Source organism: Campylobacter sp. US50a, assembly GCF_004379015.1.
GTDB lineage: Bacteria > Campylobacterota > Campylobacteria > Campylobacterales > Campylobacteraceae > Campylobacter_D > Campylobacter_D jejuni.
On sequence record NZ_RYYJ01000002.1, the window covers coordinates 1 to 115343 of the forward strand.

Here is a 115343-nt window from a genome sequence, read left to right on the forward strand (position 1 = left end):
TTAAAAGAATCTGCTAAACTTACAAATGTGTATTTTTTAGGTAGGCTTGGCGATTATAAATATTATGATATGGATAAAACCGTGGAGAGAGTGTTGAAAGTTGAGTTAGAGAATTGTTAAATAGCTTTAGAAAGGTTTTATTTAATGAAAAATGTAGATTTTAATGAAAAAAGTATTCATATATTTTTTACCATAAATGATGCTTATAGTGGATATTTAGCTACTTGTATAGTATCGATTTTAGACAATTTAAATAAAGAGTATATTCCGTATTTTTATGTAATAGATGGTGGAGTTAGTGATGATAATAAAAATAAAATTGATACTTTAAAAAATATTAAATATTTTAATATAGAATATATTAGAATAGATGCTAAATTATTTTCAAAGGTTCCAAGCAGTTCTCAATTGCATGTTTCGAATGAAACAAATTATCGTTTTTTAGCTTCAACATTAAAACCAACATTAGATAAATGCGTATTTTTAGATGTTGATTTAGTGGTTATAGGTGATATCTCTAAACTTTGGGAAATTGATATTAATGATTATTATATGGCAGCAGTTAGTGATCAGGAGCCTTTAAATCAAAATTCTTGGACTTTGAAATTGCCATTACCATGCGACTATTTATATGTAAATACTGGAGTTACACTCTTTAATTTAAAGAAATGGAGAGATGACAATATTCAAGAATTGTTATTTCAGAATTTGTTTAAGTATTCTGCTTTTCTACAATTTCCAGACCAAGATACTCTTAATATAACTTTACATAGAAAAATAAAATATCTTTCTCATATTTATAATGCTATGCCAGTTCAGACTTATTATAATAATGAGCAAAAACAGGAAGCTTTTTCTAATCCACAAGTGATTCATTGGCAGGATCTCGAAAACCTTGGAAATATCCAGATGTTCCTTATGCTGAAATATTTTGGCATTATGCTAGACTAACACCTTTTTATAAAGAGATATTATTGAGGCAAATCGAAGATAATTACTTGTCTAAAATAAGAAATAAAATGGAAAAATATAAAAATAATAGGTTTTTTATATTTTTTGTAAATATACGTATTTATATGCAATATAAATTTATAAGAATTATTATCTGTAGATTAAAATTATTTTTAAAAAAAATATTAAAATTTTTATTAAGAAGGCGGTATATATGATTAATAAAAACACTCCTTTAGTATCAGTTATAATACCAATTTATAATGTAGAAAAGTATCTTAGAGAATGCCTTGATAGCGTTGTAAATCAAACATTAAGAGAAATAGAAATTATATTAATTAATGATGGATCTACTGATAATTGTGGAAAAATATGCGATGAATATGCAACTAAGGATAAAAGAATTATAGTTATTCATAAAGAGAATGCAGGCTTAGGTGCAGCTTTTAATAGCGGGTTAGATATAGCCAAAGGAGAATATTGTACAATAGTTGAAAGTGATGATTATGTAAAATTGGATATGTGTGAAAAACTTTATAGATTAGCCCGCAATCAAGATTACCAAGTAGTTAAATCTGATTTTATTGGTTTTGAAGATAAGGAGAAAGAAAGAATTTTTAAAAATCTCCCTATATGTTATGATCAAGCTTTGTATAATAAAAAAACTAATTCGTATTTAAATCCAAGTATTATTATAAATTCTTGGAATATGAATCAATCTAGTCTTTATAAAATGGATTTTATTAAAAAATACAATATAAGAGCAAATGAAACACAAGGAGCTTCCTATCAAGATATAGGATTATGGTTTCAAATTTTAAGTTTGGCTTCAAGTATTTATTTTTGTCAAGAGGGGTTTTATTTTTATAGACAAGATAATGAAAATGCTTCGGTTAAGAGTAAAGATAAAATATATTGCGTCTGCGATGAGTTTGAGTTTTTAGATAAGTTTCTTGATAAAAATTTAGAGCTTAAAAGTAGATTGCAAGATGTTTTTTATTGTTTTAAATTTAAAATATATTCATGGAATTTAAAGCGTATTGATGATAAATATAAATTAGATTTTTTGTATAGATTTTCACAAGAATTTTTACCGATTTATGATAAAATAAATAAGAAATATTTTACTTATAATGAATTATCAGATCTTTGGTCTATTATTCAAGATCCAAAAAAAGCTTATAGTAACAATTTTTTTCACAGAATTAGAAAAGGGATTATCAAAATTAAGTATAAACTTTATAAAAAAGTTGATAATTTAATTTGAATTATTAATTTTTTTATTGTTTGATTTTTTAAAATGTTATTAAGATTTATGATTAAATTTTTTATTATTTTTTAAGAGGAAAGATATTCTATGGATTAATAAATATTGCAATTCTGATTTACAATATAAAGGTGTTTATCAAAAAGTAAAATAAGTCAAATTTGTAAAAAATAGACAATAGGATAAAAATGGTTTTTTATAATATATTTGTATTAAATATTTTTATTTAAATAAGGTATTTTATTTTTTTACTTCTTATGTTAAAATTTTTCAGAGTTGAACTAATATTAAGAGTTTGTTTTTACTATTTTTAAAAAAAATTTTTAGGAAAGATAATGTCTAAAATCTCAATAATTATGCCAACTTATAATGTGGAACAATATATAGCAAGAGCAATAGAAAGTTGTATCAATCAGACTTTTAAAGATATAGAAATAATTATAGTTGATGATTGTGGAAGTGATAAAAGTATAGATATAGCTAAAGAATACGCCAAAAAAGATAAAAGGATAAAAATAGTTCACAATGAAAAAAACTTAGGTCTTTTAAGAGCTAGATATGAAGGAGTTAAGGCAACTAATTCTTTATATATCATGTTTTTAGACTCTGATGACTTTTTAGAGCTTGAAGCTTGCGAGGAAGTATCTAAGTATTTGGATGAAAATAATGATTTGATATGTTTTAATTATAATGCTTTAAATACAACTTTGAAGAAAAATATTTTTTTTGTTAATAATAATTATAGTCTTGAAGAATATTTAATTTTCTTAGCAGAACAAATTGTAAATTTTAAAATAAAGCAATGGTATATATGGGGTAAGGTTTTTTTAAGACAAAAATATTTAAAAACATTTGAAAAAATCAATGAAAATCCAAAACTTACTATGGCAGAAGATGCATTGTTCCTTACTTTGTATTATCTTGAATGCAAGCGTATTGTGACTTTAGAGCAATGTCTGATTAATTACAATATGCAAAATATTAGCTCATCAACTAAAGAAGTAAAAAATTTTGATAAGATGCAATTTTTTATAGAAAATTTAAATTTTGTTATTCATAAGCTTAATTTATATTCTAATGCTTTAAATCCTATATATTTTTTATTGTGCCAATATTTTACTAACGAGCTTCTTATACATAAGTTACAACTGGAATATTGTTGTACTCCTTATAGTTGCTTTTTTAAAAAAATATTTATAAAATTAAAAAGAAAGAGAATAAAATTTAAGAGAAAAAAATATATAAAACAATTAGCAATGGAATTAAAATGAAATTTCTTATCATCAATCTTAAAAAAGCAAAGCAAAGAAAAGAATACATTAGTAAATTGTGTCAAAAATATCAACTTGATTATGAAATCATCCAGGCGGTAGAAGGAAAAGCTGTAGGCAAACAAGAGTATTTAAATATAGTTGATTATGACAAAATGCTAAATTTTCATAAAAGAGAATTAGGGCTTGGAGAGCTTGGTTGTTCTTTATCTCATAAAAAATGTTATGAAAAAATATTGCAAGAAAATTTAAAATACGCTGTGATTTTAGAAGATGATGCGTATTTTGATGAAAACTTACTTGAATTTTTACAACACCTTAATGAATTTCCTAACGACTTGGAGCTTTTGTTATTAGGGCATCAAAGACAGGTTTATAATGATGATGGTTTTAGGATAGAAAGTCCTTACTCAAGAAGATTTGCAAAAAAAATCTTAAATTATAAAATTCGTCGTTTGATCGCTAGAGGCAACGGTACTTATGGTTATTTTATAACCAAAAATGGAGCTTTAAAACTGCTTTCTCATTTAGAAAAAATTTATTTGCCTATAGATGCTCTTACTTGTAATGAAAAAGTTTTAAACACTTACGCTTTATTTCCTGTACTTGTTTATACACATGAAAATTTTATGTTTGAAAGTTCTACTCAAGATGATAAAAAATTTCTTAAAAAGAAAAATAAAATAAGTAAGTATATTAAAAAAATTCACATTTTTATAAAATATTTTTTACTTAGTTTAAAAAAGGTTAGACCTTATGAAAATATTGATTGTTAGTGACTATTTTAACAAAGGTGGGGTAAGTTATGTTATTTAATCAACTTGTTAAAGAATGGAATAAAAACCACGAGCTTTCTTTGTTATTTTTTGAAAAGACATCTCTAGCTTATGAGATGATATTTGTAGCGATGTTTATGTTAAATTTATCAACACTAAAGCTTTAACTCCTATCCGTTTTTTAAATAAACTTATTAATAAAATCATATATAAATGTGCAATTAAAAAAAATTAAAACACTATAAACTTGATATTATAATTTCTTTTAAAACCAAGCCTAATTTATTTACTCTACTTGCAAATAAAAATATAGGTATCAAGCATATTATTTGCGAGCATGGTTTTCATCTTGGAGAAAAGTCTAAAAAAACCAATCGTTTAAGAAGAAAACTGTATCCTTTGGCTACCTAATTTAAGTGTTTTAACTAGGGAAGATTTTAAATATTATTCTTTTGTAAAAAACAAAATCATCATGCCTAATCCCTTGGGTGTAAAAAAACAAATTCATACAAATGATAAAGAAAACATTATTTATATGCAGGAAGATTAGAAGAAGAAAAGGCTGTGGATGTTTTTATTAAAGCTTTATTTTGTATTCAAAAAGATGTTTTAAATAAATGGAAGATTATCATAGCAGGAGAGGGTTCTTTAAAAAAGAATTTGATGGAGCTTGCTAAAAATTTAAATTTGCACATCGATTTTGTAGGTTATATAGAAGACTTAAGTTTTTACTATGAAAAAGCTAAAATTTTATGCTTATGTTCCAAATAAGAAGGTTTGCCCATAGTTTTAATCGAAGCTGCTTTTTATGAATGCGCTAGAATTAGTAGTGATTATATGGGTGTAAGCGAGTTAATCGATGATAAAAATAATGGACTTTTATTTAAGATGGGTGATTTTAATGATATGGCTTTAAAAATATCGCTTTTAATGCAAGATGAAAACTTAAGACAAGAAATTGTTAAAAATGCCAAAGAAAAAGTTGAATCTTATAAAGTAGAAAGCGTGATGAAAAAATGGGATGAATTGTTTGATATGATTAAAACTACTTAATATATTTCCAAAAAGTATATTGGGCATAAAGCTTTGCTATGATAAAACCTCTTTTGCCTTCTAAAAAACCTAATTTTACAAAATAAAGTTTAAAAAAAGTCCAATAAGGATTTATTAAAGCTTTAAGAAGGTTATTTTTTTTAGGATTTAGACTTGAGTATTTGTTTTGCTTATTTATAAATTGCTCGATATTTTCATAAGCATAATGTAAAAAATGATGTTTTAATTTCCCTATTTTTTCTTGACAGATTATGCTTTCGTGAACTTCTCTTTCATCAAATTTGGCATATTTTTTATGAAATAGTCTTATGTTATAATCAGGATATAGCCCCATTTTTGTTATTGCTTCTCCAAAGAAAAAATTTAATCTTGCTACTTTGTATGCTTTAAATGATGGATTTTTAATTATTTGCAATACTTCCTCTTTTAATTCTTCAGTAAAAACTTCATCACTATCTAAAACAAATATCCAATCATTATTTGCTTTTTCAACTCCAAATTGTTTTTGCTTTCCAAAACCAAGCCAATCTTGATGAAAAATTTTCACGTTTTTAAAAGCTTTTGCTATTATTAAACTATCATCTGTGCTTCCGCTATCTATTAAAATAATTTCATTGGCAAAATTAACACTTTGTAATACTTCTTGAAGATATTTTTGACTATTAAAAGTTAGTATTACGATCGAAATATTCATGGGTATATTCCTTGATTATAACTTGCAAAGCGTCTATGAAAAAAAAAGTATTCCCAAGGTCTTTTTTTAATCATTTCTTCGCAACTTTGTGCTTGATAAAGTGTCAGTTCTTCTAAGCTTGCATTTTGAGAATCTTTTGCTTTAAAAAACTCTATGCAAAATTTACCATCTTCTTTATAGGCATAAACAGGAATGATCAAAGCATTACTTCTTTGTGCGATAAGGCTTGCTCCCATTTGATAATTCACTTCTTTGTTAAAAAATTTTAATCTTATGCTTTCGTTTTCTACGCAGTCTTGATCAGTTAAAATTCCCAAAGCTCGCTCCTTTTTTAAAGCACTTAGCATTTGTCTTATACCGCCTTTTTTGTCGATAAGTTCTATGTCAAATTGGGTACGGCTTTGGCTTAAAATTTCATACATAGTTTCACTTTTTAACTTTTTTCCCACTATGGAAATCGCACCATATTTAGCTGCATAAGCAAGGCTTAAAATTTCCCAGTTTCCATAGTGTGCAGTTGTGAAGATAATAGGACGCTTTAAAGCTAGAGCGTCTATAAGAAAATTTTCATTGATAAAATTTACTTTATTGAGAATTTTTTCTTTGGTGGTGTTTTGATTTTGCAAACAATCAATCCCAAATTGAGCAAAATTTTCATAAATTTTTAAAGACAATTCATCGCGTTCTTTTTGAGTGTATTGAGGAAAACAGATTTGCAAATTTGTATCGATGATTTTGCGGTGTTTTTTGTTAAGATGAAAAGTGATTCTTACCGCAATCAAAGTTAAAAAATGCAAGATGCAATCAGGTATAAAAGTAACAAAAAATTTCAAAATATAATAAAGACTAAGATATATTCTATCGCTATTTTTCATTAAGTAAGCCTTTGGCAAGTTTGAAGATATCTTCTTCTTCTATACGCGTGATGCAAAAATCACTTTTATCGATATGTTTGGCATTTTGGATTTTTTTACCTGCATCAATGATTTTATTGATATGAGTTTGAAAAGCATTGCGGTAGCTTGGTGTTGCACCAAAAATCGTAATAGATGCTTTGTTTAAAGCAAAGGCTAAATGTGTTGGACCGCTATCATTTCCTATGATTAAATTCATCATTTTTGTAAAAGCCATTAGTTCTTCAAGGCTAAATTTTGGTGCTAATTCTATATGTGTTTCATCAATACCGCTAAGATTTAAAACTTCTTTGGCAAATTCGTATTCTTTTACATTTCCCCAAGCGAGCCAAATTTTTGCTTGTTGAAATTCATTGATTAAAAGCTTACAAAGTATAGCAAGTTTGGTTTTAGGATAGATTTTATTTTCTACACTTGAACCCACGTGTATGAGTATGTTTTTTTCGTTTTTATTGAGCTTGAGTTTATTGTTTAAGAGTTGTTTTAAATTTTCATCTACACTAAAAATATCTTGTTTAAAGACTAAATTTTTGACATTAAAATCAGTATTTAACATAAAGGAGGTAAGACTTAAGTATCTTACAAATACATTTTCATTGTAATCTAACTCAAGTTTTTGGTTATAGAAATTATGAGCAAAACTTTCTTTAAGGCTATTTTTATCAAAACCAAAATTATTTCTACTTAAAATTCGACTTACAATAGCAGATTTTATAAGCCCCTGTAGATCTATTACTGCATTATAGTTGTTTTTTCTTGCTTTAAGAAGAATTTTTAGGCTTTTTAAAATTTTTTTGTCTTTTAAGGGCAGGGCATAGAGTTTGTCTATTAAAGGATGATTTTTGAGTATGCCTTCAAATTTTTCATCTACAAACCAATGAATTTTTATATCTTTTTTAAAATTTTTGATAAATTGCAAAACCACGGCACTTTGGATAATATCACCAAGTGCTGATAAACGAACAATTGCTATTTTCATTAAAAGCCTAATATTTTAAAATTTTTGCTATGATTTTAGCGAAATTATTTAAAAAAAGGTTAAAAATGGCAAAAAATGAAGGTTATATTTGTGTTTTTGATTGTGAGAGTGTGCCAGATGTTGAGCTTATCCGTAAAACTTTAGGTTTTGAAGGAAGTGATTTAGAAGTAAGTTTGAAAGCACTTCAGTGGCAAAAAGAACAAAGTGGGAGTGAGTTTTTGCCTTTGCCTTATCATAAAATCATCAGTATTTGTGCGGTTTTAAGCGATAATTTTGGAAAATTTATCAAAGTAAATAAAATTGATGGGCAAAATGAAAAAGAAATGATTGCTAATTTTTTCAATTTTATAGAAAATTATGAGCCAAAATTAGTCAGTTTTAATGGTAAAAATTTTGATATGCCTGTTCTTGTTTTAAGAGCTTTAAAATACAATTTAAAAGCAGCAACTTATTTGGATACTCAAAGTGATAAATGGAATAATTATAAAACAAGATTTTCAGAATTAAAACATTGTGATTTATTAGAATCCTTAGGATCTAATGGGCGTGGAATAAAGCTTGATACACTTTGCTCTATGGTGGGTTTGCCAGGAAAATATGATGTGCATGGCGATGAGGTGATGAAACTTTTTTATGAAAATGAAATTGAAAAAATTCACGAATATTGTGAAAGTGATGTTCTAAATACTTATATGCTTTTTTTAAAATATGAACTTATTAAAGCTAATGTTAGTGAAGAAGATTATGTTGATTTTCTTTTTTATATGAGGGATTTTTTGCGTGAAAAAAAATCAGATCGTTCTTATACAGAAGTTTTTGCAAAAGCTTGTGAAAGTGAAATTTCAAAAGTTCAATCTTAAGTATTTAAGAAAATATATTAAAATTTATTTTTGATATTTTTAAAAAAAGGAATGATGATGAAAATTCTTATTAGCGGTGGCGCAGGTTATATAGGTTCTCATACTTTAAGGCAATTTTTAAAAACAGATCATGAAATTTGTGTTTTAGATAATCTTTCTAAGGGTTCTAAAATTGCAATAGAAGATTTGCAAAAAATAAGAGCTTTTCAATTTTTCGAACAAGATTTAAGTGATTTTCAAGGCGTAAAAGCATTGTTTGAGAGAGAAAAATTTGACGCTATTGTGCATTTTGCAGCAAGCATTGAAGTTTTTGAAAGTATGCAAAACCCTTTAAAATATTATATGAACAACACTGTTAATACGACAAATCTCATCGAAACTTGTTTGCAAACTGGAGTGAATAAATTTATATTTTCTTCAACGGCAGCCACTTATGGCGAACCACAAACTCCTGTTGTGAGCGAAACAAGCCCTTTAGCGCCTATTAATCCTTATGGTCGTAGTAAGCTTATGAGCGAAGAAGTTTTGCGTGATGCAAGTATGGCAAATCCTGAATTTAAGCATTGTATTTTAAGATATTTTAATGTTGCAGGTGCTTGCATGGATTATACTTTAGGACAACGCTATCCAAAAGCGACTTTGCTTATAAAAGTTGCAGCTGAATGTGCCGCAGGAAAACGTGATAAACTTTTCATATTTGGCGATGATTATGATACAAAAGATGGTACTTGCATAAGAGATTTTATCCATGTAGATGATATTTCAAGCGCGCATTTAGCGGCTTTGGATTATTTACAAGAGAATGAAAGCAATGTTTTTAATGTAGGTTATGGACATGGTTTTAGTGTAAAAGAAGTGATTGAAGCGATGAAAAAAGTTAGCGGAGTGGATTTTAAAGTAGAACTTGCCCCACGCCGTGCGGGCGATCCTAGTGTGTTGATTTCTGATGCAAGTAAAATCAGAAATCTTACTTCTTGGCAGCCTAAATATGATGATTTAGAGCTTATTTGTAAATCTGCTTTTGATTGGGAAAAACAGTGTTAAAAAAACTTTTTTTTATTTTAAGCAAGGAAGATAAAAATTTTTTATTTTTCTTGCTTGTTTTTTCAGTATTTGTTTCTTTTATAGAAACTTTTGCAATTTCTTTGGTAATGCCTTTTATCACTTTGGCTAGTGATTTTTCTTATTTTGATCGCAATAAATATTTAATCAGCCTAAAAGAATATCTTAATATCCCTGTTTTTGAAATCATTGTTTATTTTGGAGTGGGGCTTATTGTTTTTTATGTGTTTAGAGCTTTCTTAAATGCGTATTATTTTCATCTTTTGGCAAGATTTTCTAAAGGGCGTTATCACGCGATTGCTTATAAGGTTTTTTCTAAATTTTTAAATATTAATTATGAAAAATTTACTCAAAAAAATCAATCTGAAATTTTAAAGTCCATTACAGGAGAAGTTTATAATCTAAGCACTATGATTTCATCATTTTTACTTTTGATGAGTGAAATTTTTGTAGTGCTTTTGCTTTATGCTTTAATGCTTTTGATTAATTATAAAATCACTTTATTTTTAAGTATTTTTATGGTATTAAATGCCTTTATTTTAGTGAAAATTTTAAGTCCTATCATTAAAAAAGCAGGACTAAAACGTGAAGAAGCGATGAAAAATTTCTTCGAAATTTTAAATACAAATTTAAATAATTTCAAATTTATCAAGCTTAAAACCAAAGAAGATGGAGTATTAAGCCTTTTTAAAGCACAAAGTGAAGCTTTTTCTAAAGCAAATATTACCAATGAAAGCGTAGCTGCGGTGCCTAGAATTTATCTTGAAGGAATAGGTTTTTGCGTACTTGTTTTTATCGTGGTATTTTTGGTTTTGAAAAATGAAAGTGATATTTCAGGTATTTTATCCACGATTTCTATTTTTGTTTTAGCGCTTTATCGCTTAATGCCAAGCGCAAATCGTATTATCACAAGTTATCATGATTTGCTTTATTATCATTCTTCTTTGGATATTATTTATCAAAATTTAAGACAAGAAGAAGAAAATTTGGGCGAGGAAAAATTAAGCTTTAATCAAGAGCTTAAAATTTGCAATCTTAGTTTTGGTTATGAGGGAAAAAAACATTTATTTAAAAATCTTAATTTAAACATTAAAAAAGGCGAAAAAATCGCTTTTATAGGGGAGAGTGGTTGCGGAAAAAGTACCTTAGTAGATCTTATCATAGGACTTTTAAAACCAAAAGAAGGGCAAATTTTAATTGATAAGCAAGAGTTAAATGCAAGTAATGCAAAAAATTATCGCCAAAAAATAGGCTATATCCCACAAAATATCTATCTTTTTAATGACAGCATAGCTAAAAATATCACTTTTGGAGATGCGGTTGATGAAGAAAAACTTAACAGAGTTATCAAACAAGCAAATTTAGAGCATTTTATAAAAAATTTATCTCAGGGAGTGCAAACAAAAGTGGGCGATGGAGGGAGTAATTTAAGCGGGGGACAAAAACAACGCATAGCTATAGCAAGAGCTTTATATCTAGAGCCTGAAATTTTAGTGCTCGATGAAGCAACTTCTGCGCTTGATACTCAAAGTGAAGCAAAAATCATGGATGAAATTTATAAAATTTCTAAAGATAAAACCATGATTATTATCGCACATCGCCTTTCTACGATAACGCAATGTGATAAGGTTTATCGTTTAGAACACGGTAAGCTTAAAGAGGAGAAATGATGAAAATAAGCTTTATTATCGCAACTTTAAATTCAGGAGGCGCTGAGCGTGTTTTGGTAACCTTGGCTAATGCACTTTGTAAAGAGCATGAAGTAAGTATTATTAAATTTCATGCAGGAGAATCTTTTTATAAGCTTGAAAATGAAGTTAAAGTTACAAGTTTAGAACAATTTAGATTTGACACACTTTATCATAAAATCGCAAGTCGTTTTAAGAAATTTTTTGCTTTAAAAAAGGCTTTGAAAGAAAGCAAAGCTGATGTTTTTATTTCTTTTTTGGATACAACTAATATTGCTTGTATTATTGCGAAAATAGGGCTTAAAACTCCACTCATTATAAGTGAGCATAGTAATGAAGCGTATTTAAAACCTAAAACTTGGCGTTTTTTAAGAAGGGTAAGCTATCCTTTTTGTGATGCTTTAAGTGTGCTTGGAAGCAGTGATAAGGTGTATTATGAAAGATTTGTAAAAAGGGTTAAGCTTTTATTAAACCCTTGTCATTTTAGCGATGAAATTCCTTTTGATTCTAGTTTTGAAAAAGAAAATTTGGTTCTTTTTATAGGGCGTTTAGATCACAACAAAAACCCTGCAATGTTTTTAAAAGCTATAGCGCATTTGGATAAAAATTTGCAAGAAAATTATAAATTTATTATAGCAGGAGATGGAGAGTTAAGGCAAGAACTTGAATACAAGGTAAAATCTTTAGGAATAAAAGTTGATTTTTTAGGACGCGTTGAAAATGTCAAGGCTCTTTATGAAAAAGCAAAAGTGCTTTGCCTTTGTTCTTTTGTAGAGGGTTTGCCAACGGTTTTAATTGAAAGTTTGTATTTTGAGGTTTGTAGAATTTCAAGTTCTTATTATAATGGTGCTAAGGATTTAATCAAAGATAATCATGATGGGCTTTTGGTAGGTTGTGATGATGAAATAGCACTTGCTAAAAAACTTGAACTTGTTTTAAATGATGAAAATTTTAGAAAAGAACTTGTAAATAGTGCCAAACAAAGGTGTAAAGACTTTGAAATTTCTCATATCAAAGAAGAATGGCTTAAGCTTATAGCCGAGGTTAAAAATGCCTAAACTTTCTGTTATAGTACCAACTTTTAATCGTCAAGCTTTGTTGGAAAAGGCTATTAAAAGCATACAAAATCAAGATTTTAAAGATTTAGAAATTATTATAAGTGATGATAATTCTAGTGATGATACTAAAAGTGTGGTGCAAAATTTACAAAAAGATGATGATCGCATTAAGTATTTTTTAAATCAAAATTACAAACAAGGTCCAAATGGCAATAAAAACAATGGCTTAGATCAAGCAAGTGGCGAGTTTGTAACTTTTTTAGATGATGATGATGAGCTTTTATCTGGGGCTTTAAGTACCTTGATGCAAAAAGCAAATGAGGGTTATGCTCATGTTTTTGGAAATTGTTTGATAGAAAAAGAAGGAAATTTAAGCAAGGAATTTAGCGGCAAGGGCTTGGAAAAAGATAGTGAAATTTCTAAAAAAGATTTTTTAATGGCTAAATTTAGCGGAGAGTTTTTTTCTGTTTTTAAAAAATCTCTACTTGAAAACAAGCGTTTTAATGAAGAATTTTATGGCAATGAAGCCACCCTTTGGGTAAATTTATACAAGGAAAAAAGTTTTTATATCCATAAAGCTTTTAGGATTTATAGGATTTATAGGCAAGATAGCGTGACTTTAGGGGCGAGTAAAAATGCTTATAGGGTGTATTTGGGATATTTAGAGCTTGCTAAAATTTTAGAAAATGAACTTAGAATGAGTAAGGATGAAGATTATAAAAAAACTTGTGCGAGTTATTATAAAATGGCAGCTTATTATGCAAAACTTGCAAAAAATTATAAAGCTCTTTATAAATGTTTGTTTAAAAGCCTGAGTATAAAAATCAACGCTCCTGCTTTGATATTACTTATTTTAAGTATAATTCCAAATAATATGATTGAAAAATTATCAAAAATTCGGGTGGCTTTATGCAAAAATTAGGCATTTTTATTTATTCTTTAGGAAGTGGTGGTGCTGAAAGAGTTGTGGCGACTTTATTGCCTATTTTAAGTTTGAAATTTGAAGTGCATTTGATCTTGATGAATGATAAAATTTCTTATGAAATTCCAGAGTGTCAAATTCATTTTTTAGAATGTTCAAAACCTAGTGAAAATCCTATTTTGAAATTTTTAAAACTACCTTTTTTGGCTTTAAAATACAAAAAACTTTGCAGAAATTTAGGCATTGATACAGAATTTGTTTTTTTAAATCGACCTAATTATATAGCTTTAATGGCAAGAATGTTTGGAAACAAAACTCGCCTTGTGATCAATGAATGCACTACGCCAAGTGTGATGTATATGAAAAATAATTTTAATTCTTTGGCAAATAAATTTTTAATTTCTTTACTTTATCCAAGGGCTGATTTAATCTTGCCTAATTCTAAAGGAAATTTAGAAGATTTAGTGCAAAATTTTAGTATAAATCCAAAAAAATGTGAAATTTTATACAATGCCATCGATTTAGAAAACATAGAGCAAAAAGCTCTTGAAGATATAGCTTTAAAAGATAAATTTATTTTAAGTGTAGGCAGGCTTGATAAAGGTAAAAATCATGCTTTATTAATTCGTGCTTATGCGAGATTGAAAACAGATTTAAAGCTTGTGATTTTAGGTGAAGGTGTGCTTAAAGATGAGCTTTTGGCTTTGATTAAAGAGTTAAATTTAGAAGAAAAGGTTTTGCTTTTAGGATTTGATAATAATCCTTATAAATACATGGCTAAATGTGAATTTTTTGCTTTTGCTTCTGTGTTTGAAGGTTTTTCAAATGTTTTAATTGAAAGCTTAGCTTGTTCTTGTGCGGTAGTTTGCACTGATCATAAAAGTGGTGCAAGAGAGCTTTTTGGAGATGATGAATTTGGACTTTTAGTAGAAGTAGATAATGAAAACTCTATGTTTCAGGGTTTAAAGACTATGCTTGAAGATGATAAATTAAGAAAAGCGTATAAAAATAAGGCTAAAACTAGGGCTAAGGCTTTTGATAAAGTAAAAATTGCACGTGATGCTTTGAAATATTTATTAGGATAAAAGATGTTGAAAAAAGAGTATTTAAAAAACCCTTATTTAGTTTTGTTTGCGATGATTATATTAGCTTATGTTTTTAGTGTATTTTGCAGGTTTTATTGGGTTTGGTGGGCAAGTGAGTTTAATGAGTATTTTTTCAATAATCAATTAATGATCATTTCAAACGATGGCTATGCCTTTGCTGAGGGCGCAAGAGATATGATAGCAGGTTTTCATCAGCCTAATGATTTGAGTTATTATGGATCTTCTTTATCCGCGCTTACTTATTGGCTTTATAAAGTCACACCTTTTTCTTTTGAAAGTATCATTTTATATATGAGTACTTTTTTATCTTCTTTGGTGGTGATTCCTATTATTTTGCTAGCTAATGAATACAAACGTCCTTTAATGGGCTTTGTAGCTGCTCTTTTAGCAAGCATAGCAAACAGTTATTATAATCGCACTATGAGTGGGTATTATGATACGGATATGCTGGTAATTGTTTTACCTATGTTTATTTTATTTTTTATGGTAAGAATGATTTTAAAAAAAGACTTTTTTTCATTGATTGCCTTGCCGTTATTTATAGGAATTTATCTTTGGTGGTATCCTTCAAGTTATACTTTAAATGTAGCTTTAATTGGACTTTTTTTAATTTATACACTTATTTTTCATAGAAAAGAAAAGATTTTTTATATAGCTGTGATTTTGTCTTCTCTTACTCTTTCAAATATAGCATGGTTTTATCAAAGTGCCATTATAGTAATACTTTTTGCTTTATTCGCCTTAGAGCAAAAACGCTTAAATTTTATGATTATAGGAATTTTAGGTAGTGCAACTTTGATATTTTTGATTTTAAGCGGTGGGGTTGATCCCATACTTTATCAGCTTAAATTTTATATTTTTAGAAGTGATGAAAGTGCGAATTTAACACAGGGCTTTATGTATTTTAATGTCAATCAAACCATACAAGAAGTTGAAAATGTAGATCTTAGCGAATTTATGCGAAGAATTAGTGGTAGTGAAATTGTTTTCTTGTTTTCTTTGTTTGGTTTTGTATGGCTTTTGAGAAAACATAAAAGTATGATTATGGCTTTACCTATATTGGTGCTTGGGTTTTTAGCCTTAAAAGGGGGGCTTAGATTTACCATTTATTCTGTACCTGTAATGGCCTTAGGATTTGGTTTTTTATTGAGCGAGTTTAAGGCTATATTGGTTAAAAAATATAGCCAATTAACTTCAAATGTTTGTATTGTTTTTGCAACTATTTTGACTTTAGCTCCAGTATTTATCCATATTTACAACTATAAAGCACCAACAGTTTTTTCTCAAAATGAAGCATCATTATTAAATCAATTAAAGAATATAGCCAATAGAGAAGATTATGTGGTAACTTGGTGGGATTATGGTTATCCTGTGCGTTATTATAGCGATGTGAAAACTTTAGTAGATGGTGGAAAGCATTTAGGTAAGGATAATTTTTTCCCTTCTTTTGCTTTAAGCAAAGATGAACAAGCTGCAGCTAATATGGCAAGACTTAGTGTAGAATATACAGAAAAAAGCTTTTATGCTCCGCAAAATGATATTTTAAAAACAGACATTTTACAAGCCATGATGAAAGATTATAATCAAAGCAATGTGGATTTGTTTCTAGCTTCATTATCAAAACCTGATTTTAAAATCGATACGCCAAAAACTCGTGATATTTATCTTTATATGCCTGCTAGAATGTCTTTGATTTTTTCTACGGTGGCTAGTTTTTCTTTTATTAATTTAGATACAGGGGTTTTGGATAAACCTTTTACCTTTAGCACAGCTTATCCACTTGATGTTAAAAATGGAGAAATTTATCTTAGCAACGGAGTGGTTTTAAGCGATGATTTTAGAAGTTTTAAAATAGGTGATAATGTGGTTTCTGTAAATAGTATCGTAGAGATTAATTCTATTAAACAAGGTGAATACAAAATCACTCCAATTGATGATAAGGCTCAGTTTTATATTTTTTATTTAAAGGATAGTGCTATTCCTTATGCACAATTTATTTTAATGGATAAAACCATGTTTAATAGTGCTTATGTGCAAATGTTTTTTTTAGGAAATTATGATAAGAATTTATTTGACTTGGTGATTAATTCTAGAGATGCTAAGGTTTTTAAACTTAAAATTTAAGGGTTGAAAATGAGAATAGGATTTTTATCACATGCAGGAGCAAGTATTTATCATTTTAGAATGCCTATTATAAAAGCATTAAAAGATAGAAAAGATGAAGTTTTTGTTATAGTGCCACAAGATGAATACACGCAAAAACTTAGAGATCTTGGCTTAAAAGTAATTGTTTATGAGCTTTCAAGAGCTAGCTTAAATCTTTTTGTGGTTTTAAAGAATTTTTTTTATCTTACTAAGGTTTTAAAAAATTTAAATCTTGATCTTATTCAAAGTGCGGCACATAAAAGCAATACCTTTGGAATTTTAGCAGCAAAATGGGCAAAAATTCCTTATCGTTTTGCCTTAGTAGAAGGCTTGGGTTCTTTTTATATAGATCAAGGTTTTAAGGCAAATTTAGTGCGTTTTGTTATTAATAATCTTTATAAATTAAGTTTTAAATTTGCACACCAATTTATTTTTGTCAATGAAAGTAATGCTGAGTTTATGCGGAATTTAGGACTTAAAGAAAATAAAATTTGCGTGATAAAATCTGTAGGGATCAATTTAAAAAAATTTTTTCCTATTTATGTAGAATCGGAAAAAAAAGAGCTTTTTTGGAAAAATTTAAACATAGATAAAAAACCAATTGTGCTTATGATAGCAAGAGCTTTATGGCATAAGGGTATAAAAGAATTTTATGAAAGCGCTACTATACTACAAGACAAAGCAAATTTTGTTTTAGTTGGTGGAAGAGATGAAAATCCTTCTTGTGCGAGTTTGGAGTTTTTAAACTCTGGCGTGGTGCATTATTTGGGTGCTAGAAGTGATATAGTCGAGCTTTTGCAAAATTGTGATATTTTTGTTTTGCCAAGCTATAAAGAAGGCTTTCCTGTAAGTGTTTTGGAGGCAAAAGCTTGTGGTAAGGCTATAGTGGTGAGTGACTGCGAAGGTTGTGTAGAGGCTATTTATAATGCTTATGATGGACTTTGGGCAAAAACAAAAAATACTAAGGATTTAAGCGAAAAAATTTCACTTTTATTAGAAGATGAAAAATTAAGATTAAATTTAGCTAAAAATGCCGCCCAAGATGCTTTACAATACGATGAAAATATTATCGCACAGCGTTATTTAAAACTTTATGATAGGGTAATTAAGAATGTATGAAAAAGTTTTTAAAAGAATTTTTGATTTTATTTTAGCTTTAGTGCTTTTAGTGCTTTTTTCTCCGGTGATTTTAATCACTGCTTTGCTTTTAAAAATCACTCAAGGAAGTGTAATTTTTACCCAAAATCGTCCTGGGCTAGATGAAAAAATTTTTAAAATTTATAAATTTAAAACCATGAGCGATGAAAGAGATGAAAAGGGTGAGCTATTAAGCGATGAATTGCGTTTGAAAGCTTTTGGAAAAATTGTTAGAAGCTTAAGTTTGGATGAGCTTTTGCAACTTTTTAATGTTTTAAAAGGGGATATGAGTTTTGTGGGGCCTAGACCTCTTTTGGTTGAGTATTTATCCCTTTATAATGAAGAGCAAAAATTACGTCATAAAGTGCGTCCAGGTATAACAGGGTGGGCGCAGGTAAATGGTAGAAATGCTATTTCTTGGCAGAAAAAATTCGAACTTGATGTGTATTATGTGAAAAATATTTCTTTTTTGCTTGATTTAAAAATCATATTTTTAACAGCCTTAAAGGTTTTAAAACGAAGCGGGGTAAGCAAAGAAGGCCATGTTACAACAGAGAAATTTAATGGCAAGAACTGAAAAAATTTATATTTATGGTGCTAGTGGTCATGGGCTTGTTTGTGAAGATGTGGCTAAAAATATGGGTTATAAAGAATGTATTTTTTTAGATGATTTTAAAGGAATGAAATTTGAAAGCACCTTACCTAAATATGATTTTTTTATAGCCATAGGAAACAATGAAATTCGAAAAAAGATTTATCAAAAAATTTTAGAAAATGGCTTTAAAATCGTTAATCTTATTCATAAAAGCGCGCTTATAAGTTCTAGTGCAAGTGTGGAAGAAAATGCAGGAATTTTAATCATGCCTTATGTAGTAGTTAATGCTAAAGCCAAAATAGAAAAAGGCGTGATTTTAAATACTTCAAGCGTGATTGAACATGAATGCGTGATAGGGGAATTTTCTCATGTGAGTGTGGGGGCTAAATGTGCGGGCAATGTAAAAATCGGTAAAAATTGTTTTTTAGGGATTAATTCTTGTGTTTTGCCTAATTTAAGCTTAGCAGATGGTAGTATTTTAGGTGGTGGAGCAACTTTGGTTAAAAGTCAAGATGAAAAAGGTGTTTTTATAGGAATACCTGCAAAAAGGATGTAAATTGCATTTTAATAACAATCTTGTTGTTCACTATATAGTAAATCCTTCGCCTTTGGGGTGGATTGTCATTAATTTACTAACCATATGTCTAATATGCTACATATTTCCTTTGAAAAATTCTTTAAAACACAAAAAACTTTTTAGTCTTAAAGCAAATGTAAATTCTAAAAATAGTAGGATTGTAAAATATACAGGTATTGCTGCTTTTTTGGGTGGATTAATAGGAATTTGGTATAATTTTGAAGGTTTTTATCAACTTCTTTTTTTCTTTGAATTAGAAAATGAAAATTTAAAAACACTTTGGAGTTTGCAAGTATCAGTTTCTTCTGTGATAACAGGTATGTTATTATTGTTGATGTACGTTATAAATTTAGCAATAGTTTGTGAAAATGGAATTTATATAGTTAGTAAATTTAATCTTTTTTATATGTATTTTATAAAACGAGAAGATTTGGAAATTGTTAAAATAGAAAAAATGAAATTTTTAAATCAAGTTGAAGTTTGTTTTGTTATCAAAACAAAAAATAAAATACTCCTTAAATGCTTTGAAAGTATTTATAAAAAAGAAGACTTAGAAAAGCTTAAAAATTGGTATGAAAACAAGCTTTGACTATAAAAAGAATTTAAATATTTGAATCTTGGTAATTTTTTTTAGATAAAATATATAAGGATAAAAAATTCTGCTTTATATAAAGGATAAAAAATGAGATTTTTTCTTTCTCCTCCGCATATGGGCGGTAATGAATTAAAATACATAGAAGAAGTTTTCAAAAGCAATTATATAGCACCTTTGGGTGAATTTGTAAATCGCTTTGAACAAAGTGTAAAAGATTATAGTAAAAGCGAAAATGCCTTAGCTTTAAATTCAGCCACAGCGGCTTTGCATTTAGCTTTAAGGGTGGCAGGGGTAAAACAAGATGATATTGTTTTGGCTTCTTCTTTTACTTTTATCGCTTCAGTAGCACCTATTTGTTATCTTAAAGCAAAGCCTGTATTTATAGATTGTGATGAAACTTATAATATTGATGTAGATTTGTTAAAACTCGCCATTAAAGAATGTGAAAAAAAACCAAAAGCATTGATTTTAACTCATCTTTATGGCAATGCTGCAAAAATGGATGAGATTGTTAAAATTTGCAAAGAAAATGACATTGTTTTAATCGAAGATGCTGCCGAAGCTTTAGGAAGTTTTTATAAGAATAAAGCTTTAGGAACTTTTGGAGAATTTGGAGCTTATTCTTATAACGGTAATAAAATCATCACCACTTCAGGTGGAGGTATGCTTATAGGAAAAAATAAAGAAAAGATTGAAAAGGCAAGATTTTACAGCACTCAAGCAAGGGAAAATTGTTTGCATTATGAACATTTAGATTATGGTTATAATTACCGTTTAAGCAATGTTTTAGGAGCTATTGGTGTAGCACAAATGGAGGTTTTAGAACAAAGAGTGCTTAAAAAAAGAGAAATTTATGAGTGGTATAAAGAATTTTTAGAAGAGCATTTTAGCTTTTTAGATGAATTAGAAAATTCAAGAAGCAATCGCTGGTTAAGTACAGCTTTGATTGATTTTGATAAAAATGAACTTAATGCTTGTCAAAAAGATATAAATATCAGTCAAAAAAATATCGCTTTGCATCCAAAAATTTCAAAACTCATAGAAGATTTGAAAAATGAACAAATAGAAACAAGACCATTATGGAAAGCTATGCACACTCAAGAAGTATTTAAAGGAGCTAAGGCTTATCTTAATGGCAATAGTGAGTTATTTTTCCAAAAAGGAATTTGTTTGCCAAGTGGCACGGCGATGAGTAAAGATGATGTTTATGAAATTTCAAAACTGATCTTAAAGAGCATAAAGGCTTAAAATGATTTTTTATAAAAGCAAAAGATTAGCATTTTTTTTAACTTCAGATATTGTTTTAATTTTACTTAGCGTTTATCTGGCTTTTTCTTTGAGATTTAGTGGAGATATTCCGAGTATTTTTTATCATGGTATGATGATTTCTGCTATTATTTTGCTTGTTTTAAAACTTTCATTTTTGTTTGTTTTTAGAATTTATAAAGTAGCTTGGAGATTTTTTTCTCTCAATGAAGCAAGAAAAATTTTTATTGCTTTGCTTTTAGCTGAGTTTTGTTTTTTTCTTATTTTTTATTTTTTTAGTGATTTTTTTAATCCTTTTCCAAGAAGTGCTATTGTGATAGATTTTGTTCTTTCTTATATGTTTATAGGTACTTTAAGAATTAGCAAAAGAATGCTTGTGGATTTTAAACCTTCTAAAATGAAAGAAGAAGAAACTCCTTGTGTTGTAGTAGGGGCAACTTCTAAGGCTTTGCATTTGTTAAAAGGCGCAAAAGAAGGTTCTTTAGGACTTTTTCCTGTGGGTGTAGTTGATGCGAGGAAAGAGCTTATAGGGACTTATTGTGATAAATTTATTGTAGAAGAAAAAGAAAAAATAAAATCTTATGTAGAACAAGGGGTAAAAACTGCCATTATTGCTTTAAGACTTGAACAAGAAGAGCTTAAAAAACTTTTTGAAGAACTTGTAGCTTATGGTATTTGCGATGTAAAAATATTTTCTTTTACAAGAAATGAAGCAAGAGATATCAGTATAGAAGACTTGCTTGCTAGAAAACCAAAAGATTTAGACGATAGTGCTGTGGCGACTTTTTTAAAAGACAAGGTAGTTTTGGTAAGTGGAGCAGGTGGAACTATAGGCAGTGAACTTTGTAAGCAATGTATTAAATTTGGCGCTAAGCATCTTATCATGGTTGATCATAGTGAGTATAATCTTTATAAAATCAATGATGATTTAAATTTATATAAAGAAAAAATTACTCCTATTTTGTTAAGTATTTTAGATAAGCAAAGTTTAGATGAGGTATTAAAAACTTATAAACCTGAGCTTATTTTACATGCAGCCGCTTATAAACATGTGCCTCTTTGCGAACAAAATCCACATTCAGCAGTAATTAATAATATTTTAGGAACTAAAATTTTATGCGATAGTGCTAAAGAAAATAAAGTAGCTAAATTTGTGATGATAAGTACAGATAAAGCAGTGCGACCAACAAATATTATGGGTTGCACTAAGAGAGTTTGCGAGCTTTATACTTTAAGTATGAGTGATGAAAATTTTGAAGTTGCTTGTGTGCGTTTTGGTAATGTTTTAGGTTCTAGTGGTAGTGTGATACCGAAATTTAAAGCACAAATTGCCAATAATGAGCCTTTAACTTTAACACACCCTGATATAGTGCGTTATTTTATGCTTGTGGCTGAGGCAGTGCAACTTGTTTTACAAGCTGGAGCTATTGCAAAAGGGGGAGAACTTTTTGTTTTGGATATGGGTAAGCCTGTAAAAATCATAGATTTAGCTAAAAAAATGCTTTTACTTTCTAATCGTAATGATTTAGAAATTAAAATCACAGGCTTAAGAAAAGGCGAGAAGCTTTATGAAGAGCTTTTGATTGATGAAAATGATGCTAAAACGCAATATGAGAGTATTTTTGTAGCAAAGAATGAAAAGGTTGATCTTGATTGGCTTAATAAAGAGATAGAAAATTTACAAATATGTGAAGATATTTCAGAAGCTTTATTAAAGATTGTGCCTGAATTTAAACACAATAAAGAAGGTGTATAATGTATATAAAAGATATACAAAGATTTGAAGATAATCGCTATCGCGCTAGAGCTTATATGAGTTATATTTTAACAAGAAATTTACCTAATAAACTTCCTGACATTCACCTTGAAACGATTAAAACAGCTTTAGATAAAATAGCTCATGAAGTTGTTGTTTTTGATGCTTTGTATATTTTAGATATTTCAGGCATGCAAATAGAAAATGCAATTTCCTTAAATAAGGCTTATGAAATAGGGCAGGGTGAGGATAGAAGTACTCGTTCTTATTTTTATAGAGCTGTAAAATTAAGACGATGCGTTTTAAGCGATCCTTATCCTTCGGTTTTAAACAACGAACTTTGCGTGACAGCTTCTATGCCAATTTACGATGATAAAAATAACTTGCTTTTTGTTGTTTGTATCGATATCAAGCTTGAAGATATTTTAAGGATTATTCAAGCAGGAAAATTTGAGTTTGTTTTTACTCAATTTAGTCGTTTGGTATATTTTTGTTTCGCACTGGTTTTATTTGTGATTACTTGCTTTTTATTTCAAAAAGGTTTTTTTAGTCTTTTTGATAATCAAGCTATAGGTATAGAACATATGTTTGAAAGTACTATTGCTATAACTTTAGCTTTAGCTATTTTCGATTTGGCAAAAACTTTGATCGAACAAGAAGTATTAGGAAAAACAAAAAAAGAAGAAGGCGGAATTCAAAAAACTATGGTGAGATTTTTAGGTTCTATTATCATTGCTTTGGCTATAGAAGCTTTGATGTTGGTATTTAAACTTGCTATTGGTGATTTTTCTCAGATGATTTATGCGATTTATCTTATCGGTGGAGTGAGCTTGCTTCTTTTAGGTTTAAGTGTATATTTATTTACGGTTAAGTATAAAAATAATAATATTTGAGTAAAATTTTAAATAAAAGATGATATAATGCTATTTTTTAAAATTTTTTAGCTTGATTAATAAGGCTAAAAAGGGTAAAATAAAACTATAAAAACTTTGAAAGGACGAAATTGTGAAATTGTTAGTTGTTGATGACAGTTCTACTATGAGAAGGATTATTAAAAATACCCTAACAAGACTTGGACACGATGATGTTTTAGAAGCCGAGCATGGCGTTGAGGCTTGGGATTTATTAACTAAAAATGAAGATGTAAAAGTTTTAATTACAGATTGGAATATGCCAGAAATGAATGGCTTGGAGTTGGTAAAAAAAGTAAGAGCAGAGAAAAAATATGAAGATATGCCTATTATCATGGTTACAACTGAGGGCGGAAAAGCTGAAGTGATTACTGCTTTAAAAGCTGGCGTAAATAACTATATTGTAAAACCTTTTACTCCACAAGTTTTAAAAGAAAAGCTTGAAGATGTTTTAGGAATAGGAAGTGGAGAAGGTGCAGCTGAGTAAAGGCTGATTTTTAAAATTCTAAATGCAAAAAAAATATTACGAATTGTTCTTTATCGTAGAAGAGCAGTATAAAAATTTATTTCTTGATTTTGCTTTTGATTTAGGTATAGAAGCTATAGAAGAGAAAGATAATGGTGTTTATATTAGATCCCATGAGAGTTTAGAAGAGCTTTCATGGGCACTTGAAATATTTGCTCAAAAACTTACAACTACTTTCAATTTAAACCATAAAATTATTTCTAATTTAAGTCTTGTAGAGAAAGAAAACAAGGACTGGATACAAGAATATAAAAACGGCATAAAACCTATTTTAGTGGATAATGTTTATATCCATACCACTTGGCAAGAAGAAAAAAAGAATTATATAAATATAAAGATTAATCCAGCCTTAGCCTTTGGCTCAGGACATCATGAAAGCACATATTCTTGTGTAAAATTTTTACAAAAATTTTCTAAAAGTAAATTAAGAGCCTTAGATCTTGGTTGCGGTAGTGGAATTTTAGGTATTATCATGGCAAAGTTTGGCTGTAATGTTGAAATTTGTGATACTGATGAGTTGGCTATTGATAGTTCTTTGGAAAATGCAAGATTAAATGATGTCGATTTTCATAAGACTTGGTGTGGATCTATAGATAAAGCAAATGGTTTATATAACCTAATTGTTGCAAATATCATTGCAGATGTGATTTTAATTTTAGAAAAAGATATTAAAAACCATTTAGAAGATAATGCTATACTTATTTTGTCAGGAATTTTAGATAAATATTCAACAAGAATTAAAGAAAAATTTCAAGATTTAGAACTCATTGATGAAATGCAAATCAATGAGTGGTGTAGTTTTGTATATAAAAACAATAAAAAGGATAAGTAATGAATAATAATACCCCAAATAATAAGGGTAATCCGCAGGGTAATAATTTTTTTAACAAAAATCCCATTTTTATTTTTGCGATTTTTGCAATTGTAATGATAATTATTTTTAAGGGATTTTTTGATGGTAATGGTTCTTTTGGTGGGGCATTGAATGGTAATGAAGTAAATAAAAATGTCCCTTATTCTGAGTTAAAAAAGCTTATTGAAAGTGGACAAATCAATCAAGTTAGTATAGGACAAACAACAATCAAAGCAATTTCAAGCTCTCACAATACTGTTTATACAGCAAAAAAAGTTAACGATCCTGAGCTTGTGAGTTTACTAGATAGTAAAAATATCGCTTATGGTGCCTATTCTGAAACAAATTGGTTTACGGACATACTTTTTTCATGGGTTTTGCCAGTATTTATTTTCTTTGGTATTTGGATGTTTTTGGCAAGTCGTATGCAAAAAAATATGGGAAGTTCTATATTGGGTATAGGAAGTTCTAAGAAGCTTGTAAATTCAGAAAAACCTAAAGTAAAATTTAGCGATGTAGCTGGTGTTGAAGAAGCTAAAGAAGAAGTAAAAGAAATTGTAGATTTTTTAAAGTATCCTGAAAGATATATTAAATTGGGAGCGAAAATTCCAAAAGGACTTTTGCTTGTTGGACCTCCAGGTACAGGAAAAACTTTGCTTGCAAAAGCAGTTGCAGGTGAAGCTGATGTGCCGTTTTTTAGTGTTTCAGGTTCGTCTTTTATAGAAATGTTTGTGGGTGTAGGTGCTTCTCGTGTGAGAGATTTGTTTGAAAATGCAAAAAAAGAAGCTCCTGCTATTGTTTTTATTGATGAAATAGATGCTATAGGTAAAAGTCGTGCGGCAAGTGGCATGATGGGTGGAAACGATGAAAGAGAGCAAACTTTAAATCAGCTTTTGGCTGAAATGGATGGCTTTGGGACAGAAAGTTCTCCAGTCATTGTTTTAGCAGCAACAAATCGCCCAGAAGTTTTAGATGCAGCGCTTTTAAGACCAGGAAGGTTTGATAGACAAGTTTTAGTTGATAAACCTGATTTTAAAGGTAGGTGTGATATTTTAAAAGTGCACATGAAAGATGTAAAAATCTCCCCAAAAGTTAAGGTAGAAGACATAGCACGCTTAACCGCAGGGCTTGCAGGAGCTGATCTTGCAAATATTATTAATGAAGCGGCACTTTTAGCGGGTAGGGATTCTAAAAAATATGTAGAACAAAATGATTTAGTTGAAGCTGTTGAAAGAGCTATAGCAGGACTTGAGAAGAAATCACGTCGTATTAATGAAAAAGAAAAGAAAATTGTTACTTATCATGAATGTGGTCATGCTTTAATCGCTGAAACTACCAAAGGTGCAAAACGTGTAAGTAAGGTTTCTGTGATTCCGCGTGGTCTTGCGGCTTTAGGTTATACTTTAAATACTCCTGAGGAAAATAAATTTTTAATGCAAAAACATGAACTTATCGCTGAAGTAGATGTACTTTTGGGTGGTCGTGCAGCTGAAGAAGTGTTTATAGGTGAAATTTCAACGGGTGCAAGTAATGATTTAGAAAGAGCAACCGATATCATAAAAGCTATGATTTCTATGTATGGTATGAGTGAAATTGCAGGACTTATGGTGCTTGAAAAACAAAGAAATACTTTCTTAAGTGGTGGACAAACCATAAAAGATTATTCTGAAAAGATGGCAGAATCTTTAGATGATTATGTAAAGAAAACCTTAGATGAACGCTATAAAGATGTTAAAGATACTTTAAATACTTATAAAGGAGCGATTGAGACTATGGTAGCAGCCCTTTATGAAGAAGAGACTATCGAAGGCGCTAAAGTGCGTGAGATTATTAAAGAGTTTGAGGAACAAAATAGTCTACCAACTCGTTTGCAAGAGCTCGAAGAAGTTAAAATTGAAGTTAAAGTAGAAGAATGAAAGATTTTATTGCAAAAGATGGATATTTAAGTCTTATTATTTTAAGCTTGATTTTTATTTTTGTGTGGATTTTTTATTCTTTTTCCATCCTACTATTAGCATTAATTGTAATTTGTATTTTTCTTTTTAGAGCACCCAAAAGAGAACTTGCTTGTAGTGATGAAAAAGCTATTTTTGCACCTATAGATGGTAGGGTTGCTAAAATAGAAAATATTCATCATAAAGATTTAGGTGAATGTGTTGAAATTACTATTAAAAATGCTCTTTATGATGCTGGGAATTTTAATACACCTTTTGCAATGTCTATAATAGATATTCGTTTACGACACGGGCTTTTTTTGTGCAGTGAGTTAAAATCTGCAAAAATGATGAATGAAAGAGCTTTTATTTTGGCAAAAGTTAAAGAGAATAAAACGATAGCTTTGCGAATTTATGCAGGTTCTTTTGATAGAAAATTAAAGCTCGATAATATTTCTCATGATTTAAAAGCAGGAGATAGAATGGGTTTTTTAATTAATGGCTCTATAAGTTTACTTTTACCAAAAGATACTAGAATTCATATAGGCTTAAATGATGAAATTAAAGCAGGTTCATTGTTAGGCTATTTTGCGTAAGGAAAAATAATGAATAACAGACCGCAATTAATTTATATTTTACCCAATCTTTTTACAGCTGCTTCAGCTTTTTTAGGGGTTATTTCTATTATAGCTTCAATACATGGAAATTATTATACAGCTTTGATTTATATTATTTTATCTTTGATTTGCGATGGGCTTGATGGCCGTGTTGCAAGACTTACAAATTCTACTTCAAAATTTGGAGTAGAATTTGATTCTTTAGCCGATCTAGTAGCTTTTGGAGTTGCTCCAGCGGTTCTTTTTTATATGGCTATAGGTTATGATTTTGGAAAACTTGGATCTTTGATTACGGCTTTTTTTGTGGTTTTTGGAGCCATTCGTTTGGCGAGATTTAATGTTACTACAGGCACTTATGAACCTTCTGTTTTTATAGGTCTTCCTATACCTACTGCAGCAGTTGTGAGTGCTATATGGACTTATGCGTTTATCAGTTATGATTTTTTAAAGCCTTATGGTGTAGTTTTTTTGGTGCTTCAAGCAATTTTAGGGCTTTTAATGGTAAGTAATATACGCTATCCCAGCTTTAAAAAGCTTGATTTTAATCGTTCTAGCGTTTTAAAAGTTTTAATTATGTTAATTATAATATTTTCATTTTTATATCTTTACCCCCTTGAAAGTTTAGTAATTTTAGCAAGCTTGTATGTGCTTTATGGAATTATTCGGGTTTTATATACCATTATTGTTTCAAAATTTAAGATAAGAAATCAAGAGTAAAATTTTTCAATGACTTCGCATTCTTCTTGAGTAAAACCAGCTTTGATTCTTGCCTGAATGTTAAGTTTTTTTCCTGCAAGAGAGAATTGTTTAAATGTTTTGCAAAGTTCGATAAAATCATACTTGTTTTGATTTGAAAATTTCCACCAAGTATCTCCTTTTTTAACGTGTTTTATTTCATCATTAAGTATAATTTCAAGATATTCCATTAAAAGATTTTTAATGGAGTGATTGGAGCTTTCAAGTTTTTGAACAACAAAGGGGTTGGCATCAAGCCCTTTAGCTTCTAAACCTCTATGAACTACTCCCATTCTAAAGCTTAAAGAGTCTTTTGTAGCTTCTAGAGCAGATTCTAAATTATCATGCACTGGAAAATCTCCATATTTGTAACCAAGTTCTTCAAGTACTGAATTTAAAAGTTTGAAATGTTTAATTTCCTCATCTGCTACCTCCAGCCAATCGTAATAAAATTGCAAAGGTAGATTTTTAAAGCGATAACTAGCATCTAAAGCTAGGTTAATTGCATTAAATTCTATATGAGCGACCGAATGAATTATTTTAGCAAGCGCATGAGTTGAATTGACAAATTTAGGTCTTCTTATACGCGTAGGATGAAGTAAGGTAATTTGTTGTGATGTATTTTTTTTGAAAATGCTTTGATTCTCGTGATTAAAAATAAATTTGTGGCTTTTAAAGTCTTCATAAAAATTTTGAAAAGAGTGAAATTTTATATTTGTATTTTTTTCATATAAAATATTTTGAAGCTCTTGAAAAAATTCTTTTTGCATTTAAAACTTTCTTGAAAATTATAAAAATTTATCATTTAAAATTGAAATTTTAATTATATAATATAAAAATTATTTTACAAGGGTAGATCATGAAAGAATTAAATGAAGAAGAAAAAAAAGTAATTTTAAATAAAGGAACAGAAGCTCCTTTTAGTGGGAAATATAATGATTTTTATGAAAAAGGAATTTATCAATGCAAGCAATGTGGAGCTTCGCTTTATAAATCCGAAGATAAATTTAAATCAGGTTGTGGATGGCCTAGCTTTGATGATGAAATAAGAGGAGCTATTAAAAGAATTCCTGATAAAGATGGGATTAGAACCGAGATTGTGTGTGCAAACTGCAATGGACATTTAGGTCATGTTTTTGAAGGAGAGGGGTTTTCTGCTAAAAATGTAAGACATTGTGTAAATTCTATTTCTTTGGAATTTGTAAAAACTAAGGATTGATAATGTTTTCTAGTATGGGTTCTGAGCTTTATTTGATATTTTTTGCTGCAATTACTTTACTTGCCATCTTAAATCCTTTTGGTAATTTAACTCAATTTTTGGCTATGAGTGATGGATTGCCTTTAATGCTTCGGAAAAAACTTTTTAGAACTATTGTCTATACAGCTTTTACTATAGTTTTGGTATTTTTATTATCAGGACCTTTATTTATGAACTATATTTTTAGAGTTTCATTAGATGATTTAAGGGTTTCTGGTGGTTTGGTTCTTATTGTAATGGCTATTAAAAATTTACTTTTTTCAACAAAAATTGTAACTAAGGATTTTAGTTCTTATCAGGATATGGATGATAAGGAAATTTTAAGACAGAGTTTAATACCTATGGCATTTCCTATGCTTGTTGGACCTGGAACTTTAGCTAGTATTGTCGTTATAGCCGAAGATGGTGGGCTTGATGTTGCTCTTGGCGGAGTAATGATAGCTTTTATATTTATGTTTGTACTTTTTCATTTTGCAGCTACTATAGAAAAAATAGTTGGAAAATTGATTTTACATGTTTTTTCTCGCATAGCACAAGTGTTTATTGCTGCTATGGGATTTAAGATGATTATTGTAGGTTTAAAGGATATATTTAACTTATAAATTAATATAATTTTAAGTAAATAATACTATATAAATATGATATAATTTTAAAATAATTTATTATTAAAAAGGTGAGTTTTATGTTTGGTGCTAAGAAAAATAATACTGAAATAATTGAACAACTTGAAAAAAAGTGTAATGGTTTAGGAGATATTTTAAGATCTATTGGGAATACCATGGCGGTAATTGAATTTACCACCGATGGCGTTATTTTAGAGGCAAATCAAAATTTTTTAACAACTATGAAATACTCCCTTTCAGAGATCAAGGGCAAGCATCATAGTATGTTTTGTTTGCCTGAAGTTGTTAATTCTTCAGCATATAGTGATTTTTGGAAAGATTTAAGAGATGGAAAAGCTAGAAGTGGTCTTTTTAGACGTATAGCTAAGGGAGGGATAGATGTTTATTTAGAAGCAAATTATCTTCCAATTAGTGATAATAATGGTCATGTTTATAAAATTATTAAATTTGCCAATGATATAACTCAAAGACATTATGAAATGCTTGATCTTAGAAATACTATTGCTGCTGCTAATCGTTCTATGGCTATTATTGAATTTAAACCTGATGGGACTATTATTACGGCTAATGAAAATTTTTTAAGAACTATGGATTTTAATATTGATGAGATTAAAGGAAAGCATCATAGTATGTTCTGTGATTCTAATTATAGACACTCTAAGGACTATGTTCAATTTTGGGAAGATTTAAGAGAGGGCAAATTTCAATCAGGTAAATATATAAGATACGGAAGAAATAATAAAAAAGTATACCTTGAAGCAAGTTATAATCCGGTTAAAAATGATGATGGGAAAATTTACAAGGTTATTAAATTTGCTACAGATATAAGCGAACAAGTTAAAAAAGATCAAGAAAAACTTCGCCTCATAAGCGAACTTGCAGAAAAAAATGATAATCTTACTCAAGATGGAGATCGTGTAATTGAAAACACTGTTTCAAATGTTCAGAATATTGCTGATATGATGTCTCAAAGTTCAAATCTTGTTTCTTCATTAAATCAACAATCAGATGAAATTAAATCTATTATTCAGACTATTAGTGATATTGCTGATCAGACTAATCTGCTTGCTTTAAATGCTGCTATTGAGGCAGCGCGTGCTGGTGAACATGGTAGAGGTTTTGCTGTTGTTGCTGATGAAGTAAGAAATTTAGCCGAAAGAACAGGGCATTCAGTTAATGAAATTACCACTACGATTAATTCTATTCGTAATGTTACATCACAAGTGGTTGAGAGTATTAAAAGCGGTTTAGAGGATGTTAATCAGAGTGTTGAACTTGCAAAAGAAGCAAGAGAATGTATGGAGAAAATTCGTGAAAGCTCTGCTGAAGTTGCTAAAGCAATGTCATAAGCGTGATTTTCACGCTTATTTTTTAAGTAATTAAATCTTTAAAATTTTTAAAACCACTTTCTTGATTGCATTTTTCTTTTAAAATATTTAAAAATTCTTTCCTAGAAATATTATGAGCACCCATAAATTCTAAATGTTGGTTATAAACTTGACAATCTATGATAAAATCATAAGGTTTTAATAAATCACAAAGTTTAATCATGGCAACTTTAGATGCATTTTTTTTAATGCTTACCATGCTTTCACCAAAGAAAACCTTGCCTAAAATTAAACCATAAATTCCACCTATAAGTTCATTATTTTCATAAAGTTCAAGGCTATGCGCATAGCCTTGGGTAAATAACTTATAATAAGTGGTAATAAATTCATCATCTATCCAGCTTTGAGAGCGTGTATCGCGACATAATGTAATTAATTTTAAAAAATCATAATCAAGTTTAATTTGATAGAGATTAATAAATTTTTTCATATTTTTTTGGATGTGAATTTGATTTGGAATTAAAATGCATCTAGGATCTGGACACCACCAAGTTACAGGTTTACTTGTCCATGGGAATAGACCAAAAGTATAAGCTTTTACAATAAAATCAGCTTCTAAATTTTGACTTAAAAATACAGGAGCATTTTTAGGTGCATTGAGTAATTTAGAATATAAATTCGAGCTTTCCATTTTTACCAAGTTTGATTTTAGCTATACCGCCTTTTTTAAGCTTTCCGAATAAAATTTCATCACTGATTTTTTCTCCTATCTCCTCAGAAATTATGCGTTTTAAAAGCCTTACTCCAAATTCTTTATTATAGGCTTTTTTAGCTAAATAAATTTTAGCTTTATCATCCGCTGATAATTTTATATTATTTAAATTTTTAGAAATTTCATCAAGTTCTTTTTCGATAATTTTAACAAGTATAGCATCGTTTAAATCATTAAAATGTAAAATTTTATCAATGCGATTAATAAATTCTGGAGCAAAAAAGTCTTTGATAGCACGATTACTTTTTTCTTCATTTTTACTTAAAAAACCAAGCTCATTGCTTTCTTTAAGTCCTAGATTGGATGTCATAATAATGATTGTATTTTTAAAATCTACTTTAAGACCGCTATTGTCGGTGAGTTCAGCATTGTCAAAAATCTGTAAAAAGGTATTACTTAAATCAGGATGAGCCTTTTCTATTTCGTCAAAAAGAACAAGACTGAAAGGATTTTTGCGGATAGCATTGCTTAAAAGTCCACCCTCTTCAAAACCTATATATCCAGCTGGAGATCCTATTAGTTTACTTATAGCATGTTTTTCTGCATATTCACTCATATCAAAGCGTTCTAAATTTAAACCTAAAAATTCAGCTAAAGCTTTGCAAAGTTCTGTTTTTCCAACTCCACTTGATCCAGTAAACAAAAACACTCCGCGTGGTGTATTGGAATTTTTAAATCCTGCGAAACTTTGCTTAAGTGATGAAACAAGGCTATCTATAACTTCATCTTGGCCAAAAATTTTTGCTTTTAAATTTGCTTTTAAATTCATTAAAGCTTTATTTTGATCGAATTCAAACATTTTGTGATGGTGGGTCATTTTTGCTAAAACATTTTCTAAATCTTTTAAATTGGCATTTTTTTTAGCTTTTGGATTTAAAGCAAAAGAAGCACCAAGTTCATCGACCAGATCTATAGCACAATCAGGTAAAAATTTATCATTAAAAAATTTTTTACCCCAAATTACAGCATATTGAAGAATTTCATCGTTTAATTTTATATGATGAAATTCTTCATATTTGTTTTTTAATCCTTTCAGAATTTGCAAGCTTTCTTCTTGGCTTGGTTCATCTACATTTATTTTAGCAAAACGGCGACTTAGGGGTTTATTTTTATCAAAAGTATTTTTATATTCCATAAAAGTTGTTGCACCTATGCATTTTAAAGTTCCATTACTTAGAGCCGGTTTTAAAAGATTGGAAAAATCAGTATGAGATTCTCCTGTATTTCCAGCTCCTACTATAGTGTGAATTTCATCAATAAATAAAATAGCATTGGGTATTTTCTCAAGTTCATTTAAAATTTCTTTAATTCTTTTCTCAAAATCTCCACGGTATTTTGTTCCCGCAAGTATACTAGCCATATCAAGACTAAAAATTTTTGCATTTTGTAAGTTTTTAGGCACCTTTTTTTCCGCAATAGCCAATGCTAATCCTTCTACAATGGCCGTTTTACCAACTCCTGCCTCTCCTACTAAAATAGGATTATTTTTTTTGCGACGTGAAAGAATTTGCATCATTCTTTCAAGTTCAAATTTTCTTCCTATTAAAGGATCAATCTTGCCATTTTGAGCTAAAAGTGTTAAATCACTTGTGTGGTTGCTTAAATTTTGTATATTTTCATGATTTTGAAGTTCTTGAATTTTGTTAAGATTTATGTTGTGTTTTTTTAAGAGATAGCTAGAATAACTTCTTGAATCCTGTATGAGCTTTTCTAAAAAATCTATAATTTTAATTTCATTATTTTTATTTTTAAGTGAAAGTAAGATTTCATCTAAAACAACAGATATTGTAGGTTCTATTTCTTGTTTAATAATTTGATTGTTTTGAGAAATGTAATTTTTTAATTCAGTTTCTAGAAGTTTAAGATCTCCATCTGAAAATTCTTCAAATATATCCTTAAAATCAGTGCTTAGTTTTAGTAATGCAAACAGTACATGCTCACAGGTAACAAATTCATGGTGGTTTATTAAGCTTAGATTTTTGGCATTATCAAGATATTTTTGTAAATTTTCTTGGTATTTCATTCTTCTTCTACCTTTGCTTGTAGTGGAAAATTAGCAAGTTTAGCCGCATCTATAACTTTTTTTTGTTTTGAAAGAGCTATTTCTTGAGTGTAAATGCCACAAATTCCAGAACCATTGTGATGAATTTCTAACATTGTTTGACTTGCTTTTTCAAGGTTTTGATGAAAAATATTCATCAAAATTTCTATGACAAAATCCATGGTTGTTACATCATCATTTAAGAGTATAACTTTATACATTTTTGGTTCACTAAGTTTTGTCTGCTCTAGAGTTTGGGTTTTTGGCATTATTTTCCTTTGTAGATTTTATTTAAATCTTCTTGCATGAGTTCTGTTGGAATTTTGCCAAGATAAAAATTTGTTGGAGTATTATTATTCCAGTAATCGCTTATTTTTTGATAAATTCCATTTTTTAAAACAACTTTAAAAGGAAGTTGCTCCATATTTTGATAGTCTATATCTTTTAAAATTTGAGCAATAATACGATCATTAGAACTGCCATTGCTTAGAAAATAGTAAGCACCATAATCATCTGCGAATTTTTTAACTGTTTCATCGCTAACATCTTCAAAATGTGTAAGTCCTATAATGATAAATTTGCTAGAATTATTTTTCCAAAGTTTGCTAAGATCTAAAGCTTCTTCTTTGCATGGGGTGCAAAAAGTGCCAAAAAAATCAAACATTAGAACTTTTCCTTCCTCTCCTTCTACCACAAAACCTTTATCTGTTCTTATTAAAGTTTTGCTTCCACCATTTACACTATTTAATACTATTTTATCTCCTTTGTGATACTCTTCAAACATAAAATCATTTTGAATTTCTTCTTCTTTGGAGCAAGCATTAAGAAAAAATGCTAAACTTATTAAAAATAGGGTTAAAATTTTTTTCATTTAATTTCCTTTATTTATAATTTTTCATAGCAGCTCTAGCTTCTAAATCGGCTTGCTTTTTCTTTAAAGTTTCACGCTTGTCGTGCAAATTTTTCCCTTTAGCTAAAGCAAGAGTGGCTTTTACTTTATTTTTTGTGTTAAAATAAAGATCTAATGCAACGATAGTATATCCTTCTATACTTACTTTACCTAATAATTTATCAATTTGCTTTCTATGCATTAAAAGCTTTCTAGCACCTCTTTCTTCGTGTTTATAGAAAGAATGTGTAGTATGAAGCAATGAAATATGAGAATTAAGTAAAAAAATCTCATTTTTTATAATGCGAACAAAAGAGTCTTTAAGATTTGCTCTTCCTGCTCTTAAAGCTACAACTTCACTTCCCTTAAGGACAATTCCGGCTTCAAAGCGTTCTATGATCCTATAATCAAATAAAGCTTTTTTATTTCTCGCAATAATTTTCATCGATCAACCTTAAAAACACTACTACCGCTACCGCTTAGAAAAAAATCTTCTTGTAAGTAAGACTTCATTTTAGGATATAAAGTTGCACAAGGAGTAAATAAATCATTTAATTCTTTGTTTTTAAAGTTTTGTAACAACTCTTTTGTGCTGAGTTTTTTGTAGATTTGCGCTTGATTATTGTTTTTTTGAAAGTCAAATATTCCTCTATCAAATTCATCATAAACAGCTTTAGTTTGGCAAGATATTTGTGGAAAAGTCCATTTTAAATTAGGTGTGTCATCTTCAAATTCTTTTATAATTTCACCACAGCCACTTACATTAGCAGAGTGAAAGCCACTTAAAAAAAAGGCAATATCACTTCCTAGTTGTATGCTTAAATTTATAAGTTCTTGTAGGTTTAATTTTAAATTTAGGGTTTCATTCATTAGTAGTAAAAAACTCGCACAATCGCTACTTCCACCACCAAGCCCAGCACATACTGGGATATTTTTTGTGAGTTTTAGGCTTTTTTTGCTAAATAATTCTTTTAATTCGTTATTATATCTTTTAGAAAGTAGCAAATAAGCCTTTTGAATAATATTATTTTCGCATTTAAAATTACTAATGATTTCAAATTCTTTTTTAGAGTCTGATTCTTTATCAACAAGCTCAAGCTCATCAAAAAGATCTTTTAAAAGTATAAATCGTGATTCTAAAAGATGATATTTTCTTGAGTCAAAACCGGTAAGTTTTAAAAAAATATTTGCTTTAGCGTAAGCTTTCATTTGATTAGTTTTTTGCTTAAGTCATCAAGTTTAATATCATTCTGAACAACAGAATGCAAATTTTCATCCTTTACTTGTTGAACAAGTTCTTTTCTAAGTATCATAAGAGATTTTGGAGCTTCTATGCCTATTTTGGCATATCCTTTCCCTGTTTGAACGACTTTGATTTCTATACCTTCTCCGATAATTATACTTTCATTTTCTTTTCTTGATAATATTAACATTTTTCAACCTTATTCAGAAGATATTTTACTGTATTTTCTTTAATATTAATTACGCTAAAATATTTTTCTGTTTCAATATAATAATCTCCTTCATCATGAAATTCTAATTCTTCGACAAAAATTTTAGCACCATTTTCGAGTTTACTTAAATTCTTGATAAAATTTGGCTTTAGGTTAATGTATTTTAACACATTTAAGCTTTTCTCATTATTATAAACAAATTTACCTTCTTTAATGCGCTCTAAAGAGCTTAAAGTCGCATTAATACCTAGTTTTCTAGCAAAAAGTTCGCAATAAGATCTTATATAAGCACCTTCACTGACTGTGATTTCAATATTTAAAAAAGGATGATTATAGCTTAAGATCTTGCAATCAAATACTTCCATTTGACAAGGTTTTAAATTTACTTCTATACCTTTTTTTGCAAGTTCATAGGCGCGAGTTCCATTGATTCTTTTGGCGCTAAATTGCGGTGGTGTATAGGAGATAATTCCTTGCATTTGATCAACGATTTGTTGTAAATTTGCAAGATCAAATTCTTTTATATTTTTAATTTCTTTTATATTTTGATCATCAAGACTTAAGGAGTAAACTCCAAGCCATAAAGTAGCTTTATAGGTTTTTGGAGTTTTTTTTAAAAAACGGAAAAGTTTTGTGTATTGTCCAAATGCAACGATTAAAATCCCTTTGGCGAAAGGATCAAGAGTGCCAGAATATCCTGCTTTTTTATTTTTATATTTTTTCTTTAAAGTGCTTAAAAAGGCATTAGAGCTCAAACCCCTTGGTTTAAAGGCTGCAAAGATCTTGTTCATACTGCTTTTTCCACAAAGCTTGCCATGATTACACGCATTATGCCACCAAAATTAATATTAAGCTGTTCCTCTTTTCCTCTTTTATTAACTTCAACAACCCTGCCAATGCCAAAAATTTTATGTTTAACTAGATCTCCTTTGCAAAAACTAGTTTTTTGTATATTTTGATTTTTTGATTTTTCATTGATTAATTTACTTTCTTCTAAGAAGCGACTAGGATTGATATTTGCTCTTGAACCATGATAAAAACGAGAATTTGCAACACTTATTGTGAGAAATTTCTTGGCGCGAGTGATGGCAACATAAGCAAGACGGCGTTCTTCTTCGAGATTTTCTTCGCTATTTAAAGGAAAAAATCCTTCATCAAAGCCTATTATAAAAACATAATCGAATTCCAAACCTTTGCTAGCATGAATACTCATCAAGCAAACACATTCTTCATCTAAATTATCTTGATCACTTAATAAAGAAATTTCACTAAGTAGATCTTCTAAAGAAGCTTCGGGATCTTCTTTGAGTTTTTCTCTTAGATTAGCATAAAACTCATCAAGATTTCTGATTCTTTCATCTCCATCATCTTGCTCTGAAAAATAATCTTTGATTTTAAATAATTCTTCTATATTATCAAAAACCTTTTTTGCATTATCGTAGCTTTTTAGAGTGTGAATATTTTGTATAAAAATATTTGCTTCATTTTGTGCTTTTTTTGTTGTTAAAATTCCTACACCGCCATCGCTTTCACATAAGGCATCAAAAAGTGAAATTTGACGTTTTTTTGCATATTCTTCTAAATTTTTTAGGGCTTTTTCTCCTATGGATCTTTTAGGGCGATTAATAATACGCCTAAATGACAAATCATCGTTTGGATTTAAGATAAGTCTAAGATACGAGATTAAATCTTTTATTTCTAATCTTTCATAAAAACGCATACCGCTAAGCAGTTTATAAGAAATTTTTTCCTTCATAAATGCTTCTTCTATTGCTCTTGATAGTGCATTAACTCGAAATAAAACGGCGATCTCTTTAGCTTCTACTCCAGAATTTAGCAATTTTTTCACTTCTTGAGCGATATATAAACCTTCATCTTTTTCGTTTTCGTTTTTTAATATTTTAATATTTTCCCCAGTATCTTTAGTGCAGATTAAAGTTTTTCCAAGTCGTTGCTCATTGTGAGATATGAGATTATTTGCTGCTTGTAAAATAGTCCCTACTGAACGATAGTTTTGTTCAAGTTTTACAAGTTTAACATTTTTAAAATCGTTTTGAAAATTTAAAATATTTTCAATTTTTGCTCCACGCCAACTATAAATACTTTGATCATCATCACCAACAACTGTGATATTTTCATGCATACAACATAGATTTTTTAGAATTTTATATTGCAAGGTATTAGTATCTTGATACTCATCAACTGTAATGTAATTATAAAGTAAGCTTTGTTCTTTGGCAAAATTTATATCATTTTCCAAAATGAGATTGCTTAGCAATAAAAGATCATCAAAATCTACAAAATTTTGTTTTAATAAGTATTCTTCATAAGCACGGTAATAGTTGGCAAATTTGTATTCATTTTGATATTTTTCAAAATTATGTTCTTTTAGTAAATTTAAATCTTCAAAGACATTGCTTACTCTTTTGCCTTCATTTTTGCAATAAGATATGTATTTGATAATATCATAGACATTATCTTTGTTTTTATCATGGATTAAGTCTTTAATTATTTTTTTTGTATCATCTGTATCGATAACAATAAAACTATTTTTACGCTCCAATCTTTCAAAATGGAGTTTTAAAAATAAAAGTCCAAATTTATGAAAGGTGCAAAGCAAAGGATTGTGATTGCCTTGTAGAAAATTTAATGCTCTATGACGCATAACACTAGCTGCTTTATTTGTAAAAGTAAGAGTAAGAGTGTTATGCGAGGGGATGCCTACTTCACCGATAAGATAAGCAAGACGAGTAGTAATAGTTTTAGTTTTTCCACTACCTGCACCTGCTAGGATAAGCATAGCTCCATCAATGTGGCTTACTGCCTGTTTTTGACTATCATTTAAATCTTCAAATAGATTCATTTTTTGAAAATATCTTTATTTTTTGGATTATTTAAAAATATATTTTTAGATTTTTGTAAATTTTTACTATCTTCGCGTTTATAAAGGCTAAAATTAACAAATAAAATGCTATTTTCTATTTGAATTTGCGTGATAGCTCCTAAATCAACCTTTACAAAACTATCAAAATCATCATTTCCAAAACCTGCGTGAAATTGAATGAAATCTTTATTTAGTTGTATGGATTCAAAGGTGTATCCTCCAAGAGCAAAAAGAGCATAAGGATTTTGTTTAACATCAAGCTCTTTGGGAAGTTCAGGGTTAAAATCTATGAAATTTGTATTTGCAACTATAGAAAATTCTATATTTTCTTCTATAAGATGTGAAATAACTTCATAGCAATGCTTTTGCATGGTATGGATAAAATTTTCATTTTTTAAGATTGTTTCTAGCATGATTGTAACTCCATAAATTCATTGATGAGTTTTTGAATTTCTTTTATGCCTATTTCCCAAAAATCTTCATCTTCTATATCAAATCCAAACATTCCTACTAGTTCTTTTGGACTCACGCTTCCACCCAAAGAAAGCATTTTGATATAGAGTTCTTTAAAATTTTCACATTTTTTTCTTTTGTAAAGTCCATAAAGAGCTAAAACTAAAAGTTGAGCATAAGCATAAGCATAGCAGTAAAAAGGAGAATGGATAAAATGAGGAATATAACTCCACCAAGAAGCATAATTTTTTGTAAGTTTTACGCTGTCTTGAAACATCTTTTGAGATTCTTCCATCCAAATTTTATTGATTTCTTCGGTGCTAAGTTCATTTTCTTGAGCATGTAAGCGTCTTTCAAAACAAGTAAAATTAATTTGTCTATAAAAAGTTGCAAAAATATCTTCGATTTTATTTGCATATAAAGATAGGAGTTCTTCTTTTTTTAACTTATCTTTAATAAAATCAAATACGAGCATTTCAGCAAAAACTGAAGCTGTTTCTGCGGTGGTTAAAGGCGTGTTTTGATTTAAATAGCTTACATTATAAGAAAGTTTTTGATGGATGGTGTGTCCTAATTCATGTGCAAGTGTAAAAAGATCACGCCTTTTATCGGTGTAGTTTAATAAAACAAAAGGATGTGCATCAGAAGTTGCAGAATGTGAAAAAGCACCCCCTTGTTTATTTTCTTGTGGATAAACATCAATCCAGCCTTGATCAAAAGCATTTTTTGCTATATCATAAAATTGAGAAGAAAAAGCTTGAAATGCCTCTAAAACAATATTTTTACTTGTTTTAAAATCAAAACTTGCTTCTTTTCCTATGGGTGCATATCTATCATAGTCTTTAAGCTCATCATAGCCCAAAATTTGTTTTTTTCTTTTGTAAAATTGCGATACTAAGTTAAAATGTTTTTGCGCACTTGCTATCAAGGAATCAACGCTTTTTTGCGAAATTTGATTGCTGATATGTCTTGAAATTTCAGCATTTTCATAACCTCTTAATAAGCTTATATTTTTTCTTTCTGTTTTTATCATATTGATAATAAAACTTAAAAGTCTGCTATTTTTTTGCAAAACTTTACTGAATTTTTTAGCAGCTTTTTTGCGTATCTTTCTATCTTCGTCATACATTTTGCTTAGAATTTCTTCTTCGCTAAGTTTTTTACCTTCAAAAGGGATTTTTAAAGCACTCATACTTTCATCAAAAAGCCTACTAAAAGCATTTGCACCTGTATTTGAAAGATAGAGCATAATGCGTTCTTCGTTTTTGCTAAGATTATAGCGTTTGTTTTGCAATAAATTAGAAAGATAAAAATCATAATCTTTACAAAAAGTTGTAAATTCTTGACTTTTTTCAGGAGCTAACTCACAAAATTCAAGCTCGAAAAAGAGTAAATTTTCTTCTATTTTTTTGCATTCTTCTTCGTATTGTGCGTAAAAAGAACCATTTTGAGTGTTTTTAGCAAAAAGCAAATAAGCATAAGTCATGATTTTGCCAAGGGCTTGATTTAAATTTTCATAATCTTTTAAAGCTTGTAAAAACTCATTAGCATTTAATGTATAAAGTTTATTTTCATAGTTTTTTTTGAAATTTAAACTTTGTTGGATTTGATCTTGTGTAAAATTTTGTAATGCTTCTTTATCGTGGAATAAAGCACTTAAATCCCATTCTAACATTTTTTATCCTTCATTTTCTAATATGAGTTTTTTAAGAACAGCCATTCTAATGGCCACTCCATTTTTAACTTGTTTTAAAACTAAAGTTCTTTCATCGCTCATCATTTCATCGCTTATGTCAATATTGCGATTTACAGGGCCTGGATGTAGTAAAATAAGCTTTTTATCTTTTACTAAGCTTTTTTGAATACAAAAATCATTTGCATAGTCTTTAAGTGAAGCATAAACGGTTTTATTATGTCTTTCTGTTTGTGTTCTAAGACTCATGATAATATCTGAATTTGCTATGATATTCTCATCAAGCTTATAATGTTTTTTAAGATGGGTATTAGGCATAAAATGTGGTGGAGCTACTAGGGTAATATCAAGATTAAATCTGCTTAAAAGTTCTATATTGGACGCTGCAACACGGGAATTTTTGATATCACCTACGATGCAAATTTTCTTACCTTTGACATCACCTTGAAAATGATTATAAATAGTGAATAAATCTAGCAAAGCTTGGGTAGGATGGGCGTGTTTTCCATCTCCTCCATTAACAACTGGACAATGCATATGCTTTGCCAATATCAAAGGAACTCCTGAGTTTGCGTGTCTTATAATAATAGCATTAGGACTCATCGCATCTAAATTAGTAGCAGTATCATAAAGAGTTTCTCCTTTGCTAGAGCTTGATCTTGAAACATCAAGGCGTAAAACCCTAGCACCTAATCTTCTTGCAGCGCTTTCAAAAGATGAAAGGGTGCGTGTAGAGTTTTCAAAAAAAATTGTCGTGATACTTTTTCCTTTAAGAAAAGTTCTAGGTTTTTCATCTAAGAAATCACTTGCTTCTTTAAAAAGCTCCATAATTTCGACTTTATTAAAATCCTTTGTAGTGATGAGATGACGCATGTTTTTACCTTATTTGATATTATAATTTAATTCATTTTTAGAACAAATTGCTGTAAAAAGAACATCTGTAGAACTGTTTAAAGCAGTTTCAACACTATCTTGAATAACCCCTATAATAAAACCTATGGCAACTACCTTCATAGCAATATCATAGTCTATATTAAATAAAGAACAAGCCAAAGGTATAAGCAGTAAAGATCCACCCGCAACTCCGCTAGCCCCGCAAGCTGCAAAGGTGGCAATAATGCTTAATAAAAGGGCTTGCAAAAGACTGATTTCTATACCAACGGTATTGGCTGCAGTAAGACTTAAAATAGCTATAGTAACTGCCGCTCCTGCCATGTTGATAGTAGCTCCTAAAGGTATAGAAATGCCATAAAATTCTTTATCTATGCCAAGTTTGGCGCAAAGTGCCATATTAACAGGGATATTTGCTGCCGAACTTCTTGTGAAAAAAGCAAAAAATGCACTGTGTCTTAAGCAGATAAAAATCAAAGGAAAAGGATTTTTTCTTGTATAAAAAAAAACTATTAAGGCATTGATAACAAAAGTAACAAAAAGCATAGTAGCTACAAGTAAAAATAAAAGTTTTATATAGCTTAGTAAGCCTTGTGCTCCTGTTTGTACTACAGAATTAGCCACAAGTCCAAAAATTCCAAAAGGAGCAAGTTTTACTACAAATTTAACAATTTTCAAAACCCCTTCATTGATATCTATAAAAACTTGTTTTGCTTCGTTAGAGCAGTGTTTTAATGCTATGCCTCCAGCTATTGCCCAGGTTAAAATTCCTAAATAATTCCCACTTGAAAGAGCATTTATAGGATTATCGACAATTTTAAATAAAAGATCTTTAAAAATCTCACTCATGTGGGTTGGAGATGAGTTTGTAGCGGTTTGAATTCCATCTAAAACAAGCTTTACAGGAAAGAAAAAATTAGCAAGAACCGCACAAGCTGAAGCAAGAAAGGTGCCTACTATATATAAAATGATAATATTTTTGATCTTAGCACCACTTTGAGAAAAATCTTTAGTGCAAATTGAAGTTAAAATCAAAACAAAAACAAGCATAGGAGCGATAGCTTTTAAGGCACTTGTAAAAAGTATTCCGAGTAAATTTGCAATTTCAGATATTTCTTTAGAACTAATGCCTATAAGTATTCCTAGTACTATACCTATGCAAATTTGAACTATGAGGTTACCTTTAGCGTAGCTTTGAATGATTTTAGAAAACATAAAAACCTTTTTAAATATTTTTTATATCAGAAGTTGATTTTAACTAACTTTTGCTTAATTTTAGAGAATTTTTAATTTATCAAGCTTTGATAAGTTTATTTGGATACAATTGTGGTTCATTTTAAATGAAAGGACTTTTTATGTATCTATTCACTTCAGAAGTCGTAAGCGCGGGTCATCCAGACAAGTGCGCTGATATAATCGCTGATACGATAGTGGATATACTCTTGAAAAATGACAAAAATTCAAGGGTGGCGAGTGAGGTTTTTGTCGCAGGAAATAAGGTTGTGATAGGAGGCGAAGTTAAGTCAAATCACAAGCTTAGTAAAGCTGATTACGATAATTTAGTTAAAGATGTTTTAAAAAATATTGGTTATAATGGAGCAGGGCATTTTAACAAAGAGCAGTGTTTGCATCCTGATGAAGTTGATGTTATGGTGTTTTTAAATGAACAAAGTCCTGATATCAATCAAGGTGTCGATCAAGAAGATGGCGAAACAGGGGCAGGTGATCAAGGCATTATGTTTGGTTTTGCAAGTTGTGAGGCTGAAGAATACATGCCAGCAGCCATTAGCTATGCAAGAATGCTATGTGATAAAGTTTACGCTTATGCAAAAGCAAATCCACACGAACTTGGCGTGGATATTAAAACTCAAGTAACTATTGATTATGGCACTAAGGCGAATTTTGAAAATTGTAAACCGCAAAGTATTCATACTATAGTAGTTTCTGCGCCTTGTGTTGAAAGTATGAAAATAGAAGATTTAAGATCTTTGGTGATGAAACTTATCTTAGATAGTAATTTACCAAAAGAACTTTTTGACCCTAATAAGACTAGAATTTTAATCAATCCAACTGGTAAATATATTAATCATTCTTCTTTACATGATAGTGGTTTAACAGGAAGAAAACTTATAGTAGATAGTTTTGGAGGTTATTCTCCAATAGGCGGTGGCGCACAATCGAGCAAAGATTATACTAAAGTTGATAGAAGTGGACTTTATGCAGGTAGATGGCTAGCTAAAAATATAGTTGCAGCAGGGCTTGCTAAAAAATGTATTGTTCAACTTAGTTATGCTATAGGTGTTGCAAAACCTACTTCGGTAAGTGTGGATTGTATGGGCACAAATACCAGTGTAAATGATGATGTTTTAAGTGATTTTGTTATGCAAAACTTCTCTTTAACGCCAAATTGGATCCGTGATAAATTTCATCTGGATAAACCAAGTAAAGAAACTTTTCTTTATGCGGATGTAGCGGCTCGTGGGCAAGTAGGACAAAAGGACTATCCTTGGGAACAACTTGATGCTCTAGAACAGTTTAAAAAGCTGCTTTAAAAAATTAACAATATTATACAAGCTTAAATAAGGCTTGTATAATTATAAAGAATTAATGAAGTTGTATTAATTTTTGACTTAGAGGGATATTTTTCAATATCCCCCATAAATATAAAAGTTAGGAAGGAAGCTAAATTAATTTAGCTTTGGGGTAAAAACCCCTCTAAGTCAAAATATTATTTGACAGAATTATAATATAAAATAACTTAAATTACTTTAAAATTAAAATTTTAATATTATTTTTTATCATTAAATATTTCTTTGGATAAATTTTTTCCAATCTTTACTTAAAAGCTTTTTAGGGAGTATAACTATATTCTCTTTACCATTTGTAGCATGATAAACACTAACCCCATATTTACTTGCATAAAATTTCATTAAGAGTTGTTGGAGTTTGTATTCGCTGCTATTATTAAACCAAGCATTGTTGCTTAGAGCTATAATAATTTGTGAATTTTGATAGTTTTGTTCTTTGGTAGCTTCATAACAAATTGCATTTGTAATAATTTGATTGTCTAATTTATATTTGCTTTGTATAGGACCTTGGGAAAATTCTTCAATATTTTTAAGAAAATATTTTTTTATTAAGTCTTTAAAAAATGGAATTTCTTCACCAAAGGGAACTAAAAAATGCTTATTTAAAATATAGACATTGCCTTTTTTAAAGATATACGTGCTATTGTAAGTATGCTCTTTTTCAGTATAAAATGCTCCCGTAATAATGGTAATTTTATAAGATAATTCTTTAAGCATAAGTTCATATTTGGTATTTTTTAAATCAAAAGCAAAAGCGGTTTCAGGCAAGATTACAAGTTCTTTTTTTTCATTTATAGCTTGAAATATATCTCGAATTAGGATATCAGAATTTGATTTTAAATTTTCTTGTAAAAATTTTTGATCTTGAGAGATATTAGTATTGATGAGTTTGTAGTTTAAATTAAGAGTTTGAGCTTGTTTTTCATTATATTGAAATCCACTAAAGAATAAAATAAGAACAATTGCTATTTTATAATATCTTGATATATAACCCTCATAGATGAAATATGCTATTAAAAATATGCAAATAATGCCACGATAACTTGGGTCAAAAAAACCATAAACTGTAAAAATTCCCCAATTAAGCCAATCAAATCCTAAAGGATGGATAAAACTTATGCAAAAAATTCCACAAAGTCTTAAAAAATCAAATTTTAATAAATAACATAATCTAAAAAGTAGTCCATAAATAAAACCAATGATAATTGGTACAATTGGTACTAAATAGTTTAGATTAAAATAAATTGAAGATAAACCAATCCACCAAAACCAAAGAATCCCTACAAAAAAACCTATCCAAAAATATTGTTTAGAATTTTTACTTTTTAGGAGTAAAACTAACCCCCAAATAGCTAAAAACGGGCTAATGGTTTGTGTAAAAATATTTTCAAAAAATGATAGATAAATAGAATTTGAAAGTAAAATTGCAATAAAAAAGACTTTTATTATTTTAAAAATGATAGAATTAGTGTTTAATTTTTTTGGAATAAAGGAAAAATATGGCAGAAAATTCAATTTTAACTTCATTGTTACCTCTTGTAGTGTTATTTGCAATTTTTTATTTCTTGGTGATCAGACCGCAACAAAAACAAGCAAAAGCACATAAACAAATGCTTGAGTCTTTGCAAAAGGGAGATAAAATCATCACTAATGGCGGACTTATTTGTGAAGTCGTAAAACCAGAGGAGGATTTTATCAAAGTTAAGCTTAATGAAGACAATGTTACTGCAAAAATTTCAAGAGAATTTATAGCAAAGAAAATTGATGCGTAATTCTAAAATCAATTATCGCTTGATTATTTTTATAGCGGTATTTATTTTTGGAGTAGCTTTTTCACTCCCTTCTTTTTTGCAGTCAGAACGTGGTGCGAAGATTAATTTAGGGCTTGATTTGCAAGGTGGGCTTTATATGCTCTTAGGTGTAGATAATGAAGAAGCTGTAAAATCTAAAATAAAATCAATTGCATCTTCATTGAATTATTCTTTTAATAAAGAAAATATTTTAAATGATGGCTTAAATACCCATGATGATATTTTAGAATTTACTTTGCTTGATAATGCGGATATTGCAAAAGTTGAAAATTTACTTAAAGAAATAAAAGGAATTAATATACAAAGTGAAAATATGCACTATAAAATTTCTTTTACCTCAGAAGAAGTAAAAAATATAGAAAATTTTGCACTTTTGCAAGCAGTTGAAACCATAAGAAATAGGCTTGATCAATTTGGTTTAGCAGAGCCAACAGTTGCTAAACAAGGTGATGATAAGATTTTGGTTGAACTTGCAGGGATTAAAACCAAAGAAGATGAACTAAGAGCAAAAGAACGCATCACAAAAGCAGCACATTTACAACTTATGGAAGTTGATGATTCTAAAATGGGTCAAGCTTCCACAATGAGCGACGCTGAGGCTGCGAGTTATGGACTGATTTTAGTGCCTGATTCTAGAAATCCAAATTTAAAATATACCTTAAAAAGCATACCTATTTTAGATGGATCTATGCTTACTGATGCTAGAGTAGGGATTAGTGATAAGAGTAATTATCCTGTGATTAATTTTACTTTAAATGCCGAGGGTTCTAAAAAATTTGCTGATTATACAGGAGCAAATGTTGGAAAGCGTCTTGCTATTGTACTTGATAATAAAGTGTATTCTGCCCCATCTATCAATGAACGCATAGGTGGAGGTAGTGGGCAAATCAGTGGAGCTTTTACCCAAGAAGAAGCGCGTGATGTGGCGGTAGCTTTAAGAAGTGGAGCTTTGCTTGCGCCTGTAAAATTACTTGAACAAAGAAGTATAGGACCATCTTTAGGTACTGATAGTATTAAAATGAGTATGATAGCCTTAATTGGTGCATCGGTTTTTATTGTAATATTTATGATGATGTATTACGGTGTGGCAGGAATTTTTGCAAATATTGCAATGTTAGTTAATGTTTTGGTAGTAGTGGCTGTTATGGCTATGTTTGGAGCAACTTTAACTTTACCAGGGATGGCAGGACTTGTTTTAACTGTGGGTATGGCAGTAGATGCAAATGTGATTATCAATGAGCGCATACGAGAACTCTTGCGAGATGGAGTAAATATAAGAGCTAGTATAGAGCAAGGTTATAAAAATGCTATGAGTGCGATTATAGATTCAAATATCACTTCTTTAGTTACTTCGGTAGCACTTTATGCTTATGGAACAGGAGCGGTTAAAGGTTTTGCTGTGACTTTGGGAATTGGTATCGTTGTTTCTATGATTACAGCTATTTTAGGAACTCACGGAATGTTTGATTATTTTATGCAACGCATAGAAAAAAGTAATAATACAAGATTTTGGTTTGGTTATAGGAGAAGATAATGCAGTTTTTTAGCGAAAAGAAAATTTATGATTTTATGAGAATGCGTTTTACTGCTATTTCTCTTTCTTTTATTTTGTTTTTTGGTTCTATTTATTTGCTTTGGGATAGGGGTTTGCAATATGGCATTGATTTTAGCGGAGGAACTTTAGTTCAGCTTAAATATGAAAATGCAGCTCCTATAACACAAATTCGAGAAATTTTAGAAAATCAAGGAACTTTTCAAAATTTATCTGTAACCGAATTTGGAAGCAATAAGGAAGTAACCATACGCTTTTTAGGAAGTAATGACAATGTAAGCAATGATATAGGTGAGCATATAAGCACTCTTTTAAAGGATACGGGAAAATTTGAAGTGCGTCGTGCTGATGTGGTAGGTCCAAAAGTAGGTGATGAACTTAGAAATAAAGGACTTATGGCTATAGCTGTATCTTTGATAGCAATTTTAATTTATATAGCGTTGCGTTTTGAGTGGCGTTTTGCTCTTGCGGCTATAATCAGTGAAATTCATGATGTTGTGATTACTTTAGGGGCAATTTCTTTATTTAAAATTGATGTCAATCTAGATACTTTGGCTGCTGTTTTAACTGTGCTTGGGTACTCTTTGAATGATACAATTATTATTTTTGATAGAATCAGAGAAGGCATTAAAACAAGTAAAAAAACCGAACTTGCACCTATTATCAATGAAAGCGTTTCAGCAACTTTATCAAGAACGGTTTTAACTTCAGGGTTAACTTTAGCAACCGTTGTGATACTTTATTTCTTTGGAGGGGAAATGATACAGGGATTTTCTTTGGCTTTAATTGTAGGTATTATAGCAGGAACTTTAAGCTCTATTTTTGTTGCAAGTCCGACATTATTATGGTTTAAATTTAGTGTGCTTGAGTTTAGAAATAAAGAAATTGAAAAAGCAAAAAGAAAACAAGATAAAGAACGCAATCGTGCAATGTATGAAAAAGGAACAGTGTAAGGAGAATTTTTATGGCTTATGAAGCAAGTTTAATAGAAAAAAAATGGCAAAAAATTTGGGATGAAAATGAATATTTTGAGCCAAAAGATGATTTAAATTTGCCTAAAAAATATATTTTATCGATGTTTCCTTATCCTAGCGGGCGCATTCATATGGGGCATGTAAGAAATTATACTATAGGTGATGCTTTGGCAAGATATTATCGCAAGATAGGTTTTAATGTTTTACATCCTATAGGTTTTGATAGTTTTGGTATGCCTGCTGAAAATGCAGCTATTAAACATAAAATTCATCCTAAGTCATGGACTTATGAAAATATAGCTTATATGAAAAAAGAGCTTTTTTCTTTAGGTTTTTCTTTTTCTAAAAAAAGAATGCTTGCTACTTCAGATCCACTTTATACAAAATTTGAGCAAGAATTTTTTATTAAGATGTTTGAAAAAGGTTTGATTTACACTAAAGAAGCAAATGTAAATTGGTGTGAACAAGATCAAACGGTTTTGGCTAATGAGCAAGTTGAAGATGGAAAATGTTGGCGTTGTGGTCATGAAGTGGTGCAGAAAAAAATGCCAGGTTATTATGTAAAAATCACTTCTTATGCTGAGGAACTTTTAAAAGATTTAGAAAAATTAAAAGATAAATGGCCTAATCAAGTTTTAACTATGCAAGAAAATTGGATTGGTAAAAGTGAAGGTTTAGAATTTTCTTTAAATTTAGACGAAGAAAGCAAGCAAAAAGCCAAAGAAAGTTCTTTAGAAGTTTTTACTACAAGAGCAGATACAATTTATGGAGTTTCGTATATCGCTTTAGCTCCAGAACATAAGATCGTTCAAAATTTGCTTTCGCAAAATTTATTAAATCAAGATGTATTAAATAAAATCAAAGCTATTCAAAATCAAAGCCCAAGAGAAAGACAAAGTTCTGAAAAAGAAGGTTATTTTCTAGGAATTTATGCCATTCATCCTTTAAGCGGAGAAAAAATTCCTTTGTGGGTGGCTAATTTTGTCTTGGCTGATTATGGTAGTGGAGCGGTTATGGCTGTTCCAGCTCATGATGAAAGAGATTTTGAATTTGCAACAAAATATAATCTTGCCATCAAACAAGTTATTCAAACTCAAGAAAATTTACCTTATACGCAAAAATCAGGAAAATTAATCCATAGTCAAGAATTTGATAATCTTGATTGTAATGAGGCAAGATTAAAAATTATTTCTCAGTTTGAAGCTAAAAATATAGGAAAAAGGGTTGTAAATTTTAAAATTCGTGATTGGGGTGTTTCACGCCAAAGATATTGGGGTGCGCCTATTCCTATGATTAAATGTCAAATTTGTGGTATAGTGCCTCAAAAACTAGAAAATTTACCTATTACCTTACCTGAAGATGTGCAAATTACAGGTGAGGGTAATCCACTTGATAAACATCCAACTTGGAAAAATTGCATCTGTCCAAAATGTGGCAAAGAGGCTCAAAAAGAAAGTGATACTTTAGATACTTTTTTTGAAAGTTCTTGGTATTTTGCACGTTTTGCAAGTGATGAGAAAACTTGGCAGGAAAAAGCTTTAGATGAAAAAAGTGTGAAGTATTGGATGAGTGTGGATCAATATATAGGCGGTATTGAACATGCAATCTTGCATTTACTTTATGCGAGATTTTTCCAAAAAGCTTTAAGAGACTTGGGTTATTTAATACAAAATGAACCTTTTGATAGACTTTTAACTCAGGGTATGGTGTTAAAAGATGGTGCTAAAATGTCAAAATCAAAAGGCAATGTTGTAGATCCTGATGAGATTATAGAAAGATACGGTGCTGATACCGCAAGACTTTTTATACTTTTTGCTGCGCCTCCGGCTAAAGAGCTTGAATGGAATGATGATGCGGTTGAAGGGGCTTATAGATTTATTTGTAAACTCTATGATAGGGCGCAAAATATTAAAAAAGGTGAGCTTGTAGAATTAAAACACGAAAATTTAAATAAAGAAGAAAAATATGCAAGATTAAAGGTATATGAAGCTTTGAAAAAATCCTTTGAAGTTTATCATCAAAGTTTTGCTTTTAATACTTTAATTGCAGCTTGTATGGAGGCTTTAAATGCTTTAGCGCTTTGTAAAAATGAAGCTTTGGAGCAAGAGGCTTTTTATATTATTTTAAATATCTTAGAGCCTATCATTCCTCATGTTTGTTTTGAGCTTAGCGAGGAGCTTTTTAAATGTAAAAATTTCAAAAAATTAGAACTCAAAGAAGAGGTTTTTGTAAAAGATACTTTAAATTTAGCTGTAAGTATTAATGGTAAAAAAAGGGCTGAATTTGAAATTTCAAGTAGTGCGAGTAAAGAAGAAATTTTAGCTTTTGCAAAAGAAAATACTGCTAAATGGCTTGAAGGTAAGAGTATAGTTAAAGAAATTTATGTGGAAGGAAAGCTAGTTAATCTAGTGATTAAATGAAAAAGATTTTAATTTTTTGCATAGGTTTATTTTTAGGTGCTTGTGGATATGTTCCTACATCAAAAATCGCTAATAATATTTTCGATGAGAAAGTTTATGTTAATGTTGAATTAAGTCAACAAGACCCAAAAAATAGTATCTATGTTGCCGATACTTTAAAAGAAATGGTAATTTCAAAATTAGGGCGTAAACTTGCTTTAAAACACGAGGCAGATGATGTAATTAATGTTAAAATGAATAATTTAGAATTTATTCCTTTAGCTTATGATAAAAATGGCTATGTTATTAGTTATAAAGCTAAATTAAATTTAGATTTTAATGTTGTCTTTAAAGATGGTTCAAGTCAGGCTTTTAGTACAAGCGGAAGTTATAATTTTGAAATTTCTCCAAATAGTATTATTAGTGATTCTGCAAGGTATGAGGCTATTCGAGCAGCTTCAAGCGAGGCATTTGATGAGTTTATTTCCGTAATTGCTATTAAAGGGCAAAAACGTGATTCCAAATACTAATGAAATAGCAAAGCAAACTTTAATTGCATTAAAAGAAAGAAAACTAAAACCAACTCCTGAAAATTATACGGAAATTTTTGAAGAATTATCTTTAAAATATGGTATCACAAGCTCAAATAAAGTTAAACTTGACAAATACAAAACCTTGCTTTTACCGATTTATCAACAAGAATTAAATTCTAAAACTATAAGAAGTTTAGAAGAACTAATTAGTTTTTTAATTTCTGTTTTAAATAGACAAAGCGGAAAACAATTTAGTGAATTTTTTGATTTTTTATATACTATATCTAAAACTTTGCAAATAAGTAAAGATAAAAAGATAAGAGATTTGGCTAAGGTGACTTCGATTAGAATTTCTAAAACTATGGATAGTGAAAGTATTTACTTGCTTACTAAAAAATGGAAAGAGCTTGAAAGAAATTACGATGAAAATGACTTAGAAGAACAAGCTCGTAAATATGGCATTAGCAAATATGATGATTATGATAGCGTGATTAAAAAACTCTTAGTTAAGCTTGAAGAGCGTAGTTATGAGCACTTTAGTGAATTATTATGTCTGGGTTTAAATCCTTCATTGGTGGAAGATTTAAAAATTCAAGGTTTTATACAAAATTTAACGCAAAAACCTTTTGTAATAGGCGAAGAAAATTTTAAGAACGAATTAATGGAATTTATCAATCATCGCATAATGGTCGATAATATGTATGTTCAAAAAAATTTAAATTTTTTTAATGATAATTTAAAAAAAATCTATGAATTGCTTGTCTTACTTAATAAATCAAATGAACAAAACATGGATTTTATCAATACCTTAAAACCAGATGAAAATGGGGAAGTAAAACTTAGTTTTGAGGATTTAAAACTAAAATTTAAACAACTTGGAGAAAAAATTACATCTTTAAATAATCAAATTGAATTCACACAAAGCTTAGAGGAGAGAGAGGCTTGGAGTGTTCTTAAAGAGCTTGATAAAATGGATGAAAATTTTAATAAGTATAAAGTTAATTACTCTTTAGCTTTATTTTCTATAGTAAATTACCGTTTCATTATGGAAAAATATGGTATGGGAAGTTTGAATGAAATTTTTGTTCGATTTAAAAAAATTTTAAAAGATTCTTGTAGCGAATTTGATGAACTGTGGATGATAGATGAAAAGAGTTATTTGATTGTTTCGCCAGGAAAAAGCAAAGATGAAATTACACAGCTTGTAAATACAAATCTTAAAACTATAGAAAATTTTAGATTTATTTATAAGCAAGATATTATAACCCCTAAAATTCACGTGGCTTATCTTGATAAGCAAAGTAAGCCAAGTATTAATATTTTAGATGAGTTAATAAAGCAAATTGCAGCGGTTAATGAACAACATAATGAAAGTTGAGAATTTTTTAGCTCAAAAAAGTATAAATTACGATAAAATTGATCGTTTTTTGATGTTTAGAATGTATGAAAAATATAAGAAATATTTTAAAAATATTCCTATAATTCAACTTATAGGCACAAATGGTAAAGGTAGCACGGGTAGATATTTAACCCAACTTTTAGAAAATTTAAATTATAAAATAGGGCATTATACTAGCCCGCACATTTTCAGTTTTAATGAAAGATTTTATCTTGATGGTAAGATTGCGAATGATGAAGAATTAGAACAAGCTCATATAAGACTTGAAGAAATTTTTAAACAAGACTTGCAAAAATTAAGTTATTTCGAATATGCTACTTTTTTAGCTATGATTTTATTTCAAAAATGCGATTTTATTGTTTTAGAAGCAGGAGTGGGTGGAGAATATGATGCTACTTCTGTTTTTGAAAGAAGAATGAATATTTTTACAAGAATTGGATTTGACCATATTCAAATTTTGGGCAATTCTTTAGAAGATATTGCAAGAACCAAGCTTAAAGTTATGGCGCCTATAGCACTTATAAGTGATGAGCAAGAGCAAAATGTTTTAAATTTAGCAAAAAAAATTGCTTTTTTAAAAAAAGCTAATTTGCAAGTTTCTTCCTTAAATCCTTTTTTGAAAGAAAAATTTGAGATTTATTGTAAAAAGTTTGTTTTACCTTGTTTTTTAAAGCATAATTTAAAGCTTGCATTAAAGGCTTGTGAAATTTTAACTTCGCAAGAAAAAACCTTAGAAGCTTTAAAAAAGTTACAAGAGTTAAATTTACAAGGAAGATGCCAAGAAATTTCTCCAAATTTTTTTGTTGATGTGGGTCATAATCCCATGGCTGCTAAGGCTATGCTTGATAAATTTCAAGGAGAAAAAATAAATCTTATTTATAATACTTATTTGGATAAGGATATTTTTCAAATTTTAAATGTATTAAAGCCTATTATTGATACAATACAAATATATAAATATAAAAGTTCAGAACGAAAGCTGGCTGATGATGAAATTTATAGTATTGCATCAAAGCTAGGCATACAATGTAAAGAATTTGTAAAATTAGAAGAAAATAAAAAAAATCTAGTTTTTGGCTCTTTTATGCTGGTAGAAAATTTTTTAAAGGAGTGGTGTGGTAAAAAATAAATTCACTATTACCATTACAGATATTAACGGTTCAAGACATTTTTATTTAAATCAAATAATCAAAAAAATAGTTTTTTATACTATTGCTTTTATTGTTTTATTTTTAGTTTTTAGTGGTTTTTATATCAAATATCTCGATAGCAAACTTAGTGATATCAGCGAAAAGCGTGAGGAGCTTTTGAAAAAAAGCAAAGAATTGGAATTATCTAATTCGCAAATGCAAAAAAGCATAGAAGAAAAAACTCAGCAGTATGCAGCTATAGAAGATAAAATAGCTTCTTTTGAAGAGGCTTTAGGCTTAGAAGCAGAAAATAATCTTACAATTAGTGCAAGACTTGATAATCTTCAGCTTACCAATGAGCAGCAACTTGAAATTTTGGGACAAATTCCTAATGGATGGCCTATTGAAAACAAAGGCATTACGGGAAATTTTGGCTGGAGAGAGCATCCGCTTTTAAAAAGAAGGGAATTTCATCCTGGCATTGATTTAAGAGCAGAAATTGGTACTCCTATTTATGCACCAGCAAGTGGAGTGGTGGAATTTTCAGGTTATAGTGATAATGGCTATGGCTATAATGTAATTTTATTGCATAATTTTGGTTTTAAAACAGTATTTGCTCATATGATGCGCAAAGAAGTAGTCAAAGCGGGTCAATTTGTTAATAAAGGGCAGTTGATAGGTTATAGTGGCAATACAGGTCTTTCTACGGGACCGCATTTGCACTATGAGGTAAGGTTTATTAATAAAACTTTAGAACCTTTGTATTTTTTAAATTTGCAAAGAAAAAATATGAATGATTTTTTTAATCAAGAAAGGAGAGTTCCATGGCAATCTTTAATAAAGGCGGTATCAGCCCAACATCCAGCTCTAGCTCAGAAACAACAGTAATTTCTTCAGGTGCAAGAATTGAGGGTAAATTTTATTTTGCTTCTATGCTTCATGTTGATGGAGAGTTAAGTGGTATTATTCATTCTGAAAGTATTGTAGTTATCGGAAAAAATGGAAATTTAAAAGGTGAATTACAAGCAGATAAAATTGTAGTAAATGGATATTTTGAAGGGCAGCTTGAGGCTAATAGTTTAGAAATTTTAGCGGGCGGAGTTGTTAATGGCGATATTTCAACGCAAAAAATTTCTATAGAAAATGGCGGTCGCTTTAATGGAACTAGTAAAATTAAAGAAGATACTATCAAACTTATTGAAAATAATAACGAAGAATAATGCAAGCTTCATTTTATGAATACTTACAAAATTCAAAAATTTGTGAACTTTTGCTTTGTAAAGATGAGAAACAAGCAGATTTACTTGCTCAAGTTTCACGATTTAAGGGGTTGAAAACCTTTGTTTTACCTGATTTTAGGGCACAGTTTGGAGATGATTTAAGGGCTTTTTCTAAAGAACTTTTTGATCTTTGTAAGATTTTAAATGCTTATCATAAAGAAGAAGGAAAAAAAATCCTTATTTCTCCTTTAAATACTGTTTTAAAAAAACTTCCTTCAAAAAAACATTTACAAAATTATCATATCGATAAAAAACAAAATTTTAATTTGAAATTTTTTGAAGATGAAATTTCGAGATTAGGATACGAATTTGTAGATATAGTTCAGGATAAAGGCGAAATTTCAATTCGTGCGGATATTATTGATATTTTTTGTATTAATGAAGAAAATCCTATTAGAATTTTACTTTTTGGTGAAGAGATTGAAAGTATAAGATATTTTGATTTGCAAAGTCAAAAGTCTATTCCTAATGAACTAGAACATTTTGAAATTTGTCCTTTTTTAAAATATTTTGACAAAGAAAATTATGAAATTTTTAAGAACAAATTAGAAGATTTTCAAAGCGATACTTTAATACATGATATTAATTCTTTAGGATTTTGGTGCATTGATGATTTTTTTGATTATTTAGAGCTTGATTTTTTAGCTTGTGAAAAGTTTGATATTAATGAATATGAAAAAGATATAAGTTTTGTGAATGCAAAAATTTTACCTCAAGCTAAAAAATTTAAAGAATTGCAAAGTTCTTACAATAAAGATTTTTTTGAATTTCATAAAAATAAAAAAATCACACTTTTAGCTAAAAACGAAGCTTTATTTAAAGCTTTAGAGCTTGAAGATACTCAAAATATCTATTTTGTAAAAAGTGATTTAAGGCTTAATCTTATTAGTCCTGAAGAGCTAATCATTTCTTTAAATCAAAAAGAAAAACAAAAAACAAGAAAAAAAGCTAGTTTGATTATAGATGAGCTTAAAAATGGGGATTATATAGTACACGAAGATTATGGGGTAGGTAAATTTTTAGGTCTTGAGATGATAGTGATAAGCGGAGCAAAAAAAGAGTTTGTTGCTATAGAGTATCAAAATTCTGATAAGCTTTTATTACCAGTGGAAAATCTTTATTTGATTGATAAATATTTGGGCGTGAGTGGATCTATTCCAAGTTTAGACAAACTAGGTAAAACAAGCTTTATTAAACTTAAAGAAAAATTAAAAACTAAACTTTTAGCCATAGCTTCTGAAATTGTTATTATGGCGGCTAAAAGATCTTTAGTGCAAGCAAAAAAAATCACAGTGGATTTAAGTAGACAAGCTGATTTTATAACTAGTGCAGGTTTTAATTATACAAGTGATCAAGATAAAGCCTGTCATGAAATTTTGCAAGATTTTCAAAGTGGAAAAGTCATGGATAGGCTTTTAAGCGGTGATGTGGGTTTTGGAAAAACAGAAGTCGCTATGAATGCTATTTATCCAGTAGTTAAAAGTGGATTTTGCGCATTTTTATTTGCGCCTACAACTTTGCTTTCTCATCAGCATTATAAAACCTTAAAAAAGCGTTTTGATCCTTTTGATATAAAGGTTTTTAAACTTGATCGCTTTACAAGTAGTGCAGAAAAAAAACAAGTTTTACAAAATTTAAAAGAAAATAAAGCTTGTGTAGTTGTAGGAACTCATGCGCTTTTAAGTGTAGAATGTGAAAATTTAGCTCTTGTTATTATTGATGAAGAGCATAAATTTGGAGTGAAGCAAAAAGAAAAGCTTAAGGAAATCACTCAAAATTCACATATTTTATCCATGTCAGCAACCCCTATACCAAGAAGCTTAAATCAAGCTTTAAGTTCTATAAAATCTTATAGTGTTTTGCAAACTCCACCAGAAGATAGAATGGATGTAAGAACTTTTGTCAAAGAAAATGATGACGCACTTTTAAAAGAAGCTATAGCAAGAGAGTTAAGACGTGGTGGGCAAATTTTTTATATTCATAATCATATTGCAAGTATAGAGCAATGCAAAAAACATTTATTAGAACTTTTTTCTACTTTGCGTATTTTGATTTTACATTCTAAAATTGATGCTAAGGTGCAAGAAGAAGAAATGTTGAAATTTGAAAACAAAGGATATGATTTGCTTTTAAGTACCTCTATCGTAGAAAGTGGGATTGATTTACCTAATGCAAATACTATCATAGTAGAAAAAAGCGATCGTTTTGGCATGGCTGATTTGCATCAATTGCGTGGGCGTGTAGGAAGAAGTGATAAGCAAGGTTATTGTTATTTTTTAATCGAAGATAAAAATGCTATCACAAAAGATGCTTTAAAGCGTCTAGTTTCTTTAGAAAGTAATTCTTTTTTAGGCGCAGGTTCTGTTTTGGCTTATCATGATCTTGAAATTCGTGGCGGTGGAAATTTATTAGGCGTAGATCAAAGTGGACATATCGAGCAAATTGGATATAGTTTATATCTTAAAATGTTAGAAGATGAACTTAATGCTTTAAGTAAAAATGAAGTGGATCAAAAAGAAAATAAACTTGATTTAAAACTCAATGTTAATGCCTTTTTAAACAGCGAACTTATCAGCGAAGATCGCTTAAGATTAGAACTTTATAGAAGACTTAGCAAGTGTGAGCAAGTTCATGAGGTTTATGAGATCGAAGGTGAAATTGAAGATCGCTTTGGAAAACTTGATGTTTATACTAAGCAATTTTTATCTTTGATTATCATTAAAATTTTAGCTTTAAATAAATTTAAAAGTATTAGCAATTATGAGCAAAATATTCAATTTACTGCTTTAAATGATGAAAAAGAACTCATCAAAGCAAAAAGCAAAGACGATGATGATATTTTAGAGGCAATTTTAACGCATTTAAGAAAGGCTTAAAATGGATTGGAATAAAACTTACGCAGCAATTTATAGAGCAAGAAAAGACTATTTAAAGCCTATTTTTGAAATCGATCCTATCACTTTAAAAGATTTAGTAGGTATGGAAAGTCAAAAAAAAGCACTTTATGAAAATACTTTAAATTTCATTCAAAATAAAGGAGCAAATCACGCACTTTTATGGGGATCTAAGGGCACTGGAAAATCAAGTTTAATTAAAGCTATATTTAATGAATTTAAAGATCAGGGCTTAAGACTTGTTGAATTAAATAAAGAAGATTTATTTGCCTTAGCAGATATCATCGATGAAATCAGATTAGAAAATTTTAAATTCATACTTTTTTGTGATGATTTTTCTTTTGAGAAGGGAGATGATAGTTATAAATTTTTAAAACCTTTGCTTGAGGGAAGCATAGAAAAAGCCCCAAATAATGTAATTATTTATGCGAGTTCAAATCGCAGGCATTTATTAAGTGAAAGCATTATTGATAATCTTGATACGCAAATTGCACATACAGAACTTCATTTAAGCGATGCTGCTGAAGAAAGATTAAGCTTGAGTGATAGATTTGGTTTGTGGTTAAGTTTTTATCAGGGAAATTTAGAAGAGTATTTAAAGATGATAGATTTTTATTTTAAAGATTATTCTTGTGATAAAGAGCTTTTACACGCTAAAGCTAAAGAATTTGCTACTCTAAGAGCAAGTAGAAGTGGTCGTACTGCAAAGCAATTTTATTTGGCTTTTAAGGAGAATTTTAAATGACTGGAGCACAAATTTTTACCAAGCTTTTAAATTTGGATTTAAATTATCATGATTTTGATTGGCTTGAAAATCAAGGATTGAGTGAATTTGAGCTTTTAATTTCTGTGATTTTAACTCAAAATACAAATTGGAAAAATGTCTTAAAAGCTTTAGAAAATTTAAAAAAAGAAAATATTGCAAGCTTAGAACAAATCAATGCTTTATCCAATTTAGAACTTGCAACTTTAATTAAGCCTAGCGGATTTTATAACACCAAAGCCAAGCGTTTAAAAGGCTTAGTAGAAAGTATCATAAACACTTATGAAAATTTAGAAAATTTTAAAACAAATGTAAGCAGAGAGTGGCTTTTAAATATCAAAGGTTTGGGTTTTGAAAGTGTTGATGGTATTTTAAATTATCTTTGTAAAAGAGAGATTTTGGTTGTAGATAATTATAGTTTGCGTTTGGCTTTTCACTTAGGCTATGAGTTTGAAAATTATGAAGAATTAAGAGAATTTTTTCAAAGTGGTATAGAAAGTGAGCAAGAAAATTTGTGTAAAATTTTAGGGAGAAAATGCGAACTTTACGAACTTTATCAAATTTTTCATGCTTTGATCGTAGCTTTTGCAAAACAGAGTTTTAAAGGACAAAAATTAAGCTCTAAGGGTGAAGAATGGATCAAAATTTTAAAGGAAGATTTATGAAAGCAAAAGGAAGCGAACTTATACCTGTTTTAACTATAGCAGGGAGTGATTGTAGTGGTGGAGCAGGGATACAAGCCGATCTTAAAACCTTTAGTGCGCACAATCTTTTTGGTATGAGTGTGGTTTTAAGTGTGGTAGCTGAAAATACCGCAAGGGTGATTTCTGTACACGATATACCTACTCAAATCGTAGATGAACAAATGCTTGCCGTGTTTGAAGATATAGTGCCAAAGGCAACTAAAATCGGAATGATAGGTTCTTGTGAATTAATGAGCTGTGTAGCTAAAAATTTAAGCGAGTTTAAACCTCAAAATATAGTGATTGATCCTGTAATGTTTGCTAAAAATGGTTATGCTTTAATGCCTCAAGAAAATTGTGATTTTTTCAAACAAACCATAGTAAAATTTGCAGACATTCTTACGCCTAATATTCCTGAAGCAGAGTTTTTATGTGGTTTTAAGATTGCCAATGAAGAGCAGATGATAAAGGCAGCTAAGCATTTATGTAGCTTGGGAGCTAAGGCAGTTTTACTTAAAGGCGGACATAGTGAAGAAAATGCCAATGATGTGCTTTATGATGGAAAAGAAATTTATATTTTAAAAGGCGAACGCATAGAAACTAAAAATACTCATGGTACAGGTTGTACGCTTTCTTCGGCTATTGCTAGTAATTTAGCTAAAGGCAAGGATTTATTTCATGCCGTTAGTGAAGCTAAAGAATATGTAAGAAATGCGATTTATTATTCACTCAATCTTGGAAAAGGTTGTGGTCCTACAAATCATTTTTTCAAGTTTTTAGATGAAAAATAAATTAGATCTTAGTCTTTATCTAGTTGCCTCTCAGGGAAATAAAAGCGAGGAGTGTTTTTTAAATACTTTAGAAAATGCTATAAAAGGCGGAGTGAGTATCATACAACTTCGTGAAAAAGAGCTTAATGCAAGAGAATTTTATAAACTAGGTTTAAAGGTACAAAAACTTTGCAAGGCCTATAAAATACCTTTTTTGATTAACGATAGAGTGGACATAGCTTTAGCCTTAGATGCTGATGGGGTGCATTTAGGGCAGGAAGATTTAGAAGTAAAACTAGCTAGAAAGCTTTTAGGAGATGAAAAAATCATAGGCTTAAGCCTTAAAAAGCTAGAACAACTTGAGTTTATACAGGGAGCAAATTATCTAGGTTGTGGAGCTATTAAGGCAACACCTACTAAAGAAAGTTCGCTTTTAAGTCTTGAGCTTTTAAGTCAAATTTGTGATAAAAGTCCTATAGGGGTTGTAGCTATAGGAGGGATTGATAAAGAAGCACTTGTTGAGTTAAAGGGTATAAATTTAAGCGGTGTGGCTGTGGTTAGGGCGATCATGGATGCTAAAGATGCTTTTTTGGCAGCTAAAGAGCTAAAGTGTAAAATCTATGAAAATTTACCTCTTAAATGAAACTCCTTTTGAAGGGGTGGAAAATCTTATTTTAAATGAGATTGTTTTTTATGATTTTAGTGTGGATTTGAGTTTATATGATGCTTTAATCTGCACCTCAAAAAATGCTTTAAAAGCTTTGCAACATGCAAAAATCACTTTAAATTTCAAACTCAATTTATACGCTGTGGGACAAAGTACAGCTCAATACGCTAAAAATTTAGGTTTTAAAAAGATTAAAATTCCATCAAAGGCTTACGGAAAAGATCTTTTTCTTGAATTTAAAGAGGAATTAAAAACGCAAAAATGTTTGTATTTAAGGGCTAAAAATATTGTTTCGACTTTAAATTTGGATCTTAAAAATGCAGGTGTGGATTTAGATGAAATGATTGTTTATGAAAATGTTTTTAAAAAAGGTGATAAAAAACTTACTCATCCTGCTATTTTTATATTTACCTCTCCTTTAAGTGTAGAAAATTTTTTAAAATTTTATAGCTTAAAAGAAGAAGATAAGGTTGTAGTTATAGGACAAAGCACAGCAAAGAAACTTTTAAATTTTAAAAATCTTTATATATGCGAAAATCAAAGTCTTTTAGAGTGTGTTAAGCTTGCTAAGACTTTGGTTTAATTTTTTAAATTCCAAAAATTTTCTTTGGGATAAATAATAATGCTTTTTGTGAGTAAAATTTCATCATTGACATTTTTATCACGATTTAAAGCAATGCTAATGTGGGCTATAATAACACCATCTTTGCTTAAATTTGCATCGGGATTAAAGTTGGAAAATTTAAAATTAACACATTGTGCAATAGGATAAAAGTATTTTATTTTAATCAAAGCTTTTGCGTAATTAAAATATATATTATCTAAACATTCTTTATTTTCTTGCTTTGCTTGATATAAAAAATATTTAGAAAATTGTGTTGCATTATGACTTAAAATTTGAGCTTGAAGGTAGTAATAACTATCTTGGATTATTTTTGGAGTGTAGCTGGATATGTTTAAGGTTAAGCTCATCCATAGACTTATTAGTAATATTAAAAAAATTGTCCAAATTAAAACATAAGCTTTTTTCATAGTAAAATTCTTTTTTCAAGGCAATATGTTGTTTGTCTTTTTAGGCAAATTTTTAATTTATTGTTTTGCAGGTTAAATGAGCTTATGTTTTTAGAAATTAATCCTTGTTGGTTTAATTGTTCATTAAATTTTGGCTTTATTTCATATATAAGTCCTTCATTTTGCAATTTGATAACTAATTGAGCTTGCAAAGGAATAAAACTACCTGTAAAATTTGCAGATATACCATTTTCCAAGATGGATATTTTTTCAATCTTATTAATTTTATAAGCATAGCTAATATGCTCATTGTCGTTATATAAATCTTTTCTGTTTTGGAGTTGTGTTTTAAAATCAGAATGAGGTGAATAAAGTGTATGATTATTTTCTAAAATAAGAGCAGAGTTAATAAGATAAAGTTTATTATCTTTTAGGCTAATTAACTCATCTTTTAAAAGACATTTTAATGTATTTTGTGAAAATGTAATATTAATACAATTTTGTATTAATTTTTCTATTTTAAGCAAGTTTAAATGTGTTTGAGTGATAAGATTGTTTGTATGTAAAGCAGTGAAATTTAAATGATAAAAATCCATTAAAGGTTTTGAAAGTAAGCTAGTTATAAAAGTAAAAAGTATTAGTGATATTATAAGTTCAAAAAGTGTAAAAGCTTTGCTCATTCTTTAAAATAAACGCTATAATTTTGATCTTGAAAGTATAATTTTTGAAATTGAAATATACCATCATTAACAAACTGTTCTTGTAAAACTATAGGTTTTAAGGCTGAAGTTTGAAGTATGATGGTTTTAAAAATGGGCTTTTCATATAATTCTTCTTGAAGTTTATAGAGTCTTTCAAAAATATTTAAATTTTCATAGTTTTTGTAAAGTTGAGTATAGTAATAAAAAATACCAATGAAAATTAAAGATATGATCGTTATAGCACTAATACTTTCTATAAGTATGAAAGCCTTTTTCATTTAGCGCTGCTAGCATTTATGGCTTCAAAAAAACTTCCGCGAATTCCTTTTTGTTCGAGTATTTTTATGCCTTTTATTGTAACTCCGCCAGGAGAGCAAATATTTTCTTTGATAATAGCTGGATGTTCATGTTCTAGTAAAGTACTAGAGCTTTTAAATAAAGAGCGCGTAAGATTGAGACTAAGTTCTTTTGACAAACCTTCATAAACTCCAGCATTAGCAATACTTTCTGCTATAAGTGCTAAAAAAGCAGGAGCGCAGCCGCTAATCGCCATAGCTGCATTCATTTGTATTTCATTATCTAATTTATAAGCCGAGCCAAAAGTTTTTAAAATGTCTAAAATTTCATTTTCAAAATGAGAGTTTTTAAGTATATATGGTGTGGTTGAAGCCTTGTATTTAGCTGCTGTATTAGGCATTATTCTAACATAATTTTGAGCTTTGATGGTTTGTAGTTTTTCAAAATCAACATTGGCTAAAACAGAGATTAAGATACGTGCTTGTCCTTTTAGTATTTGAGCAATATTTTCTAAAGCATAGGGTTTAAATGCTAAAATAACATCTTTACCTTCTATGTTAAAATCTTTGTAAAGTAAGGTTTTAAAGCCTTCTTTGGTGAGGGCTTGAAGTTTTTCTATACTTCTTCCTACTATACAAATTTCATAATCATCTTTTAATCCATAGGCTAAGGCTGTTGCCATAGCTCCATTTGCAAGTATATAGAGCATTATTTTTTAATATAATTAGCAATTTGATCAGCTTGAAAAAAGTCCGGATAATTAACTGTATCTAGTATCACTTGTACCATAGTATTATTATCAAGATTAATGACTACTGGAGCTAGAAAATTCACTGTCGATTCTTCAATGCTTTTTGCTATGGCTACTATATTAAAAATTTTCATATTAGATTCAGGTGTTAAAGAAAGAAGCTCTTGATAATAAGTTGGTATATCAAATTCATAATCAGGTCTAATTAAATAAGGATTAATTAAAACAAAAGAAAAGTCTTTACCATCAAGACTTTTAAGTCTTACAAATACTTCATCGATAGTTGAAAATTCCATATTTTTGGTTTCTTCAAAACCTAAGATAGGGCATTTAACAGCTAGGGTCATGTTTTCTCCTCAAGTTATAATGTTTAATATTTTAACATAAAATAAGCAATAATCATTCCAAAATTTTAAATTATTTAATTAATTTTATTATAATTTTAGAAGAACATAATTATAAAATCGTTAAAATATAGATTTTTGAGAATATAAATCAAGGTGAAGTATGAAAAAAGGTATTTTTTTATTGGTTTTTTTATTGGTTTTTTTTAATGCGTGTAGTACGAAAAATGATGAAGGTTTATACAATCTTAGTGCTAGTGAGTGGTATAAGCAAATTATTAAAGATTTGCAGGACAAGGATTTGGAAAAAGCCGATGATCATTATAATGGTATGGCAAGTGAGCACGTTGCCGATCCTTTATTGGAAACTACTTTAATTATTTTAGCACAAGCTCATATGGATGAAGAGGAATATAAGTTAGCTGAATTTTATTTAGATGAATATAATAAAAAATTTGGAAATTCACGCAATGCTGATTATATTCGCTATCTTAAAATTAAAGCAAAATTTGATGCATTTGCAGTGCCAAATCGTAATCAGGCTTTAATGCTTGAAAGCCAAAAAGAAATAGATACTTTTTTGAAAGATTATCCTTATACAGAATATGAACCTTTGGTTCAGACAATGCTTACAAAATTTAATTTAGCGGTTTTTTATCTTAATAGTACTATAGAAAATCTATACCAGCGCATAGGGCATGATGAAAGTGCACAAATTTATAAACAAAGACTTCAAGAAAGTGAATTTTATCAGCAAAGTATTATCAAACCTGAGCTTCCTTGGTATAGAAGTATATTTGAAAGATTTTAATAAACAAGGAAAATAAATGCAGATTGAAGAGATACAAAATTATCCAGCAAATTTACCAGTATTGGTTGAAGATGAATTATTTTTATATCCTTTTATGATAACTCCTATTTTTATTAACGATTCATCCAATATGAAAGCTTTAGATCTTGCGATTAAAAATGATAGTATGCTTTTTGTTGCACCTTCAAGGTTGGAAAATGGAAGAAATTTTGATGAAATTTATAATTGTGGAGTGATTGGGACTATCATGCGAAAAGTTCCTTTACCTGATGGAAGAGTGAAAATACTTTTTCAAGGATATGCTAAGGGTAAAATTATAGAGCAAGTTTCTAATAAACCTTTGGAAGCCAAGATAGAACTTATAAAAGAAGACTTTTTAGAAGGAACTAAAAAAGAAGCACTTCTTGAAGTTTTAAAAGAGAAGGTAAAAAATTTGGCAAATATTAGTCATTATTTTTCTCCGGATCTTTTAAGAACAATTGAAGAAGGTTTTGATGCATCTAGGATTTGTGATTTGATTTTAAATACTGTGCGTATTAAAAAACAAGTTGCTTATGAGTTTTTTGTTTTAACAGATCTTGAGCAAAAATTAGTAAAATTAATAGATTTAATTGCTCAAGAAATAGAAGCCAATAAAATTCAAAAAGAAATTAAAAACAAAGTACATTCTCGTATTGACAAGGTAAATAAAGAATATTTTTTAAAAGAACAATTAAGACAAATTCAAAAAGAGCTTGGTTCTGATACACAAAAAGAAGATGAGGTTAGAGAATATCAAAAGCGTCTGGAGTTAAAGAAGAAATTTATGCACGAAGACGCTTATAAAGAAATCAAAAAACAAATTGAAAAATTCGAACGCATTCATCAAGATAATTCCGAAGCATCGATGATTCAAACTTACATAGAAACAGCATTAGATATTCCTTTTGAAAAAATTTCTAAGAAAAAACTTGATATTAAAGAAGTTTCAAAACAGCTCAACCATGATCATTATGCATTAAATAAACCAAAAGAACGCATAGAAGAATATTTTGCAGTTAGGGAACTTTTAGAAAAAAGAAAAATAGCAGAAAAAGATGGTGCTAAAGTTATACTTTGTCTTTATGGGCCTCCTGGCGTGGGTAAAACTTCACTGGCAAATTCTGTTTCAAAAGCTTTAAAAAGAGAGCTTATTCGTATAGCCTTAGGTGGACTTGAAGATGTTAATGAGCTGCGTGGTCATCGTAGAACTTATATAGGCGCTATGCCTGGACGTATTACCCAAGGACTTATAGAGGCAAAACAAATTAATCCTGTAATTGTATTGGATGAAATTGATAAATTAAATCGCAGTTTTAGAGGAGATCCAAGTGCGGTGCTTTTAGAAATTTTAGATCCAGAGCAAAATTCTAAATTTAGGGATTATTATTTAAATTTTAATATTGATTTAAGTAAAGTCATTTTTATAGCAACGGCAAATGATATTAGCAATATTCCTGCACCTTTAAGAGATAGAATGGAATTTATAGAACTTAGCTCTTATACTCCAAGTGAAAAATTTCATATAATGAAAAAATATTTAATTCCAGATGAGCTTAAAAAACATGGCTTAAAATCCAATGAATTATCTATTGATGATGAAACTATAGAGTTAATCATTAGTGATTATACTCGTGAATCAGGAGTTAGAAATTTGCGTCGCAAAGTGGCAGAGTTGTGTCGTAAGAGTGCTAAAAAACTACTTTTAGAAAATATTAAAAAAGTCATTATTAATACAAAAAATTTGAATGAATTTTTAGATAAAAAAGTTTTTGAAATAGAAAAAAATAATGGAGAAAATCAAGTAGGTCAGGTTAATGGTTTGGCTTGGACAAGTGTAGGTGGAGATGTTTTAAAAGTAGAGGCTGTAAAAATTAAAGGTAAAGGAGAATTAACGCTCACGGGAAGTTTGGGTGATGTAATGAAAGAATCAGCTAGAATTGCTTTTAGCATGATAAAAGTTTTAATCGATGAAGGAAAAATAAAAATACCTAAAAAAATAATTATCGATCCTAAAGTTAATGTTTATGATAGTTATAATATTCATATACATGTGCCAGATGGAGCTACTCCAAAAGATGGCCCAAGTGCAGGCATTACGATAAGCACAGCTATTGCTTCTATTTTTAGTGATAGAAAGGTTAAAGCAGATATTGCAATGACAGGTGAAATAGATTTAAAAGGAAAAGTTTTACCAATAGGTGGATTAAAAGAAAAATTAATTGCGGCTTATAAAGCAGATATAAAAATAGCTTTAATCCCAAGAAAAAATTACGAAAGGGATTTAAAAGATATTCCTAGTGAGGTTAGGGACAATATGGAAATCATTGCTGTTGATACTTTTAGTGATGTTTTAGAATATACTTTGGTTTAATTTTATTTTGAGAATAAATGTATATAAAAGCAAACTTTTTACAAGTTTGCTTTTAAAAGATTATAGTCCTTCAAAAGGATTATTGATTACTTCTTTTCTATCCACTATATAAGGGATAAGAGCTACATGTCTTGCACGTTTGATTGCAACTTCTACCATTTCTTGGTATTTTTTGCTTGTACCTGTTAAACGGCGTGGCATGATTTTAAATCTTTCAGATAAAGCATGTTTTAACATTGCTGTATCTTTATAATCAATAAATTCAACTTTTGCTTCAGTGTATTTGCAATATTTGCGAGAGTATTTTCTTTTTTCTGCCATAGTTTATCCTTTAAAATGGTAAATTAGTATCATCGCTATCATAAGCATCGATATCAATTTCTTTTAATTTTTCTTCGTGTTGTGGGTTTTGGTTTCTTTGTGGAGCAGGGTTTGCTTTTGCTTTATTAAAATTTTGATTTTCACTCATATAAGGATCATAGCTTTGATTTTCATAGTTTCCACTATAATTGTTGTTTGAAAAGCTATTATTGCCAATTCCACCTTGTTGTGGAGCATTGGAATTGCCGCCAAGCATTTCCATATTTTCAACTTGAATGCTATGTTTAGAGCGATTTTGCCCATTTTGATCACTCCATTGTTCAAATCTCAAACGTCCTTCTATGAGTACTTTTGAACCTTTTGTAAGGTATTGGTTTGCAACTTCTGCGGTGCGACCATAAAAGCTTATATCAATAAAGCAAGTTTCCTCTCTTTTTTCTCCATTTGTGGTAAATCTTCTTGTTACTGCGATAGCAGAAGCCCCAATAGCACTACCGCTTTGTGCATAACGCATTTCTATATCACGTGTAAGATTTCCAACCAAAACAACTTTGTTAAACATCTTTTTCCTTATTGAATTTCAGGAGCATCTAAAGGTTTGATTTCTTTTTTAGATTGCTTAATCCCGTGGCTTAGTTTTTCCCAAGCTGCAATTTCTTTTTTGTTTTCATATTTTACGATTAAAAATCTTATTACTTCTTCAGTGATTCTTAACACCCTTTCAAGCTCAGCGATCAAGTTTGTAGGAGCTTTGAAATAAATCACAAAATAAGTTCCTCTTTCGTATTTTTTGATTTTATACGCTAATTTTCTAGTGCCCATTGGAACAACAGTTTCAATTTCTGCACCATTTTTGGTTAGGACTTCTTTAACGAATTCCAACTTCGCATTCACTTCCTCTTCGGTAAGTGTTGGTTTTAAGATAAATAAAACCTCATAATGTTTCATCTTTTCTCCTTATGGATATTAAAGCCCATTTTCATGAGCAAGGATTTTGCATAAAGCAAGACTAAATTATATCAAAATATACTTAATTTATACTTCAATAAGTGTTGTAACTTTTTGTAATTACTGTTTATAATTTAAAGGTGAAATTTTAACCTTTTATCTTAATCCGTGATATAATTAATTTAAGTTGCGAATTGTTAAAAAAGGAGGGTGGATATGAATAGTACGAAACCTATTCGTTGGTTTACTTTTATCGTTTTAGTTATTGGCGGAGGAACTGTTTTTAAACTTTCCTCTTTAAAAGATGCCTTTTATGTGCCTATGCAAGAATTTATGAATCTTAGCAATACACAAATTGGACTCGCGCTCTCAGTTTATGGCATAGTGCAAACGGTAGGAAATTTTGCATCTATTTATATAGCAGATAGATTTTCTAAAAAAATACTCATTCCTTTTTCATTGGTTTGTGTGGGTTTGGTTGGAATTTATATTTCTACTTTTCCTTCTTTTTATGGAATTTTAATAGCTTGGGGTTTGCTTTCTTTATTTGGAGAAGTTGTGTATTGGCCTGTTTTGCTTAAAGCCATTCGCTTGCTTGGAGATTCTACTCAACAAGGAAGACTTTTTGGATTTTTAGAAGCAGGACGTGGTGTTATAGATACTATAGTTGCTTTTAGTGCTTTGGGAATTTTTTTACTTTTAGGATCTGGCGCAGGTGGACTTAAGGCTGCTATATTATTTTATAGCGCTTGTGTGATTATAGCAGGTATTTTGGCATATTTTCTACTTGAAGATGACAAAATTAATACCCAAGATGAGCAAGGAAATGAAATCAGTAAAAACAAAGTCGCTTGGAATGGAGTTATCAAAGCGATTAAAACTCCTGAAATTTGGGTGGTATCTTTGACCATTTTTACTATTTATTCTGTGTATTGTGGTTTGACTTATTTTATTCCATTTTTAAAAGATATTTATGGTATGCCTGTGGCTTTGGTCGGTGCTTATGGTATTATCAATCAATACACTTTAAAATTAGTAGGTGGGCCAATTGGGGGATATTTAGCAGATAAAACCTTTAAATCTTCAACAAGATATTTGCGTTTTGCTTTGATTTTAGGAGCCTTGGCCATATTAATTTTTGTTTTTATGCCTCATGAGAAATTAAATATTTATTTTGGTATGAGTTTAACCTTAGGTTTTGCCGCTCTTGTTTTTACTATGCGTGCGACATTTTTTGCACCTGTGGATGAGATAGAAGTACCTAGAGAAATTAGCGGAGCTGCTATGAGTATAGCTTGTATTTTTGGTTATTCTCCACAACTTTTTTGTTTTGCGCTTTATGGTTTTATGATCGATCATTTTAAAGGTTTATTAGGCTATCAAATTGTTTTTGCGTTAATGGGGATTTTTGCTATTTGTGGTGTGATTGTAACTACGATTTTACTTAAGATGATAGCTAGAAAAAAAGCATTAAAAGGAGTGGTATCATGAAAATAGGTTTAGAAACTGAAAGCATGCATTTATGGTTTCAAAATGGCAGGATGGATATATTTTCTTATATCGATTTTGCTAAAAATTTGGGCTGTGAGGGTGTGATTATAAATATCATTAAAGATTTTGGTTTGGATGAAGAATGGGGATGCTTAGGAAGCGATGACGAAAATCATCTTAAAAAAATTAAAGCTAAATTGGATGAATACAATATGTATTGTGAGATCGACTCTAAGGGTTTTAATAAAGATAAATTTGAAAAAATTGCTAAAGTAGCTTCTATTTTAGGCGCTAAAATTATACGCTCTTATGTGCCCTTAACCGATAAAAATAAAAAGGTTAAACATGCTAGCGATGGGGCTTATGATGATTCTAAAATTACTGCTAGATTCGATAAAGAAGATTTTTTAGCTACAAAGGATGAAATAAAAGCTTTGATACCGATTTTGGAAAAATATGATTTAAAACTTGCTATAGAAAATCATGAGTATCAAACTTCAGAGGATTTGCTTGATTTGTTGAAATTGATCAATCATCCTAAAATAGGATTTTTATATGATTTTGGAAATTCCATGATGGCCTATGAAGATCCTATAAAAGCTTGCAAAGACATGGCTAAATATACTTTTAGCACGCATTGTAAAGATCATATAGTTTTCATTGAAGAGGGTGTAGAATATGTTTGTGGCGTTCCTTTAGGAGAAGGAAATTTAGACATTAAAACTTGTGTAGAAATTCTTAAAAAAGAAGGACTTGACCGTATTAATGTAGAGCAATGTTATCCTTATTGTGCGACTTTTAAAAGAGAAAAAGGAACAGGCGGGGTTAAAGAATTAGGTAAAGGGGCTTTTAAGATAGAAAAAGCTTTATTTGAAGATTTAAAAGCTATGCAGTATTATTATCCCCAAGAAGTATCTCAAGAATGCTTAGAGAGGCTTTTAAAACTTCAAAAAAAAGGTTGCGAGAAAAGTGTAGAATATTTAAAAAGTATTATTTAGATAAAATTTGGAATAAATTTTGTTTAATATTTTCAAGCATAGCAAAACGTTTTTTATACATGGAGCGTTTTTGCGAAGGGATTTCTTCTAGGTTTTTTTGCGAGTGGTGGAGCTTGTAGTATTTGTGTTTATCGATTTTTATTAATTCTCCACCATTTTCTAGCCAAATTTTTTGATAATCTACAAAATAGCCCTTTTCTTTTCCTTTTTGAGAACGGATTTGATTTTTTTCATGTACACCTAAAGTAGCTTGAAGTTTTAAAATTTCACAAAGCATCTTAGAGCATTCTATAAGTAAAGCAACAGGGCGCAAACCGTGACATTTTTTAGTTAAAATTTTATTAATTTCTAAAATATTGAAATCTTTGTATTTATATCCTTGTATGCAAGAAAGTAGAAGATTATTTTCTAAAGTAAAGCAAAAATTACATTGTGAAATAGTGTATTTTTTAAATTTTAAAGAAAAAGCCCAAAAACCTTCTTCGTAAACATTATGGTTATATCCTAAAAAAAGCTCAAAATCTTTATCAAAAGAAAAAATCATTTGTTCTTCGGGAAGAAATTTAAAACAAGTAAGTCCCTTATCAACATCATAAATAAGTGTTTTAACGCGTTCATTTGCTTTAAAACTTTTATCGCAAAATCTTCTTGTAGCATTGTAGCAAGCATAGGGTCTTTGAGAGAAAAAGTCTTTTAAATGTTTATTTTTTTCTTCATTAAGCGTTTTTTCCAGAAGTCTTACTTGAGGAAAATATAGAATTTTTCTTGCTTGAAAACGCAAATAGCGCCAAAAGATGATACTTTTTCTTCTATCAGTAAAATTTGGAATAGGGTAGGAAAATTTTTTATTCACCTGCAATCCTTGATATATCATTATAAGTTGCAAAGAGCATCAAGCTTAAAAGTATTGCCATGCCTGCATAACTTAGATATTCAAAAGCACGCTGCGGAACCTTGCGTCTAAAAATCATTTCATAAATATTAAAAAGTATATGTCCTCCATCAAGCATAGGAATAGGCAAAAGATTTAAAATACCTAAATTTATAGAAATTAAAGCAGTGATAAATAAAAGTAAAGTAAAGCTATTTTGTGCAGCCTTTGAGGTAATTTCAGTCATGGTAATAATACCACCTAAATTTTTTGCTTCAACTTCACCACTTATGAGTTTTACTATACCCTTGATGATGAGTGTAGAAGCTTGAAAACTTTCTTGTGCGGCATATTTAAAACTTTCTAAACCTTGATGTTTTACAAGAGTGCTTGTACCATTTGGACTGATTCCAAGTTGAGGTTTTTCAATAATTTGCCCAAAGTCATTATATCCTTGTCCTATTTTTGGAGTTAAAATAAATTCTAAATTTTTTCCTTCTCTATTGATTAATATTTTCAAAGGCTCTAAACTTAAATGTTTTGAAATTTCATCAAAGCTTTGAATTTTTATACCGTTGATTTCTAAGATAGTATCATTTTTTTGAAGTCCTATGTCTTGTGCAGCAGAGTTTGGCGCTATGTTTCCTATTTGTGGAGCAAGTTTTTCTAAGCCTAAATTTCCTATGATAATATAAAGAAAAAAAGCTAAAATCAGGTTAAAAAATGGTCCAGCAAAAAGAATATAAATCTTTTTTAAGGGGCTTAAAATGCTATAGCTATCTTTGTCTAGATTTTCAAAACCAGGACGCATATCATCTTGTCCTTTAAGTTTAACATATCCTCCAAGTGGCAAAGCACTTAAGCGATAGTTTGTGCCTTTAAATTCGCGTTCTATAAGACTTTTTCCAAATCCTATGCTAAAGACTTCAACTTTTACACCCAAAGATCTTGCAGCTAAAAAATGTCCTAATTCGTGAAAGAAGATTAAAAATGAGATGACTAAAACAGTTGCTAAAAATTCAATAGAATAAAATTTAATTCCTAAAATCAAAATAATAATTAAAAACAATAAAGATCTCATTTTTCTCCTTTTTTTTGAGCTTTTGTATAAGTATAGATATATTCAAATCCAGAATAAAGAGTTAAAATCAAAGCTATGTAAAGTAGAATTTCTCCGCCTATCCACTCCATGATTAAAAATCCTATCGCAGTCATTTGAAAAGCGGTTTTAAGTTTGCCTGCAAAAGAAGCATTGACATTTAAATTTTCACTGATCATCACAACTCTAAAACCCGTGATAAAAAATTCCCTTACTAATATAATATAAATTACCCATTCATTAGCTTTTCCTGTAAGCAAAAGCCCTAAAAAAGCTGCTAAAACAAGCATTTTATCGGCTAATGGATCTAAGATTCCGCCCAGTTTTGTAGTTTGTTTCCAAGTTCTTGCAATGTATCCATCAAAAAAATCACTCAAAGCTGCTAATGAAAAAGTTAAAGCAGCAAAATAGTTAATCCAACTTTGATGAATATTTTCAAAATGATGAATTAATAAAAAAAATAGCAAAGGCGCTAAAACCATTCTAAAAACCGCCAAGATATTGGGTAAATTCATAACAAGCCTTGTGAAATTAAATGTAAAATTATAATCAAAATTGTATAAAATTTAAGCAAAGACTTAGTAAAAATACAAAAAAGAATCAGTTTATTTTTATTTAAATTTTGCTTTTAAGCAAAATTTAAATAAATTTTACAACTTCATCAAAACTAAAACGATTTTTTTGAGGATTTTTTTCATCGTTGCAATATCCTAAAGCCACCACCAAACTTGATCTTTCTTTTTGAATATCAAGTGATAAATAAGAATCAAGCTTTTCTTTATCAAAACCACCTATAGTACAACTTGCTATATTTAAAGCATTAGCACTATAAAGTATGCTAGCTAGAGCTATATGAGCTTGTTCTCTTGCATAAGATATTTTTTGTTCTTGATTTAGAGATTTTAAAAAAGGCATATAAGTATCTAAGCGTTTTTGAATTTCTGTTTCGCTCATATCTCTTTTTCTAAGTTTTTCTTCAAAATAATCCAAAAAATCAAGTCTTGAAATGATGATAATTAATGCAGCACAATCTTTTACATGTTTTTGTTGATTGCAAATTTTAGAAAGTTCTTCTTTTCTTTTCTCATCTTGCACTACTGTAAATTTCCAAGGTTCCAGTCCTAAGGAACTGGGGCTTAATCTTGCTATTTCTAAAATAGAATTTAAATCCTCTTTTTTGAGTTTTTCATTTTTAAAATTTCTACAAGAATATCTTGTGCTAAAAATTTCAAGTTCTTTTTTCATTATTTTTCCTTGTAAAATTCGACGACTTCATTAAAATTTAAGCGTTGAGTAGAATATTTTGGTTCGTGGGCTTTATATCCTAAGGATAAAATTACAGCAGTTTCAAAAGGATAAGTTAAATGAAGAAAATCATCAACCTTAGTTTTTTCAAAGCCACCTATCATACAAGAATCAATACCTAAGCTCATTGCAGCTAGCGACATTTGCATCATAGCAAGATAGCATTGAAGTTGTGCGTAATGATAGAGTTCATTATCATTCATTGCATTGGTTTTATGGGTGTAAATTTCTAAAATTTTTTGAAAATTTTCTTCGCTAGAACCTGAGAAACGACGCACTTGTTTTTGTGCAAATTCATCTTTGCTTTGAAGATCTTTTCTTGCTAGAAAAATAATATTATGACTCGCACTTGCTACATTTTGTTGATTGTAACATAGGGTTGAGAGTTTAAGATTGTGTTCTTTTTGTTCTAATACTACAAATTTCCAAGGCTCAAATCCATGTGAGCTCGGGGCTAAGACTCCACTTTCTAATATAAAATGCAAATCCTTTTCATTGATTTTTTTATCATTAAAAAGTTTACAAGCTCTGCGTTTTGAAATTAGTTCTTTAAAATTCATTTTATTCCTTAAAATCAAAAATAATAATATTAATTATAAAATGCAAAGCTTAATCAAAAAATATTATAGTTTGATATTTTTCTTAAAAACAAAACCGGATTTTTCAAAACCCATTTTTTGGATATAAAATTCATGAGCTTGTGTTCTAAAAAAACTTGAACTTAGTTCTAATTCTTCATATCCTTGATCTTTTGCCCAAATTTGGATTTTTTTCAAAAAAGCTTGACCTATACCTTTTCCTCTTAAAGTTTCATCTACGACAAAATCACAAATATAAAGACAATGATTATGATAAAGTACATTAAAGGGCATGACTCCACAAGCTGCTTTGTAGCTTCCCTCATTTTCATAGGCAAAAAGTTTATAATGTTGAGTTTGTGTAGCAAGTTGGAATTTGTCTAAAAAACCTTTCAAAGATAGGTTGTTTCTTAATTGTTTTATCAAGGGATAAATTTTTCCAAGTCTTCTTTTGGCTTAATTTTTTTCATTTTTAAATCCCTTAAATTTCAAAAATCTCAGGTTTTAATTTTAAAAGTAAGCAAAAAGTTGCCAAAACAGCTTGTTCTTGCATAAATTCACGATCCCCATCTAAATAAAGCGTTTCTTGGATAAAAGTTCCATCTCTAAACATTGCACCTATATAAATAGTGCCTGATTTTATCTTCCTCTCATCTTTTTCGCCAACTACTCCGCTAATAGCTAAGGCAAAATCAGGATTAGCTGTTTTAAAAATACCTTTTAGCATAAAATAAACACAGCGTTCACTGTATTCGCCATTATTTTCTAAAACGCTTTCGCTAATTCCAAGCCATTCGTGTTTGATGCGGTTGGAATAACTTACAATAGATCCTTCAAAAATTTCACTTACACCTGAAATTTTAGTTAAGGTGCTTGCACAAAGTCCACCTGTGCAACTTTCAGCAAAAGAAATTTTTAATTTTTTTTCTAAAAGTTTAGAGCTTATAAAATGTATAGGATCTTTACCTAAAAACACCTTTTGTCCAAAAAGATTTTTTACGCTATTTAAAAAACCATCAAGTTTTCCAAAATTAGCGCAAGTAGCCTTAATAAGCACAAGATTATCTAAAAGCTTGGTTGATTTTATACTTATCTCATAAGATTTTGTTAGGGTTTGCAGTAGCAATATAGCGCTTTCATCATCCATGCCAAAAATGCAAAAATATGCAAAATTTAATTTTATATGCCCAAGAAGATTGGGTAATTTTTCGCTTGGATTTATTTTCACGACATTGATTTTTGAATTTGAAAAATTACACACAAAGCTATTTTTACTAAATTCTGCTTTATCTGGAACCAAGGTATCATCTTTTAAGATAAGATTATCATCATTTAAAGTTGCTAAAATTTTAGCAACAGTCGCATAATGCAAAGGGCTTGTAAATAAAGTGATAAAATCATACTGATTTAAGAGGTTTTCAAGCAAAAAGGGTAAATCTTTATCGGTTTTATTTTGTATGCGAATTTCGTTGATTTCTTTAAATTTTTCTTCATAAGTTCTATAAATATAATTTTTGAATTTTTCGTTTATAGTAAGCTCATCTCCTATAAGATAAAGCAAATGTTTCATAAATTTTCCTTTTTTTCTTATAATTATAGCCAAAAACAAAGTAGAAATTAAAGCTAATTTGAGTAGAATTTAAGATTATTAAAAATTAGGTGGAAAAAATGGACTACAAAGAAACTCTACTTTTGCCCAGCACTACTTTTGCTATGCGGGCGAATTTAGCGGAACTTGAACCGCAAAGATTTAAAAAATGGTTTGAGCAAAGTTATGCTTATGAAAAAATGAAAGAAAATCGCAAAAATGCGAAAAAAAGTTTTACCTTACACGATGGCCCCCCTTATGCTAACGGACATATCCATATAGGACATGCTTTAAATAAAATTTTAAAAGAAACTATTATCAAAACGCATTATTTTAAAGGTGAGAGTGTGCGTTTTACTCCAGGGTGGGATTGTCATGGTTTACCTATAGAGCAACAAGTAGAAGTAAAGCTTGGAGAAAAGAAAAAAAGCTTAAGTAAAAAAGAAATTCGTGAGTTTTGCAGACAACATGCGAGTGAATTTGTAGATATCCAAAGAGAAGAATTTAAAAATTTAGGCATTATTGCAGATTGGGATAAGCCTTATTTGACTATGAAATTTGAGTTTGAAGCAGCGATTTATAGAACTTTATGCGAGATTGCTAAAAAAGGCTTACTTTGTGAGCGTTCTAAGCCTGTTTTTTGGAGTTGGGCGGCAAAGTCAGCTTTAGCGGAAGCTGAAGTAGAGTATCAAGATAAAGAAGATTATTCTCTTTTTGTGGCTTTTGATTTAGATGCAAAAGCTTGCGAAAAATTAGGCGTATCAAAAGCAAGTGCAGTGATATGGACAACTACGCCTTGGACTTTGGTGGCTAATCAAGCTATAGCCTTAAATCCTAACGAAAATTATGTGATCACTAAAGAAGGTTTGATTTTTGCAAGTGCTTTACTTAAAAGTATGGTAGAAAAAGGACTTACAAGTGGAGAAATTCAAAAAGAATTAAACGCAAAAGAATTTGAAAAACTTGAAGCTATCAATCCTTTAAATGGAAGAAAATCTGTTTTAATTATGGGCGAGCATGTATTGATGGATGGTGGAAGTGGACTTGTGCATACTGCACCAGGACATGGCGAAGATGATTACTATGCTTGTTTGAAATATGACATTGAGGTTTTAATGCCTGTTGATGATAGTGGATGTTATGATGAAACTTTAAGAGCTAAAGGGCTTTTGCCTTCTCATTTGCTTGAAGAGTTTATAGGTCTTCATATTTTTAAGGCCAATGAAAAAATTTTAGAACTTTTAGGCGAAAAACTTTTACATTCTTCTAAATTTATACACTCTTATCCATTTTGTTGGAGAACGCATAAGCCTGTGATTTATAGAGCTACTAAACAATGGTTTATTTTAATGGATGAACCAAAACTTCAAGGAAAAACTTTAAGAGAGTGTGCAAAAGAACAACTTTTAAAAACAACCTTTTATCCGCAAAGTGGGGTAAAAAGAATAGGTTCTATGGTGGAAAATCGCCCAGATTGGTGTATTTCAAGACAAAGGGACTGGGGAACGCCTATAGCCTTTTTTAGAGATAAAAACACTAAAGAAGTGATTTTTGATGATGAACTTTTTGACTTTGTAGTAGCTATTTTTGAAAAACACGGTGCTGATGCGTGGTGGGAGTTTGAAATCAAAGATTTAATTCCTACAAATTCAAAATATAAAGCTGAAAATTTAGAAAAAGTATATGATATTTTAGATGTTTGGTTTGATAGTGGAAGTACTTTTAATGCGGTTTTAAATAGCGGACTTTATGACGCAGGAGAAAAAAGAGCAAGTATGTATTTAGAAGGAAGCGATCAGCATCGGGGTTGGTTTCAAAGCTCTTTGCTTGTAGGTACAGCGATCAATGAAAGCGCACCTTATGAAAGCATTTTAACTCATGGTTTTACCACCGATGAAAAAGGGCAAAAAATGTCTAAATCTAAAGGCAATGTGATTGCTCCTGAATATGTAGCAAAAACCTATGGAGTTGAAATTTTAAGACTTTGGATACTTTTAAGTGATTATTCAAGTGATTTAAAAATTTCAGACAATATCTTAAAACAAGTGGGCGAACAATACCGCAAAATAAGAAATACTATAAGATTTTTACTTGCTAATACCAATGATTTAAAAGATTTAGAAGTTAAAGAATTTAGTTTTATTGATAAATGGATATTAAGTCGTGCAACCAAAGTTTTTAAAGCAAGTAAAGAAGCATTTTTTGCTTATGAATTTGCTAAAGGTTTTAGTTTGCTTTTAAATTTCTTAAGTGCGGATTTAAGTGGGATTTATCTTGATATCAGTAAAGATAGACTTTATTGTGATAGTGAAAATGCTCAAAGAAGAAAATCTGCTCAAGTGGCTATGGCTTTGATAGCAAAAGAACTTTTAAATTTACTTGCTCCAAATTTAAGCTATAGTGTAGATGAGGCTTTAGAACATGCTAATGTTTTAATCAAAGGCGATGCAAAAGATGTATTTGATTTGAGTTTAACTCAGGATTTTGATTATGATTTTGGTATAGATGATACATTTTTAATGAGTGCTAGAGAGAAATTTTTTGAACAAATTGATATGCTTAAAAAAGATAAAATCATTAAATCCACCTTGGAATTAAATTTAAACATTAGTTTTAATAAATTCCCAAATGAGGAATTAGCCGATTGGTTTATGGTAAGTCAAATCAGTAATGAAAATGAAGAAATTTTGGCTGAATTTGAAGTAGAGAATGAGAAATTTAAAATCACCAAAGCTTCACTTTGTAAATGCCCAAGATGTTGGAAACTTCAAAGTAAAGATGAAGAAACGCCTTGTTTAAGATGTGAAGAAGTTTTAAAAGGGATTCAATGCTAGAAAATCCTATTTCAAATAGTATTATCATCACAACTATAGCGGTGATTTTGGCTTTTAGTGCTTTAGCGGTATTTTTGATCAAAAAAACAAAGGAAAATAAATGACAACTTTAAAAGAAGCTTTAAAATACTCCAAAGAAGAACTTGAAAATTTAAAAAAAGAACTCAATGAAAAAGCAAAAAAAGAAAAAAAAATAGGTGCTTATATCGAACAATTTTTAGATAAGGACTTAAGTGTTTCAGGTGAAGGTGTGCCTGTAGCCATAAAAGATAATATCAGTGTAAAGGGCTGGGAGCTTACTAGTGCGAGTAAGATTTTACAAGGTTATATCGCTCCTTATGATGCAAGTGCAATTGTTAATTTAAAGGCTAATGGTTTTTCTCCTTTTGGGCGTTGTAATATGGATGAATTTGCTATGGGAAGTTCAACAGCGAGTTCTTGTTATGGAAAAACTTTAAATCCTTTAAATTTTGAGCGTGTGCCAGGTGGATCAAGTGGTGGAAGCGCTGCTGCGGTAGCGGGTGGCTTGGCTTTAGCAAGTTTAGGTTCTGATACAGGAGGATCTGTACGCCAACCTGCGGCTTTTTGTGGTTGTGTAGGATTTAAACCGAGTTATGGAAGAGTGAGTCGCTATGGTTTGGCTTCTTATTCTTCAAGTTTGGATCAAATCGGGGTTTTAACGCAAAATGTAGAAGATGCGGCAATTTTATATGATGCGATCGCAGGATATGATAAAATGGATAGCACGAGTGCAAATATCGAGTTTATCAAAACCGCTCCAAATTTAAATGCAAATAAAAAATTAAAAATTGCAGTGATTGAAAATTATGTCAATGATGCAGATAGCGAAGTAAAAAACGCACTTTTAAAAACCATAGATATGTTAAAAGCTAATGGACATGAGATTGTATATAAAAATTTGCTTGATTCTAAGTTTGATATCGCAGCGTATTATATCATCGCAACAGCTGAAGCAAGTGCAAATTTAAGTCGTTATGATGGGGTGCGTTATGGCAAGCGTTCTGAAAATATCCAAAATTTAAAAGAAATGTATGTAAATACACGCAGCGAAGGTTTTGGCGAAGAAGTAAAAAGAAGAATTTTGTTAGGAACTTTTGTTTTAAGTAGTGGATATTATGATGCGTATTATATCAAAGCACAAAAAACTAGAGCTTTTATCAAGGCAAAATATGAAGAAATTTTGCAAGATTGTGATCTTATTTTTATGCCTGTAACCCCTACAACGGCTTTTAAATTTGATACTCAAAAAAGCCCTATGCAAACTTATTTAGAAGATGTTTATACTATCTCTGTAAATTTAGCAGGACTTGGAGGCATTAGTGTGCCTGTTGCAAAAGATAAAGAAGGGCTTAATATATCAGCACAACTGATTTGCAAAGCTTATGATGAACAAACCTTGTTAGATGGGGCTTTAAGTTTAGAACAAATGATTAAAAATTAAGGATGAAAGATGAAAATTGTAAAAAGAGCTTTAACTTTTGAAGATGTATTACTGCGTCCTGGGTATTCTGAAGTTCTACCTAAGGAAGTAAAAATTCACACTAAACTAACAAAAAATATCACTTTAAATATGCCTTTAATCTCTGCGGCTATGGATACCGTTACCGAACACAGAGCTGCTATCATGATGGCAAGACTTGGAGGACTTGGGGTAATTCATAAAAATATGGATATAGCTTCACAAGTTAGAGAAGTAAAAAGAGTGAAAAAAAGCGAAAGTGGAGTGATTATCGATCCTATTTTTGTAAGTCCTAAAGCAAGTGTTGCGGAAGCTTTAGAAATTATGGCAGAGTATAGAATTTCAGGTGTTCCTGTAGTAGATGAAGATAAGAAACTAATAGGCATACTTACCAATCGTGATTTAAGATTTGAGAGTGATTTTTCAAATTTGGTTGAAAATGTTATGACTAAAATGCCTTTAATTACTGCTCCAAAGGGTTGTACTTTAGATGATGCGGAAAAAATTTTCAGCACCAACAAAGTAGAAAAACTTCCTATAGTTGATGAACAAGGACGCTTGGAAGGACTTATCACTATAAAAGATCTTAAAAAACGCAAAGAATATCCTGATGCCAATAAAGATAATTTTGGAAGATTACGCGTGGGTGCGGCTATAGGAGTAGGGCAAATGGATCGTGTGGATGCTTTAGTTGAAGCTGGCGTTGATGTTGTTGTGCTTGATTCTGCGCATGGACATTCTAAGGGTATTATTGATACGGTAAAAGCGATTAAAACTAAATATCCAAATTTAGATCTTATCGCAGGAAATATCGCCACTGCAGCTGCAGCAAAAGCACTTTGTGAAGCAGGAGTAGATGCGGTTAAAGTAGGTATTGGGCCAGGAAGTATTTGTACTACACGTATTGTTTCAGGTGTGGGCGTGCCTCAAATTTCAGCCATTGATGAATGCGTAGAAGAAGCAAATAAATTTGGCGTTCCTGTGATAGCTGATGGCGGGATTAAATATTCAGGTGATATCGCAAAAGCTTTAGCTGTAGGTGCGAGTTCTGTTATGATAGGATCGCTTTTAGCTGGAACGGATGAGAGTCCAGGAGAGCTTTTTACTTATCAAGGAAGACAATATAAGTCTTATCGTGGTATGGGCTCACTTGGGGCTATGCAAAAGGGAAGTTCGGATAGATACTTTCAGCAAGGTACCGCTCAAGATAAACTTGTTCCTGAAGGTATAGAAGGGCGTGTTCCTTATGTGGGAAGTATAAGAAGCGTGGTGCATCAACTTTTAGGAGGTTTGCGTTCTTCTATGGGTTATGTTGGGGCTAAAGATATAGAAGATTTTCAAAAAAGAGCTGAATTTGTTGAAATCACTACTGCAGGGCTTAAAGAAAGTCATGTACATGATGTTACTATCACTCATGAAGCACCAAATTACAAGGTCAATCATCAATGAGTTTTGAAGAAAATTTAAAACACGCTAATGAATCTTTGGAAAAATTAAACAATCAAGAGCTTGCCTTAGATGAAAGTGTAAAAATTTACAAAGAAGGTTTAGAGAGTATCAAAAAAGCAAGACTTGAGCTTGAAAAAGCAAAATTAGAAGTGGAGCAAATCGATGAGTAAAATAGCAGCTTTACAGTTTCCAACTTTAGCTTTAAGTGAATCAAGGCTCGATTATTATCTTAAAGCTTCAAAAGACAATGGGGCAAATTTGGTAGTTTTGGGCGAATATGTGATTAATAGTTTTTTTACAGAACTTTTACACATGCCAAAAAATATGATAAAAGAACAAAGTGAAGCTAAAAAAGAAAGCTTGATTAAACTTGCTAAAAAATACGAATTAGAAATCATCGCTCCTTATGTAAGCGTTGAAGCTAAAAGTTATAAAAAACTTTGCTTAAAAGTTGCTCCAAATGGTGTCAAAAGTTATGAACAGCAAATTTTAATGCCTTATGAACATTGGAGTGAAGAAAAATTTTTCAGCAACAAAACTCCATCAGAATTAAAAATTTTTACTTTTAATTATGAAAAATTAAAATGTGCTTTGCTTTTTGGTTTTGAGACACATTTTGATATTTTTTGGCAACGGATTATGGCGAAAAAAATTGATTTGGTTATCGTTCCTAGTGCTTGCACCTTTGAAAGCAAACAAAGATGGGAAGAGCTTTTAAAAACAAGAGCTTTTTTAAATTCTACAAGCATTTTAAGAGTAAATCGCATAGGCAAAACAAAAGATGAGTGGAATTTTTACGGTGATACTCTGTTTATCAACGCTTTTGGCGAGATAGAAAGTAGATTAGGTTCTGAAGAAGAAATGCTTATCATAGAGCCTAAAAAAAGCGATGAAGCAAGAAAACTTTGGGGTTTTGATAAGATGATTAAGGGTTTTAAAGACTAAATTTATGTTAAGGTTATTTAAATAAGTTTAATATATTAACTAAGGCATGATTTTATAATTCTTGTTTTTTGTTAATTATAAACCAAAGAATTAAAAAGCCAATAATTCCAATAGGTATAGCAAGCATAAACAAGATTAGCTTAATAATGATTTTACTCAAAAGTAAAAATATAGCATTAACAATAAACACATTGTCACCTAATAGTATATTTTTTAGTTCTTCCCATACAAAACATGCAAAAGGAAAAAATATTAAGTTGATTATTAAAGCAAAAAATAAATAAAAATCATGTGTAGGCAAAGCAAAATAAAACAATAATAAAATAATAATTCCAAAGATATAATGTCTTATAAGCCAACTTAAATTTACATTACTAAAAACCTTTAATAGATTCATAAAATACTCCCTAATCTTATTGCTCATTATTATAAATATTTTTTTAATATAAGCTTAATGTTAATAATATTTAAGATATTTAATATTTCCGCAAAGACTATTAAAATCGGGTATTTTAAAAATTAAAATTATATATTTTCTTTTTAGTAAAAAAGTGCTAAAATTTGGCCTTTAAAGTATAAAGGTTTAAATGATGCAAAATATCCATTTTATCGGTATAGGCGGTATAGGAATTTCCGCTTTAGCAAGATTTTTAAAAGAAAAAGGCTTTAAGATTAGTGGGAGTGATCTTAAGGAAAGTAAAATTACTAAAGAACTTGAAAAAGAAGGGGTTAAGGTCAGTATCCCTCATCATAAAGACAATATTTTAAACAAAGATTTAGTTATTTACTCTGCTGCAATTAAAGAAGAAAATCCTGAATTTAAACACGCTAAAGAATTAGGCATTAAATGTCTTTCACGCAAGGAAGCCTTACCTCTTATTTTAGAAGATAAGCGTGTTTTTGCGGTTGCAGGAGCACATGGAAAAAGCACAACTTCAAGCATTTTAGCTTCTTTGCTTGATGATGCTTCTGTGATCATCGGAGCGATTTTAAAAGAATTTGGTTCAAATATGATTTATAAAGAAAGCCAAAACCTTGTTTTTGAAGCTGATGAGAGCGATAGTTCTTTTTTAAATTCAAATCCTTATTTGGCTATAGTTACCAATGCAGAAGCAGAGCATTTAGATCATTATGGCAATGAAGTTTCAAAACTCCATCATGCTTATGTGGAGTTTTTAGATACGGCTAAAATTCGCGTGATTAATGCTGAAGATGAGTTTTTGAAAAATTATAAAAATGAGTCAATCAAGCTTTATCCAAGCAAAGATATCAAAAACTGCACCATGTGTATAGAAAATTTCAAACCTTTTACAAGCTTTGAGTTGAAAGATTGGGGTGAATTTAAGGTTTTTGGCATGGGATATCATTTAGCCCTTGATGCGTCTTTAGCGATTTTGGCGGCTTTAAATTTCTTAGATATAGAAACGATAAGAACTAGGCTTAAAAATTATCAAGGTATTAAAAAGCGTTTTGATATTTTACATGCTGATGAAAATTTGGTTTTAATCGATGATTATGGTCATCATCCTACCGAAATAAAAGCGACTTTAAGTGCAGCACAAGAATATGCAAAATTAGGTGGATATAAAAAAATCACAGCCATTTTTGAACCTCACCGCTACACGCGTTTGGCCGCAAATTTAAAGGAATTTGCAAAGGCTTTTGAAGGTGTTGATGAGCTTGTAATTTTACCTGTTTATGCCGCAGGAGAAGAGCCTATAGAACTTGATTTAAAAGCGGTTTTTCCTAAGGCTTTATTCGTAGAAGATATCAAAAGAGAGGGTAAATTTTTAGTAGCTTCCAAGGGACAGGTTTTTGAAGAAGGGCTTATTATAGGTTTTGGTGCAGGAGATATTAGCAATAAATTAAGGCAAAAAAATGAGTAGGTTTTTTTTATATCTTTTAATTATCTTAATTTTAGCCTTAATTGCTTTTACTTTGCGTGAAAAATTAGGCAAAAAAACCAAACCTTTTTTTAGTGTTTTGCTTGTGATCTTTATTGTTTTAGCGGTATTTTTTGAATTTGAAAACACACAAAAAAGTCATTTAAGAACAGATATTATCGTAGCTTTTAACCAAAATAAAAATATTTTATGTAAAGATATTAATGTTTCTAAGGCGTATTTTAATTATGAATTTGGAACAGGAAGTTTTATTTCAAAAGATAATAATCAAAGTTTTAATTCTTTAATCATAGATATTAAAGATTGCAGGTTAAATGATGAATGATACAAAAGAAGAATTGATCTCAAAGCTTGATTTAAATGGCTATTTAGAAGAGTTTAAAGCCCTTTTTGCAAGAGATAAAGAGATTTTTTTGCAAGGAGATTCTAATCTTCATTTTAAACGCATACATGAGCTTTGTGAGGTGGAATTTCCTACTATGCCAGAGCTTAGCAATCTTGATAAAGCCTTAGTACATTTAAGTAAGCAAGGAATTTTGCATTTAGATGAAATTTTTGAATTTGTAAAAATTTTTCGTTATTTTGAAAAGCTAAAAAAAATAAAACTAGGAACAAATTTAGACTCTTGGTTGCAAAAGATAGAATTTGTTAGTGGAGCTTTGGAGCTTTGTTTGAATTTCGATGAAAAAGGGGAATTAAAAGAAAGTTTAGACGAAAGACTTGTAAATCTTAATGCCGCTCTAAGATTAAAAAACGAAAGTATAATAGCTGAGTTTAAGAAATTTTGCTACACAAAAGCTTTGATGCCTTATCTTATCGATACGCAAATCCATCTTATAAACAATCTTGAAGCCTTGCTTGTAAGAGGCGGGTTTAATCACGCTATTAAAGCAAAAATCATAGGTAGAAGTAGCGGTGGTGGCTTTTATATCGTGCCTTTAAGTGTTGAGAATTTGCAAAATGATATAGAAAAAATCAAAAATCAAAAAGAAGAAATTTATTATGAATACGCTAAAAATTTCTCAGCTTTTTTAGCAAAAAATCTACCTTTTTTAAAATTTATCAATACAGCCTTTGATCTTTTTGACCATTATAGTGCTAGAGTTTTGCTTGCTAAAAAAAGGGATTTTGAATTTATTTTGTGCGATCAAAGTACGGATTTAGTGCTTAAAAATTTCGCCCACCCTGCCTTAAAAAATCCAAAAAGCGTGAGTTTGGAATTTAAAAAACAAGTTTTAATCATCACAGGGGTAAATGCAGGCGGAAAATCCATGCTTTTAAAATCCATGCTAAGCGCAGCATTTTTAGCTAAACATCTTTTGCCTATGCATATAAAAGCAAGTGAAAGTAAAATCGGTACTTTTAAAGAATTTGATGCCATTATAGAAGATCCGCAAAATGTTAAAAACGACATTTCAACTTTTGCAGGAAGAATGTTGCACTTTTCCAGGCTTTTTTCTAAGAAAAATTTGCTTTTAGGTATCGATGAAATAGAGCTTGGAACAGATTTTGAAGAAGCGGCTTGTTTGTATAGTGTGTTAATTTCAAAACTCATAGCTAATAATCTTAAAATCATCATCACCACGCACCACAAACGCCTTGCCATGCTTTTAGCAAAGAATGAGCAAGTTGAACTCATCGCTGCTTTATATGATGAAGAGCTTTCACGCCCAAAATATGAGTTTTTAAAAGGTACTATAGGAAAATCTTATGCCTTTGAAACCGCTTTGCGTTATCAGATTCCGCCGAATTTAGTTAGCGAGGCTAAAAAGCTTTATGGCGAGGATAAAGAAAATTTAGAAGAGCTTGTGGGTAAAAATATCAATCTTGAATTAGAACTAAAAGCTAAGCTTGAAAATGTCGAGAAAAAAGAGCAAAAAGTCGATGAAATTTTACTTTCCTTAAAAGAGCAAAAAGAAAAAAATGAACAAGAATTTCGTACGAGTTTGAGAAATTTAGAATTTAAATTTCACAAAGCCATAGAAGAAGCTAAAAAAACCATACAGCTTAAAGACACAAAAGACAAGCAAAGAAGCCTTAATAAAGCCAATGAGCTTAAAAAAGAAATCATATTGCCAAGTATGGAACAAAATGAAGAATTGCGTGTGGGGGATTTTGTAAAATATGAAAAAATTAAGGGTAAAATCATAAGCATTTCTAAAAACGATGCTATGGTTGAAGGCGATGGGATTAAACTTCGCGTGCCTTTAAAACTACTTAAAAAAAGTGGCGCAATGCCAAAAAAAGTAGTAAAAACAAGTATAAGCGTAAGTAAACCAAGCAATCTAAGTGTAACTTTGGATTTGCATGGACTCAGAAGTGATGAGGCTATTTCAAGGCTTGATAAATTTATTTCAGATGCTTTGATAGCGGGATTTGATGAGGTTTTGATCTATCATGGTATTGGCACAGGAAAGCTTGCCTTTGCGGTAAGAGAGTTTTTAAAAACTCACAAAAGTGTCAAAGGCTTTAATGATGCACCGATCAATCAAGGTGGTTTTGGTGCTAAGGTGGTGAGATTATGAAAAACATTATGATATTAAGCGGAGCGGGTTTGTCTGCTCCAAGTGGGCTTAAAACTTTTAGAGACAATGATGGACTTTGGGAAGAATACGATGTGATGGAGGTTTGCTCTGCAACAGGTTTTAGAAAAAATCCTAAAAAAGTACTTGATTTTTACGATGCAAGAAGAACGCAACTTCAAAATGTAAAGCCAAATTATGCCCATGAAAAAATCGCACAATTAAAAGAAAAATGGGGTAAAAATCTTTTTGTCATCACGCAAAATGTAGATGATTTGCTAGAGCGTGCAGGGTGTAAAGATGTAGTACATTTGCATGGCTTTTTACCCGAGCTTCGCTGCTTAAAATGCGAAGAAATTTTTAATATAGGCTATGAAAAAATCACAGATAAACAATGCCCAAAATGCAAAAGTAAGGATTTAAGACACAATATAGTTATGTTTGAAGAGCAAGCCCCTGCTTATACTACGCTTTATTCTTTGCTAAATCAAACTTCGCTTTTTATCAGCATAGGCACAAGTGGGGCGGTTTTGCCTGTAGGGCGTTATGCTTCAATGTGCGAAAAAAGTATTTTAAATATCTACGAAAAAGATTCGAATTTAGAGCGGTATTTTGATAAAATCTATATAGAAGATATTATAAGCGCTATTGATAAAATCGCACTTGATATAGAAAATTTTATGAAAGATGGTAATGTTTGATTCTTTTTTAAGTGGAGTTTTTTTGGGCTTTGGAGTGAGTGTGCCTTTTGGACCTGTAAATATTTTGATTTTAACTTATGCACTAAAAGCTTTTAAAAATTCCATAGCTGTTGGACTTGGAGCATTTAGTATAGATATGCTTTATCTTTTTTTGCTTCAATTTGGGCTTTTAAATTTTTTAGACAATGTTATTTTTATGCGTTCTTTGGCGATTTTTGGTTTTTGTTTTTTAACCTATATGGCGTACTTGATGCTAAGAAAAAAGAAAGAAAGCTTAAATTTAGAGCATAAAGAATTTAAAGAAAGTCTTTTGAAAAGTTATATTAAAGGAGCTTTTTTAAATGGTTCAAATCCTTTTGTGATAGGATTTTGGCTTAGTGCTGCAAGTGTGGTTTTAAATAGTGATCATGCTTATTTGATGACTTTAGGGCTTATTGTGGCTATACTTTTTTGGGTAAGTGCTTTAGCTTTTGTGGTGGCAAGATATAGTCATGTTTTTAGTACAAAAGTTGTTTTTATAATCAATATAATTTCAGCTATAATTATAGAGTATTTTGCTCTTAATTTATTATATAAAACTTTCTTAGGATAAAAAATGAATGCAAAAGAATTTTTAATCGAACTTTTAAAATTTAAATCTGTTACGCCAAATGATGATGGAGCTTTAAATTTCATCGCTATGGAACTGAGTGATTTTGAAGCTTTTTTCATAGAAAAAGAAGGCATTAAAAACCTTTTACTCACTAAAAAATTTAAAGATGAGGGTGAGCATTTAGCTTTTGGTGGGCATGTAGATGTGGTGCCTGCAGGCGAGGGTTGGAGTAGTGATGCTTTCGTGCCTATGGAAAAAGAAGGCTTTATCTATGCAAGGGGTGCTCAAGATATGAAAAGTGGAGTAGCAGCCTTTGTAGATGCGACAAAGAATGCGGATTTTAAAGGAGCTAGGCTGAGTCTTATTTTAACAAGTGATGAAGAAGGCGAAGCTATATATGGAACTAAGGCTGTTTTAGAATGGATGCAAGAAAGAGATATACTACCTGATTATGCCGTGGTTGCTGAGCCAACCTGTGTTAAAAAAATCGGCGATAGCATTAAAATAGGGCGTCGTGGTTCTATCAATGGAAAACTTTTAATTCGCGGAAAACAAGGGCATGTTGCTTATCCTGAAAAATGTATCAATCCTGTGCATGATTTTGCACCGGTTTTAAAGCTTTTAGCGGGTTTTGATCTTGATCCTGGAAGTGCTGAATTTAGTCCTTCAAAAATCGTTATTACCGATATTCGTGGAGGTATGGGGGTATGTAATATAACGCCAAATGATTTAAAACTTATGTTTAATGTACGCAATTCCCCTGATACAAGCTTAGAAGATGTAAGAAGCTATGTAGAAAAAATTTGTCATGGTTTAAACTATGAGTTAGAGCTAAAACAATCAAGCGAAGCTTTTTTGACAAATATCGACAATAAAATCGTTCAAAAAATGAATGAAAGCGTTCAAAAAATCACTCATGAAGTGCCAGAGCTTAATACTAAAGGCGGTACAAGTGATGCAAGGTATTTTGCAAAATATGGTGTAAAAGTAGTGGAATTTGGGGTTTGTAATGATAGAATTCACGCTATTGATGAAAGAGTAAGTATAGAAGAATTTGAAAAACTTTGCCTTGTTTTTAAAGACTTGATAGAAAATTTTTAAAGGTTTAGAATGATTATCAATGGACAAAAGCTTGAGTTAAAAGAGCTTAAATTTATGGATTTTATCAAAGAAAAAGGCTTGAAAATAGAACTTATTGCTTTAGAATTAAATGGAGAAATCATACCAAAAAGCGAATTTGAAAATTTGATTTTAAAAGAAAACGATAAAGCTGAAATCGTAAGCTTTGTAGGAGGTGGATGATGAGAGTGAAATTCAATGGTAAAGAACTTGATACAGACTTTAAAACAAGTTTGGAATTTTTTGATAATATCAGCAAAAATGAAAATGATGTTTGGATTATCAATGGTTTTGCAACAAAAGAGAATATTGCTTTAAATGAAGATGATGAGCTTTTTTGTATAGAAAGAAATACTTTACCTCCAAAAGATGCGTTAGATGCTATGATGAGAGCAAGACACACTCCAAAGCTTCACGACAAGCTTAAAAATGGGCGCGTGGCGGTATGTGGTTTAGGTGGGCTTGGATCGCATATAGCGATAAATTTGGCAAGAAGTGGAGTGGGGTATTTAAAGCTGATTGATTTTGATGTGATTGAGCCCAGTAATTTGAATCGTCAAGCTTATCGTGTAAGTGATTTGGGTAAATTTAAAACCGAAGCTTTAAAAGAGCAAATTGGCGAGATTAACCCTTATATCAGCGTTGAAATTTGCACTTTAAAAATCAATGAGGATAATTTAAAGTCTTTGTTTAAAGATACAGATATAGTTTGTGAAGCTTTTGATAGTGCTATTGCAAAAGCGATGATGGCACAAAATTTTCATAGATTTTACAAAGATAGTATTTTAATCTGTGCTTCAGGGCTTGCGGGCTATGGTGATAGCAACAGCATACAAACAAGAAAAATTGCTAAAAATTTCTATGTGTGTGGGGATTTGGTAAATGGTGCTAAGCTAGGAAATGGACTTATGGCGCCAAGGGTAAATATTTGCGCAGGACATCAAAGTAACCTTGTTTTAGAGCTTTTAGCAAATAAGGAGTAAAAATGCAAGAAAATTTAAAAAACGATAAATTAAAAATAGGCAAATACGAGTTTGATTCAAGATTTATTTTAGGTTCTGGAAAATATTCACTAGAACTTATAAAATCAGCTATAGAAGAAGCTAAAGCGCAGATTATCACTCTAGCCTTACGCCGTGCAAATACAGGGGAAATTGCTAATATACTTGATTATATCCCTAAAAATATCACACTTTTACCCAACACTTCAGGCGCAAGAAACGCCGATGAAGCTTTACGCATTGCAAGGCTTTCAAGAGAGCTTGGTTGTGGAGAACTTATCAAGATAGAAGTGATAAGCGATAGTAGATATTTATTGCCTGATAATTATGAAACGATTAAAGCTTGCGAGCTTTTAGCCAAAGAGGGTTTTGCGCCCCTACCTTACATGCATGCTGATCTTTACGCAGCTAGAGCTATGCGTGATGCAGGAGCTGCGGCTATCATGCCTTTGGCAGCACCTATTGGGAGCAATAAAGGCTTATGCGCTAAGGAATTTATACAAATTTTGCTTAATGAAATTGATTTGCCTATCATTGTAGATGCGGGTATTGGAAGTCCTGCACAAGCTTGTGAAGCTATGCAAATGGGAGTAAGTGCAGTGATGGTAAATACAGCCATAGCTGAAGCTAAAGATATAGCCTTGATGGCTAGAGCTTTTTCTTTGGCGGTAAATGCGGGAAGAGTGGCTTTTTTGGCGGGTTTGGCAAGCGTGAGCGAGGCTAAAGCAAGTTCTCCATTAACAGGCTTTTTAAGGGATTAATCATGCAAGATTATATGCAGCATTTACCTCATATGCAGGAAATAAAAAGCGAAATTTTAAACAAGGTTTTAAGTCAAGTTCAAAGCTATGATGAGAGTCAATTTAGCGCTAAAGATGTTAAAAATGCTTTAAATCAAACACATTTAAGTATAGAACATTTAAAAGCTTTGCTTTCAAGCGCAGCAGAAGATTTCATAGAAGAATTAGCCTTTAAATCCGCTAAAGTCAAGCAAAAATATTTTGGAAATTCTATCTCTCTTTTTACTCCGCTTTATTTGTCAAATTATTGTAATTCTAAATGTGTTTATTGTGGTTTTCAAAAAGGTAATAAAATCGCAAGAGCTAAGCTAAATGAAGCTGAAATTCACGAAGAAATGCAAGCCATTGCTAAAAGTGGTTTAGAAGAAATTTTAATGCTAACAGGCGAGGGTAGGGAGTTTGCAAGTGTAGAATATATAGCAAATGCTTGTAAAATAGCTAGAGAGTATTTTAAGGTTGTAGGCGTTGAAATTTATCCTATGAATGAAGAAGAATATAAAATTTTACATGAAAAGGGTTGTGATTATGTGACTGTTTTTCAAGAAACTTATAATCCTTTAAAATATTCTAAAATTCATTTAGCTGGTGAAAAACGCATTTTTCCTTATCGCTTTAATGCTCAAGAAAGAGCTTTAAAAGCGGGTATGCGTGGAGTGGCTTTTGCGGCACTTTTGGGTATAGATGATTTTAGAAAAGACGCCCTTGCTACGGCACTTCATGCGCATTTTTTACAACAAGCTTATCCGCATGCTGAAATTTCTATTTCAGTGCCTCGTTTAAGGCCTATTATTAATAATGCTAAAATCCATCCTAAAGATGTGAGTGAAAAACGCCTTTTGCAAGTACTTTGTGCTTATAGACTCTTTTTACCTTTTGCGGGTATTACCATTTCAAGTCGTGAAAGAATAGGTTTTAGAGATGAGGTTATCAAGCTTGGTGCTACTAAAATGAGTGCAGGAGTGAGTGTGGGCATAGGTGAACATAAGGGCGAGAAAAAGGGCGATGAGCAGTTTGAAATTTCAGATGATAGGAGCGTGGATGAAATTTTAACTATGCTTAAAAGATCAAATTTGCAAGCTGTGATGAGTGATAGTATCTATGTGGGATAAAAAAATCATTGCTATAAGCGATAGAAAATGTTTAGAAATAGACTTTTTAAGGCAGATTGAAAAACTTGCTAAGGCTAAGGTAGATGCTATAGTTTTAAGAGAAAAAGATTTAAGCGAATTTGAGTATTATGACTTAGCAAAAGAAGTCTTAAGCATTTGTGCAAAGCAAAAAGTGACTTGTTTTTTGCATTTTTTTGATAGGGAGTGTTTAAAATTAGGACATCGTTATTTTCACGCACCGCTTTCTTTGCTAAGAAAAGAGCCTAAATTAGTAAAATATTTTCATATACTTGGCACTTCAGTCCATAGCAAAGAAGAGCTTTTAGAGGCGATGAGTTATAAGGTAAATTATGCTTTTGTAGGGCATATTTTTGAAAGTTCTTGCAAGGCGGGTTTAGAACCTAAAGGGCTTGATTTTTTAAAATCCTTGCTTGAATTTAGTCAAATTCCGCTTTATGCTATAGGCGGTATCAATGCTCAAAATATAGAAAATTTTAAAGATATAAATATAGCAGGCGTTTGTATGCGTGAAATTTTAATGAAAGAAAAAGATTTAAAAACATATATCCAAGTTTGCAAAGAAAGATTATCTTATGAGTAGTATTCAAAAAAAGATTTTTTGGCTTAATTTTTTCATCGTTGTGATTGTAGCTTTTAATCTGCGTGCTCCTATTACCGCTATAGGGCCTATAATAGATGTGATTAAAGATGCGTATGGGTTAAATTCTACTTTCGCAGGAGTGCTTACAAGTTTACCTTTGATAGCCTTTGGAAGTATTTCTTTTATAGTGGGATATTTTTCACCTATTAGGGCTATTATCGTGGGGATTTTTTTGATCTTTATTGGCGAAATTTTGCGTTCTTATACAGGGATATATGGCTTATTTTTGGGTATGTTAGGCATAGGTTGTGGTATAGCAATCGCTAATGTTTTATTGCCTAGTTTTATTAAAGAAAAATTTCCTAAAAAAATAGCAAGTATGATGGGGGTTTATAGTCTTATTTTAAGTATTTCTTCTATAGCAGGGGTAGCTTTAGCTATACCTTTACTTAGCGTGTTTGATTTAGCAGGTGCTATGTTTTTTTGGGCGATTTTTTCTTTTGTAGCTTTGGTGGTTTATTATCCTCAAGCCAAAAATGGTAGATTTTTTCGTGCTAAGAAAAAAAGTTCTAAAAAAATCAATCTTTTTACAAATGCAACCACTTGGAAGATCACTCTTTTTATGGGATTTCAAAGTTTTTTAGCTTATTCTTTGTTTTTTTGGTATGTTCAAATCGTTGTAGAAAAAGGTTTTGATAAAGAATTCGCTACAAATATGGTTCTTTTTGCTCAGCTTGTTGCAGCCCCAGTGTCCCTTTTTGGCCCATTGCTTTTAGGAAAATTAAGGCAAAAATTACATACTCCTTATATAGCAAGTTTATGTAGTATGTATGTAATCGCTTTTGCCATGCTTTTTGTTTTTGATAGTAAAACTTCTATTATTATTAGTGCTTTTATCATGGGCTTTCCATGGGGTGGGGTTTTTGGTATTGCATTGCTTTTTATCGCGCAAAAAAGTTCAAATACCCAAGTAGCAGCAAAGCTTTCTGCTTTAGCTCAAGGTTTTGGGTATTTAATCGCAGCACAAGGGCAGTGGATTATAGGCTTTTTACATGATAAATTTGAGAATTTTTCACTTGCTATTTTGATGTTGATTTTTGTAGGGATTTTGGTAAATATCTTTGGATATTTATCGTATAAAAGCCAAGTTATCAGATAGTGCTTTTTCTAGTAAAATATCCCCACCATTTTTTTGTGCTATATTTTGCAATCTTGTGGAAATATCTTCTAAGTTAAGTTTTAACATTGCTTTGAAAAAATCATCAAGATTGATCGAATCTTGCGTGAAAATTTGACATAAAGCTTGATCTTGTAAAAATTTAGCATTAAAGTATTGATGATTTTTAGCTGCATGAGGATAAGGTATGAAAATAGCAGGCAAGGTGTTAGCACAAAGTTCAAAAAGGGTGCTTGCACCTGCTCTTGATATAGCTAGATCTGCATTTTTCATTTTTTCTTCCAAATTTGAACTAAAGTCAAAAACATCAGCTTGGATATTTAAGCTTTGGTAGTGTTTTTTGCATTTTTCAAAATCATTTTTTCCACATTGATGGATGATTTTGATATTTTGTTCTTGAAGCTTTGGGGCGAGATTTAAAGCTAGTTCGTTTATAAAACTAGCTCCTTGTGATCCTCCTAGGAAAATAATATTTTTTAATTCTGTGCGAGTCCTAGCATTATCAAAAAATTTATTTGCCACAGGATAAGGACTAAATTCTTTTTCAAAGGCGCTAAAAAATTTTGTAGCGAAAGGTTTCAAAAGCATGTTTAAAGAGCCACTTTTTGAATTTTGCTCGTGTATAAAAAGAGGCAAATGTGAGAATAAAGCCGCAAAAGATGCAGGAGCTGCACTATATCCACCTACACTAAAAACGGCTTGGATGTGGTATTTTTTAAAAATTTCTCTACAATCTTTGGAGAGTTTTAAGGTGTGGAGTAAAGAACTAATTTTGCCAAATTTGTTTTGATTAACCACTCCTTTAGAGCTTAAAAAAAATTTTTCCTTAAAACGTACTTCATTTTCAAACCAAGCTTTATCTTGACCATTTTGACTACCTATGTATACACATTCTATATTTTTTTTAATCGCACTTTCTAATAAGCAACGCACTATGGCCAAATGTCCTCCAGTTCCGCCACCTGTTAAAGCTATTGTCATAATTTAACCTTTTTTGAAATCATTAATACATATCCTATACCTATACAAATTGCCCACATTGAACTTCCTCCATAACTTAAAAGTGGAACAGCCACACCTTTTAGTGGAGTAAGAGAAATAATACCAAAAGCATTCATAAAAAAGGAAAAAAGTAAAAGTAAGGCTATGCCTGAACAGAAAATAAAATCTTGTTTAGCTTCGCATCTTCCTGCAATTCTAAAAATTCTTAAAATCATCCAAAGATAAATATAACAAATAACTCCAAGACCCAAAAGTCCTATTTCTTCAGTAATTCCTGAAAGAATAAAGTCAGTATGTACTTCACTTAAAAAGCCTAATTTAAAAGTTCCAAGTCCTAAGCCTTCGCCAAACATTCCTCCATGGGCTATAGCATTTAAAGAGTGCGAAATCTGATAAGGTTCGCTGTTGCTACTTACTCTTAAAGCATTTGCCAACCAATCAGGAAGCATAGGTAAAAAAGCATCTTGTATATTCCCCCACCAAGAAGCAATTCTTTGAATTCTTCTTTGATTACTAGAAATTACCATTATACCTATCATCATAATGATTAAAGTTCCAAAAGCAAAAAGTCTTTTACTAGCTCCTGCAAAAAAAGCTAAAGCTAGAATTAAAAAGAAAGAAATTATACTTTGTCCTAAATCGTTTTGAGTGATATAAATATATCCTATAACTATAGAAGCTAAGATACAATAAGGCAGAAGAATTAGAGCCTCGTGTCTGATAGCTTTTTTGCTATCATCAATACGCCTTGTATAGCTCCATGCTAAAAAATAAATCAATCCTATTTTAAAAAATTCCACAGGAGAGATAGAGAGTGGGCCTAAGCGTATCCAGCGTTTAGCTCCTCCGCTAGCTGTTGCTAGTGCAGAAGGTAAAAATGGTAAAATGATGATAAAGATAAAAGAAACAATCAAAATAGCTAAAATAATTTTTTTAGAAAGTGCTTTATCAGGATCCAAACGAGAAATAAAAAACATTATAAGTATGCCACTAATTCCAAAAAAAAGCTGACGAATAAAAAAATGAAACTCGCTATAGTCAAGAAAAAGAACAGTAAAAGCTGTAAGAGAGTATGAAAATACTATTCCTATGGTGATTAAAATACAACTTAAATAAAATAATCTTTTATCAGCAACCATTATAATTATAACTTTTCTTTATTGGAATTAAAATTTTAAAAAGTTTTATTATAACTAAAATAAATTAAATTTTTTGCTAAGTTTTTGTAAGGAAAATTTGCTAAAATTAACAATAAAAATATAACAAAAAAGGCAAATTATGAATCAAATCCATAAAATTCTCATAGCAAATAGAGCTGAAATAGCTGTTAGAGTAATCCGCGCTTGTAGAGATTTGCATATTAAAAGTGTTGCAGTTTTTACAGAGCCTGATCGTGAATGTTTGCATGTAAAAATCGCAGATGAGGCTTATCGCATAGGAACGGATGCTATAAGAGGATATTTAGATGTTGCTCGCATTGTCGAGATTGCTAAGGCTTGTGGTGCTGATGCGATCCATCCTGGTTATGGATTTTTAAGTGAGAATTACGAATTTGCTAAGGCTTGTGAAGATGCTGGAATTATTTTTATAGGTCCAAAATCTGAAGTAATCCATAAGATGGGAAATAAAAATATCGCTCGTAAGTTAATGGCTAAAAATGGCATACCTATTGTTCCAGGGACTGAAAAATTAAATTCCTATAGCATGGAAGAAATTAAAATTTTTGCTGAGAAGATTGGTTATCCTGTTATTTTAAAAGCTTCAGGTGGTGGAGGTGGACGTGGAATTCGCGTTGTTCATAAAGAACAAGATCTTGAAAATGCTTTTGAATCTTGCAAAAGAGAAGCTTTAACATACTTTAATAATGATGAAGTATTTATGGAAAAATATGTAGTTAATCCTAGGCATATAGAATTTCAAATTTTAGGAGATAACTATGGAAATATTATCCATCTTTGTGAAAGGGATTGTTCTATCCAAAGAAGACATCAAAAGGTAATTGAGATAGCGCCTTGCCCTGGAATTTCAGATAATCTTAGAAAAACCATGGGTGTTACAGCTGTGGCAGCTGCTAAGGCTGTAGGTTATACAAATGCTGGAACTATAGAGTTTTTGCTTGATGATTATAATCGCTTTTATTTTATGGAAATGAATACAAGAATTCAAGTTGAACATCCAATTACTGAAGAAATTACAGGTATTGACCTTATTGTAAGACAAATTCGTATTGCAGCAGGAGAAATTTTGGACTTAGAACAAAGCGATATTAAACCTAGGGGTTTTGCTATTGAAGCTAGAATTACTGCTGAAAATGTATGGAAAAATTTTATTCCAAGTCCTGGAAAAATAGGAGAATACTACCCAGCTCTTGGACCATCTGTTAGGGTTGATAGTCATATTTATAAAGACTATACTGTGCCGCCTTATTATGATTCCATGCTTGCAAAGCTTATTATTAAAGCAACAAGTTATGATTTAGCGGTTAATAAACTTGAGCGTGCTTTGAAGGAATTTGTGATTGATGATATTAGAACAACGATACCATTTTTAATTGCCATTACAAAAACAAGAGAATTTAGAAGAGGGTATTTAGACACCTCTTTCATAGAAACACATATGCAAGAATTATTAGAAAAAACAGAAGATCGTCATCAAGAAAACAAAGAAGAAGTTATAGCTGCAATAGCTGCTACGCTTAAAAAAATACGAGAAAGTAGAGAATAATAGATGGATTTTTTAGACAGTCTTAAAAGTATTAAAAAAGAAATACAAGCTAACGCCAATACTCCAAAATTAGCGAAGAAATCAAGCAAGAGTGGTGCAAGTGTAAAAAATTTAGAAAAACTAGCTAAAGATATTCGCGAAAAAAATCAAGAAACAAACATAGATAAGGAAATGCAAGAAATTTTCTTAAAGCAAGAAAAACTACAGGATGAATTTTCCGAATTTATCAAAAATGCAGATATTAAGAAAATTTAATGCTTGAGATTGGTTTTTGTACTCTTGAAGATCAGTGTCCTTACTTAAAAGATAAACGCTCAAGAATAGAGTATAAATACATTGAAAATTGCCCTAAAGAAATCAATAATGGGCTAATAAAACGAGGTTGGCGTCGTTTTGGTAGGTATTTTTCACGCCCTATTTGTAAAGATTGTGATGAATGTTTAAGTCTTAGAATTTTAGTTAATGAATATAATTTTTCAAAAAGTGAAAGAAGGGTTATAAATAAAAATATTAACACCAAAGTTATGCTTAGAACACCCAATTTAAGCAATGAACATTTGTTTTTATATGATAAATACCATCGTTTTATGGAAGAAAAAAAGAACTGGAAGCGTTATGATTTAAGCTTTAAGCAGTATTATAATCTTTATGTCGATGGTTTTATGAATTTTGGATATGAGCTTGCATTTTATATAGAAGATAAGCTCGTTTGTGTTGATTTGATTGATATTTTAGAGGATGGAATTTCAAGCATTTATTGTTTTTATGATCCTGATTTTTCGTATTTTTCTTTGGGTAAATTTTCTTTGCTCAATGAAATACAAATAGCTAAAAAAATGAACTTAGATTATATTTATCTTGGGTATTTTGTAAAAAAGTGTCAATCTTTATCTTATAAAGCCGATTATACACCCAATGAAATTTTAAAAGGCACTAAAGAGCTTTTTGAAAATGAGGTTTTATGGGAGAAATAGATGCAAATCGTGCAAACTTTAGAAACTATCAATGTTAATACAGATGATATTAGCGTATTTCAGTATTTTAAAGACTTGATTACCAAAAATTTCACAAAGGTCATAGGACGAAAAAATAAAATTTTTTCTTTTTTTGAAGAAAATGAAATTCCACAGCGTCGTTATTTCTTAAAAGTTTTAGATCAAAAATATCGCAAAAGTACAAATGAAGGTATAGAGAATTTACAAGATGCTCATTTTAAAACTTTTAGATTAAATTTTGAGCAAAATAATATGCTTAAGCCTATGTTGTTTATCAAGATTGATTTTGCTGCGGGTAGAATTTTGATGAAGTTAAGCTCTAATGAAAAATTATTTGTTACTTATATAAGAAATTATTTTCAAGATCATAATATAGAATACAATGAAATGACAAATATTCTAATTTTAGAATATAAAAACGAGAATACCCTTGAACTTTTTGAAGCTTTTGCGGATGAGAGCGAGCACTTAAAATATTGCGTGAATTTTGAAGTTGACCGCGAAGAGTATAAAAAATTTCGCCAAAATATTCACAATAAAGAAAATATGAAATGGAAATTTAATGCTTTAGCTAAGCTTTTTAGTAATTATTTTAATACTTTAGAATGCACTCCGCAAAATGATCTTAGTGAAATCAGACAAAAATATTTGATTTTGGTAAAACTTTATCATCCTGATTTTCATCAAGGAAAAAGTGCAATAGAAAAAGCTTACGCAAGAGAGCAGTTTGAAAAAATACAAATTGCCTATGATAACTTAAAAGCACTTTATAAGAATAATACTTAAAAAAATTAAATTAATCATTTTGGTTAATTTAATTTTTCCCTCTCATAAATTTTTCTTAATTTGCTATCTAGTTTAAAACAAAATTTAAAAAGTGCAGGTACTACGAGTAAGGTAAGCAAAGTCGAACTTATAAGCCCAAAGATAATGGCTATTGCCATAGGAGAATTGGCTTCATAGCCCGCACCCCTTGAAAGAGCAAGCGGGAGCATAGCAAAAATCATAGCAAAAGTTGTCATCAATATAGCCCTTAAGCGTGATTTTCCAGCGATTAAAAGAGCTTTATCAGGATCTAAACCTTCATGGCATTTTTTATTGGCCACATCTACGAGTAAAATAGCATTTTTCCCCACCATACCAAAAAGTAAGATGATGGCAATAAGTACAAAAAGCGAAAAATTATGCCCTGTGATAAAAAGCCCTATAGAAGCTCCGCCAAAGGCTAAAGGCATGGTTATCATGATGATTAAAGGCAGAATAAAACTTTCATAAAGTGCGGCTAAAACAAGATAAATTAAAACAAAAGCAAGTACTACTGCCATAGCAAAACCTTGCACGGTTTCACCTAAAAGATTGATAAAGCCTGAAAAAGCATAGCTAAGACTTGCATTATTATTTAAAATTTTATCCATATTATCTAGTAAAAGTTTTTGCACCGCTCCTAAGGAAAGATCATTTACTCCAGCTGTGATTTTCACAGAGCGGTTTTTATTATAACGATTGATAGTTTTTAAATCCTTACTGTATATAAAATCCACCACGCTTGAAAGTTCTAAATTTACACCTTGGTTGTTTTTAATACTAATGCGTTTTAAAGCTTCTATGTCTTTTTTAAATTCTGGAGCAAAACTTAGGATAATATCATCTTTTGAATTGTCTCTATCCATACTTCCTACGCTAAGTTGCGAGAAAGAATACCCTAAAACCCCAGCGATATATTCAGGATTGACATCTAAAAGTTTAGCTTTTTCTTTGTTGATGTGTAAGGCTACTTCATCTTTTGTAGCATTGGCATTATCGCTTATATCTACAATGCGTGCATTAGTGCCTAAAATTTCTTTTGCTCGAGAAGCTGCTTCTTTTAGTGTGTTTAAATCATCTCCTAAGATTAAAAACTGCACGGGATCATCAATGCCTGCACCCTCTATCTTTGGAAGTTCTAAAATTTTGATTTTTAAACTTTCATCTTGAAATTTTTGACGATATAAACTTACTATAGTACTTTGTCTTAAATTTCTTTCGTCTAAATTTTTAAGTTTAACATAAATTTTAGCCTTTGTAGCATCTTTGGCATCATCATAGCCTACAAGTAAAAAAGCGTATTTGACATTGCTATCATTTTTGATTTTTTCAAGCAAATTTAAACTTTTTTCTTTCATGGCTTCTAAACTTAAATCTTTTTTGCTTTCAAGTAAAACTTGAATTTCGCTATCATCTTCCATAGGTAAAAAATCAAGCCCTATACGGGTAGCTAAAGCAAAAGAAAGCCCTACAAAAACAAGAGTGGCTAGGATAAATTTTGCTTTATTTTGTAAAATTTTATAGAGTAAATTTTCATACTTTTGCTCTATTTTTTCAAAAAAAGCTTCTGTTTTTTCATAAAACTTACTTTCTTTTGGATTTAAAAATCTTGCTCCAATACTAGGTATTAGAAATACAGAAACCAAAAAGCTTATCACTATCCCACTTGCAACGCTTATGCCTAAGGCATTGAAAAAAAGCCCTGGTATAGAGTTCATATAAGAAATAGGGATAAAAACACAAAGTAAAACTATACTGATGCTTAAAACGCTAAAACCTATTTCATTGATACCTAAAAAAGCAGCTTGTAAAGGCGGATAAGTTTTTAGTTTTTTAGCGATATTTTCAATCACTACTATAGCATCATCGATAAAAATTCCTATGCTTAAGGTTAAAGCTATAAAAGTTAAGCGGTTTAAATCATAACCTAAAAGATCGATAATAAAAAAAGTTGAAATGATAGAAGTAGGTATAGCTATGCAAGCAATGAGAGTTGCACTTAAATTTCTTAAAAATAAAAATACAATTACAAGGGTTAGAAAAATTCCCAAAACCATATCAAAAATCACTTGAGAGAGATGCTTGTGGATATTTAAGCTTTTATCATAAAGCATATTAATGCTTATATCTTTTGGAATTTGTTTTTCTAAAATAGGCAAGGCATTTTTGACATTTTTAATCATTTCAAGGGTGTTATAATTTGTGATTTTTCCGAGTTCTAAAAGCACTCCTTCTTTACCTTCGTATAAAGCACTTTGTTTTTCATCTTCATAAAGGCTTGAAATATTAGCAATATCGCTTAAAAATACCCCTGTTTTTATGCGAAGATTACTAAGTTCTTCTAAATTTGTGGCTTCAAAATAGCCTTTGATGATATAGTTATCTTGATTGTTATTAAGTTCGCCTAGGGCTTGTTTAAAATTTTGACTTTTGATGATATTTGCTACATCAAGGGCGTTAAGATTGTATTTTCTAAGTTCATTTGGTTTTAATTCTATGCGAATTTGGGGTTCTAAAAAACCTTTAGCTTCGATTTTACCTACTCCTTCAACTCTTTGCAAAAAAGGCTTTATTTTATCATTGATTTCACGCATGAGTTGTAATTTATCTTTAGAATATAAAAAAAGCGAAATAGCAGAACCAGAATCTGAACTGATTTTTTCAATTTCAGGCTTAGAAGGTAGGCTTAAAGTTCCTATTTTATCACGCACATCATTAGCAGCTACTTCAAGATTTTTACCCAGTTTAAACTCCACTACACTCACACTAAAATTATCATACGCAGCTGAGGTTATGGTTTTTACTCCATCAATTTCACTTAAAGCATTTTCTATCTCTTTGGTGATTTTTGATTCTACGAAATTTAAGTCCCCATTAACCTTGCTTGTGATTTTTATAAGAGGTATGGAAACATTAGGAAATAAATTTACATTCATGCTAAAAGCAGAGATTAGCCCAAAAATCATAAGAGCTAAGAAAAACATTAGCACGGTAATAGGTCGGTTTATAGCTAGTTTAAACATTTTTAATCTTTAGTGATGATTCTACCTTCGCCAAAAAGCCCCGGTGTTAAATTTGTAGTTTGCACTTCAGCATAAATTTTTCTTGTTTTTACTTCTATACTTGGATAGATAAGGCTGATTTTTCCTTTAAATTCTGTACCATTTTGATCGATTTTATAAAAGAAATCATCGCCTAATTTAACTTTATCTTTGTATTTTTCATCAAAACTTAAAATCAGTTTGCTTTGTGGATAGGAAAAAATTTCTATTAAAGGTTGGGCTACTCCTCCTACTCCTTCGCCCACTTGTATAAATTTGTTTGCGATAATAGCATCATAAGGTGCACGCAATTCTTTTTTTGCCATGATATTTTTATAATAAGCTATATTGATTTTTGCTTTGATTAAATTTAAATTAGCTGCATCAAATTTAGCTTTCATATCTTCATAGCTTTGTTTGTCTATAACATTTTCTACAGCTTTGATTTTTTGCATTCTGCTTTTGGTATTTTCGTATTCTACAAGGGCAAGTTGATAAGAATTTTGAGCATTTTGAAGAGCTATTTTTTCACTTTCTTGATCAAGAGCAAGTAAAAGTTCTCCTTTGCTGACTTTTTGTCCAATTTCTACAGGAATTTTTTGAACTAAACCTATGCTTTCAAGGGCAAGTTTGCTTTGTTTTGATGCTTCTACATTGAAACTTGCGTAAATTTCTTCGCCAAAGGTGCAATTAAAAGCAAGAAGTAAAAATAGAATTTTTTTCATTCTTTAACCTTTGAATTAAGATCTATACCTGCATTAAAATAATAATTTGCTTTAGTAATTTCAAATTCATTTTTAGCAAGCTCTAAATCGCTTTGTGCTTTAAATTTAGCCTCTAAAGCTTGAAGATATTCCACATAAGAAACAAGTCCTGCTTGGTATTTTTTATCTACACTTTCAAAAGCTAAATTTGCAGCATTTAAGCTAAGATTAAGAGCTAAAATTTGTTCTTGTAAAACTTTTAAACTTTTGTCTAAATAATTTAATTCTTCTTTATTTTTTCTCTCACTAAACCTTGCGTTTGCATTGGCTATTTGAACGTTTAAACGCTCTTTTTCAACTTCTTTAGCCCTTGCATTGAAATCAAAAATTTTCCATTCCATACCTAAAATAAACTGATTACCTTGAGAATATTTTTCTAAGAATTGATCCGCTAAATTTGCAAAAGGAGCCGGAACTTTTGGATTATAATTGTTTTTATAAAAGTTAAAATTATCTTGAATATAAAATTTTGGAAAATATTCAGCTTTTGCTAAATTTACACTTTCTTTAGCAAGATTGATTTGTTCTTTAGCTATCATTACTTCATAGTTTTGACTTTTTTCTTGTTGCGGATTTTCTAAAAAAGCATTCCCTTGCACTTTAAAATCTGTATCGCTTAAAATTTTAATCTCTTTTTGTATATTGGCAAGTTTTAATTCATTTTGACTGAGCTCTAATAAGCTTAAATGATATTTGGCTTTAATGCTTTCAAGTTCATTTTTAGGGCTAAGTCCTGCATCGTAAAATTTTTGCAATCTTTCAAAAGTTGATTTTAAAAAAGCTACTTTTTGTTGATTGGCTAGTAAAATTTTTTCAAGACTTAGGGTGTTAAAATAAAGTGTGATTGCATTTAAGGCAAGGTAATTTTTGCTTTGTTCTTTGTCTAAAAGGCTTAATTTTTCTTTGCTTTCTAAAGCCCTTAAATTGGCCTCTCTAGCACCCCCATCAAAAAGCAAAAAATTAAGAGAGACTTTAGCAAATAAACTTTCTTGTGGATCGATGATGAAGCGATCTTTATTATTGGCTACATAAGCTGAGTTTAGACTAAGAGAGGGTAGGTAATTTCTAAAAGCTTGTTCTTTGTCCAAATTTGCTTGTTCGCTTTGCATTTGTTTAATGAGATAGGATTCATTATTTTGACTTAGTGCTATAAATTCGTGCAAATTAGAAGCTAACATTGCTAAGGGATAAAGAGCTAAAAATATAGCTGATTTTAAATATTTTTCAAACATTTGATATTTTAGTATGCTTTATATAAATTTCAATTGAAGTTTTTTATATAAAATAAAATTTATTTGTTTTAAACATAAATTTTGTTAAAATCCTAGCTTTAAAATTTTATATTTAGGATGAAATTTTGTCGGTAAAAAATATTAGAAATTTTTCTATTATAGCTCATATAGATCATGGAAAATCTACTCTTGCAGATAGGATTATTAGCGAGTGTGGTGCTATTAGCGATAGGCAGATGAGTTCACAAGTTATGGATACTATGGATATAGAAAAAGAGCGTGGTATCACCATAAAAGCACAATCAGTGCGTTTAAATTATAAATTTAATAATGAAAATTTTGTTTTAAATCTTATTGATACTCCTGGCCATGTGGATTTTTCTTATGAAGTGAGTCGTTCTTTGGCAAGTTGTGAAGGGGCTTTACTTGTAGTAGATGCTTCTCAAGGTGTTGAAGCACAGACTATAGCTAATGTTTATATAGCACTTGAAAATAATCTTGAAATCATTCCTGTAATTAATAAAATCGATTTACCTAATGCTGATGTTGAAAAAGTCAAGCATGAAATCGAGCATATTATAGGCATAGATTGTAAAGACGCCATTTGCGTGAGTGCAAAAACAGGAGTGGGTATAAAAGAGCTTATAGAAACAATTATCACTAAAATCCCTGCGCCAAAAACAGATGATGAAGCTCCTACTAAGGCTTTAATTTATGATTCTTGGTTTGATAATTATTTGGGTGCTTTGGCTTTGGTTAGGATTTATGAGGGAAGTATAGCTAAAAACGATGAAGTTTTAGTCATGAGTACAGATAAAAAACATATAGTTCAAGATCTTTTTTATCCCCACCCTTTAAGTCCAATTAAAACTCAATCTTTACAATCAGGTGAAGTAGGCGTGGTGGTTTTAGGGCTTAAAACTGTAGGCGATGTACAAGTAGGCGATACTATTACTTTAGTAAAAAACAAAGCTAAAGAAGCCATAGGCGGTTTTGAAAAGGCTAAAGCTTTTGTGTTCGCAGGACTTTATCCTATAGAAACGGATAAATTTGAAGATTTAAGAGATGCTTTGGATAAGCTAAAGCTTAACGATAGTTCTATTACCTATGAGCCTGAAACTTCTTTGGCTTTAGGCTTTGGTTTTAGGGTAGGGTTTTTAGGACTTTTACACATGGAAGTGATTAAAGAAAGGCTTGAGAGAGAATTTAATCTTGATTTAATTGCTACAGCTCCAACTGTGACTTATGAAATTTATCAAACCGATGGAGAGCTTGTTAAAATTCAAAATCCTAGCGAACTTCCTCCTGTTAATAAAATCGATCATATAAAAGAGCCTTATGTTAAAGCCACTATCATTACTCCAAGTGAATTTTTAGGGAATTTAATCACTCTTTTAAATCGCAAAAGAGGAGTGCAGGTTAAAATGGACTATATTACACCTGAGCGTGTTTTATTAGAATATGATGTGCCTTTAAATGAGATTGTGATGGATTTTTATGATAAATTAAAGTCCTTAACAAAAGGCTATGCGAGTTTTGATTATGAACCTATAGAATTTAGAGTAGGGGATTTGGTAAAACTTGATATTAAGGTAGCAGGTGAAAATGTTGATGCGCTAAGCATTATCGTGCCTAATGAAAAAGCACAAAGTAAAGGAAGAGAACTTGTTAGCGCTATGAAAGAAATAGTTCCTAGACAGCTTTTTGAAGTAGCCATTCAAGCAAGTATTGGAAATAAAATCATCGCAAGGGAAACCGTTAAATCCATGGGTAAAAATGTGACAGCAAAATGCTATGGTGGGGATATTACTAGAAAAAGAAAGCTTTTAGAAAAGCAAAAAGAAGGTAAAAAAAGAATGAAAGCTATAGGTAAGGTAAATTTACCTCAAGAAGCTTTTTTGAGTGTTTTAAAGATAGATTGATGATAAATTTAAAACTTGGCTTGAAATTTGCTTGTATTTTTAATACAATTTTAAAATAATTTTCTAAGGAGAAAAAATGTTTAAAAAATTTTTGATTTTTATAGTGCCTATTTTATTTTTGAGCGCTTGTGCAACTAAACAAGATACTTTTGCTCAAGTTAATCAAATTTCTAAAAATTCTCAATGTAGTTCTTGTGAAAGTCCTGATGGCTTTGAAGCAAAGATTAAAGGGCTTTTATACATTAGCGATGTTGGAATTCAATGTTGTGCCAATAAACGCACTTTAGATACCGGTATTGCTTTAAAAAAGGTTTATTTGCATAGATTTTATGATTTAAAAGAAGGACAAAAAGTTTTAAATGCTAAAGGGAAAAAGTTATTTGTTGATGTGAATTTTAATGCGGTATTTTATACTTATTTAAAACAAGAACTTGAAGCTAGAGGAATAGTTGTGCTTGACAATAATGATCAAAATTCACCTTATGTGAGTAAGATTGATTTAGAATTTATATCTTATGGAGCAACTCAAGATACTACAGGATTACATTCAAAACTAGTAGGAGTTTTACAAGTTAGCGATATAAACAAAAATAAGAAATTTACAATCCGCACCAAGCAAGATGTACAAGGTTTCGATGATCTAAAAGAAACAACTTTTTATACTCATTTGTTAATAAAACAAATGGCAAATAAAGCAGCTAGTTTAATTTCTGAACTTTGAGGTGTATAAATTGCGGAGCTTTTGCTCTGCTTTGCTTTTGTGATTTATGTGAGCTAGAGCTTTCTGAATTTTCCTTAAATGTAAGAAAGCTTGATAATAATTTCAAAGTCTATTCTTTTTATAAATACCATGAAATACAACACTTGCTTCACTCTAAACATTATTTTTATGGTTATTTTGTTTATAAAATGCTTGCTAAATTAAGTTTTGCAAAATTTAAAGATTTTTTTGATCCTAGAATGACAATCAATGTTATAGCCTTAGATGATAAGGTTGAAGATATGCTTTATTCGCATTCTGCTATTTTAGCTAGATATCTTAAAACAAAATTTGTAAAACCTGTTTTTAATGTTTTAAAAGCACAAAATCATATTAAATATTCTGGAAAAAGTTTAGAATTTCGTCAAAAACATAAAAGAAATTACAAACTCTTAAAAACCATTCACGAACCTGTAATTTTAGTAGATGATATTGTAACGACTGGTTCTAGCCTTTTGGAAGCTAAAAAAGTTTTAGAAGAAAATAAAATTTCTGTACTTTTTGCTCTTGTTTTAGCTGATGCAAAAGTTTAATATGCTATAATCAAAACTTTGAACTAATAGAAGGATTTTTATGGAGAATATTTTTAGCAAAGATTCTGATATTGAACTTGTAGATATAGAAAATTCTATAAAAAGTAGTTATTTAGACTATTCTATGAGTGTTATTATAGGTCGTGCTTTGCCTGACGCAAGAGATGGTTTAAAGCCTGTTCATAGAAGAATTTTATATGCTATGCAAAATGATGAGGCAAAAAGTAGGACAGATTTTGTCAAATCAGCCCGTATAGTGGGTGCTGTTATAGGTCGTTATCACCCACATGGAGATACAGCAGTTTATGATGCTTTGGTTAGAATGGCTCAAGATTTTTCTATGAGATATCCAAGTATTACAGGACAAGGCAACTTTGGATCTATAGATGGCGATAGCGCTGCTGCGATGCGTTATACTGAAGCAAAAATGAGTAAACTTTCTCATGAACTTTTAAAAGATATAGATAAAGATACAGTCGATTTTGTTCCAAATTATGATGGTTCAGAAAGTGAACCTGATGTTTTACCTTCTAGGGTTCCAAATTTATTATTAAATGGTTCAAGTGGTATAGCTGTAGGGATGGCAACAAACATCCCGCCTCATAGTTTAAATGAGTTGATAGATGGGCTTTTATATTTGCTTGATAATAAAGATGCAAGCTTAGAAGAGATTATGCAGTTTATTAAAGGCCCAGATTTTCCAACAGGTGGAATAATTTATGGTAAAAAAGGTATTATAGAAGCTTATCGCACAGGGCGTGGTCGCGTGAAAGTGCGAGCTAAAACTCATATTGAAAAAAAGACAAATAAAGATGTTATTGTTATAGATGAGCTTCCTTATCAAACCAATAAAGCTAGGCTTATAGAGCAGATTGCAGAGCTTGTTAAAGAAAAGCAAATTGAAGGAATATCTGAAGTAAGAGATGAGAGTAATAAAGAAGGAATCCGCGTTGTTATAGAGCTTAAACGTGAAGCTAAGAGTGAAATTGTTTTAAATAATCTATTTAAATCTACCACTATGGAAAGTACTTTTGGTGTGATTATGTTGGCAATTCACAATAAAGAACCTAAAATTTTCTCTTTGTTAGAACTTTTAAATCTTTTCTTAACCCATAGAAAAACAGTTATTATTAGAAGAACGATTTTTGAACTTCAAAAAGCAAGAGCAAGAGCTCATATTTTAGAAGGTCTTAAAATTGCACTTGATAATATAGATGAAGTGATTGCTTTAATTAAAAACAGTTCTGATAATAATACCGCAAGAGATTCTTTGGTAGCTAAATTTGGTCTTAGTGAGCTTCAAGCCAATGCTATTTTAGATATGAAACTGGGTCGTTTAACAGGACTTGAAAGAGAAAAAATCGAAAATGAACTTGCAGAATTAATGAAAGAAATTGCAAGACTTGAAGAAATTTTAAAAAGTGAAACCTTGCTTGAAAATTTAATTCGCGATGAATTAAAAGAAATTAGAAGTAAATTTGATGTGCCACGTATTACTCAAATTGAAGATGATTATGATGATATTGATATTGAGGATTTGATTCCTAATGAAAATATGGTTGTAACTATTACCCATCGTGGTTATATTAAGCGTGTGCCTAGTAAACAATATGAAAAGCAAAAACGAGGCGGAAAAGGAAAATTAGCCGTTACGACTTATGATGATGATTTTATAGAAAGTTTCTTTACGGCAAATACACATGATACGCTTATGTTTGTAACAGATCGTGGACAGCTTTATTGGCTTAAAGTTTATAAAATTCCTGAAGGCTCAAGAACGGCTAAAGGAAAAGCAGTGGTAAATCTTATTAATTTACAAGCTGAAGAAAAAATCATGGCTATTATTCCAACCACGGATTTTGATGAGAGTAAATCTTTATGTTTCTTTACTAAAAATGGTATTGTAAAGCGTACAAATTTGAGTGAATATCAAAATATCAGAAGTGTAGGAGTTAGAGCGATCAACTTGGATGAAAATGATGAGTTGGTAACTGCTATTATTGTTCAAAGAGATGAAGATGAAATTTTTGCCAGTGGTGGTGAAGAAAATTTAGAAAATCAAGAAATTGAAAATTTAGATGATGAAAATCTTGAAAATGAAGAAAGTGTAAGCACGCAAGGTAAAATGCTCTTTGCAGTAACCAAAAAAGGTATGTGTATCAAATTCCCACTTGCTAAAGTGCGTGAAATCGGTCGTGTAAGTCGTGGGGTGACGGCTATTAAATTTAAAGAGAAAAATGACGAATTAGTAGGTGCAGTTGTTATAGAAAATGATGAGCAAGAAATTTTAAGCATAAGTGCAAAAGGTATAGGAAAACGCACAAATGCTGGAGAATATAGATTGCAAAGCAGAGGTGGCAAAGGTGTAATTTGTATGAAACTTACAGAAAAAACCAAAGATCTTATTAGCGTAGTTATAGTGGATGAAACTATGGATTTAATGGCTCTTACAAGTTCAGGTAAGATGATACGTGTTGATATGCAAAGCATTAGAAAAGCAGGGCGTAATACGAGTGGTGTCATTGTAGTTAATGTGGAAAATGACGAGGTGGTTAGCATCGCTAAGTGTCCTAAAGAGGAAAATGATGAGGATGAGTTAAGCGATGAAAACTTTGGTTTAGATTTGTAATAAGTTTAAAGTTGGAACGCTTATTGCTTTTTATTTTACTAATTACAATATTTTGAAGGTGTAAAAATGAAAAAAATTTATTTTATGCTAGTAATAGCAGGAATTTTCGCTGGTTGTGTACCAAGTGCAAACAGTGCAACTAAAAATTCAAGTGCAAATAGCACTGCTCCATCTCAAGATGTTATCGTGCAAAAAGTCGATAAAGATGATGTGCGTGATATTATCAGAGAAGAAAAAATGTTGGCTCCAGATGCTAGCGAAACGGAACTTAGTTTTACAGCAGTTGGTGAAGGAATTGCTCCAATGAATACAGTTTCTACTGCTCAAGCCCTAGCTTTAGCAAAAAGAGCAGCGATTACAGATGCTTACAGACAGCTTGCAAGTAAGCTTTATGGTGTGAAAGTAAATGGTAAAGACACTGTAAAAGATGCAATGCTTAGAAGTTCAACTATTACTGCGCAAGTAAATGGTTTGATTAAAAATGCAAGTATTATTGATGAGAATTTTAATCAAGGGCTTTATAGAGTAAACTTAGAACTTAAAATCGATGCAGACAAGTGGAAAGAATTGTTTGCTTATTAATCTTTTTTAGCTTTAAGCTTTTTGCCCAAGATGAATTTATTTTTTGGGCAGAGCTTTCTAGTAAAAATTTCATTCTCTTTCATCAAAATCAAAATTTATCCTTAGCAATGACGCAAAGTGAAAATACTAAAGAACAATGGGTATGTGAAATTTCTTATAGTGTTCAAGATTTAAAAGTTTTACCTCGAACTTCTTTAGGATTGATTGATGATAATATGCCAAAAATAACTAAATTTAATTTTTTAAATTCTCATAAAGATGAGTTAAGTGATTGCTTTATAGGAGCTAGAATCAGTGTTAAGGATATTGTTAATACCGACTTATTACGTGCCCAAAGTGAAACCTATGTTAAAATTTTACCCTTACGTTTTACCGTGGAATTTGGCGAACAAAATGCGATAATTTATTATCTTAAAAAAAAGTAAATTCAAAATTAAGCGCAAATTAGATACTATAGCAGAAATTTTTTAAAAGGCTTAGGATGAATTTAGTCATAGTAGAAGATGATATTAATATGCGTAAATCCTTAGAAATTGCATTAGCAGAGTATGAAGAATTTAATATTAAATCTTACAAATCTGCCACTGAGGCTTTAAAAAAAATAGATGAGAATACAGATTTGATTATTACAGATATTAATATGCCAGGAATTGATGGCATAGAATTTGTTAAAGCCTGTGAAAATAAATATGATTTTATTATTATGACAGGAAATGCTACTTTAAGCCGTGCTATAGAAGCGGTTCGTTTGGGAGTAAAAGATTTTCTAACCAAGCCTTTTGATGTTGATACTTTAGTCGAGGCTATTAAGCGTGCTAAAATCATAAGAGAAAAAACAGCCGATAAAAAAAGCAAAAAAAATGAAAAAAAAGAAGAAAATAAAGATTTTTTTTCAACTTCTCCTAATTTAGAAAAAACATTAAATTTAAGTCAAAAAGCGGCTAAAACTGATGCTTCTGTAATGTTTTTTGGAGAGAGTGGAGTAGGAAAAGAGGTATTTTCTCGTTATATTCACACTCATTCTAAACGCTCTAATAAGCCTTTTGTTGCTATTAATATGGCAGCCATTCCTGCAAATTTGATTGAAAGTGAGCTTTTTGGTTTTGAAAAAGGTGCTTTTACTGATGCCAATGCAACTAAAATAGGGCTTTTTGAAATGGCTAATGAGGGCACTTTGTTTTTAGATGAAATTGGCGAAATGCCTTATGAAATTCAAGCCAAACTTTTAAGAGCTTTGCAAGAAAAAGAAATTACGCGACTTGGAAGTACGAAAAGCATCAAAATAGATGTAAGAATTATCAGTGCAACTAATGCAAATTTAGATGAAAAAATAAAAAATGGCGAATTTCGTTCAGATTTATATTATCGTTTAAACACTGTTCCTATTAATATCCCACCTTTAAGAGAGCGCAAAGAAGAAATTTTAGGTATAGCTCAAAAGGTTTTAGAAGATACTTGTAAAGAATATGATTTTAAGGAAAAACAGCTCAGCCAAGAAGCTAAAAATGCTTTACTTGAATATGATTTTCCTGGTAATATTAGAGAATTAATATCCGTTGTACAAAGAGCTTGTATTTTAAGTGAAAATGATGAAATTTCAAGTGAAGATTTGTTCTTAGAAGCTAGAAGCATAAAAAAAGATGTAAAGAATTTAGAGAAAGAATTGATTTGTGAAGTTCTTTTAAGTGTAGATTATGACAAGGATCAAGCTTCTCAAATTTTAGGTATGGATATAAAAATTTTAAATGAAAAAATTAAAAAATATCAAATAAAGGATAAGTAATGTTAAAAAAACAAAAAATAGCCATTGTGGGTGCTACTGGTGCGGTTGGGGAAGAGCTTTTAAATGTTTTAGATGAACTTGATTTCCCAGTGGAAAGTATTTTACCTTTAGCAAGTGCAAAAAGTGTAGGTAGTGAAGTAGAATTTAAAGGCAAAACTTATAAAGTCAAAGAACTTACTGAAAATGTATTTAAAGAAAATCCTATTGATATTGCTTTTTTTAGCGCAGGTGGAAGTGTGAGTGAAAAATATGCTAAATTTGCAGTAGAATCGGGTGCTGTTGTTATTGATAATACAAGTCATTTTAGAATGGAAAAAGATGTTCCTTTGGTGGTTCCTGAATGCAATCCTGAGGATATTAAAGATTGGAAAAAAACAGGGATTATTGCTAATCCAAATTGTTCTACTATACAAATGGTACAAGTTTTAAAACCTTTAAATGATGCATTTAATTTAAAGCGTGTTGATGTAAGTACCTATCAGGCTGCAAGTGGAGCAGGAAAAGAAGGAATGCAAGAATTGGTTGAAGCCATGCAAAGTTTTTTTGCTTTTAAACTTGATGAATTTGAACCTCAAACTTTTCCTTATACTTTAGCACTTAATCTTATTCCACAAATTGATGTTTTTATGGATAATGATTACACTAAAGAAGAACTTAAAATGGTCAATGAAACTCAAAAAATTTTACATAAAAATTTAGAAGTTTCAGCAACTTGTGTAAGAGTGCCTGTTTTAAGAAGTCATAGCGAAGCCATTACTATGCATTTTGAAAAAGAAATAGATGTAAAAAAAGCTAAAGAAATTTTAGAAAAAGCACCAAGTGTTGTTGTCATAGATGATCCTAAAAATAAAAAAT

General features: G+C 30.2%; 113 protein-coding genes and 4 pseudogenes (1 of these 117 running past the window's edge). 79 read left to right on the top strand and 38 right to left on the bottom strand.

The annotated features are described in order from the left end of the window. The 7 genes and pseudogenes from ELQ11_RS10235 to ELQ11_RS10245 all read left to right on the top strand — a co-directional run. A pseudogene (locus ELQ11_RS10235) lies at positions 1-120 on the top strand (UDP-galactopyranose mutase); the annotation flags it as partial. Between the two features lie 24 nt (positions 121-144). Further along, entirely contained in the window at positions 145-951 is an 807-nt protein-coding gene (locus ELQ11_RS01325; protein WP_134225106.1) for a glycosyltransferase family 8 protein, read from the top strand. A 214-nt stretch (positions 952-1165) separates the two neighbouring features. Next, positions 1166-2218, top strand: coding sequence for a glycosyltransferase family 2 protein (locus ELQ11_RS01330; protein ID WP_072223834.1), 1053 nt, complete (start codon positions 1166-1168; stop codon positions 2216-2218). Between the two features lie 335 nt (positions 2219-2553). Then, complete coding sequence (locus ELQ11_RS10445; RefSeq protein WP_072223835.1) at positions 2554-3489, top strand: glycosyltransferase family 2 protein; 936 nt, start codon at positions 2554-2556, stop codon at positions 3487-3489. Beyond that, positions 3486-4265: a glycosyltransferase family 25 protein gene (locus ELQ11_RS01340; protein ID WP_072223836.1), complete on the top strand. Its 780-nt coding sequence runs from the start codon at positions 3486-3488 to the stop codon at positions 4263-4265. Before ELQ11_RS10445 ends, ELQ11_RS01340 begins: the two co-directional genes overlap by 4 nt. A gap of 29 nt (positions 4266-4294) precedes the next feature. After that, positions 4295-4432, top strand: a complete 138-nt coding sequence (locus ELQ11_RS10020) for a hypothetical protein (protein ID WP_171824258.1) — start codon at positions 4295-4297, stop codon at positions 4430-4432. Between the two features lie 367 nt (positions 4433-4799). After that, positions 4800-5318 (top strand): annotated as a pseudogene (locus ELQ11_RS10245) (glycosyltransferase); the annotation flags it as partial. On the opposite strand, the gene ELQ11_RS01350 reads toward ELQ11_RS10245, so the two are convergent. The 3 genes from ELQ11_RS01350 to waaC are packed head-to-tail and all read right to left on the bottom strand — an operon-like array spanning position 5311 to position 7905. Further along, a complete protein-coding gene (locus ELQ11_RS01350) occupies positions 5311-6012 on the bottom strand; it encodes a glycosyltransferase family 2 protein (RefSeq protein ID WP_072223837.1) in 702 nt (233 codons plus the stop codon). The pseudogene ELQ11_RS10245 and the gene ELQ11_RS01350 sit on opposite strands and share 8 nt — an antisense overlap. After that, on the bottom strand, positions 6009-6887 hold the full coding sequence (gene htrB, locus ELQ11_RS01355) for a lipid A biosynthesis lauroyl acyltransferase HtrB (protein WP_072223838.1): 879 nt from the start codon (positions 6885-6887) through the stop codon (positions 6009-6011). Before htrB ends, ELQ11_RS01350 begins: the two co-directional genes overlap by 4 nt. After that, complete coding sequence (gene waaC, locus ELQ11_RS01360; RefSeq protein WP_070261246.1) at positions 6877-7905, bottom strand: lipopolysaccharide heptosyltransferase I; 1029 nt, start codon at positions 7903-7905, stop codon at positions 6877-6879. The genes htrB and waaC overlap by 11 nt, the downstream gene beginning before the upstream one ends. Positions 7906-7970: 65 nt before the next feature. Here waaC and ELQ11_RS01365 point away from each other — a divergent pair, with 65 nt between their 5' ends. The 19 genes from ELQ11_RS01365 to pssA all read left to right on the top strand — a co-directional run bounded on the left by ELQ11_RS01365 (position 7971) and on the right by pssA (position 28230). Next, complete coding sequence (locus tag ELQ11_RS01365; protein WP_070261245.1) at positions 7971-8765, top strand: 3'-5' exonuclease; 795 nt, start codon at positions 7971-7973, stop codon at positions 8763-8765. Between the two features lie 57 nt (positions 8766-8822). Next, the gene (galE, locus tag ELQ11_RS01370; protein ID WP_002893768.1) at positions 8823-9809 is read left to right on the top strand and encodes a UDP-glucose 4-epimerase GalE; all 987 of its coding nucleotides are present in this window, start codon (positions 8823-8825) and stop codon (positions 9807-9809) included. After that, the gene (pglK, locus tag ELQ11_RS01375) at positions 9803-11497 is read left to right on the top strand and encodes an ABC-type lipopolysaccharide transporter PglK (protein WP_134225107.1); all 1695 of its coding nucleotides are present in this window, start codon (positions 9803-9805) and stop codon (positions 11495-11497) included. The genes galE and pglK overlap by 7 nt, the downstream gene beginning before the upstream one ends. Then, on the top strand, positions 11494-12573 hold the full coding sequence (pglH, locus tag ELQ11_RS01380) for a GalNAc-alpha-(1->4)-GalNAc-alpha-(1->3)-diNAcBac-PP-undecaprenol alpha-1,4-N-acetyl-D-galactosaminyltransferase (RefSeq protein WP_134225108.1): 1080 nt from the start codon (positions 11494-11496) through the stop codon (positions 12571-12573). The genes pglK and pglH overlap by 4 nt, the downstream gene beginning before the upstream one ends. Then, positions 12566-13495: a GalNAc(5)-diNAcBac-PP-undecaprenol beta-1,3-glucosyltransferase gene (pglI, locus tag ELQ11_RS01385; RefSeq protein ID WP_072223840.1), complete on the top strand. Its 930-nt coding sequence runs from the start codon at positions 12566-12568 to the stop codon at positions 13493-13495. The genes pglH and pglI overlap by 8 nt, the downstream gene beginning before the upstream one ends. Further along, positions 13483-14580, top strand: coding sequence for an N-acetylgalactosamine-N,N'-diacetylbacillosaminyl-diphospho-undecaprenol 4-alpha-N-acetylgalactosaminyltransferase (pglJ, locus tag ELQ11_RS01390; RefSeq protein WP_002861842.1), 1098 nt, complete (start codon positions 13483-13485; stop codon positions 14578-14580). Before pglI ends, pglJ begins: the two co-directional genes overlap by 13 nt. A 3-nt stretch (positions 14581-14583) precedes the next feature. After that, complete coding sequence (pglB, locus tag ELQ11_RS01395; RefSeq protein ID WP_002861841.1) at positions 14584-16725, top strand: undecaprenyl-diphosphooligosaccharide--protein glycotransferase; 2142 nt, start codon at positions 14584-14586, stop codon at positions 16723-16725. A gap of 9 nt (positions 16726-16734) precedes the next feature. After that, entirely contained in the window at positions 16735-17865 is a 1131-nt protein-coding gene (pglA, locus tag ELQ11_RS01400; protein WP_134225109.1) for a N,N'-diacetylbacillosaminyl-diphospho-undecaprenol alpha-1,3-N-acetylgalactosaminyltransferase, read from the top strand. Then, entirely contained in the window at positions 17858-18460 is a 603-nt protein-coding gene (pglC, locus tag ELQ11_RS01405) for an undecaprenyl phosphate N,N'-diacetylbacillosamine 1-phosphate transferase (protein WP_002870508.1), read from the top strand. The genes pglA and pglC overlap by 8 nt, the downstream gene beginning before the upstream one ends. Beyond that, positions 18447-19034, top strand: a complete 588-nt coding sequence (gene pglD / locus ELQ11_RS01410; RefSeq protein WP_032599162.1) for a UDP-N-acetylbacillosamine N-acetyltransferase — start codon at positions 18447-18449, stop codon at positions 19032-19034. The genes pglC and pglD overlap by 14 nt, the downstream gene beginning before the upstream one ends. Further along, positions 19018-19644: a hypothetical protein gene (locus ELQ11_RS01415; protein WP_223209410.1), complete on the top strand. Its 627-nt coding sequence runs from the start codon at positions 19018-19020 to the stop codon at positions 19642-19644. The genes pglD and ELQ11_RS01415 overlap by 17 nt, the downstream gene beginning before the upstream one ends. Before the next feature lie 93 nt (positions 19645-19737). After that, a complete protein-coding gene (gene pglE / locus ELQ11_RS01420; protein WP_070261240.1) occupies positions 19738-20898 on the top strand; it encodes a UDP-N-acetylbacillosamine transaminase in 1161 nt (386 codons plus the stop codon). A 1-nt stretch (position 20899) separates the two neighbouring features. Next, positions 20900-22672 carry a UDP-N-acetylglucosamine 4,6-dehydratase (configuration-retaining) gene (gene pglF / locus ELQ11_RS01425; protein ID WP_070210816.1) on the top strand — a complete coding sequence of 591 codons (1773 nt, stop codon included), beginning with the start codon at positions 20900-20902 and terminating at the stop codon, positions 22670-22672. Then, positions 22672-23565, top strand: a complete 894-nt coding sequence (locus ELQ11_RS01430; RefSeq protein ID WP_126235023.1) for a PDC sensor domain-containing protein — start codon at positions 22672-22674, stop codon at positions 23563-23565. Before pglF ends, ELQ11_RS01430 begins: the two co-directional genes overlap by 1 nt. Positions 23566-23677: 112 nt before the next feature. Further along, a complete protein-coding gene (locus tag ELQ11_RS01435) occupies positions 23678-24070 on the top strand; it encodes a chemotaxis response regulator CheY (RefSeq protein ID WP_032603349.1) in 393 nt (130 codons plus the stop codon). A gap of 22 nt (positions 24071-24092) precedes the next feature. Beyond that, the gene (locus ELQ11_RS01440) at positions 24093-24941 is read left to right on the top strand and encodes a 50S ribosomal protein L11 methyltransferase (RefSeq protein ID WP_002861833.1); all 849 of its coding nucleotides are present in this window, start codon (positions 24093-24095) and stop codon (positions 24939-24941) included. Beyond that, positions 24941-26878: an ATP-dependent zinc metalloprotease FtsH gene (ftsH, locus tag ELQ11_RS01445; protein WP_052949300.1), complete on the top strand. Its 1938-nt coding sequence runs from the start codon at positions 24941-24943 to the stop codon at positions 26876-26878. The genes ELQ11_RS01440 and ftsH overlap by 1 nt, the downstream gene beginning before the upstream one ends. Further along, positions 26875-27492, top strand: a complete 618-nt coding sequence (locus ELQ11_RS01450) for a phosphatidylserine decarboxylase (protein ID WP_052949301.1) — start codon at positions 26875-26877, stop codon at positions 27490-27492. The genes ftsH and ELQ11_RS01450 overlap by 4 nt, the downstream gene beginning before the upstream one ends. Positions 27493-27501: 9 nt before the next feature. Beyond that, positions 27502-28230, top strand: coding sequence for a CDP-diacylglycerol--serine O-phosphatidyltransferase (gene pssA / locus ELQ11_RS01455; RefSeq protein ID WP_002870516.1), 729 nt, complete (start codon positions 27502-27504; stop codon positions 28228-28230). On the opposite strand, the gene ELQ11_RS01460 is transcribed toward pssA, so the two are convergent. Beyond that, positions 28221-29018, bottom strand: a complete 798-nt coding sequence (locus tag ELQ11_RS01460) for a ferritin-like domain-containing protein (RefSeq protein ID WP_002870517.1) — start codon at positions 29016-29018, stop codon at positions 28221-28223. The two genes, pssA and ELQ11_RS01460, sit on opposite strands and share 10 nt — an antisense overlap. A gap of 89 nt (positions 29019-29107) precedes the next feature. Between ELQ11_RS01460 and ELQ11_RS01465 the strand changes: the two genes are divergently transcribed. The 3 genes from ELQ11_RS01465 to cetZ all read left to right on the top strand — a co-directional run bounded on the left by ELQ11_RS01465 (position 29108) and on the right by cetZ (position 31478). Then, positions 29108-29467, top strand: a complete 360-nt coding sequence (locus ELQ11_RS01465) for a methionine-R-sulfoxide reductase (protein WP_002861829.1) — start codon at positions 29108-29110, stop codon at positions 29465-29467. A gap of 14 nt (positions 29468-29481) precedes the next feature. Beyond that, a complete protein-coding gene (locus ELQ11_RS01470; RefSeq protein WP_074486966.1) occupies positions 29482-30108 on the top strand; it encodes a MarC family protein in 627 nt (208 codons plus the stop codon). An 80-nt stretch (positions 30109-30188) separates the two neighbouring features. Beyond that, positions 30189-31478, top strand: a complete 1290-nt coding sequence (gene cetZ, locus ELQ11_RS01475; RefSeq protein ID WP_002861827.1) for an energy taxis response protein CetZ — start codon at positions 30189-30191, stop codon at positions 31476-31478. Positions 31479-31500: 22 nt separating this feature from the next. Here cetZ and aat read toward each other — a convergent pair whose 3' ends face one another. Genes aat through sstT form a run of 13 tightly spaced genes read right to left on the bottom strand, consistent with a single transcriptional unit; the run spans position 31501 to position 43749 of the window. Next, positions 31501-32148 carry a leucyl/phenylalanyl-tRNA--protein transferase gene (gene aat, locus ELQ11_RS01480; RefSeq protein ID WP_002826100.1) on the bottom strand — a complete coding sequence of 216 codons (648 nt, stop codon included), beginning with the start codon at positions 32146-32148 and terminating at the stop codon, positions 31501-31503. Then, a complete protein-coding gene (locus ELQ11_RS01485) occupies positions 32123-34252 on the bottom strand; it encodes an AAA family ATPase (RefSeq protein ID WP_134225110.1) in 2130 nt (709 codons plus the stop codon). The genes aat and ELQ11_RS01485 overlap by 26 nt, the downstream gene beginning before the upstream one ends. Further along, entirely contained in the window at positions 34249-34539 is a 291-nt protein-coding gene (locus ELQ11_RS01490) for an ATP-dependent Clp protease adaptor ClpS (RefSeq protein ID WP_002856038.1), read from the bottom strand. Before ELQ11_RS01490 ends, ELQ11_RS01485 begins: the two co-directional genes overlap by 4 nt. Next, entirely contained in the window at positions 34539-35141 is a 603-nt protein-coding gene (locus tag ELQ11_RS01495) for a TlpA disulfide reductase family protein (RefSeq protein ID WP_002888338.1), read from the bottom strand. Before ELQ11_RS01495 ends, ELQ11_RS01490 begins: the two co-directional genes overlap by 1 nt. A gap of 10 nt (positions 35142-35151) precedes the next feature. Then, a complete protein-coding gene (gene smpB, locus ELQ11_RS01500) occupies positions 35152-35604 on the bottom strand; it encodes an SsrA-binding protein SmpB (RefSeq protein ID WP_070242916.1) in 453 nt (150 codons plus the stop codon). Then, the gene (locus tag ELQ11_RS01505; RefSeq protein WP_044780194.1) at positions 35601-36368 is read right to left on the bottom strand and encodes a 4-(cytidine 5'-diphospho)-2-C-methyl-D-erythritol kinase; all 768 of its coding nucleotides are present in this window, start codon (positions 36366-36368) and stop codon (positions 35601-35603) included. The genes smpB and ELQ11_RS01505 overlap by 4 nt, the downstream gene beginning before the upstream one ends. After that, positions 36365-36592, bottom strand: a complete 228-nt coding sequence (gene csrA / locus ELQ11_RS01510; RefSeq protein WP_002852854.1) for a carbon storage regulator CsrA — start codon at positions 36590-36592, stop codon at positions 36365-36367. Before csrA ends, ELQ11_RS01505 begins: the two co-directional genes overlap by 4 nt. Next, a complete protein-coding gene (truB, locus tag ELQ11_RS01515) occupies positions 36586-37404 on the bottom strand; it encodes a tRNA pseudouridine(55) synthase TruB (protein ID WP_002870522.1) in 819 nt (272 codons plus the stop codon). Before truB ends, csrA begins: the two co-directional genes overlap by 7 nt. Further along, positions 37401-39476 carry a 3'-5' exonuclease gene (locus ELQ11_RS01520; protein ID WP_002870523.1) on the bottom strand — a complete coding sequence of 692 codons (2076 nt, stop codon included), beginning with the start codon at positions 39474-39476 and terminating at the stop codon, positions 37401-37403. Before ELQ11_RS01520 ends, truB begins: the two co-directional genes overlap by 4 nt. After that, positions 39473-39910 (bottom strand): hypothetical protein, encoded by a 438-nt coding sequence (locus ELQ11_RS01525; RefSeq protein WP_002861821.1) that lies wholly within the window; start codon positions 39908-39910, stop codon positions 39473-39475. The genes ELQ11_RS01520 and ELQ11_RS01525 overlap by 4 nt, the downstream gene beginning before the upstream one ends. After that, positions 39904-41625, bottom strand: a complete 1722-nt coding sequence (locus tag ELQ11_RS01530; RefSeq protein WP_070242917.1) for a M3 family oligoendopeptidase — start codon at positions 41623-41625, stop codon at positions 39904-39906. Before ELQ11_RS01530 ends, ELQ11_RS01525 begins: the two co-directional genes overlap by 7 nt. 3 nt (positions 41626-41628) lie before the next feature. After that, entirely contained in the window at positions 41629-42516 is an 888-nt protein-coding gene (locus ELQ11_RS01535) for an aspartate carbamoyltransferase catalytic subunit (protein ID WP_070242918.1), read from the bottom strand. Between the two features lie 9 nt (positions 42517-42525). Continuing rightward, positions 42526-43749, bottom strand: a complete 1224-nt coding sequence (gene sstT, locus ELQ11_RS01540) for a serine/threonine transporter SstT (protein WP_052949306.1) — start codon at positions 43747-43749, stop codon at positions 42526-42528. 140 nt (positions 43750-43889) lie between these two features. Between sstT and metK the strand changes: the two genes are divergently transcribed. Further along, on the top strand, positions 43890-45086 hold the full coding sequence (gene metK, locus ELQ11_RS01545) for a methionine adenosyltransferase (protein ID WP_070242920.1): 1197 nt from the start codon (positions 43890-43892) through the stop codon (positions 45084-45086). Between the two features lie 236 nt (positions 45087-45322). On the opposite strand, the pseudogene ELQ11_RS01550 reads toward metK, so the two are convergent. Beyond that, positions 45323-46649 (bottom strand): annotated as a pseudogene (locus tag ELQ11_RS01550) (apolipoprotein N-acyltransferase). Between ELQ11_RS01550 and yajC the strand changes: the two are divergent. From yajC to ELQ11_RS01625, 15 genes are read left to right on the top strand one after another with little or no spacing between them, the layout of a single operon-like run. After that, entirely contained in the window at positions 46622-46894 is a 273-nt protein-coding gene (gene yajC / locus ELQ11_RS01555; RefSeq protein ID WP_002786346.1) for a preprotein translocase subunit YajC, read from the top strand. The pseudogene ELQ11_RS01550 and the gene yajC sit on opposite strands and share 28 nt — an antisense overlap. Continuing rightward, entirely contained in the window at positions 46887-48467 is a 1581-nt protein-coding gene (gene secD / locus ELQ11_RS01560) for a protein translocase subunit SecD (RefSeq protein WP_134225111.1), read from the top strand. The genes yajC and secD overlap by 8 nt, the downstream gene beginning before the upstream one ends. Further along, a complete protein-coding gene (gene secF, locus ELQ11_RS01565) occupies positions 48467-49438 on the top strand; it encodes a protein translocase subunit SecF (protein WP_002870529.1) in 972 nt (323 codons plus the stop codon). The genes secD and secF overlap by 1 nt, the downstream gene beginning before the upstream one ends. A gap of 11 nt (positions 49439-49449) precedes the next feature. Then, positions 49450-51879, top strand: coding sequence for a leucine--tRNA ligase (leuS, locus tag ELQ11_RS01570; RefSeq protein ID WP_126219443.1), 2430 nt, complete (start codon positions 49450-49452; stop codon positions 51877-51879). Continuing rightward, positions 51876-52388: an LPS assembly lipoprotein LptE gene (gene lptE, locus ELQ11_RS01575; protein ID WP_002860199.1), complete on the top strand. Its 513-nt coding sequence runs from the start codon at positions 51876-51878 to the stop codon at positions 52386-52388. Before leuS ends, lptE begins: the two co-directional genes overlap by 4 nt. Beyond that, positions 52372-53769, top strand: coding sequence for a hypothetical protein (locus ELQ11_RS01580; RefSeq protein WP_134225112.1), 1398 nt, complete (start codon positions 52372-52374; stop codon positions 53767-53769). The genes lptE and ELQ11_RS01580 overlap by 17 nt, the downstream gene beginning before the upstream one ends. Then, positions 53735-54919 carry a folylpolyglutamate synthase/dihydrofolate synthase family protein gene (locus ELQ11_RS01585; protein ID WP_126222467.1) on the top strand — a complete coding sequence of 395 codons (1185 nt, stop codon included), beginning with the start codon at positions 53735-53737 and terminating at the stop codon, positions 54917-54919. The genes ELQ11_RS01580 and ELQ11_RS01585 overlap by 35 nt, the downstream gene beginning before the upstream one ends. Next, a complete protein-coding gene (locus ELQ11_RS01590; protein ID WP_002870533.1) occupies positions 54906-55808 on the top strand; it encodes a M23 family metallopeptidase in 903 nt (300 codons plus the stop codon). The genes ELQ11_RS01585 and ELQ11_RS01590 overlap by 14 nt, the downstream gene beginning before the upstream one ends. After that, a complete protein-coding gene (locus ELQ11_RS01595; protein WP_002868630.1) occupies positions 55745-56140 on the top strand; it encodes a polymer-forming cytoskeletal protein in 396 nt (131 codons plus the stop codon). The genes ELQ11_RS01590 and ELQ11_RS01595 overlap by 64 nt, the downstream gene beginning before the upstream one ends. After that, on the top strand, positions 56140-59076 hold the full coding sequence (locus ELQ11_RS01600; protein ID WP_126235747.1) for a DEAD/DEAH box helicase: 2937 nt from the start codon (positions 56140-56142) through the stop codon (positions 59074-59076). Before ELQ11_RS01595 ends, ELQ11_RS01600 begins: the two co-directional genes overlap by 1 nt. A 1-nt stretch (position 59077) precedes the next feature. Further along, a complete protein-coding gene (locus tag ELQ11_RS01605; RefSeq protein ID WP_052949316.1) occupies positions 59078-59839 on the top strand; it encodes an ATP-binding protein in 762 nt (253 codons plus the stop codon). Continuing rightward, complete coding sequence (locus ELQ11_RS01610; RefSeq protein WP_052949317.1) at positions 59836-60522, top strand: endonuclease III domain-containing protein; 687 nt, start codon at positions 59836-59838, stop codon at positions 60520-60522. Before ELQ11_RS01605 ends, ELQ11_RS01610 begins: the two co-directional genes overlap by 4 nt. Beyond that, positions 60519-61331, top strand: a complete 813-nt coding sequence (thiD, locus tag ELQ11_RS01615; RefSeq protein ID WP_126210772.1) for a bifunctional hydroxymethylpyrimidine kinase/phosphomethylpyrimidine kinase — start codon at positions 60519-60521, stop codon at positions 61329-61331. Before ELQ11_RS01610 ends, thiD begins: the two co-directional genes overlap by 4 nt. Next, positions 61321-61953, top strand: coding sequence for a thiamine phosphate synthase (gene thiE, locus ELQ11_RS01620; RefSeq protein ID WP_053872792.1), 633 nt, complete (start codon positions 61321-61323; stop codon positions 61951-61953). Before thiD ends, thiE begins: the two co-directional genes overlap by 11 nt. Then, complete coding sequence (locus ELQ11_RS01625; RefSeq protein ID WP_002870540.1) at positions 61931-62560, top strand: uroporphyrinogen-III synthase; 630 nt, start codon at positions 61931-61933, stop codon at positions 62558-62560. Before thiE ends, ELQ11_RS01625 begins: the two co-directional genes overlap by 23 nt. Here ELQ11_RS01625 and ELQ11_RS01630 read toward each other — a convergent pair. From ELQ11_RS01630 to fliW, 5 genes are read right to left on the bottom strand one after another with little or no spacing between them, the layout of a single operon-like run. After that, positions 62557-63009 carry a hypothetical protein gene (locus ELQ11_RS01630; RefSeq protein ID WP_002870542.1) on the bottom strand — a complete coding sequence of 151 codons (453 nt, stop codon included), beginning with the start codon at positions 63007-63009 and terminating at the stop codon, positions 62557-62559. The genes ELQ11_RS01625 and ELQ11_RS01630 overlap by 4 nt on opposite strands. Beyond that, positions 63006-63668, bottom strand: coding sequence for a hypothetical protein (locus ELQ11_RS01635; protein ID WP_002870543.1), 663 nt, complete (start codon positions 63666-63668; stop codon positions 63006-63008). Before ELQ11_RS01635 ends, ELQ11_RS01630 begins: the two co-directional genes overlap by 4 nt. Further along, complete coding sequence (locus tag ELQ11_RS01640) at positions 63665-63967, bottom strand: transformation system protein (protein ID WP_002855822.1); 303 nt, start codon at positions 63965-63967, stop codon at positions 63665-63667. Before ELQ11_RS01640 ends, ELQ11_RS01635 begins: the two co-directional genes overlap by 4 nt. Continuing rightward, the gene (locus ELQ11_RS01645) at positions 63964-64695 is read right to left on the bottom strand and encodes a pyrroline-5-carboxylate reductase (RefSeq protein WP_002870544.1); all 732 of its coding nucleotides are present in this window, start codon (positions 64693-64695) and stop codon (positions 63964-63966) included. Before ELQ11_RS01645 ends, ELQ11_RS01640 begins: the two co-directional genes overlap by 4 nt. Beyond that, the gene (fliW, locus tag ELQ11_RS01650) at positions 64695-65084 is read right to left on the bottom strand and encodes a flagellar assembly protein FliW (RefSeq protein WP_002852982.1); all 390 of its coding nucleotides are present in this window, start codon (positions 65082-65084) and stop codon (positions 64695-64697) included. Before fliW ends, ELQ11_RS01645 begins: the two co-directional genes overlap by 1 nt. Before the next feature lie 160 nt (positions 65085-65244). Here fliW and ELQ11_RS01655 point away from each other — a divergent pair, with 160 nt between their 5' ends. Continuing rightward, positions 65245-65892 carry an outer membrane protein assembly factor BamD gene (locus tag ELQ11_RS01655; RefSeq protein ID WP_002870545.1) on the top strand — a complete coding sequence of 216 codons (648 nt, stop codon included), beginning with the start codon at positions 65245-65247 and terminating at the stop codon, positions 65890-65892. Between the two features lie 16 nt (positions 65893-65908). Continuing rightward, on the top strand, positions 65909-68284 hold the full coding sequence (gene lon, locus ELQ11_RS01660; RefSeq protein WP_002870546.1) for an endopeptidase La: 2376 nt from the start codon (positions 65909-65911) through the stop codon (positions 68282-68284). A 60-nt stretch (positions 68285-68344) separates the two neighbouring features. Here lon and rpsR read toward each other — a convergent pair whose 3' ends face one another. The 3 genes from rpsR to rpsF are packed head-to-tail and all read right to left on the bottom strand — an operon-like array spanning position 68345 to position 69553. Beyond that, positions 68345-68605, bottom strand: a complete 261-nt coding sequence (gene rpsR / locus ELQ11_RS01665; protein ID WP_002853032.1) for a 30S ribosomal protein S18 — start codon at positions 68603-68605, stop codon at positions 68345-68347. Between the two features lie 10 nt (positions 68606-68615). Continuing rightward, positions 68616-69167 (bottom strand): single-stranded DNA-binding protein, encoded by a 552-nt coding sequence (locus ELQ11_RS01670; protein ID WP_002861797.1) that lies wholly within the window; start codon positions 69165-69167, stop codon positions 68616-68618. An 8-nt stretch (positions 69168-69175) separates the two neighbouring features. Further along, positions 69176-69553 carry a 30S ribosomal protein S6 gene (gene rpsF, locus ELQ11_RS01675; RefSeq protein WP_002812868.1) on the bottom strand — a complete coding sequence of 126 codons (378 nt, stop codon included), beginning with the start codon at positions 69551-69553 and terminating at the stop codon, positions 69176-69178. Between the two features lie 216 nt (positions 69554-69769). On the opposite strand from rpsF, the gene ELQ11_RS01680 reads away from it, so the two are divergent. Beyond that, entirely contained in the window at positions 69770-71044 is a 1275-nt protein-coding gene (locus ELQ11_RS01680) for an MFS transporter (RefSeq protein ID WP_052857605.1), read from the top strand. Next, the gene (locus tag ELQ11_RS01685) at positions 71041-72042 is read left to right on the top strand and encodes a sugar phosphate isomerase/epimerase family protein (RefSeq protein ID WP_002870549.1); all 1002 of its coding nucleotides are present in this window, start codon (positions 71041-71043) and stop codon (positions 72040-72042) included. The genes ELQ11_RS01680 and ELQ11_RS01685 overlap by 4 nt, the downstream gene beginning before the upstream one ends. On the opposite strand, the gene ELQ11_RS01690 is transcribed toward ELQ11_RS01685, so the two are convergent. The 7 genes and pseudogenes from ELQ11_RS01690 to ELQ11_RS01720 all read right to left on the bottom strand — a co-directional run bounded on the left by ELQ11_RS01690 (position 72035) and on the right by ELQ11_RS01720 (position 77465). Beyond that, positions 72035-72895 carry a VirK family antimicrobial peptide resistance protein gene (locus tag ELQ11_RS01690; RefSeq protein ID WP_002870550.1) on the bottom strand — a complete coding sequence of 287 codons (861 nt, stop codon included), beginning with the start codon at positions 72893-72895 and terminating at the stop codon, positions 72035-72037. The genes ELQ11_RS01685 and ELQ11_RS01690 overlap by 8 nt on opposite strands. Beyond that, positions 72888-73994 carry an RIP metalloprotease RseP gene (gene rseP / locus ELQ11_RS01695; protein ID WP_070242928.1) on the bottom strand — a complete coding sequence of 369 codons (1107 nt, stop codon included), beginning with the start codon at positions 73992-73994 and terminating at the stop codon, positions 72888-72890. The genes ELQ11_RS01690 and rseP overlap by 8 nt, the downstream gene beginning before the upstream one ends. Next, positions 73991-74527 (bottom strand): CDP-diacylglycerol--glycerol-3-phosphate 3-phosphatidyltransferase, encoded by a 537-nt coding sequence (pgsA, locus tag ELQ11_RS01700; RefSeq protein ID WP_044780215.1) that lies wholly within the window; start codon positions 74525-74527, stop codon positions 73991-73993. Before pgsA ends, rseP begins: the two co-directional genes overlap by 4 nt. 124 nt (positions 74528-74651) lie before the next feature. Continuing rightward, complete coding sequence (locus ELQ11_RS01705; RefSeq protein WP_134225113.1) at positions 74652-75257, bottom strand: NAD(P)H-dependent oxidoreductase; 606 nt, start codon at positions 75255-75257, stop codon at positions 74652-74654. Continuing rightward, positions 75257-75877, bottom strand: coding sequence for an NAD(P)H-dependent oxidoreductase (locus ELQ11_RS01710; protein WP_084763522.1), 621 nt, complete (start codon positions 75875-75877; stop codon positions 75257-75259). The genes ELQ11_RS01705 and ELQ11_RS01710 overlap by 1 nt, the downstream gene beginning before the upstream one ends. Positions 75878-75940: 63 nt before the next feature. Further along, a pseudogene (locus ELQ11_RS01715) lies at positions 75941-76365 on the bottom strand (GNAT family N-acetyltransferase). 11 nt (positions 76366-76376) lie between these two features. Next, complete coding sequence (locus ELQ11_RS01720) at positions 76377-77465, bottom strand: CinA family protein (RefSeq protein ID WP_088261238.1); 1089 nt, start codon at positions 77463-77465, stop codon at positions 76377-76379. 98 nt (positions 77466-77563) lie between these two features. Here ELQ11_RS01720 and ileS point away from each other — a divergent pair, with 98 nt between their 5' ends. The 18 genes from ileS (at position 77564) to ELQ11_RS01815 (ending at position 95699) form a co-directional block, all read left to right on the top strand. Beyond that, complete coding sequence (ileS, locus tag ELQ11_RS01725) at positions 77564-80317, top strand: isoleucine--tRNA ligase (RefSeq protein ID WP_126219144.1); 2754 nt, start codon at positions 77564-77566, stop codon at positions 80315-80317. Beyond that, positions 80311-80421: a hypothetical protein gene (locus ELQ11_RS01730; RefSeq protein WP_134225115.1), complete on the top strand. Its 111-nt coding sequence runs from the start codon at positions 80311-80313 to the stop codon at positions 80419-80421. Before ileS ends, ELQ11_RS01730 begins: the two co-directional genes overlap by 7 nt. After that, positions 80418-81779, top strand: coding sequence for an Asp-tRNA(Asn)/Glu-tRNA(Gln) amidotransferase subunit GatA (gene gatA / locus ELQ11_RS01735; protein WP_134225116.1), 1362 nt, complete (start codon positions 80418-80420; stop codon positions 81777-81779). The genes ELQ11_RS01730 and gatA overlap by 4 nt, the downstream gene beginning before the upstream one ends. A 9-nt stretch (positions 81780-81788) precedes the next feature. Next, complete coding sequence (guaB, locus tag ELQ11_RS01740; protein WP_002861785.1) at positions 81789-83246, top strand: IMP dehydrogenase; 1458 nt, start codon at positions 81789-81791, stop codon at positions 83244-83246. Further along, the gene (gene xseB / locus ELQ11_RS01745) at positions 83243-83416 is read left to right on the top strand and encodes an exodeoxyribonuclease VII small subunit (protein WP_002853034.1); all 174 of its coding nucleotides are present in this window, start codon (positions 83243-83245) and stop codon (positions 83414-83416) included. Before guaB ends, xseB begins: the two co-directional genes overlap by 4 nt. Next, a complete protein-coding gene (locus ELQ11_RS01750) occupies positions 83409-84191 on the top strand; it encodes a carbon-nitrogen hydrolase family protein (RefSeq protein WP_134225117.1) in 783 nt (260 codons plus the stop codon). The genes xseB and ELQ11_RS01750 overlap by 8 nt, the downstream gene beginning before the upstream one ends. Positions 84192-84778: 587 nt before the next feature. Then, complete coding sequence (gene murC / locus ELQ11_RS01760) at positions 84779-86077, top strand: UDP-N-acetylmuramate--L-alanine ligase (RefSeq protein ID WP_083262107.1); 1299 nt, start codon at positions 84779-84781, stop codon at positions 86075-86077. Beyond that, a complete protein-coding gene (locus tag ELQ11_RS01765) occupies positions 86070-86420 on the top strand; it encodes a hypothetical protein (protein ID WP_126222473.1) in 351 nt (116 codons plus the stop codon). Before murC ends, ELQ11_RS01765 begins: the two co-directional genes overlap by 8 nt. Further along, positions 86410-88620 (top strand): endonuclease MutS2, encoded by a 2211-nt coding sequence (locus ELQ11_RS01770; protein WP_126240416.1) that lies wholly within the window; start codon positions 86410-86412, stop codon positions 88618-88620. The genes ELQ11_RS01765 and ELQ11_RS01770 overlap by 11 nt, the downstream gene beginning before the upstream one ends. After that, a complete protein-coding gene (locus ELQ11_RS01775; protein WP_126210758.1) occupies positions 88617-89318 on the top strand; it encodes an NAD-dependent deacetylase in 702 nt (233 codons plus the stop codon). Before ELQ11_RS01770 ends, ELQ11_RS01775 begins: the two co-directional genes overlap by 4 nt. Next, positions 89311-89910, top strand: coding sequence for a LysE family translocator (locus ELQ11_RS01780; RefSeq protein ID WP_052949330.1), 600 nt, complete (start codon positions 89311-89313; stop codon positions 89908-89910). Before ELQ11_RS01775 ends, ELQ11_RS01780 begins: the two co-directional genes overlap by 8 nt. 3 nt (positions 89911-89913) lie before the next feature. Further along, positions 89914-91011, top strand: a complete 1098-nt coding sequence (gene dapE / locus ELQ11_RS01785; RefSeq protein ID WP_126210757.1) for a succinyl-diaminopimelate desuccinylase — start codon at positions 89914-89916, stop codon at positions 91009-91011. 9 nt (positions 91012-91020) lie between these two features. Further along, positions 91021-91212 (top strand): sulfur carrier protein ThiS, encoded by a 192-nt coding sequence (thiS, locus tag ELQ11_RS01790; RefSeq protein ID WP_002853007.1) that lies wholly within the window; start codon positions 91021-91023, stop codon positions 91210-91212. Beyond that, positions 91209-92012: a thiamine biosynthesis protein ThiF gene (gene thiF, locus ELQ11_RS01795; RefSeq protein WP_126240418.1), complete on the top strand. Its 804-nt coding sequence runs from the start codon at positions 91209-91211 to the stop codon at positions 92010-92012. Before thiS ends, thiF begins: the two co-directional genes overlap by 4 nt. 2 nt (positions 92013-92014) lie before the next feature. Continuing rightward, positions 92015-92791, top strand: coding sequence for a thiazole synthase (locus ELQ11_RS01800; protein ID WP_126210756.1), 777 nt, complete (start codon positions 92015-92017; stop codon positions 92789-92791). A gap of 2 nt (positions 92792-92793) precedes the next feature. Continuing rightward, on the top strand, positions 92794-93939 hold the full coding sequence (gene thiH / locus ELQ11_RS01805; protein ID WP_134225118.1) for a 2-iminoacetate synthase ThiH: 1146 nt from the start codon (positions 92794-92796) through the stop codon (positions 93937-93939). Beyond that, complete coding sequence (locus tag ELQ11_RS01810) at positions 93929-94540, top strand: thiamine phosphate synthase (protein ID WP_126264011.1); 612 nt, start codon at positions 93929-93931, stop codon at positions 94538-94540. The genes thiH and ELQ11_RS01810 overlap by 11 nt, the downstream gene beginning before the upstream one ends. Next, complete coding sequence (locus ELQ11_RS01815) at positions 94533-95699, top strand: CynX/NimT family MFS transporter (RefSeq protein ID WP_070252690.1); 1167 nt, start codon at positions 94533-94535, stop codon at positions 95697-95699. The genes ELQ11_RS01810 and ELQ11_RS01815 overlap by 8 nt, the downstream gene beginning before the upstream one ends. On the opposite strand, the gene murG is transcribed toward ELQ11_RS01815, so the two are convergent. Both murG and ftsW read right to left on the bottom strand, forming a co-directional pair. Further along, complete coding sequence (gene murG / locus ELQ11_RS01820) at positions 95670-96698, bottom strand: undecaprenyldiphospho-muramoylpentapeptide beta-N-acetylglucosaminyltransferase (RefSeq protein ID WP_002870575.1); 1029 nt, start codon at positions 96696-96698, stop codon at positions 95670-95672. The two genes, ELQ11_RS01815 and murG, sit on opposite strands and share 30 nt — an antisense overlap. Next, complete coding sequence (gene ftsW / locus ELQ11_RS01825) at positions 96695-97858, bottom strand: putative lipid II flippase FtsW (protein ID WP_002870576.1); 1164 nt, start codon at positions 97856-97858, stop codon at positions 96695-96697. The genes murG and ftsW overlap by 4 nt, the downstream gene beginning before the upstream one ends. A gap of 139 nt (positions 97859-97997) precedes the next feature. Between ftsW and ELQ11_RS01830 the strand changes: the two genes are divergently transcribed. The 4 genes from ELQ11_RS01830 to ELQ11_RS01845 are packed head-to-tail and all read left to right on the top strand — an operon-like array spanning position 97998 to position 101224. Then, entirely contained in the window at positions 97998-99443 is a 1446-nt protein-coding gene (locus ELQ11_RS01830; protein WP_002856595.1) for an acetyl-CoA carboxylase subunit A, read from the top strand. A 3-nt stretch (positions 99444-99446) separates the two neighbouring features. Beyond that, the gene (locus ELQ11_RS01835; RefSeq protein WP_126263963.1) at positions 99447-99698 is read left to right on the top strand and encodes a hypothetical protein; all 252 of its coding nucleotides are present in this window, start codon (positions 99447-99449) and stop codon (positions 99696-99698) included. Continuing rightward, complete coding sequence (locus tag ELQ11_RS01840) at positions 99698-100417, top strand: arginyltransferase (protein WP_002870578.1); 720 nt, start codon at positions 99698-99700, stop codon at positions 100415-100417. The genes ELQ11_RS01835 and ELQ11_RS01840 overlap by 1 nt, the downstream gene beginning before the upstream one ends. Further along, entirely contained in the window at positions 100418-101224 is an 807-nt protein-coding gene (locus ELQ11_RS01845) for an adenylosuccinate lyase (protein ID WP_002861764.1), read from the top strand. A gap of 23 nt (positions 101225-101247) precedes the next feature. On the opposite strand, the gene cmeF is transcribed toward ELQ11_RS01845, so the two are convergent. From cmeF to cmeD, 3 genes are read right to left on the bottom strand one after another with little or no spacing between them, the layout of a single operon-like run. Continuing rightward, positions 101248-104265, bottom strand: coding sequence for a multidrug efflux RND transporter permease subunit CmeF (gene cmeF, locus ELQ11_RS01850; RefSeq protein ID WP_134225119.1), 3018 nt, complete (start codon positions 104263-104265; stop codon positions 101248-101250). Positions 104266-104267: 2 nt separating this feature from the next. Continuing rightward, positions 104268-105008: a multidrug efflux RND transporter periplasmic adaptor subunit CmeE gene (gene cmeE, locus ELQ11_RS01855; protein WP_134225120.1), complete on the bottom strand. Its 741-nt coding sequence runs from the start codon at positions 105006-105008 to the stop codon at positions 104268-104270. Continuing rightward, positions 105005-106279 (bottom strand): multidrug efflux RND transporter outer membrane subunit CmeD, encoded by a 1275-nt coding sequence (cmeD, locus tag ELQ11_RS01860; RefSeq protein WP_134225121.1) that lies wholly within the window; start codon positions 106277-106279, stop codon positions 105005-105007. The genes cmeE and cmeD overlap by 4 nt, the downstream gene beginning before the upstream one ends. Before the next feature lie 125 nt (positions 106280-106404). On the opposite strand from cmeD, the gene lepA reads away from it, so the two are divergent. The 8 genes from lepA to ELQ11_RS01900 all read left to right on the top strand — a co-directional run. Next, positions 106405-108201 carry a translation elongation factor 4 gene (gene lepA / locus ELQ11_RS01865; protein WP_002870581.1) on the top strand — a complete coding sequence of 599 codons (1797 nt, stop codon included), beginning with the start codon at positions 106405-106407 and terminating at the stop codon, positions 108199-108201. 76 nt (positions 108202-108277) lie between these two features. Continuing rightward, positions 108278-108922, top strand: coding sequence for an outer membrane lipoprotein MapA (gene mapA, locus ELQ11_RS01870; protein WP_002870582.1), 645 nt, complete (start codon positions 108278-108280; stop codon positions 108920-108922). Next, entirely contained in the window at positions 108919-109494 is a 576-nt protein-coding gene (locus tag ELQ11_RS01875; protein ID WP_002870583.1) for a ComF family protein, read from the top strand. Before mapA ends, ELQ11_RS01875 begins: the two co-directional genes overlap by 4 nt. Positions 109495-109534: 40 nt before the next feature. Then, positions 109535-112123, top strand: a complete 2589-nt coding sequence (gene gyrA, locus ELQ11_RS01880) for a DNA topoisomerase (ATP-hydrolyzing) subunit A (protein ID WP_134225122.1) — start codon at positions 109535-109537, stop codon at positions 112121-112123. 66 nt (positions 112124-112189) lie between these two features. Continuing rightward, on the top strand, positions 112190-112705 hold the full coding sequence (gene flgP / locus ELQ11_RS01885; protein WP_002870585.1) for a flagellar assembly lipoprotein FlgP: 516 nt from the start codon (positions 112190-112192) through the stop codon (positions 112703-112705). After that, a complete protein-coding gene (gene flgQ / locus ELQ11_RS01890) occupies positions 112681-113130 on the top strand; it encodes a flagellar assembly protein FlgQ (RefSeq protein ID WP_134225123.1) in 450 nt (149 codons plus the stop codon). Before flgP ends, flgQ begins: the two co-directional genes overlap by 25 nt. Before the next feature lie 56 nt (positions 113131-113186). Continuing rightward, on the top strand, positions 113187-114488 hold the full coding sequence (flgR, locus tag ELQ11_RS01895) for a fla regulon two-component system response regulator (protein ID WP_002867162.1): 1302 nt from the start codon (positions 113187-113189) through the stop codon (positions 114486-114488). Further along, on the top strand, positions 114488-115343 hold the 5' portion of the coding sequence (locus ELQ11_RS01900) for an aspartate-semialdehyde dehydrogenase (RefSeq protein ID WP_134225124.1). Its footprint extends 176 nt past the window's final position; only the first 856 of its 1032 coding nucleotides appear in the window; it begins with the start codon at positions 114488-114490; the stop codon falls past the right edge of the window. The genes flgR and ELQ11_RS01900 overlap by 1 nt, the downstream gene beginning before the upstream one ends.

Coding starts and splice junctions, on each gene's coding strand:
- cmeF (WP_134225119.1), bottom strand. CDS start 104,265: ATGTTTAAACTAGCTATAAACCGACCTATTACCGTGCTAATGTTTTTC.
- pglE (WP_070261240.1), top strand. CDS start 19,738: ATGAGATTTTTTCTTTCTCCTCCGCATATGGGCGGTAATGAATTAAAA.
- ELQ11_RS01625 (WP_002870540.1), top strand. CDS start 61,931: ATGAAAATTTACCTCTTAAATGAAACTCCTTTTGAAGGGGTGGAAAAT.
- ELQ11_RS01490 (WP_002856038.1), bottom strand. CDS start 34,539: ATGCCAAAAACCCAAACTCTAGAGCAGACAAAACTTAGTGAACCAAAA.
- ELQ11_RS01800 (WP_126210756.1), top strand. CDS start 92,015: ATGCAAGAAAATTTAAAAAACGATAAATTAAAAATAGGCAAATACGAG.
- ELQ11_RS01810 (WP_126264011.1), top strand. CDS start 93,929: ATGTGGGATAAAAAAATCATTGCTATAAGCGATAGAAAATGTTTAGAA.
- dapE (WP_126210757.1), top strand. CDS start 89,914: ATGAATGCAAAAGAATTTTTAATCGAACTTTTAAAATTTAAATCTGTT.
- pglF (WP_070210816.1), top strand. CDS start 20,900: ATGATTTTTTATAAAAGCAAAAGATTAGCATTTTTTTTAACTTCAGAT.
- pssA (WP_002870516.1), top strand. CDS start 27,502: ATGAATAACAGACCGCAATTAATTTATATTTTACCCAATCTTTTTACA.
- aat (WP_002826100.1), bottom strand. CDS start 32,148: ATGGAAAGCTCGAATTTATATTCTAAATTACTCAATGCACCTAAAAAT.
- thiE (WP_053872792.1), top strand. CDS start 61,321: ATGAAAAATAAATTAGATCTTAGTCTTTATCTAGTTGCCTCTCAGGGA.
- yajC (WP_002786346.1), top strand. CDS start 46,622: ATGGCAGAAAATTCAATTTTAACTTCATTGTTACCTCTTGTAGTGTTA.
- ELQ11_RS01605 (WP_052949316.1), top strand. CDS start 59,078: ATGGATTGGAATAAAACTTACGCAGCAATTTATAGAGCAAGAAAAGAC.
- ELQ11_RS01705 (WP_134225113.1), bottom strand. CDS start 75,257: ATGAAAAAAGAACTTGAAATTTTTAGCACAAGATATTCTTGTAGAAAT.
- ELQ11_RS01450 (WP_052949301.1), top strand. CDS start 26,875: ATGAAAGATTTTATTGCAAAAGATGGATATTTAAGTCTTATTATTTTA.
- ELQ11_RS01845 (WP_002861764.1), top strand. CDS start 100,418: ATGCAAATCGTGCAAACTTTAGAAACTATCAATGTTAATACAGATGAT.
- ELQ11_RS01505 (WP_044780194.1), bottom strand. CDS start 36,368: ATGAAAGCTTACGCTAAAGCAAATATTTTTTTAAAACTTACCGGTTTT.
- flgP (WP_002870585.1), top strand. CDS start 112,190: ATGAAAAAAATTTATTTTATGCTAGTAATAGCAGGAATTTTCGCTGGT.
- ELQ11_RS01770 (WP_126240416.1), top strand. CDS start 86,410: ATGATGAATGATACAAAAGAAGAATTGATCTCAAAGCTTGATTTAAAT.
- ELQ11_RS01645 (WP_002870544.1), bottom strand. CDS start 64,695: ATGCTCTATATACTTGCAAATGGAGCTATGGCAACAGCCTTAGCCTAT.
- pglI (WP_072223840.1), top strand. CDS start 12,566: ATGCCTAAACTTTCTGTTATAGTACCAACTTTTAATCGTCAAGCTTTG.
- mapA (WP_002870582.1), top strand. CDS start 108,278: ATGTTTAAAAAATTTTTGATTTTTATAGTGCCTATTTTATTTTTGAGC.
- pglC (WP_002870508.1), top strand. CDS start 17,858: ATGTATGAAAAAGTTTTTAAAAGAATTTTTGATTTTATTTTAGCTTTA.
- ELQ11_RS01495 (WP_002888338.1), bottom strand. CDS start 35,141: ATGAAAAAAATTTTAACCCTATTTTTAATAAGTTTAGCATTTTTTCTT.
- murC (WP_083262107.1), top strand. CDS start 84,779: ATGATGCAAAATATCCATTTTATCGGTATAGGCGGTATAGGAATTTCC.
- thiS (WP_002853007.1), top strand. CDS start 91,021: ATGATTATCAATGGACAAAAGCTTGAGTTAAAAGAGCTTAAATTTATG.
- ELQ11_RS01835 (WP_126263963.1), top strand. CDS start 99,447: ATGGATTTTTTAGACAGTCTTAAAAGTATTAAAAAAGAAATACAAGCT.
- rseP (WP_070242928.1), bottom strand. CDS start 73,994: ATGAGATCTTTATTGTTTTTAATTATTATTTTGATTTTAGGAATTAAA.
- rpsF (WP_002812868.1), bottom strand. CDS start 69,553: ATGAAACATTATGAGGTTTTATTTATCTTAAAACCAACACTTACCGAA.
- sstT (WP_052949306.1), bottom strand. CDS start 43,749: ATGTTTTCTAAAATCATTCAAAGCTACGCTAAAGGTAACCTCATAGTT.
- smpB (WP_070242916.1), bottom strand. CDS start 35,604: ATGAAAATTATTGCGAGAAATAAAAAAGCTTTATTTGATTATAGGATC.
- ELQ11_RS01840 (WP_002870578.1), top strand. CDS start 99,698: ATGCTTGAGATTGGTTTTTGTACTCTTGAAGATCAGTGTCCTTACTTA.
- cetZ (WP_002861827.1), top strand. CDS start 30,189: ATGTTTGGTGCTAAGAAAAATAATACTGAAATAATTGAACAACTTGAA.
- htrB (WP_072223838.1), bottom strand. CDS start 6,887: ATGAAAAATAGCGATAGAATATATCTTAGTCTTTATTATATTTTGAAA.
- ELQ11_RS01595 (WP_002868630.1), top strand. CDS start 55,745: ATGGCAATCTTTAATAAAGGCGGTATCAGCCCAACATCCAGCTCTAGC.
- ftsH (WP_052949300.1), top strand. CDS start 24,941: ATGAATAATAATACCCCAAATAATAAGGGTAATCCGCAGGGTAATAAT.
- leuS (WP_126219443.1), top strand. CDS start 49,450: ATGGCTTATGAAGCAAGTTTAATAGAAAAAAAATGGCAAAAAATTTGG.
- cmeE (WP_134225120.1), bottom strand. CDS start 105,008: ATGAAAAAAATTCTATTTTTACTTCTTGCTTTTAATTGCACCTTTGGC.
- pglA (WP_134225109.1), top strand. CDS start 16,735: ATGAGAATAGGATTTTTATCACATGCAGGAGCAAGTATTTATCATTTT.
- ELQ11_RS10445 (WP_072223835.1), top strand. CDS start 2,554: ATGTCTAAAATCTCAATAATTATGCCAACTTATAATGTGGAACAATAT.
- lon (WP_002870546.1), top strand. CDS start 65,909: ATGCAGATTGAAGAGATACAAAATTATCCAGCAAATTTACCAGTATTG.
- ELQ11_RS01530 (WP_070242917.1), bottom strand. CDS start 41,625: ATGTTAGAATGGGATTTAAGTGCTTTATTCCACGATAAAGAAGCATTA.
- murG (WP_002870575.1), bottom strand. CDS start 96,698: ATGACAATAGCTTTAACAGGTGGCGGAACTGGAGGACATTTGGCCATA.
- pgsA (WP_044780215.1), bottom strand. CDS start 74,527: ATGAATTTACCCAATATCTTGGCGGTTTTTAGAATGGTTTTAGCGCCT.
- ELQ11_RS01610 (WP_052949317.1), top strand. CDS start 59,836: ATGACTGGAGCACAAATTTTTACCAAGCTTTTAAATTTGGATTTAAAT.
- flgR (WP_002867162.1), top strand. CDS start 113,187: ATGAATTTAGTCATAGTAGAAGATGATATTAATATGCGTAAATCCTTA.
- ELQ11_RS01430 (WP_126235023.1), top strand. CDS start 22,672: ATGTATATAAAAGATATACAAAGATTTGAAGATAATCGCTATCGCGCT.
- ELQ11_RS01635 (WP_002870543.1), bottom strand. CDS start 63,668: ATGAGCAAAGCTTTTACACTTTTTGAACTTATAATATCACTAATACTT.
- gatA (WP_134225116.1), top strand. CDS start 80,418: ATGACAACTTTAAAAGAAGCTTTAAAATACTCCAAAGAAGAACTTGAA.
- ELQ11_RS01685 (WP_002870549.1), top strand. CDS start 71,041: ATGAAAATAGGTTTAGAAACTGAAAGCATGCATTTATGGTTTCAAAAT.
- csrA (WP_002852854.1), bottom strand. CDS start 36,592: ATGTTAATATTATCAAGAAAAGAAAATGAAAGTATAATTATCGGAGAA.
- ELQ11_RS01325 (WP_134225106.1), top strand. CDS start 145: ATGAAAAATGTAGATTTTAATGAAAAAAGTATTCATATATTTTTTACC.
- ELQ11_RS01350 (WP_072223837.1), bottom strand. CDS start 6,012: ATGAATATTTCGATCGTAATACTAACTTTTAATAGTCAAAAATATCTT.
- pglD (WP_032599162.1), top strand. CDS start 18,447: ATGGCAAGAACTGAAAAAATTTATATTTATGGTGCTAGTGGTCATGGG.
- thiD (WP_126210772.1), top strand. CDS start 60,519: ATGAAAGCAAAAGGAAGCGAACTTATACCTGTTTTAACTATAGCAGGG.
- metK (WP_070242920.1), top strand. CDS start 43,890: ATGTATCTATTCACTTCAGAAGTCGTAAGCGCGGGTCATCCAGACAAG.
- ELQ11_RS01720 (WP_088261238.1), bottom strand. CDS start 77,465: ATGAAACATTTGCTTTATCTTATAGGAGATGAGCTTACTATAAACGAA.
- ELQ11_RS01340 (WP_072223836.1), top strand. CDS start 3,486: ATGAAATTTCTTATCATCAATCTTAAAAAAGCAAAGCAAAGAAAAGAA.
- ELQ11_RS01525 (WP_002861821.1), bottom strand. CDS start 39,910: ATGCTAGAAACAATCTTAAAAAATGAAAATTTTATCCATACCATGCAA.
- ELQ11_RS01485 (WP_134225110.1), bottom strand. CDS start 34,252: ATGAAATACCAAGAAAATTTACAAAAATATCTTGATAATGCCAAAAAT.
- truB (WP_002870522.1), bottom strand. CDS start 37,404: ATGAACAAGATCTTTGCAGCCTTTAAACCAAGGGGTTTGAGCTCTAAT.
- secF (WP_002870529.1), top strand. CDS start 48,467: ATGCAGTTTTTTAGCGAAAAGAAAATTTATGATTTTATGAGAATGCGT.
- lptE (WP_002860199.1), top strand. CDS start 51,876: ATGAAAAAGATTTTAATTTTTTGCATAGGTTTATTTTTAGGTGCTTGT.
- ELQ11_RS01780 (WP_052949330.1), top strand. CDS start 89,311: ATGTTTGATTCTTTTTTAAGTGGAGTTTTTTTGGGCTTTGGAGTGAGT.
- ELQ11_RS01670 (WP_002861797.1), bottom strand. CDS start 69,167: ATGTTTAACAAAGTTGTTTTGGTTGGAAATCTTACACGTGATATAGAA.
- ELQ11_RS01655 (WP_002870545.1), top strand. CDS start 65,245: ATGAAAAAAGGTATTTTTTTATTGGTTTTTTTATTGGTTTTTTTTAAT.
- secD (WP_134225111.1), top strand. CDS start 46,887: ATGCGTAATTCTAAAATCAATTATCGCTTGATTATTTTTATAGCGGTA.
- thiH (WP_134225118.1), top strand. CDS start 92,794: ATGCAAGATTATATGCAGCATTTACCTCATATGCAGGAAATAAAAAGC.
- thiF (WP_126240418.1), top strand. CDS start 91,209: ATGATGAGAGTGAAATTCAATGGTAAAGAACTTGATACAGACTTTAAA.
- ELQ11_RS01640 (WP_002855822.1), bottom strand. CDS start 63,967: ATGAAAAAGGCTTTCATACTTATAGAAAGTATTAGTGCTATAACGATC.
- fliW (WP_002852982.1), bottom strand. CDS start 65,084: ATGACCCTAGCTGTTAAATGCCCTATCTTAGGTTTTGAAGAAACCAAA.
- galE (WP_002893768.1), top strand. CDS start 8,823: ATGAAAATTCTTATTAGCGGTGGCGCAGGTTATATAGGTTCTCATACT.
- ELQ11_RS01460 (WP_002870517.1), bottom strand. CDS start 29,018: ATGCAAAAAGAATTTTTTCAAGAGCTTCAAAATATTTTATATGAAAAA.
- cmeD (WP_134225121.1), bottom strand. CDS start 106,279: ATGTTTGAAAAATATTTAAAATCAGCTATATTTTTAGCTCTTTATCCC.
- ELQ11_RS01750 (WP_134225117.1), top strand. CDS start 83,409: ATGAGTAAAATAGCAGCTTTACAGTTTCCAACTTTAGCTTTAAGTGAA.
- xseB (WP_002853034.1), top strand. CDS start 83,243: ATGAGTTTTGAAGAAAATTTAAAACACGCTAATGAATCTTTGGAAAAA.
- ELQ11_RS10020 (WP_171824258.1), top strand. CDS start 4,295: ATGTTATTTAATCAACTTGTTAAAGAATGGAATAAAAACCACGAGCTT.
- rpsR (WP_002853032.1), bottom strand. CDS start 68,605: ATGGCAGAAAAAAGAAAATACTCTCGCAAATATTGCAAATACACTGAA.
- guaB (WP_002861785.1), top strand. CDS start 81,789: ATGAAAATTGTAAAAAGAGCTTTAACTTTTGAAGATGTATTACTGCGT.
- pglH (WP_134225108.1), top strand. CDS start 11,494: ATGATGAAAATAAGCTTTATTATCGCAACTTTAAATTCAGGAGGCGCT.
- ileS (WP_126219144.1), top strand. CDS start 77,564: ATGGACTACAAAGAAACTCTACTTTTGCCCAGCACTACTTTTGCTATG.
- ELQ11_RS01730 (WP_134225115.1), top strand. CDS start 80,311: ATGCTAGAAAATCCTATTTCAAATAGTATTATCATCACAACTATAGCG.
- ftsW (WP_002870576.1), bottom strand. CDS start 97,858: ATGGTTGCTGATAAAAGATTATTTTATTTAAGTTGTATTTTAATCACC.
- ELQ11_RS01765 (WP_126222473.1), top strand. CDS start 86,070: ATGAGTAGGTTTTTTTTATATCTTTTAATTATCTTAATTTTAGCCTTA.
- ELQ11_RS01600 (WP_126235747.1), top strand. CDS start 56,140: ATGCAAGCTTCATTTTATGAATACTTACAAAATTCAAAAATTTGTGAA.
- ELQ11_RS01330 (WP_072223834.1), top strand. CDS start 1,166: ATGATTAATAAAAACACTCCTTTAGTATCAGTTATAATACCAATTTAT.
- ELQ11_RS01710 (WP_084763522.1), bottom strand. CDS start 75,877: ATGAATTTTAAAGAACTAATTTCAAAACGCAGAGCTTGTAAACTTTTT.
- ELQ11_RS01365 (WP_070261245.1), top strand. CDS start 7,971: ATGGCAAAAAATGAAGGTTATATTTGTGTTTTTGATTGTGAGAGTGTG.
- ELQ11_RS01775 (WP_126210758.1), top strand. CDS start 88,617: ATGAAAAACATTATGATATTAAGCGGAGCGGGTTTGTCTGCTCCAAGT.
- ELQ11_RS01465 (WP_002861829.1), top strand. CDS start 29,108: ATGAAAGAATTAAATGAAGAAGAAAAAAAAGTAATTTTAAATAAAGGA.
- ELQ11_RS01520 (WP_002870523.1), bottom strand. CDS start 39,476: ATGAATCTATTTGAAGATTTAAATGATAGTCAAAAACAGGCAGTAAGC.
- ELQ11_RS01440 (WP_002861833.1), top strand. CDS start 24,093: ATGCAAAAAAAATATTACGAATTGTTCTTTATCGTAGAAGAGCAGTAT.
- ELQ11_RS01630 (WP_002870542.1), bottom strand. CDS start 63,009: ATGAAAAAAGCTTATGTTTTAATTTGGACAATTTTTTTAATATTACTA.
- ELQ11_RS01470 (WP_074486966.1), top strand. CDS start 29,482: ATGGGTTCTGAGCTTTATTTGATATTTTTTGCTGCAATTACTTTACTT.
- gyrA (WP_134225122.1), top strand. CDS start 109,535: ATGGAGAATATTTTTAGCAAAGATTCTGATATTGAACTTGTAGATATA.
- pglB (WP_002861841.1), top strand. CDS start 14,584: ATGTTGAAAAAAGAGTATTTAAAAAACCCTTATTTAGTTTTGTTTGCG.
- ELQ11_RS01680 (WP_052857605.1), top strand. CDS start 69,770: ATGAATAGTACGAAACCTATTCGTTGGTTTACTTTTATCGTTTTAGTT.
- ELQ11_RS01535 (WP_070242918.1), bottom strand. CDS start 42,516: ATGCGTCATCTCATCACTACAAAGGATTTTAATAAAGTCGAAATTATG.
- ELQ11_RS01830 (WP_002856595.1), top strand. CDS start 97,998: ATGAATCAAATCCATAAAATTCTCATAGCAAATAGAGCTGAAATAGCT.
- ELQ11_RS01815 (WP_070252690.1), top strand. CDS start 94,533: ATGAGTAGTATTCAAAAAAAGATTTTTTGGCTTAATTTTTTCATCGTT.
- waaC (WP_070261246.1), bottom strand. CDS start 7,905: ATGAAAATAGCAATTGTTCGTTTATCAGCACTTGGTGATATTATCCAA.
- pglJ (WP_002861842.1), top strand. CDS start 13,483: ATGCAAAAATTAGGCATTTTTATTTATTCTTTAGGAAGTGGTGGTGCT.